The 115,343-nt window shown below is 38.3% G+C and carries 109 protein-coding genes and 3 tRNA genes (2 of these 112 running past the window's edge); 58 read left to right on the top strand and 54 right to left on the bottom strand.

Annotated features, from left to right (window positions below; translation table 11 throughout):
• Positions 1–835 carry the 5' portion of an NAD(P)/FAD-dependent oxidoreductase gene (locus BMW39_RS06570; protein ID WP_034973227.1) on the bottom strand. It extends 413 nt beyond the left edge of the window, so only the first 835 of its 1,248 coding nucleotides appear in the window; the start codon lies at positions 833–835; the stop codon falls past the left edge of the window.
• Between the two features lie 85 nt (positions 836–920).
• Between BMW39_RS06570 and BMW39_RS06565 the strand changes: the two genes are divergently transcribed.
• The 7 genes from BMW39_RS06565 (at position 921) to BMW39_RS06535 (ending at position 9,177) form a co-directional block, all read left to right on the top strand.
• Entirely contained in the window at positions 921–2,447 is a 1,527-nt protein-coding gene (locus tag BMW39_RS06565; RefSeq protein WP_034973225.1) for an HAL/PAL/TAL family ammonia-lyase, read from the top strand.
• Positions 2,448–2,503: 56 nt separating this feature from the next.
• The gene (gene fabG, locus BMW39_RS06560; protein WP_034973223.1) at positions 2,504–3,235 is read left to right on the top strand and encodes a 3-oxoacyl-ACP reductase FabG; all 732 of its coding nucleotides are present in this window, start codon (positions 2,504–2,506) and stop codon (positions 3,233–3,235) included.
• Between the two features lie 87 nt (positions 3,236–3,322).
• Positions 3,323–4,543, top strand: coding sequence for a beta-ketoacyl-[acyl-carrier-protein] synthase family protein (locus BMW39_RS06555; protein ID WP_034973221.1), 1,221 nt, complete (start codon positions 3,323–3,325; stop codon positions 4,541–4,543).
• 8 nt (positions 4,544–4,551) lie between these two features.
• Positions 4,552–4,803 carry an acyl carrier protein gene (locus tag BMW39_RS06550; protein ID WP_034973220.1) on the top strand — a complete coding sequence of 84 codons (252 nt, stop codon included), beginning with the start codon at positions 4,552–4,554 and terminating at the stop codon, positions 4,801–4,803.
• Positions 4,804–4,857: 54 nt separating this feature from the next.
• Positions 4,858–5,742 carry an LpxL/LpxP family acyltransferase gene (locus BMW39_RS06545; RefSeq protein ID WP_034973218.1) on the top strand — a complete coding sequence of 295 codons (885 nt, stop codon included), beginning with the start codon at positions 4,858–4,860 and terminating at the stop codon, positions 5,740–5,742.
• A gap of 266 nt (positions 5,743–6,008) precedes the next feature.
• A complete protein-coding gene (locus tag BMW39_RS06540; RefSeq protein WP_034973216.1) occupies positions 6,009–7,541 on the top strand; it encodes a phytoene desaturase family protein in 1,533 nt (510 codons plus the stop codon).
• Entirely contained in the window at positions 7,531–9,177 is a 1,647-nt protein-coding gene (locus tag BMW39_RS06535) for an acyl-CoA--6-aminopenicillanic acid acyl-transferase (protein WP_034973214.1), read from the top strand. Before BMW39_RS06540 ends, BMW39_RS06535 begins: the two co-directional genes overlap by 11 nt.
• Positions 9,178–9,301: 124 nt before the next feature.
• Here BMW39_RS06535 and BMW39_RS06530 read toward each other — a convergent pair whose 3' ends face one another.
• The 25 genes from BMW39_RS06530 to BMW39_RS06410 form a co-directional block, all read right to left on the bottom strand.
• The gene (locus tag BMW39_RS06530; protein WP_034973212.1) at positions 9,302–10,474 is read right to left on the bottom strand and encodes a DUF2062 domain-containing protein; all 1,173 of its coding nucleotides are present in this window, start codon (positions 10,472–10,474) and stop codon (positions 9,302–9,304) included.
• Positions 10,474–10,956 (bottom strand): hypothetical protein, encoded by a 483-nt coding sequence (locus BMW39_RS06525; protein WP_034973211.1) that lies wholly within the window; start codon positions 10,954–10,956, stop codon positions 10,474–10,476. Before BMW39_RS06525 ends, BMW39_RS06530 begins: the two co-directional genes overlap by 1 nt.
• 4 nt (positions 10,957–10,960) lie before the next feature.
• On the bottom strand, positions 10,961–11,335 hold the full coding sequence (locus BMW39_RS06520) for a 3-hydroxyacyl-ACP dehydratase (protein WP_086045756.1): 375 nt from the start codon (positions 11,333–11,335) through the stop codon (positions 10,961–10,963).
• 3 nt (positions 11,336–11,338) lie between these two features.
• Positions 11,339–11,974, bottom strand: coding sequence for a hypothetical protein (locus tag BMW39_RS06515; protein WP_034973209.1), 636 nt, complete (start codon positions 11,972–11,974; stop codon positions 11,339–11,341).
• Complete coding sequence (locus tag BMW39_RS06510; protein WP_034973207.1) at positions 11,940–12,566, bottom strand: LolA family protein; 627 nt, start codon at positions 12,564–12,566, stop codon at positions 11,940–11,942. Before BMW39_RS06510 ends, BMW39_RS06515 begins: the two co-directional genes overlap by 35 nt.
• On the bottom strand, positions 12,567–13,316 hold the full coding sequence (locus BMW39_RS06505; RefSeq protein ID WP_034973205.1) for a polysaccharide deacetylase family protein: 750 nt from the start codon (positions 13,314–13,316) through the stop codon (positions 12,567–12,569).
• 14 nt (positions 13,317–13,330) lie between these two features.
• Positions 13,331–15,097: a WG repeat-containing protein gene (locus BMW39_RS06500; protein WP_034974199.1), complete on the bottom strand. Its 1,767-nt coding sequence runs from the start codon at positions 15,095–15,097 to the stop codon at positions 13,331–13,333.
• A 49-nt stretch (positions 15,098–15,146) separates the two neighbouring features.
• Positions 15,147–16,208, bottom strand: a complete 1,062-nt coding sequence (locus tag BMW39_RS06495; protein ID WP_034973203.1) for a beta-ketoacyl synthase N-terminal-like domain-containing protein — start codon at positions 16,206–16,208, stop codon at positions 15,147–15,149.
• On the bottom strand, positions 16,208–17,404 hold the full coding sequence (locus BMW39_RS06490) for a beta-ketoacyl-[acyl-carrier-protein] synthase family protein (protein ID WP_034973201.1): 1,197 nt from the start codon (positions 17,402–17,404) through the stop codon (positions 16,208–16,210). Before BMW39_RS06490 ends, BMW39_RS06495 begins: the two co-directional genes overlap by 1 nt.
• Positions 17,405–17,485: 81 nt before the next feature.
• A complete protein-coding gene (locus tag BMW39_RS06485) occupies positions 17,486–17,743 on the bottom strand; it encodes a phosphopantetheine-binding protein (RefSeq protein ID WP_034963026.1) in 258 nt (85 codons plus the stop codon).
• Positions 17,744–17,833: 90 nt separating this feature from the next.
• Positions 17,834–18,373: a hypothetical protein gene (locus tag BMW39_RS06480; RefSeq protein ID WP_034973199.1), complete on the bottom strand. Its 540-nt coding sequence runs from the start codon at positions 18,371–18,373 to the stop codon at positions 17,834–17,836.
• Positions 18,374–18,390: 17 nt separating this feature from the next.
• A complete protein-coding gene (locus BMW39_RS06475; RefSeq protein WP_034973197.1) occupies positions 18,391–18,678 on the bottom strand; it encodes a type II toxin-antitoxin system RelE/ParE family toxin in 288 nt (95 codons plus the stop codon).
• Positions 18,675–18,929, bottom strand: coding sequence for a hypothetical protein (locus BMW39_RS06470; RefSeq protein ID WP_034973195.1), 255 nt, complete (start codon positions 18,927–18,929; stop codon positions 18,675–18,677). Before BMW39_RS06470 ends, BMW39_RS06475 begins: the two co-directional genes overlap by 4 nt.
• A gap of 40 nt (positions 18,930–18,969) precedes the next feature.
• Positions 18,970–20,103, bottom strand: a complete 1,134-nt coding sequence (locus BMW39_RS06465) for a beta-ketoacyl synthase N-terminal-like domain-containing protein (protein ID WP_034973192.1) — start codon at positions 20,101–20,103, stop codon at positions 18,970–18,972.
• Between the two features lie 65 nt (positions 20,104–20,168).
• Positions 20,169–20,588 (bottom strand): acyl-CoA thioesterase, encoded by a 420-nt coding sequence (locus tag BMW39_RS06460; protein ID WP_034973190.1) that lies wholly within the window; start codon positions 20,586–20,588, stop codon positions 20,169–20,171.
• A gap of 77 nt (positions 20,589–20,665) precedes the next feature.
• Complete coding sequence (locus BMW39_RS06455) at positions 20,666–21,049, bottom strand: GxxExxY protein (RefSeq protein ID WP_034973188.1); 384 nt, start codon at positions 21,047–21,049, stop codon at positions 20,666–20,668.
• 165 nt (positions 21,050–21,214) lie between these two features.
• The gene (locus BMW39_RS06450) at positions 21,215–22,477 is read right to left on the bottom strand and encodes an ABC transporter permease (RefSeq protein WP_034973186.1); all 1,263 of its coding nucleotides are present in this window, start codon (positions 22,475–22,477) and stop codon (positions 21,215–21,217) included.
• On the bottom strand, positions 22,467–23,219 hold the full coding sequence (locus BMW39_RS06445) for an ABC transporter ATP-binding protein (RefSeq protein ID WP_034973184.1): 753 nt from the start codon (positions 23,217–23,219) through the stop codon (positions 22,467–22,469). The genes BMW39_RS06450 and BMW39_RS06445 overlap by 11 nt, the downstream gene beginning before the upstream one ends.
• Before the next feature lies 1 nt (position 23,220).
• Positions 23,221–24,216 carry a BtrH N-terminal domain-containing protein gene (locus BMW39_RS06440; protein ID WP_034973182.1) on the bottom strand — a complete coding sequence of 332 codons (996 nt, stop codon included), beginning with the start codon at positions 24,214–24,216 and terminating at the stop codon, positions 23,221–23,223.
• Between the two features lie 58 nt (positions 24,217–24,274).
• Complete coding sequence (locus tag BMW39_RS06435) at positions 24,275–24,679, bottom strand: hypothetical protein (protein ID WP_034973180.1); 405 nt, start codon at positions 24,677–24,679, stop codon at positions 24,275–24,277.
• 6 nt (positions 24,680–24,685) lie between these two features.
• Positions 24,686–25,129, bottom strand: coding sequence for an ABC transporter permease (locus BMW39_RS06430; protein ID WP_034973178.1), 444 nt, complete (start codon positions 25,127–25,129; stop codon positions 24,686–24,688).
• A gap of 73 nt (positions 25,130–25,202) precedes the next feature.
• On the bottom strand, positions 25,203–25,634 hold the full coding sequence (locus BMW39_RS06425) for a hypothetical protein (RefSeq protein WP_034973177.1): 432 nt from the start codon (positions 25,632–25,634) through the stop codon (positions 25,203–25,205).
• Positions 25,634–26,773: a beta-ketoacyl-ACP synthase III gene (locus tag BMW39_RS06420; protein ID WP_034973175.1), complete on the bottom strand. Its 1,140-nt coding sequence runs from the start codon at positions 26,771–26,773 to the stop codon at positions 25,634–25,636. The genes BMW39_RS06425 and BMW39_RS06420 overlap by 1 nt, the downstream gene beginning before the upstream one ends.
• Before the next feature lie 3 nt (positions 26,774–26,776).
• Positions 26,777–27,688, bottom strand: a complete 912-nt coding sequence (locus BMW39_RS06415; protein WP_034973173.1) for a hypothetical protein — start codon at positions 27,686–27,688, stop codon at positions 26,777–26,779.
• A gap of 40 nt (positions 27,689–27,728) precedes the next feature.
• The gene (locus tag BMW39_RS06410; protein ID WP_034973172.1) at positions 27,729–31,382 is read right to left on the bottom strand and encodes an MMPL family transporter; all 3,654 of its coding nucleotides are present in this window, start codon (positions 31,380–31,382) and stop codon (positions 27,729–27,731) included.
• Positions 31,383–31,562: 180 nt separating this feature from the next.
• Here BMW39_RS06410 and BMW39_RS06405 point away from each other — a divergent pair, with 180 nt between their 5' ends.
• The 3 genes from BMW39_RS06405 (at position 31,563) to topA (ending at position 37,424) form a co-directional block, all read left to right on the top strand.
• Entirely contained in the window at positions 31,563–32,660 is a 1,098-nt protein-coding gene (locus tag BMW39_RS06405) for a hypothetical protein (protein WP_034973170.1), read from the top strand.
• A 20-nt stretch (positions 32,661–32,680) separates the two neighbouring features.
• Complete coding sequence (locus tag BMW39_RS06400) at positions 32,681–34,699, top strand: FG-GAP-like repeat-containing protein (protein ID WP_074719323.1); 2,019 nt, start codon at positions 32,681–32,683, stop codon at positions 34,697–34,699.
• Positions 34,700–34,853: 154 nt separating this feature from the next.
• Complete coding sequence (gene topA, locus BMW39_RS06395) at positions 34,854–37,424, top strand: type I DNA topoisomerase (protein ID WP_034973169.1); 2,571 nt, start codon at positions 34,854–34,856, stop codon at positions 37,422–37,424.
• A gap of 167 nt (positions 37,425–37,591) precedes the next feature.
• Here the strand turns inward: topA and BMW39_RS06390 are convergent, their stop codons facing one another.
• Together BMW39_RS06390 and BMW39_RS06385 are read right to left on the bottom strand one after the other, a co-directional pair.
• A complete protein-coding gene (locus BMW39_RS06390) occupies positions 37,592–38,386 on the bottom strand; it encodes a hypothetical protein (RefSeq protein ID WP_131474268.1) in 795 nt (264 codons plus the stop codon).
• A 338-nt stretch (positions 38,387–38,724) separates the two neighbouring features.
• Positions 38,725–39,204 carry a hypothetical protein gene (locus BMW39_RS06385; RefSeq protein ID WP_034973167.1) on the bottom strand — a complete coding sequence of 160 codons (480 nt, stop codon included), beginning with the start codon at positions 39,202–39,204 and terminating at the stop codon, positions 38,725–38,727.
• A gap of 209 nt (positions 39,205–39,413) precedes the next feature.
• Here BMW39_RS06385 and BMW39_RS06380 point away from each other — a divergent pair, with 209 nt between their 5' ends.
• The 18 genes from BMW39_RS06380 (at position 39,414) to BMW39_RS06295 (ending at position 60,696) form a co-directional block, all read left to right on the top strand.
• Positions 39,414–40,496 carry a glycoside hydrolase family protein gene (locus BMW39_RS06380; RefSeq protein WP_034973165.1) on the top strand — a complete coding sequence of 361 codons (1,083 nt, stop codon included), beginning with the start codon at positions 39,414–39,416 and terminating at the stop codon, positions 40,494–40,496.
• 331 nt (positions 40,497–40,827) lie between these two features.
• Positions 40,828–42,177: a hypothetical protein gene (locus tag BMW39_RS06375; protein ID WP_051879807.1), complete on the top strand. Its 1,350-nt coding sequence runs from the start codon at positions 40,828–40,830 to the stop codon at positions 42,175–42,177.
• Between the two features lie 92 nt (positions 42,178–42,269).
• Positions 42,270–43,397, top strand: a complete 1,128-nt coding sequence (locus tag BMW39_RS06370) for an EpsG family protein (RefSeq protein WP_034973164.1) — start codon at positions 42,270–42,272, stop codon at positions 43,395–43,397.
• Positions 43,398–43,405: 8 nt separating this feature from the next.
• Positions 43,406–44,962: a hypothetical protein gene (locus tag BMW39_RS06365; protein ID WP_034973163.1), complete on the top strand. Its 1,557-nt coding sequence runs from the start codon at positions 43,406–43,408 to the stop codon at positions 44,960–44,962.
• Between the two features lie 5 nt (positions 44,963–44,967).
• Positions 44,968–46,038 (top strand): formimidoylglutamase, encoded by a 1,071-nt coding sequence (locus BMW39_RS06360; protein ID WP_034973162.1) that lies wholly within the window; start codon positions 44,968–44,970, stop codon positions 46,036–46,038.
• A 3-nt stretch (positions 46,039–46,041) separates the two neighbouring features.
• A complete protein-coding gene (locus tag BMW39_RS06355) occupies positions 46,042–47,055 on the top strand; it encodes a glycosyltransferase (protein ID WP_034973161.1) in 1,014 nt (337 codons plus the stop codon).
• A gap of 21 nt (positions 47,056–47,076) precedes the next feature.
• Positions 47,077–48,183 carry a glycosyltransferase family 4 protein gene (locus tag BMW39_RS06350; protein ID WP_034973160.1) on the top strand — a complete coding sequence of 369 codons (1,107 nt, stop codon included), beginning with the start codon at positions 47,077–47,079 and terminating at the stop codon, positions 48,181–48,183.
• A gap of 29 nt (positions 48,184–48,212) precedes the next feature.
• A complete protein-coding gene (locus tag BMW39_RS06345; RefSeq protein ID WP_034973158.1) occupies positions 48,213–49,073 on the top strand; it encodes a polysaccharide biosynthesis/export family protein in 861 nt (286 codons plus the stop codon).
• Positions 49,073–51,577, top strand: coding sequence for an exopolysaccharide transport family protein (locus BMW39_RS06340; protein WP_034973156.1), 2,505 nt, complete (start codon positions 49,073–49,075; stop codon positions 51,575–51,577). The genes BMW39_RS06345 and BMW39_RS06340 overlap by 1 nt, the downstream gene beginning before the upstream one ends.
• A 178-nt stretch (positions 51,578–51,755) precedes the next feature.
• Positions 51,756–52,553: a type IX secretion system protein PorG gene (gene porG / locus BMW39_RS06335; protein ID WP_034973155.1), complete on the top strand. Its 798-nt coding sequence runs from the start codon at positions 51,756–51,758 to the stop codon at positions 52,551–52,553.
• Positions 52,554–52,558: 5 nt separating this feature from the next.
• Positions 52,559–53,305: an isoprenyl transferase gene (locus BMW39_RS06330; protein WP_034974193.1), complete on the top strand. Its 747-nt coding sequence runs from the start codon at positions 52,559–52,561 to the stop codon at positions 53,303–53,305.
• A 32-nt stretch (positions 53,306–53,337) separates the two neighbouring features.
• Positions 53,338–55,872 (top strand): BamA/OMP85 family outer membrane protein, encoded by a 2,535-nt coding sequence (locus tag BMW39_RS06325; protein ID WP_034973153.1) that lies wholly within the window; start codon positions 53,338–53,340, stop codon positions 55,870–55,872.
• A gap of 22 nt (positions 55,873–55,894) precedes the next feature.
• The gene (locus BMW39_RS06320; RefSeq protein WP_074719311.1) at positions 55,895–56,542 is read left to right on the top strand and encodes an OmpH family outer membrane protein; all 648 of its coding nucleotides are present in this window, start codon (positions 55,895–55,897) and stop codon (positions 56,540–56,542) included.
• Positions 56,543–56,576: 34 nt separating this feature from the next.
• A complete protein-coding gene (locus BMW39_RS06315) occupies positions 56,577–57,077 on the top strand; it encodes an OmpH family outer membrane protein (RefSeq protein WP_034973151.1) in 501 nt (166 codons plus the stop codon).
• 62 nt (positions 57,078–57,139) lie between these two features.
• Positions 57,140–57,619 (top strand): acyl-CoA thioesterase, encoded by a 480-nt coding sequence (locus tag BMW39_RS06310; RefSeq protein WP_034973149.1) that lies wholly within the window; start codon positions 57,140–57,142, stop codon positions 57,617–57,619.
• A gap of 2 nt (positions 57,620–57,621) precedes the next feature.
• Entirely contained in the window at positions 57,622–58,491 is an 870-nt protein-coding gene (gene rfbD / locus BMW39_RS06305; protein WP_034973147.1) for a dTDP-4-dehydrorhamnose reductase, read from the top strand.
• A 58-nt stretch (positions 58,492–58,549) separates the two neighbouring features.
• The gene (locus BMW39_RS06300) at positions 58,550–59,164 is read left to right on the top strand and encodes a hypothetical protein (RefSeq protein WP_394332487.1); all 615 of its coding nucleotides are present in this window, start codon (positions 58,550–58,552) and stop codon (positions 59,162–59,164) included.
• Positions 59,165–59,325: 161 nt separating this feature from the next.
• The gene (locus BMW39_RS06295; RefSeq protein WP_034973143.1) at positions 59,326–60,696 is read left to right on the top strand and encodes a tetratricopeptide repeat protein; all 1,371 of its coding nucleotides are present in this window, start codon (positions 59,326–59,328) and stop codon (positions 60,694–60,696) included.
• 313 nt (positions 60,697–61,009) lie between these two features.
• On the opposite strand, the gene BMW39_RS06290 is transcribed toward BMW39_RS06295, so the two are convergent.
• The 5 genes from BMW39_RS06290 to BMW39_RS06270 all read right to left on the bottom strand — a co-directional run bounded on the left by BMW39_RS06290 (position 61,010) and on the right by BMW39_RS06270 (position 65,468).
• A complete protein-coding gene (locus BMW39_RS06290; protein ID WP_034973141.1) occupies positions 61,010–61,891 on the bottom strand; it encodes a DMT family transporter in 882 nt (293 codons plus the stop codon).
• Positions 61,888–62,535 (bottom strand): leucyl/phenylalanyl-tRNA--protein transferase, encoded by a 648-nt coding sequence (gene aat, locus BMW39_RS06285; protein WP_034973139.1) that lies wholly within the window; start codon positions 62,533–62,535, stop codon positions 61,888–61,890. Before aat ends, BMW39_RS06290 begins: the two co-directional genes overlap by 4 nt.
• A 4-nt stretch (positions 62,536–62,539) precedes the next feature.
• Positions 62,540–63,904, bottom strand: a complete 1,365-nt coding sequence (gene hutF / locus BMW39_RS06280; protein WP_034974190.1) for a formimidoylglutamate deiminase — start codon at positions 63,902–63,904, stop codon at positions 62,540–62,542.
• A 292-nt stretch (positions 63,905–64,196) separates the two neighbouring features.
• Positions 64,197–65,000, bottom strand: coding sequence for an N-formylglutamate amidohydrolase (locus BMW39_RS06275; protein ID WP_051879805.1), 804 nt, complete (start codon positions 64,998–65,000; stop codon positions 64,197–64,199).
• Between the two features lie 87 nt (positions 65,001–65,087).
• Positions 65,088–65,468 carry a DUF3127 domain-containing protein gene (locus BMW39_RS06270; protein WP_034973137.1) on the bottom strand — a complete coding sequence of 127 codons (381 nt, stop codon included), beginning with the start codon at positions 65,466–65,468 and terminating at the stop codon, positions 65,088–65,090.
• A 169-nt stretch (positions 65,469–65,637) separates the two neighbouring features.
• Here BMW39_RS06270 and BMW39_RS06260 point away from each other — a divergent pair.
• From BMW39_RS06260 to BMW39_RS06250, 3 genes are all read left to right on the top strand, one after another.
• Positions 65,638–65,719: transfer RNA gene (locus BMW39_RS06260), tRNA-Leu, on the top strand.
• Between the two features lie 40 nt (positions 65,720–65,759).
• A tRNA-Gly gene (locus tag BMW39_RS06255) sits at positions 65,760–65,835 on the top strand.
• Between the two features lie 5 nt (positions 65,836–65,840).
• A tRNA-Leu gene (locus BMW39_RS06250) sits at positions 65,841–65,924 on the top strand.
• Positions 65,925–66,051: 127 nt separating this feature from the next.
• Here the strand turns inward: BMW39_RS06250 and ypfJ are convergent.
• From ypfJ to BMW39_RS06225, 5 genes are all read right to left on the bottom strand, one after another.
• On the bottom strand, positions 66,052–66,900 hold the full coding sequence (gene ypfJ / locus BMW39_RS06245) for a KPN_02809 family neutral zinc metallopeptidase (protein ID WP_034973135.1): 849 nt from the start codon (positions 66,898–66,900) through the stop codon (positions 66,052–66,054).
• Between the two features lie 185 nt (positions 66,901–67,085).
• Positions 67,086–67,571, bottom strand: coding sequence for a 6,7-dimethyl-8-ribityllumazine synthase (ribH, locus tag BMW39_RS06240; RefSeq protein WP_034973134.1), 486 nt, complete (start codon positions 67,569–67,571; stop codon positions 67,086–67,088).
• A 13-nt stretch (positions 67,572–67,584) separates the two neighbouring features.
• Complete coding sequence (locus BMW39_RS06235) at positions 67,585–68,289, bottom strand: tetratricopeptide repeat protein (protein ID WP_034973133.1); 705 nt, start codon at positions 68,287–68,289, stop codon at positions 67,585–67,587.
• Between the two features lie 78 nt (positions 68,290–68,367).
• Positions 68,368–68,904: an adenine phosphoribosyltransferase gene (locus BMW39_RS06230; protein WP_034973132.1), complete on the bottom strand. Its 537-nt coding sequence runs from the start codon at positions 68,902–68,904 to the stop codon at positions 68,368–68,370.
• A gap of 9 nt (positions 68,905–68,913) precedes the next feature.
• A complete protein-coding gene (locus BMW39_RS06225; RefSeq protein WP_034973131.1) occupies positions 68,914–70,077 on the bottom strand; it encodes an NTF2-like N-terminal transpeptidase domain-containing protein in 1,164 nt (387 codons plus the stop codon).
• 149 nt (positions 70,078–70,226) lie between these two features.
• On the opposite strand from BMW39_RS06225, the gene BMW39_RS06220 reads away from it, so the two are divergent.
• The 4 genes from BMW39_RS06220 to BMW39_RS06205 all read left to right on the top strand — a co-directional run bounded on the left by BMW39_RS06220 (position 70,227) and on the right by BMW39_RS06205 (position 72,675).
• On the top strand, positions 70,227–70,658 hold the full coding sequence (locus tag BMW39_RS06220) for a RapZ C-terminal domain-containing protein (protein WP_034973130.1): 432 nt from the start codon (positions 70,227–70,229) through the stop codon (positions 70,656–70,658).
• A gap of 64 nt (positions 70,659–70,722) precedes the next feature.
• A complete protein-coding gene (locus BMW39_RS06215; RefSeq protein ID WP_034973129.1) occupies positions 70,723–71,436 on the top strand; it encodes a nucleotidyltransferase family protein in 714 nt (237 codons plus the stop codon).
• A complete protein-coding gene (locus tag BMW39_RS06210; RefSeq protein ID WP_034973128.1) occupies positions 71,433–72,143 on the top strand; it encodes an LOG family protein in 711 nt (236 codons plus the stop codon). Before BMW39_RS06215 ends, BMW39_RS06210 begins: the two co-directional genes overlap by 4 nt.
• 58 nt (positions 72,144–72,201) lie before the next feature.
• On the top strand, positions 72,202–72,675 hold the full coding sequence (locus tag BMW39_RS06205; RefSeq protein WP_034973127.1) for a DUF6702 family protein: 474 nt from the start codon (positions 72,202–72,204) through the stop codon (positions 72,673–72,675).
• A 51-nt stretch (positions 72,676–72,726) separates the two neighbouring features.
• On the opposite strand, the gene BMW39_RS06200 is transcribed toward BMW39_RS06205, so the two are convergent.
• From BMW39_RS06200 to BMW39_RS06165, 8 genes are all read right to left on the bottom strand, one after another.
• Positions 72,727–73,464, bottom strand: a complete 738-nt coding sequence (locus tag BMW39_RS06200; RefSeq protein WP_034973125.1) for a sulfite exporter TauE/SafE family protein — start codon at positions 73,462–73,464, stop codon at positions 72,727–72,729.
• The gene (locus tag BMW39_RS06195) at positions 73,455–73,904 is read right to left on the bottom strand and encodes a FixH family protein (protein ID WP_034973123.1); all 450 of its coding nucleotides are present in this window, start codon (positions 73,902–73,904) and stop codon (positions 73,455–73,457) included. Before BMW39_RS06195 ends, BMW39_RS06200 begins: the two co-directional genes overlap by 10 nt.
• Before the next feature lie 10 nt (positions 73,905–73,914).
• The gene (ccoG, locus tag BMW39_RS06190; protein ID WP_034973121.1) at positions 73,915–75,366 is read right to left on the bottom strand and encodes a cytochrome c oxidase accessory protein CcoG; all 1,452 of its coding nucleotides are present in this window, start codon (positions 75,364–75,366) and stop codon (positions 73,915–73,917) included.
• 110 nt (positions 75,367–75,476) lie between these two features.
• Positions 75,477–76,361, bottom strand: coding sequence for a cbb3-type cytochrome c oxidase N-terminal domain-containing protein (locus tag BMW39_RS06185; RefSeq protein WP_034973119.1), 885 nt, complete (start codon positions 76,359–76,361; stop codon positions 75,477–75,479).
• Positions 76,362–76,380: 19 nt separating this feature from the next.
• Positions 76,381–76,578 carry a hypothetical protein gene (locus tag BMW39_RS06180; protein ID WP_034973118.1) on the bottom strand — a complete coding sequence of 66 codons (198 nt, stop codon included), beginning with the start codon at positions 76,576–76,578 and terminating at the stop codon, positions 76,381–76,383.
• Between the two features lie 12 nt (positions 76,579–76,590).
• Positions 76,591–78,876 (bottom strand): cytochrome-c oxidase, cbb3-type subunit I, encoded by a 2,286-nt coding sequence (ccoN, locus tag BMW39_RS06175; RefSeq protein ID WP_034973116.1) that lies wholly within the window; start codon positions 78,874–78,876, stop codon positions 76,591–76,593.
• Between the two features lie 15 nt (positions 78,877–78,891).
• The gene (ccoS, locus tag BMW39_RS06170) at positions 78,892–79,080 is read right to left on the bottom strand and encodes a cbb3-type cytochrome oxidase assembly protein CcoS (RefSeq protein ID WP_034973114.1); all 189 of its coding nucleotides are present in this window, start codon (positions 79,078–79,080) and stop codon (positions 78,892–78,894) included.
• A gap of 111 nt (positions 79,081–79,191) precedes the next feature.
• Positions 79,192–81,570 (bottom strand): heavy metal translocating P-type ATPase, encoded by a 2,379-nt coding sequence (locus tag BMW39_RS06165; RefSeq protein WP_034973112.1) that lies wholly within the window; start codon positions 81,568–81,570, stop codon positions 79,192–79,194.
• 95 nt (positions 81,571–81,665) lie between these two features.
• Between BMW39_RS06165 and BMW39_RS06160 the strand changes: the two genes are divergently transcribed.
• The 5 genes from BMW39_RS06160 (at position 81,666) to BMW39_RS06140 (ending at position 85,359) form a co-directional block, all read left to right on the top strand.
• Entirely contained in the window at positions 81,666–82,379 is a 714-nt protein-coding gene (locus BMW39_RS06160) for a Crp/Fnr family transcriptional regulator (RefSeq protein ID WP_034973110.1), read from the top strand.
• A gap of 106 nt (positions 82,380–82,485) precedes the next feature.
• The gene (gene panB, locus BMW39_RS06155) at positions 82,486–83,301 is read left to right on the top strand and encodes a 3-methyl-2-oxobutanoate hydroxymethyltransferase (RefSeq protein WP_034973108.1); all 816 of its coding nucleotides are present in this window, start codon (positions 82,486–82,488) and stop codon (positions 83,299–83,301) included.
• A gap of 74 nt (positions 83,302–83,375) precedes the next feature.
• Positions 83,376–84,227 carry a carboxylesterase family protein gene (locus tag BMW39_RS06150; protein ID WP_034973106.1) on the top strand — a complete coding sequence of 284 codons (852 nt, stop codon included), beginning with the start codon at positions 83,376–83,378 and terminating at the stop codon, positions 84,225–84,227.
• A gap of 95 nt (positions 84,228–84,322) precedes the next feature.
• Complete coding sequence (locus tag BMW39_RS06145) at positions 84,323–84,649, top strand: hypothetical protein (protein ID WP_034973104.1); 327 nt, start codon at positions 84,323–84,325, stop codon at positions 84,647–84,649.
• An 11-nt stretch (positions 84,650–84,660) separates the two neighbouring features.
• A complete protein-coding gene (locus tag BMW39_RS06140) occupies positions 84,661–85,359 on the top strand; it encodes an RluA family pseudouridine synthase (protein WP_034973102.1) in 699 nt (232 codons plus the stop codon).
• Here the strand turns inward: BMW39_RS06140 and BMW39_RS06135 are convergent.
• The 3 genes from BMW39_RS06135 to BMW39_RS06125 form a co-directional block, all read right to left on the bottom strand.
• Complete coding sequence (locus tag BMW39_RS06135) at positions 85,349–86,029, bottom strand: ATP-binding protein (protein WP_051879804.1); 681 nt, start codon at positions 86,027–86,029, stop codon at positions 85,349–85,351. The two genes, BMW39_RS06140 and BMW39_RS06135, sit on opposite strands and share 11 nt — an antisense overlap.
• Positions 86,030–86,166: 137 nt before the next feature.
• Positions 86,167–88,314: an outer membrane beta-barrel protein gene (locus BMW39_RS06130; RefSeq protein WP_446184387.1), complete on the bottom strand. Its 2,148-nt coding sequence runs from the start codon at positions 88,312–88,314 to the stop codon at positions 86,167–86,169.
• A 60-nt stretch (positions 88,315–88,374) separates the two neighbouring features.
• Positions 88,375–90,474 carry an outer membrane beta-barrel family protein gene (locus BMW39_RS06125; protein WP_034973100.1) on the bottom strand — a complete coding sequence of 700 codons (2,100 nt, stop codon included), beginning with the start codon at positions 90,472–90,474 and terminating at the stop codon, positions 88,375–88,377.
• A gap of 177 nt (positions 90,475–90,651) precedes the next feature.
• Here BMW39_RS06125 and BMW39_RS06120 point away from each other — a divergent pair, with 177 nt between their 5' ends.
• The 5 genes from BMW39_RS06120 to BMW39_RS06100 all read left to right on the top strand — a co-directional run bounded on the left by BMW39_RS06120 (position 90,652) and on the right by BMW39_RS06100 (position 93,715).
• Complete coding sequence (locus BMW39_RS06120) at positions 90,652–90,999, top strand: hypothetical protein (protein ID WP_034973098.1); 348 nt, start codon at positions 90,652–90,654, stop codon at positions 90,997–90,999.
• Positions 90,996–92,012, top strand: a complete 1,017-nt coding sequence (locus BMW39_RS06115) for a sensor histidine kinase (RefSeq protein ID WP_034973096.1) — start codon at positions 90,996–90,998, stop codon at positions 92,010–92,012. Before BMW39_RS06120 ends, BMW39_RS06115 begins: the two co-directional genes overlap by 4 nt.
• On the top strand, positions 92,013–92,696 hold the full coding sequence (locus BMW39_RS06110) for a LytR/AlgR family response regulator transcription factor (protein ID WP_034973093.1): 684 nt from the start codon (positions 92,013–92,015) through the stop codon (positions 92,694–92,696). It begins immediately after the preceding gene.
• A gap of 79 nt (positions 92,697–92,775) precedes the next feature.
• Positions 92,776–93,327 carry an RNA polymerase sigma factor gene (locus tag BMW39_RS06105; protein ID WP_245750456.1) on the top strand — a complete coding sequence of 184 codons (552 nt, stop codon included), beginning with the start codon at positions 92,776–92,778 and terminating at the stop codon, positions 93,325–93,327.
• A gap of 10 nt (positions 93,328–93,337) precedes the next feature.
• On the top strand, positions 93,338–93,715 hold the full coding sequence (locus BMW39_RS06100) for a hypothetical protein (protein WP_051879802.1): 378 nt from the start codon (positions 93,338–93,340) through the stop codon (positions 93,713–93,715).
• Positions 93,716–93,778: 63 nt separating this feature from the next.
• On the opposite strand, the gene BMW39_RS06095 is transcribed toward BMW39_RS06100, so the two are convergent.
• Positions 93,779–96,049 (bottom strand): aconitate hydratase, encoded by a 2,271-nt coding sequence (locus BMW39_RS06095; RefSeq protein ID WP_034973089.1) that lies wholly within the window; start codon positions 96,047–96,049, stop codon positions 93,779–93,781.
• A gap of 311 nt (positions 96,050–96,360) precedes the next feature.
• Positions 96,361–99,141 (bottom strand): bifunctional aconitate hydratase 2/2-methylisocitrate dehydratase, encoded by a 2,781-nt coding sequence (locus tag BMW39_RS06090; RefSeq protein ID WP_034973088.1) that lies wholly within the window; start codon positions 99,139–99,141, stop codon positions 96,361–96,363.
• A gap of 283 nt (positions 99,142–99,424) precedes the next feature.
• On the opposite strand from BMW39_RS06090, the gene BMW39_RS19725 reads away from it, so the two are divergent.
• From BMW39_RS19725 to BMW39_RS06025, 13 genes are all read left to right on the top strand, one after another.
• Positions 99,425–99,850: a DUF2752 domain-containing protein gene (locus tag BMW39_RS19725; RefSeq protein ID WP_051879801.1), complete on the top strand. Its 426-nt coding sequence runs from the start codon at positions 99,425–99,427 to the stop codon at positions 99,848–99,850.
• Between the two features lie 12 nt (positions 99,851–99,862).
• The gene (locus BMW39_RS06080) at positions 99,863–100,531 is read left to right on the top strand and encodes a WG repeat-containing protein (protein WP_034973087.1); all 669 of its coding nucleotides are present in this window, start codon (positions 99,863–99,865) and stop codon (positions 100,529–100,531) included.
• A 239-nt stretch (positions 100,532–100,770) separates the two neighbouring features.
• Positions 100,771–102,873 carry a TonB-dependent receptor gene (locus BMW39_RS06075; RefSeq protein WP_034973085.1) on the top strand — a complete coding sequence of 701 codons (2,103 nt, stop codon included), beginning with the start codon at positions 100,771–100,773 and terminating at the stop codon, positions 102,871–102,873.
• Between the two features lie 160 nt (positions 102,874–103,033).
• On the top strand, positions 103,034–103,708 hold the full coding sequence (locus tag BMW39_RS06070) for a T9SS type A sorting domain-containing protein (RefSeq protein WP_034973084.1): 675 nt from the start codon (positions 103,034–103,036) through the stop codon (positions 103,706–103,708).
• A gap of 93 nt (positions 103,709–103,801) precedes the next feature.
• Positions 103,802–104,482: an HU domain-containing protein gene (locus BMW39_RS06065; RefSeq protein ID WP_034973083.1), complete on the top strand. Its 681-nt coding sequence runs from the start codon at positions 103,802–103,804 to the stop codon at positions 104,480–104,482.
• Positions 104,454–104,972, top strand: coding sequence for an acyl-CoA thioesterase (locus tag BMW39_RS06060; protein WP_034973082.1), 519 nt, complete (start codon positions 104,454–104,456; stop codon positions 104,970–104,972). The genes BMW39_RS06065 and BMW39_RS06060 overlap by 29 nt, the downstream gene beginning before the upstream one ends.
• A 61-nt stretch (positions 104,973–105,033) precedes the next feature.
• Positions 105,034–105,966 carry a 2-hydroxyacid dehydrogenase gene (locus BMW39_RS06055; RefSeq protein ID WP_034973081.1) on the top strand — a complete coding sequence of 311 codons (933 nt, stop codon included), beginning with the start codon at positions 105,034–105,036 and terminating at the stop codon, positions 105,964–105,966.
• A 205-nt stretch (positions 105,967–106,171) separates the two neighbouring features.
• On the top strand, positions 106,172–107,854 hold the full coding sequence (locus BMW39_RS06050) for a T9SS type A sorting domain-containing protein (RefSeq protein WP_051879799.1): 1,683 nt from the start codon (positions 106,172–106,174) through the stop codon (positions 107,852–107,854).
• Positions 107,855–108,105: 251 nt separating this feature from the next.
• Positions 108,106–109,365: a serine hydrolase domain-containing protein gene (locus tag BMW39_RS06045; protein ID WP_034973080.1), complete on the top strand. Its 1,260-nt coding sequence runs from the start codon at positions 108,106–108,108 to the stop codon at positions 109,363–109,365.
• An 822-nt stretch (positions 109,366–110,187) separates the two neighbouring features.
• Positions 110,188–110,706: an RNA polymerase sigma factor gene (locus BMW39_RS06040; RefSeq protein WP_034973079.1), complete on the top strand. Its 519-nt coding sequence runs from the start codon at positions 110,188–110,190 to the stop codon at positions 110,704–110,706.
• Positions 110,672–111,406, top strand: coding sequence for a hypothetical protein (locus BMW39_RS06035; RefSeq protein WP_034973078.1), 735 nt, complete (start codon positions 110,672–110,674; stop codon positions 111,404–111,406). Before BMW39_RS06040 ends, BMW39_RS06035 begins: the two co-directional genes overlap by 35 nt.
• A gap of 93 nt (positions 111,407–111,499) precedes the next feature.
• On the top strand, positions 111,500–112,768 hold the full coding sequence (locus tag BMW39_RS06030) for a DUF4252 domain-containing protein (RefSeq protein ID WP_051879798.1): 1,269 nt from the start codon (positions 111,500–111,502) through the stop codon (positions 112,766–112,768).
• Positions 112,769–112,780: 12 nt separating this feature from the next.
• Positions 112,781–113,305 carry a DUF4252 domain-containing protein gene (locus BMW39_RS06025; RefSeq protein WP_034973077.1) on the top strand — a complete coding sequence of 175 codons (525 nt, stop codon included), beginning with the start codon at positions 112,781–112,783 and terminating at the stop codon, positions 113,303–113,305.
• A 14-nt stretch (positions 113,306–113,319) separates the two neighbouring features.
• Here the strand turns inward: BMW39_RS06025 and BMW39_RS06020 are convergent, their stop codons facing one another.
• From BMW39_RS06020 to BMW39_RS06010, 3 genes are all read right to left on the bottom strand, one after another.
• Positions 113,320–113,685, bottom strand: a complete 366-nt coding sequence (locus BMW39_RS06020) for an iron chaperone (protein WP_034973075.1) — start codon at positions 113,683–113,685, stop codon at positions 113,320–113,322.
• A 56-nt stretch (positions 113,686–113,741) separates the two neighbouring features.
• The gene (locus tag BMW39_RS06015; RefSeq protein ID WP_034973073.1) at positions 113,742–114,947 is read right to left on the bottom strand and encodes an NAD(P)/FAD-dependent oxidoreductase; all 1,206 of its coding nucleotides are present in this window, start codon (positions 114,945–114,947) and stop codon (positions 113,742–113,744) included.
• Between the two features lie 89 nt (positions 114,948–115,036).
• On the bottom strand, positions 115,037–115,343 hold the 3' end of the coding sequence (locus BMW39_RS06010) for a T9SS type A sorting domain-containing protein (protein WP_034973071.1). The gene runs 2,657 nt beyond the window's last position; 307 of the gene's 2,964 nt are visible here — the last part of the coding sequence; its start codon lies off the right edge, out of view; the stop codon is at positions 115,037–115,039.

The following is a 115,343-nucleotide window of genomic DNA, read 5'->3' as shown; positions in this document are numbered from 1 at the left end:
AATAATCTTTCAAATGTCTTGGCTCAAACAGAAAATCAATGTCGCCAAAACGTTTCACATAATAATCGGAAAGCGAAATGGCTTTTCTCAAAGCTTCCGTCGTGTCACCATTTTCCGAGAGTTTATCGATATAATCAGTTGGTCCAACGATTCCAATGCTGGTGTTTCCATCAGAAAATGGAATGACCCAAAGCCAGACTTCGGTTTCAATAATATCAAAGGAAATCAAAGTGCCTTCCACGCCTTCTTCTCTGTTGATATCTTTCACGTGAGCGAAAATGGCTGAATGTGGAGATAATTTCGAAGGTTTTTCTAAGTCTAAAAGTCGTGGCAAAACACGTCCGTAACCGCTGGAATCAATGACGAATTTTGCGTGGATCTCCTTCGTTTTTCCGTCTTTGTTTTTAACGGTGGCAATAGAATCCGTTCCATTGAACTCAATCCCAATCACTTCGGTTTCAAATTCCAGGTCAACGCCTTTATTGATTACTTCTTGCGCTAAAGTGTTGTCAAAGTCCGCTCTCGGAACCTGCCAGGTCCAATTCCAACCTTCCCCGAATTTATCGCTAAAATCGAAAATGCAAACTTCGTCTCCTCGCATAAAACGGGCGCCAAGTTTCTTTTCAAAGCCCATCTTGTCTAGCGCAGGAAACAATCCGGCTTCGTCAAAATGGTCCATCACCCTAGGAATTAGACTTTCGCCCACCACGAGTCTTGGGAATAATGTTTTTTCAACAACTTTCACATTGATGTTGTTCTTTTTCAGAAAAGCAGAGGAAACGCAACCCGAAGGTCCGGCGCCAATTACCAAAACATCAACAATTTCTTTGTCCATTTGTTTAATAAAACTTTTATCTTTGCGCAAAATTAATGACAAATATTTAATTATATTACAATTTTATCTTTTATTACGATAATTAATGAAAATTAGCAACCATTTAGATATAAGGGATTTCCAGAGGATAATCATTGAAAATGAAAACATAGAATTGGATGACACACTTCTACAAAGAGTGAACGCCAGTTTCCAATTTCTGAAAGAATTTTCTAAAAATAAAGTGATCTATGGTGTCAACACAGGTTTCGGACCTATGGCACAGTTCAAGATCAATGATCAGGACACGCATCAGCTTCAGTACAATCTCATCAGAAGTCATTCTTCTGGCATCGGAAATCCATTGCCTGCAGATGAAGTAAAGGCTTGTATGTTGGCTAGGCTTAATACCTTGTCGCTTGGTCGTTCTGGTGTTCACGATTCTGTTGTTAATTTGCTTAAAGATTTGATAAACAGAAATATTACACCATTGATCTTCGAGCACGGTGGCGTCGGTGCAAGTGGGGATTTGGTTCAATTAGCTCACTTAGCTTTAGTTCTAATCGGTGAAGGTGAAGTTTTCTTCAAAGGCGAAAGAAGATCAACAAAAGAAGTTTTCGAAACTGAAGGATTGCAACCAATCAATGTTGAGATCCGCGAAGGTCTTGCCTTGATGAACGGAACTTCCGTGATGTCGGGAATCGGAATCGTAAACTCGTACAAAGCCAATCAATTGACCGAGATTTCTATCAAATTATCTTGCGCTATCAACGAGTTGGTTCAGGCTTACGATGACCATTTTTCTGAATCGCTCAATGCAACCAAAAAACATCTTGGACAGCAGAAAGTAGCAGAGAAAATGCGCTCATATTTGTCTGACAGTAAATTAATTAGAAAAAGAGAAGACCACCTTTATACAAGTTTCGAAGAGCAGGACAAAGTTTTCAAAGAAAAGGTTCAGGAATATTATTCTTTGAGATGTGTTCCGCAGATTTTGGGACCAGTTTTAGACACTTTGGAATATACAGAAGAAGTGCTGGAGAATGAAATCAATTCAGCAAACGATAATCCAATCATCAATGTTGAGGATCAGCACGTTTATCACGGCGGAAATTTCCACGGCGATTATATTTCGCTCGAAATGGACAAGCTGAAAATCGTTGTGACGAAACTGACAATGCTAGCCGAAAGACAACTGAATTATTTGTTAAATGCTAAGATCAACGAGATTTTCCCACCATTTGTGAATTTGGGTAAATTAGGGTTCAATTTTGGAATGCAGGGCGTTCAGTTCACAGCGACTTCTACAACGGCAGAAAGTCAGATGTTGTCCAACCCAATGTACGTTCACAGTATTCCGAATAACAATGACAATCAGGATATTGTAAGTATGGGAACCAATGCGGCGGTGATCTGCAGAAAGGTGATTGAAAATGCTTTCGAAGTTTTGGCGATAGAAGCAATCACAATTGTCCAGGCGGTTGAGTATCTTGGTTTTCAGGATAAGATCTCATCATCTACCAAAGAACTTTATACAGAGATCAGAAAGATCATTCCAGCTTTCTCAGAAGATATGGTGATGTATCCGTACTTGGAAGGTGTGAAGCAATATCTGAAGAATTATAAATATTAATGACCAGCTCCCAAAGTTTGGAGTCTGTTCTTAATTAAATCTAAAAACTACAACCAATGAAGTGTGCAATCATAACAGGAGGATCCAGAGGAATTGGTAGAGCGATCTGTCTGAAACTGGCAGAGGAAAAAAACTATCACATTCTTATCAATTATACTTCAAACGAAGACGCAGCAAAGGAAACTTTAGCCAAAGTGGAAGAGTTGGGTTCTACAGGAGAAATTCTTAAATTTGATGTAGGAAATGCCGAAGAAACCTTGAAAGTTCTTAGCGATTGGCAGGAGAAGAATCCAGAATCTTTGGTAGAAGTGATCGTCAACAACGCTGGGATCACAAGAGACGGACTTTTTATGTGGATGAAATCCGAGGATTGGAATTCTGTGATCAACACAAGCTTGAATGGTTTTTTCAATGTGACCAATTTTTTCATTCAGAAATTATTAAGAAACAAATACGGCAGGATCATCAATATGGTTTCTGTCTCTGGCGTTAAAGGTACGGCCGGACAAACCAATTATTCTGCCGCGAAAGGTGCAGTAGTTGGAGCGACTAAAGCTTTGGCTCAGGAAGTTGCTAAAAGAAATATCACGGTCAACGCCGTAGCACCAGGATTTATCAGAACCGATATGACACAAGATTTTGATGAGAAAGAACTGAAAGCAATGATTCCCGCTAACCGTTTTGGTGAAGCGGAAGAAGTAGCTGACCTTGTTGCATTTTTAGCATCAAGAAAATCGTCTTACATCACTGGCGAAGTGATCAATATCAACGGAGGAATTTATTCATAATCAATGTAACAATCTACCAATATATCAGTTGACCAATTTGTGAAAATTGTTACATTGCTTGACTGATACATTGTTAAATTATATAAAATGGACAACAGAGTCGTCATTACCGGAATGGGAATTTATTCCTGCATTGGGATTTCTTTGGAAGAAGTTAAAGAATCGCTCTATCACGGAAAATCCGGAATTGTTTTGGATGAGGAAAGAAAGGAATTTGGCTACAGGTCAGGTTTGACTGGCCGTGTTCCAAAGCCAGATTTGAAGAGCCTTCTCAGCAGAAGACAGCGCATCAGTATGGGCGAAGAAAGCGAATATGCCTATCTCGCAACGATTGACGCTTTGAAGCAGGCTGGTATTGAACAGGAATTTCTTGATGACAACGAAGTCGGAATTTTATATGGTAATGACAGTGTTTCTCAGGCAGTTGTAGAAGCAATTGACACCGTGAGAGAAAAGCACGACACCACATTGATGGGTTCAGGCGCGATTTTCAAATCAATGAATTCCACTGTGACGATGAACCTTTCAACGATTTTCAAACTGAGAGGAATTAATTTGACAATTAGCGCAGCGTGCGCCAGTGGTTCTCATTCTTTAGGATTAGCTTATTTGTTGATTAAGAACGGAATGCAAGACATTGTTGTTTGCGGAGGCGCACAGGAAACCAACAAATTTTCAATGGCAAGTTTCGATGGCTTAGGCGTTTTTTCTGTTCGTGAAGATGAACCGTCCAAAGCTTCCAGACCATTTGATGCCGGACGAGACGGACTCATTCCAAGCGGCGGCGCAGCAACTTTGATTGTTGAAAGTCTGGAATCTGCACAAAAAAGAGGTGCCAATATTTTAGCCGAAATTGTCGGCTACGGATTTTCTTCCAACGGCGGACACATTTCTACACCGAATGTCGACGGGCCAGCTCTAGCAATGGAAAGGTCTTTGAAACAAGCCGACCTGACGCCGAAAGATATCGATTATATCAATGCCCACGCCACGTCCACACCTTTGGGCGATGCGAATGAAGCAAAAGCAATCCACGAGATTTTTGGCAACGAAATCCCGGTAAGTTCCACCAAATCTATGACGGGCCACGAGTGTTGGATGGCTGGCGCAAGCGAAGTTGTGTATTCTATTCTAATGATGCAGAATGATTTCATCGCACCAAACATCAATCTCGAAAATCCCGACGACGATGCAAAAAAGATAAATCTCATCACCGAAACCAAAAATCAAAAAATTGACGTATTTTTGTCGAATTCTTTCGGATTTGGAGGAACCAATTCTGCATTGATTGTTAAAAAATTTGTTTAAATAAAGTTATGGAAAAAGAAAAAATTATTACGATTGCTAATGATTTTCTTGTCAATGAGTTTGAGGTGGACCGCGATGATATCGCCAATGATGCCAACTTCAAAACCACACTGGGCTTGGACAGCCTGGATTATATCGATATGGTCGTGGTTATCGAATCTAATTTTGGTGTAAAATTGGGTGAGGCAGACTTCAAAAAAGTCATCACGTTTGAAGATTTCTATAACACGATAGAACAAAAAATTACTGAAAAGGCGTAATAATTTTTTAATCTAACAGTATTTTAAATCATTGTTAACTGTTAAATTGAAACTATGAACAAATGGAAAGGCAAATCCAAAGGAACGATATTAGGCTACCAGATTTTCGTCTGGTGCATCAAGAATATCGGAATCCGAAGCTCCTATTTTGTTCTTTATTTCGTTGCGACCTACTACTTCATTTTCGAGAAGAAAAGCAACCAATACATTTCTTATTATTTTAAAAACAGACTGAATTTCAGTGCTTTGAAAACCAAACTTTCCGTTTTCAAAAGCTATTTTGTCTTCGGCAAAGTTTTGATTGACAAAACCGCAATTTCTGTAGGATTAAGGAACCGGTTCACCTACGAATTCGATGGCATTGAAAATCTCAAAAACCTTCTCGCCGAGAAGAAAGGTGGCGTTCTTATCAGTGCTCACATAGGAAATTTCGAAATCGCCGAACATTTTTTTGCCGACATCGACTTTGATGCACAAATCAACCTTGTCACGACAGACCAAGAAGTGACCGCCATCAGAGAATATATGGAAAGCATTTCCGTCAAAAAAAGCAACATCAAATTCATCTATGTGAAGGACGATATGTCGCACATTTTCAGAATCAACGAAGCTTTGTCCAACAACGAACTCATTTGTTTCACAGGCGACCGATATTTCGAAGGCTCCAAATTTCTGGAAACTGACTTGCTCGGAAAAACCGCAAAATTTCCAGCTGGACCTTTCCTCATCGCCTCCCGATTGCGCGTCCCCGTGGTTTATGTCTACGTGATGAAGGAAAAAAATCTCCATTATCATCTCTACGCGCGAGTCGCTCAGAACATCAAAAACCGCGATTCACAAGGCTTGCTCAACTCATACGTCCAAAATCTGGAATCGATGCTCAAAAAATATCCACTTCAATGGTTCAATTACTTCGACTTTTGGGACGATATTGATTGATTTTCAATATATTTATGTCAACTTAATCCGTCTGTAGTTTATCCTGAGCGAAGTCGAAGGGCTTCCAATTGTCACTCTGAGGCTCTCGAAGAGTCCGCACAAGCCGGGTTGCAGATTCAACATAAATTAACATTACACATTAAAACCCAATTTTGTCATTCCGTAGGAATCTAAATTTAGCAGTCACCGATGACTAACAAAAAATAAATTCATTGAACATATTTTAAATCTAACTTCTAAAGTCTAACATCTCACTTCTAAAATAATTGAAAAAACAATACGACATACTAATCATCGGAAGCGGAATTGGAGGACTTGTTTCTGCCTTGGTTTTGGCGAAAGAAGGACTGAAAGTGTGCGTGTTAGAAAAGAATAACCAATACGGCGGAAACCTTCAAACTTTTTCCCGAGACAAACTGATTTTCGATACAGGTGTTCATTATCTGGGCGGACTTTCCGAAGGTCAGAATCTCCATCAATATTTCAAACACCTTGGCATCATCCAAGATTTGAATCTCGAAAAAATGGACGAAATCGGATTCGACAAAATCACTTTCGAAAACGACGAAATCGAATATCCGCATTCACAAGGTTACGACAATTTTGTAAAACAATTATCAAATATTTTTCCTGACGAACGAGAGAATTTAATTAGTTATGTTAATGAAATTCAGAATGTTTGTAATCAATTTCCGAGGTACAATCTTGTGGGCGATGGGAAGTATGATGAAGATGTTCTTTACATTAATGCAAAGGATTTTATAGCATCAATCACATCAAATAAGAAATTGCAAGCAGTTTTGTCTGGCTCCAATTTTCTTTATGCAGGCTCGGCAAAGACACCTTTGTATGTTCACGCCTTGACGGTCAATTCTTACATTCAAAGTGCGTATAAATGTACGAACGGTGGAAGTCAAATTTCAAAATTACTGATTAAACAATTGAGGAATTACGGCGCAGAAGTCTATAAACATTCCGAAGTTTCAGATATGATTTTTGATGATGAGCAAATTCTGAAATCCGTAAAAACCAAAAACGGAAAAGAATATTTTGCCAAGAAATTCATTTCGAATATTGAGATAAAAACAACTTTGGATTTAATTGGGAAAGAACATTTCAAGAAATCTTTCACCAAAAGAATCGATGAGTTAGAATCGATAAGTTCGTGTTTCAGCGTTTACATTGTTCTAAAACCGAAGACTTTCAAACATTTCAATTTCAATTATTACCATTGCAAGAACGAAGAAAATATCTGGAATCAGTCCGATTATTCGGAGGAAAATTGGCCAGAATCTTATATGCTTTCGGCAACGGCTTCCAAACAAAATCCTGAGTTTGCAGAAAGCTTGACCATTCTGAGTTATATGAATTACGATGAGGTGAAACAATGGGAAAACACTTTCAACACGGTTGCAGAAGGACACGAACGAGGAAAAAATTATGATAATTTCAAAACTGAAAAAGCTGAAAAGTTGATTTCTGAAATTGAGAAAAAATTCCCGGAATTGCGTTCTCAAATCAAAGCTGTTCACACTTCTTCGCCACTTTCTTATCGCGATTACATCGGCGGTTACAAGGGAAATATGTACGGCTACACGAAAGATTCGTCCAATCCAATGAAAACGATTTTCTCGCCAAAAACCAAGGTCAGCAACCTTTTTCTGACAGGTCAAAGCGTGAATATGCACGGAATTTTGGGCTGTACAATTGGCGCGTTCAACACTTGCTCGGAGATTCTTGGAAAGGAATTGATTGATGAAAGATTGACTCAAGTTTTAAATCAAGCTGATGAAAAATAGAGTTCTATTTTATCTGTTTTTTGTTTTGAATTTCATTTCGTGTGGCGTTTCAAAGTCCATCCATCACGTTCCGGAAATCAGCCAATATTCTCTTGAGATTCCGGAAGTTGATAAGGTGAACGATTCAACTTTTAGCTTCAAACAAAATTATCTGACCAAAAATAAACAGCAAGTTTGGGAACTTTATATCCACGGAAATCCTTTGCAGTTGGGCTATAACAATGGTGCTTTGACGCAAAATCTGATGCAAAATCAGGAAGCGATTTTCTTTTCCAAGGTTGAAGGTTTTGTGCCATCAAAATTCAAACAAAAATTGTTGAATGGTTTTTTGAAATGGTACAATCGGAAAATGTATTTGAATGTTCGGGAAGATTATCAAACCGAAATCTATGGTTTATCCCAATATTCATCGGACAAATATAACTTTATTGCGCCAAAATATCTCAGAAGTTTGTACTTGCACGGCGCGCACGATATTGGCCACGCAATGCAGGATTTGGCGATGGTTGGCTGTTCTTCACTCGCGGTTTGGAATGAGAATACAGAAGACGGCGATTTGCTGATTGGAAGAAATTTCGATTTTTATGTCGGCGACGATTTTGCCAAAAATAAGTTGGTTGAGTTTGTAGAACCTGAAAACGGAATTCCATATATGTCGGTCAGTTGGCCGGGAATGATTGGCGTGGTTTCCGGTATGAACAAGGAAGGAATCACAGTTACAATCAACGCTGGAAAATCCAAAATTCCGATGACCGCAAAAACGCCGATTTCGCTTGTGACTCGTGAAATTCTACAGTTTGCTAAAAATATTGACGAAGCGATTGCGATTGCCAAAAAACGGAAAGTCTTTGTCTCAGAATCGATTTTGGTGGGAAGTGCGACTGATAAAAGTGCTGTAATCATTGAAGTTTCGCCGGATAATTTCGGGGTTTTTAAAGTGGAAAATTCGAGTCAAGTGGTTTGTACAAATCATTTTCAGTCCGAGGCTTATAAAGATGACGAGCGAAATCAAAAGCAAATTGTGGAAAGCCATTCGGAATATCGTTATGAAAAACTTCAGGAATTGTTGAATGAAAGCCCAAAGTTGAATCCTGAAAAAATGGCTTCGATTTTACGAGATAAATCTGGCTTGAAAGGAGAAAAAATCGGATATGGAAATGAGAAAGCTTTGAACCAACTTTTGGCGCATCACGCGGTGATTTTTTCGCCGGAGAAACGCTTGGTTTGGGTGTCGTCAAATCCTTATCAATTGGGGGAATTTGTCTGTTATAATTTGAGTAAAATCTTCTCTGATGAACGATTGAAAACTGGAGAATTTGCGACTTCAAATTTGAATATTGCGAAAGATTCTTTTGTGGATTCTCAGGAATTTAAAAATTATGAGGAATTTAAAAAATTGAGTTCTCAGTTTGATGAGAATAAAATATTATCTGATGAATTTATCAATCATTATCAAACTTTAAATCCGGATTTCTGGTTGGTTTATTATCAGGCTGGGAAATATTATTTCAATCAAAAAGATTATCAGAAAGCGAAAATTGAATTTGAAAAAGCTTTGACGAAGGAGATTACAACGATTCCCGACAAAAAGAATGTTGAGAAATATTTGAAGAAGACTTTGAGAAAGTTGAAATAATGACTAATCGTCAAATGAATGGAAAGCGTTAAACTCTGCGAAGCGCAAGCCGACTTGAACGGACTCTTCGAGAGCCTCAGAGTGACAATTGGGAGTGGAAGGCGGATAAGTTGCCCAAATCATTCTAACCGTTTTCTGGATTGACTTTGTTGAGGAAAAGATAAAAACCAACGCCCAAAATTGTGGAGACCGAAGTTGCCAGAATCAGACTGCCGATAATGTATTGAAGCAGGTGATTTTTGACCAATTCGAAGTTGATTTCGTGATTCAGAAAATTGGTTTCTCCATCCACGAAAGGCGCACCAATAAAGAGAGAACCCGCAATAATGAGCGGAATGAACGGCGGAAAACTGATGTTGGAAGAGACAAATGCCAGCACCTTGTTGAGCTTGAAAATCACGGCCAGAGATATCGTCAAAGCCGTCTGAAAACCCCAAACCGGCGACAATCCGATGAAGGCGCCCAATGCAATGGAAAACGCCTTGGTGCGGTTGCTTCCGTCGCTTTCCAAAACATCTTCTTTGATGAATCTTTTGAAACTTTTCTTCCTGAAATTAACGATAAAATTTCGAGGTTTGATGTAGGCTAAAGTGATGATAACCAGGATGGTATTCAGAATGCTGATTCGCGTAAAATCTTTGAAAGGACGAAAGTGCGAAACCCTTTCCGCTGGGTCGTAAAGGACTTTCACCGGAACATTTTTGACCGGAATATTTTTCCACGCAGTTCGTACGATAATCTCGATTTCGAACTCGAATTTTGGCGTGAAATATTTTTTCGGAATTTGGTTCAACGGATAAAGTCTGTAGCCGGATTGCGTGTCCTGAAGCTTGATTCCGGTCTCGAACCAAAACCAGAAGTTGGAAAAATTGTTCCCAAAACTGCTTTTTTTCGGAATCCCATCTTGCGACATATTCCGGTTGCCGATGAGCAAAACATCTTCATTTTCCGCAAGCAAAGCCTCCACAAAAACGGGAATGTCGTCTGGATAATGTTGACCGTCGGAATCTATCGTGATGGCAAAATCAAATCCAAGTTCCAAAGCTTTTCTGAAACCGATTTTCAGCGCATTTCCTTTGCCTTTGTTTTCGGGTAAATGGATAATTGAAATTTGGCGATAATCGCTCAAAATGGACGAAGTAGAATCCGTGGAACCGTCGTTTACAACAATGATGTTTTGGGTGTAATCCAGAACGCCGTCGATGACGCGCTTCAGCGTTTTTTCGTTGTTGTAAGTAGGGATTAAAACGCAGATTTTCCTTTCTAAGATGGCGTTTCGTACTTCGTGGATGGTCATTATTTGAATGAAGCTTTTTCGGAAGCCGTCATCGTTTTGGATTGCCCAGCAAACTGTTTGATATAGCTTTTCAGGTCAGCATTTTGCTTGCTGTAGTTGTTGATGAGGAAGGTTTTGTCTTCTTTCAGATTCTTGTGGTAACCCACGATTTTTGGGATGTTTTCCTGAACGCTCATTCGGATGACACGTAATTCTGCATTGTTTGGATTGCTCGCAATGAGGCTTTCCAAGGTAGTTGCGCCCGATTTTACAAATGTTTTTCTTTTGTTTTTTTCGGTCGTCACTTTGGCTTCCAAGATTTTAGAAGCTGATTTGTAGGCAGAAATTACGGGGTCATTTGATGATTTTTTCTCAGCCAAAGCAATGAAATTCTTCGCATTCTCGTTGGATGAGTTTGCTTTGGAATAGCTGTTTCTCAAAGATTCCAAATCGGATTGGAAGAGGGAGAAGAATGTGAACATCAAAGTGAAAATCAATTTCATAACCTTAGATTTTGGTGTAATTAACTGATAGTTTCAATGCAATTGTTTCGCCAAAACTGGTCGTGTTCTTTACTTTTAGTTCGCCATCTTTTTCCGTAATGTCCAATTGCAAAACCAAATCTGGCGTTTCAAAAGGATTGATGATGGCCATAAACTTCACATTGGAAGCGGATTTCAAAAACAATTTTGAAGCGGTGAAATTTTCAGTCAAGTCTTTCACAATCTGCATCATACAAACACCTGGTGTTACAGGGTTTCCAGGAAAATGTCCTTTGAAAATCTCGTGGTCAGGATTGAGTTTTATCTTCGCAATGAAACTTCCATTCTCTGATTTTTCGGATGATTCTAAAGTGTAAAAGTTGGTAAGAATGGTTTGCATATTTTATTCAGTTTCAGTGATTTGGAAAAGTTTGATGTTGATTTTAAAATCTTTGTGTTGAAGATTGATTGTCTCTGCAAAAGTATGTTTTTTTGCTTCAAAAGTAAAATCGATTTTTTCTCGCTTGTTTTTTGTGTAGATGATTTGGTTTAATAGGCTAGAATTTTTATCAAAGAACAAATAATATTGTTTCTTATCAACGTTTGAAAGATAAATCTTCGAATCATTATTTTCAAAACTTTCACTCACCGAAAACTTTCGTTTTAATAATTCCTGAAAATCATTTTTCAGAAAATTGATTACCATTTTTTTGTCTAAATCTGCCAAGACGTAATTGAGTTTGAAGTTATTTTCTGAGATTTCAAAGTCAATCATTTTGTTTCCAAAATCCGAGGTCATCACAACTCTGTGCGTGATTTCGGAGATTTTTTTGATGATTAGAATTCCGCTGATGTCGTTGCCGTAAACTTCCATTTGGCATTTGTAAACATAATCTTCGTTTGAAGAAAAGTACAGATTTTCAACTTCTTTTTCGGAATTTGAAATTGGTTTTGCATCTGCAAGCTGATATGTTTTACAAGAAATCATCAGCAAAAAAAGCGAACTATAAAGAAAACTCAGAAGCAGGAATCGGCGCATTGATTTTGGTGTTTTTAAAAACAATATTTGTTGTGTCGCCCGAAGCCTCAGTCATATTGACCTGAGAAACAGTTGTCTGATTCTTAGGGAAATGAAGTTCAATTTGCTTAATGTACTTCATCAACTGCGCAGATTTCGGAGTAAATTTCGCAATGTTCGACCCTGAATTTTTCATATAAACCACAGAAAATTCAGGGTCACTGAACATTTTTCCGTTGGAACTCCCGACAATCAGTTTATTTATTTTTTCAAAAGTTTTGCTCTTTGCATCCACCGATGATTTTTTCCCTTGGTCGTTGATGAAAATTTTGTTTTCCTTAAATATAATACTGTATTGATAAGGTTTAGTATATTTCCAGCTCAGTGTATTTGGTGATTTTAAAGACATTTTTCCCTGCGTAACAATGTTTTTATCTAAAAAATCCATTTTTTTTGTCTGAACGAAATCGCTTTGTAAAGTTTTAATTTCCTTTGTTTCAGCAGAAATTTTTGTCACAAATGCTTTGGATTCAGCGCTAGTCATTGCTGTATTTTGGGCAAAAACAAAACCTGAGATTAATAAAGAGGCGAAGAAAGCTATATTTTTAAACATTTATTTTTCTGATTTAATGATTGAATCAATCGTGAAAGTTGAATACTTTTCACGCTCCAAAAATAACAATAATTCAACCAAAACATTGTACGTTTTCTCAGAAGTGTCGTGAAGCAGGATAATGCTTCCTTTTTGTAAATTTCTTTTTACTTTCTTTAAAATTTTCTTCTCATCCGAAATCACCGTGTCCAGTGAACGGACATTCCAGCCGATACTTTTTTTATTCGTTTTTTTGATTGCTTTTGCAATATTCGGATTGGTCACTCCAAAAGGAGGACGGTACAAATTGGTTTTAATACTCCCAAATTTTAAAATACGTTCATCACATTTTTCAATTTCCTTAACCATTTTTGAAGTCGATAAAAATCCGGTATTATTGGAATGTGAAAAAGTGTGATTGCCCACTGTATGACCTTCCGCAATGATTCTTTGGAAAGTTTCAGGGTATTTATCAATCTGTTTTCCGATGCAGAAAAAGTTAGCTTTGATATTATTTTCTTTTAAAACATCTAAAAATTTAGGAGTAAATTCTGTCGGTCCGTCATCGAAAGTCAAAGCGACTTCTTTGATTTTTGTCCGTTTATGAGTAAAACTTTTAATAAAATATCCCAACTGAATGTCAAAAGAACCCCAGATTACAACTGCTGAAAATAGAATGAAGCAAAAGATGTAAACCCAGACTGTTCCCTGAAATGCGTAAACAAAGGCATTCAGGAAAAGATAGAAGATGATAAATGGATAATGCTTCATTTTTAAATTATCAGTTAATCTGGCTGTTCGCCAATTTCTCTTTTCACGTATTCAGACAATTTCCTTTTTGCAAATGCATCAAAATAATATATTGAATAATCGTCTTTAACATCCTCCAAAACCTCGTAAGCATTTGCAAACTCCAAACCATCTTCTTTTACAACATAAACATCATTGCCATAAAATGCATATGCAACGCTATCATATAAAGGCTTTCTGCAAATTAAATCATATTCAAAAGTTAATGGCTCATCTTCATTCAAATATTTTAGAGCCCATAAATCGCCTCTTCTTAAAGCATAAATATTTTTAGATAAAAACAGAGCGTCATTGTAATTTCCCATTTCAACAATCCATCCATCTGGAACACCAGAATCTATCACACCAAGCAAACCATCTCTTTCTACCTTAACGATTTTATCTGAGTCCAAACTATTGCTCAGGATTACCATCTCCGAAATCTGGTCATATTCAAAATCTAAACGTAAGTCACCTGTTGCGAGATGTAAAAGAGCTTTCTTTTTGTTCTTAATGATGACCAAGGCTTCAGGAAGATAGTCTGTTCTAACGATTTTATCAAAGTCATCCACCAAAAGATTTCCTTTAGCATCAAATATTTTGTGTTTCTGCTGGTTTTTGTGAGGCTTTACCAAAATGTAATTATAGCTCAATCCTTCAAGTGCATTTTCTGGATAATCCCCAACGTAGACAAAATTTCTGGTGAAGATTTTGTGCGCCTTTTGCCCGTTTACTTTTGTGTTAAAATAACTCGTTTTAGATTCAAACGGATTGTCGGAAATAAAATCAATTTTCACTTTGCCGTTAGATGTAATCAGGCCGTAATTGTCGTTGAGTTTTGCAGTGAAAATTTCGTTGTTGCCGTCATTTTCCAAAAAAATCATTTCTTCATACAAAGGCTCAAGAACAACTTCACCTTTCAAATTTATCAGTCCAAATTTTTCGCCCGTCTTTACAATGGCTGTTTTAGAAATTTCGAAATCGTACGCATCATCGAAAATTAAGGGAATAATCTCTTCACCTCGCTTATTGACGTAGCCATACTTTTCATTTTTCACAACAACGGCAAGGTCTGAATAGTAATCATACGCATAAAATTCGTCGTAAATCGGCTGAATTAATACATCTCCCTTTTCATCTTTAAGTCCCCAAAGTTCATTTTCTTCGAAAATTTCCACTTGATTAGGTTCAACATGTTCTTGCCAGATATGTTCCCAACCATAATCGTAGTCTACGTAATTCAAAAGTTCCCTGAAACTGCTAAATCCTAAAGTTGATTCACTGGTAAATTGCTTTACATCCAGCAAAGTCGAATCATTAGCTTCGATAGCCTGACGAAAAACGTTATTATTCTGTTGAATATCTTTTAAAAGTTGCTGTGCCTGTTCCTCATGCGAGATATCGTTCATATTGAAAACATCCCATGCGTCGATATGAAAATAGGGTTGCTTCAGCTTGTCAAGATAATTGAATAAATTCTCTTTGGCCTCCGAAAATTTTTCGAAATCGTCAATTAGATTTGAATTTTCTAGAAACTGATAGAGCTTTTTAAAATTTTCAATACCAGCTTGGGCATCAAAATAAAGCCCGAAATTATCAGGCTCTGTGTGGTCATTGTAAATATTTCCTGCAACAAAACCTTCACCCGTGAAGAGACTTTGAAGAAGCAGAGGGACGTCATAGCCCCATTCTACCATCATTACATCACTTTTACTGGCATCCGATGGATTTGATGCATTGTAAATGTAAATTCTGTGTGACATTTCACCTTTGTTTTTGTGTTTTTATTTGAACAGTTTTATCTGTCGTTTTTTATGCTTTCTCCAGCAAAACCAAACTATGGTCAATTCCTCCGAGATGATTGTAGAGAAGAATATTTTCAATGCTTTCTTTTTTCACATCATTAATTTTCATCACTTCCGGAATCATTTGATTTTTCAAAATCTGACAAGCCATAAATGTTGAAAAACCGCTTGCAGTGTTAAATTCGCCACTCAAATGCTTGTAATAAAGTTGGGAAGAATTTGGAAATAATTCCGATGCATTTTTATAGTAAACATCCGATTCTGAATCTCCGCTGAAACCTAAAATAACAGCATCAATCTCTTCATTTTTCAAATTATTCTTAATTAAAAAATCTTCAATGAATTGTTGAATTTCATTAAGTTCTAATGAGTTAACAATGTGAATATCTTTGAGTTGTGCGTACGAAGTTTCGGTTTTCTCTTTTCCTAAAACAAAAAAACTTGAGCCTTCGCCCCAAATCACACCTTCCGTCGTTGAATTTAAATAATCAACCGGCAGATTTTCTTCTTTTTTAATGGAATTGCTCAATTTGTAGAGCTCCATCGTTCTTTCCGTTTGTTCATCTGTTGAACCGACCAAAACATTTTCTGCGTCACCATCCAAAATCTGAAGTTTCGCATCCAGCATTGAAAATTCGAGTGAAGATGAGCTGTTGACGTACGTGAAATTATAGCCGTGACATTGCAATCCCAGAGCAATCTGTCCTGAAACCGTGTTGTGCGTTGATTGAATGAAAAACGTTGGTGTCAGAAATTCTTCATTGTTTTCCAAAACATTTTTCAGGAACTTTTCAGAATCCTGAGAACAGCCCATTCCAGTTCCGACGATGATAGAATCGGGTTTTTCAATTCCTGCTTCTTTCAAAGCTTTCGTAGAAGCTACGGAGCTCATTTTGACCGTTTTAGACATTCTCCGGCTCATCGCGGGCGGAATGAATTCTTTATAGTTGGGCTCGATGGCTTTTAAAATCTGAATTGAATTTTCAGGTTTTAAAGTATCGAAGAAATTTTCGTTTAAAGTGTCCTGAACCGAGATGCAGGCGGCACTGTTGATGTAAACTGCACTCATTATTTAGAAAAAATTAAAGTTGAACAGTTTCCGCCAAATCCAAATGAATTGGAAAGTACGTGGTTGATATTTTTCTCTTTCAGTTCGGTAACCGGCGTCAAATCAAATTCTTCCATTTTGGTTTTGAAATTTAAATTTGGAAAAATGACATTGTTCTGCATCGCCAAAATTGAAAAAACCGCTTCAATTCCCGCCGCTGCCGCCAATGTATGACCCGTAAACGCTTTTGTAGAACTGAATTCCGGAACCTGGTTTTCACCAAAAATCCGAATCATTGCAATGCCTTCAGACAAATCATTATTTGGAGTCGCGGTACCGTGAACGTTGATGTAATCGATGTTTTCTTTATCTAAACCTGAAACTTTCAAAGCTTTTTCCATTGCTAAAAAAGCGCCTTGTCCGTTTTCCGAAGAAGCGGTTTGGTGATGCGCATCGTTGGCATTTCCATAACCGGAAAGATAAGCGAGGACTTTTTTATTTTCTTTTTTGACAATTTCATCAGATTCCAAAACCAGGAAAGCGGCTGCTTCGCCCAGATTCAGACCTTTTCTGTCGTTGTCGAAAGGCGTGTTATAAGAATCTGTGAGAATCATCAGCGTATTAAATCCATTCAAAGTAAACTTCGAAAGTGAATCTGTTCCGCCGACAATCACTCGGTCGAGAACGCCGTTTTTGATAAGTTTTGCGCCCATCATAATCGCATTAGCTGCAGACGAACAAGCTGTGCTGATGGTAGAAACCATTCCTTTCAGACCCAACATTTCTGCAATCGCTAGGGATGAATTTCCGGCATCGTGAGCGTCGATGTATTTTTGCTTTTCAGGGAAATCTTCGTAGGTGTAGAAATATTTTTCGGTGATGTCCATTCCGCCCACGCTGGTGGAGGAAATGAGTCCGGTTTTGTACTCGTTGATATCCGAAATTCCGGCGCTTTCTACCGCTTCTTTTGCGGCCACCATCCCCAACAAAGCGGTTCTTGTGACATTGTTGTCTTCATCCAGCTGAAGTTTCTGCACAAGTTCTTCATTAGACAATTTTATCTCGCCCGTTTTGATGCTTCCGGCGTGGCGTGTTTCAAACAATTCGATGTCTGAAATGCCGTTTTTACCGGTCGTCAGCGAAATAAAATTTTCCCCGACATTGTTACCAATGGAGGAAATGATGCCCATCCCTGTAATGGCAATTTTTTGACTCATCCTTTTATAATGTACCAATGTATCAATTTAGCAGTGCATCAATATTGGTACATTGCTAGATTGATACATTGTTAGATTGAATTATTTTGTTCTGTTTTCTTCGATGTATTTTGCCATCACTTCGATAGACTGGAAGATTTCTTTTCCTTTTTTCGGGTCAGACAATTTGATTCCGTAGTCTTTGTCGAGAAGTACGATTAATTCCAGCGCGTCGATAGAATCCAAACCAAGACCGCCACCGAAAAGTGGGTCTGTATCTTTAATTTCTTCTACTGCAACGTCCTCAAGATTAAGAACTTCTATGATTTTGTTTTTTAATTCTAATTTTAAATCTTCCATTTTTCAAAAATTTACCAATGTATCAATGTGCCAGTTTACCAATTGGGACTGAATAGTATTGTTACATTGTTGTACTATTATATTGTTAAATTACGTAGTTAGCAAATATACAAAAGCTTTATAACTTTCCTGATATAGTTCTACCCAGCCGCACAAGACTTTTTCAGCTTTTCCTGATTGCAGAATCCGTGCCGCGTATGAATTCAAAAATTCTTCATCGAATTCATCTAAAACGAAAAAAGCATTTTCGGTTTGCATTTTATGCTTGATGCTGAGTTCGCCGACGCAAATATTCGGTAAAGTGTACACAAAAACGGCAGGACTCGGGAAATAATTATCCTGAGAATTGATGCTTTCCTGATATTTAAAATCGGTGTCGAGGCTTGAGGATTTGTTGGCAAAAACCAAAGCAGTATTGCTGTGGTCGTCGTTTTTCAGAATCATTTCGGATGCCAGAAAAGCGAGTTTGCTGAGATTATCCATTTTATGAAATTTTGGATAATTCAGTTCTAAAGTTTTGTAAGCTTCTTTTGCAAAGTCTGTGAAATTTTCGGTTTCGGATTCAAAAATAATTTGGTCGTCAAGGATTATTTTTGAGCTTTCTATGTTGCAGATATGTGTTTTCTTCATTGAGGATTTTCAAAATTTCAAGGCTTTTTTGTTGGATTTTGATGAGTGTTGAAAATAGCGAAAACCACAATTTCATTTTCTACAATTTCATAGATAATAACAAAAGGGAATTTTTGAATATATGCCTCACGCAAATTTCCCCTCTTCAGAGGAAAGTGCAATGGGTTATTTTGAATTCTAAAGAGATAACCTTCAACCTTTTTTGTGAATTTTTCTCCCAGTCCAATTTGTCGGCTTTCGTACCATAATGCTGATTCGAGCAAATCAGCTTCAGCATTTGGTGATAGGGAAAGGTGATAAGTCATAATTTTTTCATCAATCTTTCTTTAGCTTCTTCCCAAGAAGAAGTCTTTAGCTCACCATTTAAATACTTTTTGCGTTCTTCCTCAATTCTGTCATACACATAATCAGGAACTACGGGATAATCGGTAGCTTCTAATTCTGAATCTTCCTCCTCTTCTGCATCAATTATTGCGTTGAAAATACGGAGAATACGCTCATCTGCATCATCAATATATTCGTGAATTCTTTTTCTGATTTCTAAAGTAGATTCCATTTTCTAAGACTTTAATATTATCAAAATTACAAAATTATTTTTATGCCTTTTCCAAAACTATCGCCACATTACATCCACCAAAACCAGAAGCTGTTTTCAGAATATATTTTATTTCTGCAGATTGATTTTCTTTAATAATATTCAAATCCTGCGAAACGCCCATTTCTTCAAAGTTTTTGGATGGAATTAAAGTATTTTTCAAAGCCGATTCCATAGAAATAATACTTTCCAATAAACCTGATGCGCCTAGACAGTGTCCGTAATAACCTTTCATACTGTTGAGGGGAACATTTTGCAAATCCATTCTGTTGAAGGCGATGGCTTCCATCTCGTCGTTGTAAAGTGTTGCTGTTCCGTGGGCGGAAATAAAATCGATTCGGTCTGAAGAAACTTTCGCTTCTTTCATTGCATTTTGTACGCTCGCAAAAAGTCCGTCGCCGGTTCGTGATGGTCCGGAAATGTGATTCGCATCATTAATCGCCGAGTCGCCTAAAACTTTAAACTTAAATTTTTCGTTCTGATTTAATACTGAAGTGATGTAAACACTTGCAGTTGCTTCGCCCAGATTAATCCCATTTCGGTTTTTGTCGTAAGGTTTGCAAGGCTCGCTTCCGATTGCCTGAAAAGAATTGAAGCCTGAAATCACAAACTCAGAAATCTCATCTCCAGCAACTACGAAAGCGTCTTTGTATTTTTCTGCCTGAATCATATTTTTCGCCACAGAAATGGCCATCACTCCGGAAACACACGCGTTGGAAACGACAATCGGTTTGGTTTTAAATCCAAAAAAATCTGCGAGTTTTTGAGCTAATTTTGAAAGATAAATACCTTCCGGTAAGGTAGTTTCGTTTTTTAATAAACTGATATTTCCTTTCGTTGTGGAAAGAATAAAAGCAGTGTCATCTGAAATCGAATGTCTTTCTACCAAAGGTTTTAGGCTCAACAAAAACATTTTTTCAAGTCTTGTGAAATTCTGATTGTCGAAGTGTTTATTAAATTGCTCTTTCAATTTCTCAGAATCAATTTTAGAAACAAAGAAAGCTTCGTGATTTTCTATGACCTTATGTAAAGCTACGCCGGATTTTCCTTCCAAAAGTGCGTTCCAGTTTGATTCCACATCAAAACCTAAAGGCGTGACGCAGTTATAATCTGTAATGTAAATTTCTTTGTTCATTAATTACTAAAATTTTTGAATCTTTTTTGAAAGCCAAGAGCTAACAGCTAATTGCCAAAAGCCAATTATAATCCCATTTTATCTTTCCAGGCCTGGAAAAACTCGGGATTGTACAGGCATAAATTATTTTCAGCATCCAGAAAAACCTGAATGGTCTCTCCACTGCAAACCAATTGGTTTTGCTGATTAAAAATCTCGTATTTATAAATTAGTTTTGCCGAAACAGAATTGATGAAAGTCGTTACAATGTTGAAAGTTTCTCCATATTTCAAGGGAAGAAAATGTTCGCACGTACTTTTTACAATTGGCGTTACAAATCCAGCTTTCTGAATATCGAGGTAGGTCAAACCGTGCTGTCTTCCGAAAGCCTCTCTTCCGTCTTCAAAATACACGATGTAATGCCCGTGCCAGACGATTCCCAGCGGGTCTGTCTCGTTAAACCGGACGCGCACTTCTTCGGTACAGGTTAAATTTTTAGACTGCATATTGTTTTGTTTTTAACCACAATGGGCACAAAGGTTTTCACAAGGGACACTATTTAAATTCAATTAATTTATTAAAATTAGTCAATTGTACCGTTGATTAATCTCTTGACACCATTTTTAAATAAAACCGAGTTAAAATTAATGAGTAAACCCAATTTACAGTTGCTTAGTTTTAAATAGGTTAAAACTTGAGCAATATGAATGTCATTTAATGATTCTACAGATTTTATTTCTACAACAACTTTTTTTTCAATTAAAAAATCGAGTCTGTAGCCAACGTCGAGTTTTACATCTTCATAAATTAATGGCATTGGTTTCTGTTTTTCTATCAATAATCCTGATTTCCTCATTTCAAAGTGCAGACATTCTTCATAAGCGCTTTCCAAAAGCCCTGCTCCAAGTTGACGATGAACTTTCAATCCTGCATCAAATACAATTTTTGAAATCTCATTTTCATTCATATTATTTGTGTTTTGATTAAGTAACCATTATTATTATGTTTAACAGTTTAATTTAAATGTTTTTTACCACAAAGGGCACAATGGCTTTCACAAAGGACACAAATTAAATTAATTCATCCTTGTGCTCTTCGTGAAAAATCTTAGTGCTCCTTGTGGTTCGGCAAATCAAACACTATTTTGTTTTCTCTCATACAATAAAGAAATGCTGACCATCGCAATATAAAATAAAAATAAGAAAATCAGTTCCTTGGCAATTTCGCCAATGCCACTGTTTCTTAAAATGATATCGTAATAGGCATTCAGGCCCCAGTTCATCGGGGAAAACTGTGCGATTTTCTGCATAAATTCGGGCATCAGGAAAACCGGAACCCAAATTCCGCCAATTGCTGCCAAAACCACAACCGAAGTCGCTCCAAACGGCGCCGACTGTTCCTGTGTGTCTGAAACGGTTCCAATTAAAACTCCAAATCCAATCGCGGCCAAACCTGCAAAAAGCGTGACAATGAGAAGGTGAAGCATTTTTCCGGAAACATCAAACTGAGGTAAGTCCATCAGCGGGAAAAGCCAGATTCCCACTGCAACCATCAGCAAAAACTGTATGACACAAATGATGAGATAGGTGAATGTTTTTCCTAAAATATGAATGTAATACGGCGTCGGACTCACGCGAACTCTCACGCTCGTTCCCTGACTTTTTTCTTTGACTAAATTAATTGACAACGGTACTACAATAAAGAAAATCGCAAACAACGCCCACGCAGGAACGTTGTGCTGAACGGAATTCGGCATCACTTCTTCGTTGCCTTTGTTTGGGGTGATTTCTTTGAAGGTAATCAGACTTTTATTTTCAAGGTCTTCCGTCGTTCCAAGCTGGTCTTGGAAGGCTTTGTAGATTTTTTTATTCTCGATTTCGAAAACCATTTTGTTGATGGCATTCATCACAGAATTTTTGAAACCTGTGTTCGTTGCCGGGTCGAAATAGAGATGAATATCTTTTGCCTTTGAAGCTACAGCATTTGTAGAAGTCGAATCGGTTTCCAAACCAAACGAACTTACGACTGTCTGAACTTTAGAATCGATATTTGAGTTTAAATCTTTCGTTAAATTTTCAGGAATGACGATGGCCATTTGGTAATCTCCCGTGAACACAGCTTTCTCAGCTGATTTTTCGCTGTAATCGGTGACGAGTTCAAATGTTTTGCTGGTTTCCAGTTCTTTTTTGATGACTTTGGAAACTTCAGATTTATCGTTATCAATAAAAATAATCGGTATTTTCGAACCTTCCAGATTTTTGAATGTCGAATCCTGAATTAAAGTAATCGTAATAATTAACAGCAACGGCATCAGGAAAATGATGACAATTCCACCCGAATCTCGCTTCAATAACTGAATTTCCTTGATGAAACTTCTCCACAATTTATACAACATCTCTCAATTCTTTTCCGGTTAATGAAATGAAAACATCCTCCAGGTTTTCCGCATTGGCAACTCTTTCCACCAATTCTTCAGGAGTTCCAGTCGCGTGGATTTTGCCGTGGTCGATGATGGCGATTTTTGTACAGAATTCCTCTGCTTCCGAAAGGTGATGCGAGGTGTAAATAATGCACGTTCCTTTTTTATTCAAATCCAAAAGATAATCGATAATCGCTTTTTTGGATTGAACGTCAACGCCAACAGTAGGCTCGTCCAGAAACAGAACTTTTGGGTTGTGAAGTGTTCCGGCAATCAGATTGCAACGGCGTTTCATTCCGCCTGAAAACTGGTCTACTTTTTTGTTGGCAAATTTCGTTAAGCCCATTAATTCCAAAGCTTCGTCAATGGCTTTGTGAAGATAACCGTTCTTCAAACCATACAGACTTCCGAAGAACAAAAGATTTTCTTTCGCCGTTAAAGTCGGGTAGAGCGCATATTCCTGAGGGACAACTCCGATAATTTGTTTGATTTTTGAATTGTCTTTTTTTGGAGACAAACCGTTGATGGTAAAACTTCCTGAGGTTGGTTTAATCAACCCTGAAAGCATAGAAATCAATGTGGTTTTCCCCGCTCCGTTGGGTCCGAGAATTCCGTAGATTTCGTTTTTATCGATATCCAAAGAAATATCATTAACCGAAAAATCTTCCGAGTTTTTGTATTTCTTGTAGAGGTTTTTTATTTCGATGATATTCTCCAAACTATATCGCTTTTCTCAATTTCTTATAAAAAGCCTCCTCCAAATCTGCGATATGCAACATCGATTTTGAAAGCTGATTGTAAATATCGCTTTTCGAATTTCTATTCTTGTAAACTCTTGCAATATCCACGGCAAAATCTCTCCAAAGGTCGCCGATTGCGGTAATTTCTTTAGATAATTCTTTTAATTCTTCATTTTTTAGAATCACTGCCGCTTCCTGTAAAAAAGCGCCGTAAATAAACCTGAATCCGCCACCGCCGGTTCCGATTTCTTCCTGCATTCTGATGAGTTGTCCGAGGTAATGGTTGGTCATTTTCGTGCCTTTTTTCTCAGCCCATTTCGGGATGCTTTTCGCCACCCAACGCATTGCTTTTACTCCAATTAATGGAACGGGAGCCAACATATTTTTGCAGGTGTCTTTAATTCCTTTTTTGATAGCTTCTTCAAGATGAACATTCTCAGGAATGTGTGTAGGGAAATACATATGACCTTTCGGGGCGAGTGCACCTTTTGCGTAACGAACTTTCTCAAGCTCTGCTTCGGTCAGCGTGGTTGCGAAATCCATCACAGGGTCGCTGATGAGGAATTTTCCGTCTTCCTTTCCGTAAACCACAAGATTGTGGGCATTGAAATGGAATTTATATTCTTCAGGGAAATATGTTAGGTTGAAAACACCAACTTGTAAACCTGTCGGAATGTTTTGTTCTAAATTTTTCTCCAAAGCAGCCTGCGCTTCTTTTGGATTTGAAAATTTAATTCTTTTGATTTTAATTCCCAATCGTTTTGCCGCTTTGGTAAAAATCGAACCTGGCATTGGACGATAACTGAAACCTGGCGCAAAATTCACTTTAAGGAAAGGCAAATACACGAAAAATAATCCGGAACCGATTCCGAAAATCATTGGTTCGCTTAGTTTCAAACCTTTGTTGAGAAGTAGATTGGAAGCAACACCGTTTTCGCAATGCGCTGTCTGATGGTGTTCAAAATTTATTTTCATTCGTTGTTTCTTTAAAACCCCTTCAGAGTTCAAAACGCTGAAGGGGTTATTTATTTCATTATTTCCCGTCAAAATTTTTCAATTCATCTACCGAAATTCCGAAGGCGTCGGCATATTTTTTCAGAGTAGAATCGCTTAGTTTTTTGAAAACGTGTGGTTTTGCGTGTCGTTTCACCGTCCATTGCCATTTGTCAACATAAGCCGCCAAAACTTGAAAATCCATTTTGTTGAATTCCATAAAATAGATGATTGGGCTCACGATGTTGTTGGCGACGTTTTGCTTAGCTTCTTCGATTCTTCCATTGATGAGTTCCATCGATTCATCGAGTGCTGCTTTTTTGGCGTCCCAGCCGATGCTGTTGGCAGTGGTGTAGTTATCATTTTCATCAGTGACGTATAACAATTCAGTCATATTCGCTGCTTGAAGGCTACTTTCGTCTTGAGGGAGATTTTGTTTTTTCATTGAGTTTTAGTTTTTCAATTCCTGAATAAACAAATTGATTTCTGCTCTTATCAATAATTTATCATTAATGAAAGTCTCGCAGAAAATGTTGCAAATGTTTTCGTACTGGGAAATCAGAGAAGCTTTGGAAATGATATTGTCGCCCACTTTTGGCAACGCAAAAATCTCTATTTTTTTGATATTGGTAATGAAGCCGATGACTTTGGTTTCAACATCCGGACCTTTGAAAAAACTTTGTCCAAGAATCGAGGAACACGTTTGCGCCACATTTTCTATCAATCCAGCTTCAACCAATTCATTATTCAAAACAAAAATATTATCAGGCCTTATTTCAAAAGAAGTGATGACGGTTTCCGGGGTCAATTCCAAAATGTAATCCGCCATCAGCATTGGTTTGCGATGGGGAAGAAAATTGTGGATGTTGATTAAATTGTCGGCCTTCAGTTCCATATTTTATTTTAACCACAAAAGTCACAAAAGCGTTTTTTGATTTTCTTTTGTGACTTTCGAAGTTTAGTTTTTTTTATTTCACAACGGTTTTCATCTGCGATTTTGCAATCACGGTTTCATTGATTTTCGTCACGATTTCAACCAAAGTGACGCCCATCATTTCGTTTAGGATTGTTGCTTCAGAAATCAATTGGTCGCCTAGTTTTGGTAAGCTTTCTACTTCAACAGATTTGATGGCGCCGATGTAACCAGTCGGCGATTCCTTACCCAAAAGAAAATATTTGTAACCTGTATGCAAAGCCACAGTCTGAGCCTGATGTTCTATCAAACCAGAAGCCTGGAAAATGCCTTCGCTCACGAAAATATTATCTTCTTTAATCGTAAATCCAGAAACCACGTGATTCTCAGAATAGTCGGAAACTTCGCCAACCATTACGAAAGGAAACCGTTGTGGAATCAGACTTTCTACAAAATCTTTGTCGGAATTTGGTAAGTTGGTTTTCATTAGCAAACCGTCAATAAGGCACAAGAGTAAGCGAATCTTCCACTTTCTGGAACGCAAAGAAGGATTTTTTCACCTTTCTTCAATTTTCCAGAATTCATCAATTGTTCAACTGCGATGAAGATAGAACCAGCACCGATATTCCCAACTTCGGAAAGGTTGTAGAACCATTTTTCCCAAGGGAAATCCAAGCCGACATTCGCAAATTCCTCTTTCAATCCATCTTTGAAGTAACCAGAAGAGATGTGCGCCAAAACGTGGTCCACAGTTTGTGGGTCCAACTGATGTTTGTCGAAAGACGTTCTCAAACTTTCTGCACCTTTTACCAAAATATATTTGTCAAGGATTTTGGTGTCTTGCTTCAAAGCGAAAATCGATTGATTCAACCATTCTTCCGCGGGATATTCCGCCCAGGATTTCAGGCTTCCGTCTTCCTGTTTTTCGCAACCGGAATACATACAAGCTTCGATTTCGTGCGCATAGGAATAGAAATCAATCCATTCGATTCTTAGAGACGTTTCGTTTTCTCTTGGTTTGTTTTCCAATAAGAATGCGCCAGCGCCGTCAGACAACATCCATCTTAGGAATTCTCTTTTGAAGGCGACGATTGGTCTTTCTTCCAAAAGTTTCAGGTTTTCTGCCTCGTGGTTGAATTTGTCCGCCGTCATCCAAGAAGAAAATCTTTCGGAACCTACGCAAACTGCGTTGTTTTTCACATCTGCTTTTACGGAAAGGAAACCGTAGTTCAAAGCGTTCATTCCGGAGTTGCAAAGTCCCATAGACGTGTTGATTTCTACAGATTTTCCAATGTTCAACTCACCGTGAACCATCGAGGCGTGCGAAGGCTGGATTTGGTCTGCAGAAGTCGTTCCGCAAGACAAAAGTTCCATATCTTCTTTTGTGAATTTGTCATCAAACAAACCTTCAATCGCTTTTGCCGTGATTTCTGCGTTGGAATGCGTCGGTTTGGAGTTGGTGTCCAAAGCGTAATATCTGGTTTTGATTTGATTGTTTCTCAAAATCAATGCTCTGGCTTTGGATGGTTTGTCGTTTACCAGTCCTAGGTAGTTTTCCATTTCGTCGTTAGAAATCGGGTCATTTGGTAAGTACGTGGAGGACTTGGTGATATATACGTTACTCATTATTTATTTTAAATTTATTCCTTGTAAATATTCTCTTTGTTTCTTTCTTTTGAACCACAAAATAGGCGTCAATAGGATGTGTGGCACCAATACGATTGGCGAAATCACCCAGATTGCTGTCATCAAATATACCTTAAAGAATTTAATCAGCAAAGGGCGTTTTTCTTTTTTCTTGATAATCAGATTACTCCAAACAGTGAAAATTTTATTGCCAACTTTCTCTACCCGAACAAGAAAAGGACGGATTTCCACCGCGCCATTTTTCACTAAATCGGGCTGAAGATTGGCAAAATCGCCTTTGTCCAAATATGTTTTGATGATTTCGCCATATTTCCCTGCACCGTTGATTTCCTCATCAGAAACGCCGGCGGAAGGCAACATTCCAGATTTTTCTTTTTGTCCAGTGGTCATCCATCGCAAAATGGTAAGAACGCTGGTGTAATTGTCGTGTCTATCGACCAATGCGATGTTTCCAACCAATTTGGCGTTCAGGTTTTTCAAATAGACCTTCAATTTTTCTTGGGAAAGCATCCACATATTTCGTGTTCCGGAGATGGTCACGATTGGCGTGTCTTTCATAATCTGCTCGACAAATCCACTTTTCAAAAATGAAATAATTGGAATCGACGGCGTGAGGTACCAAACCTGATAAGCGAACAAAATCAAATCGAATTTGGTGTTCAAAACCTCATCGGAAGGCGGATAGATTTCGCTTGGGATTTGAAGGTAAGATTCTGGGAAAGTGTTGAAAAAAACATCACTTGGCCAAGGGAAAGGAAAATCCTTTTTGAGTCGGATGTTGTAGTAGATGACGTTGTAATCTGCATTGTTCTCAAACGGATGGGCGATATTTTTTGCAATATCTTCCAATTGTCCGGTTTGAGAATAGTATATGACAAGTATGTTTTTCTGCATTAATAACTAATATGTAACAAAAATAAGATTAATAATTTTATTATTTTCGTCTTAGTACCATAATTGATGCCGAACTGTGTATTAAATTATAATTAGTGGACTCGGGAAACGCATTTTTCCCATTAATGAAAATCACCGTTTCCGGTAAGTTCTGAATCTCAGAAAGATTGAAGGAATCGTCGGAAATCAGCAACACGTCGATTTCTTTTTCGAGGTTTGAAATTCCATTGATGTAATTCAGTTTTCTACGTTTTACCAGATAATTGTTCTCCGCGATTTGTCTTTTTTCTTCGTTTTTGATGAACGTGAAAATTTTTCTGCTCGCTTGTTGCAAAGTCAGGAGAATGTCTTTTTGCCCATAGTCATCAGCAATGTGAAGGATTGTAGCATCTTTTGCGATGTGTTGATTTAATTCAAAATAAACCGATTTGTTTTTATTAAAATCGTCCTTAACTTCTTTTACGACTTCCGTTTCTTTATAAAGGAAACTCAGGAATAATTTCTTTTTGAAATAGTTTTCATCCTCAATTTCGTTTCTCAGTTTCGCAAATTCTTTTCGGAAATTAGCATTGATATTTTTCGCTCGCTCTTTGTAAGTTGCTCCAAAAGACAAATCGTCTTTGCTGATTCTGTCGCCAACTTTCACCGTAATACTTCCATCATAAATAATGAAATCGCCTTTCGGTAAAACCTCAGAATTCCCGTGAATGTAAATCGGCAAAATGTCTAAACTAAATTCTTCGGCCAAATAAAATGCGCCTTTGTGAAAACGTTTGATATCATTGGTATAGGACCTTTCAGCTTCCGGAAAAACAACAAGCGAATAACCTTGGTCAATCTTTTCTTTCAATTTTTCCTTCCCATTTTCGATGCCTTGCGAAACTGGGAAAAAGCCCAACGCTTTCACCAGTTTTCCGAAAATAGGCGAATCATAAACCCAATCGTTCACGAGATAAACGATTTTGTGCGTCGTCATTCCAATCGCCAAAGTATCGAGAAAAGACGTGTGATTGGCAATGATAATCGCTGGTTTGCTGAAATCTTCGTTAGGATTTGAAATGACTTTTTTCTTCACAAATGGATTTCCGTAAAGCACCGATTTCATAAACTTGGCCAAAATCAATTTGATGATATCCAAAGTTTTTCCTTTCGCATTTTTCACGAAAACACTTCCAAGCGCAGAGAACATCAATCCGCCCAAACCATAATAAATAAAGAGAATCAAGGAATGAAAAAACAATCTGAGCGTAATCGGCGACAAACCTTTTTTCTGCCTGTTAATAATCAAAAATCTAAACCAAAACGGATATAAAGTTGAGGTAATGATAATCACGGAAAGCATTCCAATCAAAGCGACTAAAGCCAAAGAATGCAATGCGGGATGTTTTGCGAAAATCAAAGAACCGATAGATAAAATCGTGGTGAAGACTGCCAAAATAATCGAAATTCTGTACGTAGGAAGTTCATTTTTTCCTGTCGTATGTTCTTTCTGCATTGCTTTGGTGAGGAAAATACTGAAATCGTCACCAACTCCGAAAACCAATGTGCAGACAACGGTACTGAAAATATTGAGTTCTAATCCTAAGAAATATAAAATTCCCGCTGTCACAACTCCAGTTAAAACAATCGGAAACATTGTCAACAAAGTCAGTTCAAAATTCCTGAAGAAAACAATAATGGTTAGGAGAATTGCCAACAGAGAGTAATTAATCAAGGTATTAAAATCTCTTTTCAGCAATCCCAAAAAGTTCTCATTCATCTGCTGACGGTCGATGGCGATAGCGTCGTGTTTCTTTTCAATGTCTTGTATGAAGGCATCTCTTTTCTTTTCGTCTACTTTTACCACATTCGAAACGGTGTAAAAACCATTTTCCTGACTCAGAAATTCTGAGATTTGAAGCGCTTTTATTTTTTCATAATCTTTGAGACTTAAAGTAGAATAGGTTTTATTTAAATTTTCATTAAACTGGTGAAAAGCCGAACTGTTGAAACCGAATTTGTTCCCATTCGAAACCAATTCGGAAATTGTGGAGTTCTTCTTATTCTCGTTCCAGAAATTTTGCCAGATTGCTACTTTTTTCTGCTGGTCTTCTTTAGATAAAACAACGTTTCCAAGTGAATTGTAGCTTAAGATTTTGGCATCTTTCTTTTCTTTTTCCAAAAATGTACTTAAGTCTGAATTTCTGGCGAGAGCTTCTTCCTCAGAGTTTCCGTAAGAAATCGTGTAGATGGATTTTGAGGTGATGTCTGACAGTTTTTCAAGTTTCGCCTCACTGATTTTTAATTCTTTCGGAATGTAATTTAAGTCGCCAATATCTTCATTGAAACCCACGTGACGGAAACCAAACAAACACGCAATAATCACAAGCGAACAGCCGATAATCAACGGCTTGTTTTTTTCGTAAGGATAATGCCCGATTTTATCGATGAAGTTGCTGTTTAATGTATCTGATTTTTCCTTCGGATGATACAGTTGTGGGACAATTATCAAAGCTGAAACCGAAGAAAATAAAACCGTAATCGAAGCGAAAAGTCCCAAATCTTTCAAAGCTTCCGAACGCACAAAAACCAAACATAAAAATGAAACTGCCGTAGTTGCGCTACTCAGAATAATCGGTTGGGTGATTTCTTTGTAAAGCTCTTCAATATTGTTGTTGTGCTTGTAATGCGTGAGAATGTGAAGCGCATAATCAATTGTGATTCCAATTAGAATAGCACCAACGCTTAAGGAAATGGCTGAAATTTTATCTTTAATAAAATACAAAACCATCAACGCCAACAAAACAGAGAATAAAGTCGGCAGGAAAACAATAATCGGGGTGAAAAAATTTCGGAAATAGTAAATCAACAAAATCAGCAAAACCGTCATCGAAATAATGACCGTATTTTGAATGTCTTTCTTGATTTGCTGCGCATTGGCAACCGCAATCACCGGCGAACCAAAATAACTCAGTTCAGTTTTTCCTTTAAATTCTTTGTTGAGGTTGTCTTTGATTTCGTTTAACTGATTGACAAATGTTTCGTTGTTTTTAGTATCGTTGCTCTTGTTTTTCGGTTCAATAAAAAGGAGGAGGTTTTTTCCGTCTTTGGTAACAACGTAATTGTCTTCAAGCTTAAAATCTTTGCTGATGTTTAAAGCATTCAGTTTTTTAATTCCGAGAAAAGTAATTCCCAAAGGGTCTTTTTTAATGAAATCTTTCGTGACCAAACTTGTTGGCGAAACCAAAGAAACATAATTGTTCTCGACCTGTTTCGCAATGCTGTCTTTGTTGAGTTTTCTTTCAATTTCCAGATAATCGTTTTCATCTAAAAACAACGGGAGATTCTGATTGACAAAATCAAACGTTTCGGAAATCTCATTATCATTTACCTTTCCCTGAATGGAACCGATGTATTGCTCTAAAGGTTTTGTTTTTTCTAAAAATGAATCAGCCGTTTCGGATAACTGGAAATTGTCGTCTTTCGATTTCTTTTCGATAATGACGATGATTTTGTCTGAAAAATTAAGTTGTTTAAGAACTTTCGCCGTCAGGTCAGATTTTTCACTTTTCGGGATAATCTGATTGATATCTTCTTCAAAATTGATTTTAAACGCAAAAAATAAACACAGAAAAGCAATTCCCAACGCCGTTGCGATAGAAAGAATTCTGTTTCTGGCAATCAGATAATATAGATAGATGAAAAAGCGATGCATTTTTGTTTTATGAAGTTTTTGCTGTTTTGGTTGAGGTTGGTGTTTTAATATAATTTAATATGAATTTTATATTATATTCCAGTATTTGTTATCAAATAAGTTGGCAAATTTAATATATTTTAATTTTTATTAACTTGTGTGACGGGATTATTATTTATATTCGTTGTTAAAAAACTGAATATGAAAAACATCTATTTCCTGTCTCTTTTATCATTTTTTTTCTTTTATTCTTGTAAAGATGACTCGACTGTTGTAGAATCTGCGATTTCTGGGCCGACGGTCAATTTTGATATCAATGCGGTGCCGTACTCCAAACTTTCAACCTATTCATTTTTTTCTGGGGACCTAAAAAACCTGACACCAATTTCGAAAGTGATCCCATATGAGCCTGCAAGTTCTTTGTTTACAGATTATGCTCAGAAGAAAAGATTCATCTGGATGCCAGAAGGTACAAAAGCGACTTATGAAGAAGATGGAAAGACTCTCAATTTTCCAATCGGAACCATTTTGATCAAAAATTTCTATTATACCACTTTACAACCCAATAATCAGGCAAAGATAATAGAAACAAGATTGATGATAAGAAAATCTACCGGATGGATTTTCGCGGAATATATTTGGAACGATGCGCAAACAGAAGCTTCTCTGGTGACCGGTGAGGATTTTACCAGTGGCAGCTCCCAAACGATAAGTTTCAAGAAACCAAACGATGAGGTGATAACTACAGATTACAGGATCCCATCGGAAAATGAATGTTTTGCCTGTCACAGAGTGGATGGGAAACCTGTTCCAATCGGTACAAAACCACAAAATCTAAATACAGTCTACAACTATTCCACCAATAATATAAAGAACCAGTTACAAAAACTGGTGGATGAAGGTTATCTGGCCAGCTATCCTTCCTCCATAGTATCCACGGTGGATTATCATGACACTACGAAACCTGTTGATATTCGTTTGCGCTCCTATCTGGATGCCAATTGTTCGCATTGTCATCAGCAAAACGCCCGCTGCGATTACCGTGCATTGCGCCTAAACTTCAATCAAACCAGTGATTTAACTAATTTGGGTGTTTGCCTCACAGCAGCCGAACCTGTCAACTCCACCATATCAAAAATCGTTGCGCCTGGCAATTACAATAAGTCGGTCATGCATTACAGACTTCAATCCGTCGATGAAAGCAACAGAATGCCTTTGCTGGGAAGAACGGTAGTTCACGATGAAGGTCTGTTACTAGTACAGCAATGGATCAGTTCATTAAACCAAACTTGCAATTAATTACAAAACTTAAAACCAATATGAAAAAACTATTACTCTTTACATCTCTTTGTTCTGCTGCCTTTGCTCTGGCGCAAACATCTTGTGCCAATCCGGTCATTATCAGTGCAACAGGCACGTACAGCGTTCCCGGAATCACGGGAAATCCCGCACCGTCCGCATGTGGCCTCGAATATGGTATTGGTACTGCAGGAGCGTGGTACAAATATACACCTACCGAGGATAAGAATATTACCATATCTACCGTAATTGCGGGGCAGTCTAATGATACAAGAATAATGGTGTACACTGGCGATTGTACAACATTGGCGTGCGTGATAAGCAATGATGATTATTCTGGGTTTTCTGCGCAGGTGACTTTTCGTGGCGCTCCCAATACACCTTATTACATCGTTTTTGATAATAAATGGAGCAATTCTGCTTTTCAGTTCAAATTTTCAGAATCTGTCGTAGTTCCAGATAGGCTTTCTTTCACTTCTCAGGTCGTAAGTGGTGTTGCTGGTACCTACAACAATTGTATCGTGGATATGAATGGAGATTATCTGGATGATATTGTTTCTGTAGTCAACAAAACAAAGATCGTTGTTTCCCAGCAAAAACCAGAAGGTGGATTTAATGATGTCAGCTACACCACTCCAAATACAATTGTAGAACCGCAATGGAGTATTGCAGCAGGTGACTATGATAATAATGGATTTAATGATCTGATCTACGGTTCATCCAGTGGTGTTACGTTTGTAAAAGCCAACGCTACAGGAACAGCCTACACTACAGACCGAAAAACCCAATCCTACCTCACGCAGCGCACCAACTTTGTGGATATTAACAATGATGGCAAATTAGATGCTTTTGTCTGTGATGACAACGGACCAAACAGATATTATCTCAACGACGGAACCAATATGAACCACAACCGAGGCGGATTGGGAGATTTTCCATCTGGAGGTAACTATGCTTCTACCTGGACAGATTTTGATAATGATGGCGACCTGGATCTCTTCATTGCAAAATGTGGCGAAGGTGGCTCTGGAGTTGGAGGAAATATCGATGAGCTTTACAGAAATAACGGCAACGGAACTTTTACCAACGTGGCCAATGCAGCGAATCTTGCAGAGCCTTCTCAAAGCTGGTCTGCGGCTTGGGGCGATTTCAATAATGATGGATTGATGGACACCATGATCGGTATTAATTCTGACACCGATGGCTTGAACAAGATCATGAAGAATAATGGAGACGGCACTTTCTCCGACGTGACCGCTGGCTCTGGATATGAATCTGTAACAGGTATGAGTCGGGAATATGTGACCTATGATTTTGACAATGATGGCTTTCTGGATATTTTAGGAGCAGGGAATACCATTATGTTTGGAGATGGAAACTTCAAATTTACTCCCAACGGCAATCCTTATAATATTGATATCTATCGCAGACCGATCGGTGATCTTAACAACGACGGATTTCTGGATATCCAAAATGGTCAGATCATTCTCTTCAACAATGGAAATACCAACAAATGGCTGAAGGTAACCCTCAAAGGAATTGGAAGCAACAGAAACGGGATTGGAGCAAGGGTCGAGATCTATGGCGCTTGGGGAAAACAGATCCGCGACGTGCAAAGTGGTTCTGGCTTCGGAAATATGAGCACGCTGAATACCCATTTCGGAATCGGACAAGCTACAGAGATCCGTAAAGTGATTGTAAGATGGCCTTCCGGCAAAGTAGATACCATCGATAATGTAACGCCCAATACCACTTTGAATGTGGTCGAAGGTTCTACATTGGCCGTTTCGGATAGTATTAATGATAAAAATTCATTTACCGTTTATCCCAATCCTGCTAATGACATCATTAATTTCAAAACCAAAAAAGACTTTGTTCCTGTCCTTGCAAAAGTATTTGATCTGAACGGGAAAATAGTTCTTCAGACCGAAATTGTTAAAAATGCAATGTCTGTCAAACAGCTAAGTCCAGGCGTTTACGTAATTGTTACGAACGACAAGTCAGGGAATTCATATTCTCAAAAGATCATTAAAAAATAAGCCAACCCAAAATGTGGGATGCAGCCTTCACAAAATTTTTTTGAAGGCTTTTTTTTACCAAAAATCAAAGCATTTGGGATCGATAGTTTCTGTGAATAATTACAAATATGCTATATAAAATAAAAAACGCCTACTTTTGCAAAAATTTTTCAGGATGCCAAAAAACTTAGTGATTGTCGAATCTCCGGCAAAAGCAAAAACAATTCAGAAATATTTAGGTTCAGATTTCGAGGTCAAATCCAGCTTCGGACACATCCGCGATCTGCCTAAAAAAGGAATGGGAATCGACTTGTCGAATTTCACGCCCGACTATGAAGTGTCTGCTGATAAGAAGAAATTGGTCGCAGAACTGAAAGCCTCTGTGAAAAAAGCTGATATGGTTTGGCTTGCTTCCGATGAGGACCGCGAAGGTGAAGCGATTGCCTGGCATTTGGCAGACGAACTAAAACTTAAACCTGAAAATAGAAAAAGAATCGTCTTCCACGAGATCACCAAAAATGCGATCTTGAAGGCAATCGACAATCCAAGAGATATTGACCAAAATTTAGTTAATGCTCAACAAGCAAGACGAGTTCTGGACAGAATCGTTGGTTTCGAAATGTCACCGGTTCTCTGGAAAAAAGTAAAAACCGGACTTTCTGCAGGACGTGTGCAATCCGTTGCTGTAAGATTGGTAGTTGAAAGAGAAAAAGAGATCCGTGAGTTTACCCCAAAACCAAGTTTCAAACTGGAAGGGATTTTCCTTAATAATGCGCAGCAAGAGATCTTGGCGAAATTGAAAAAAGATTTCGAGAAAGAATCAGATGCAGAGAACTTCCTTAATTTGGCGAAAACCACAGACTTCAAAGTTCTGAATGTGGAGACCAAACCAGGAACCAGAACAGCTTCTGCACCGTTCACGACTTCCACTTTGCAACAAGAAGCTTCTTCTAGATTGGGTTACAACGTGACGTCCACAATGCGTTTGGCGCAGAGACTTTACGAGGAAGGATTCATCACGTATATGAGAACCGATTCCGTGAATCTTTCTCAGGAAGCAATCAACGGTGCTAAGGCGCAGATCATCTCAGAATACGGTGAGAATTATTCTAAACCAAGAAATTACACCACAAAATCATCTTCTGCTCAGGAAGCCCACGAGGCGATCCGCCCAACAGATTTCGCTTTGAAATCCATTGATGATGCGCAGTTGAACAAATTATACCAATTGATCTACAGACGAACTTTGGCTTCTCAAATGGAGAATGCGAAGATCGAGAAAACCGTGATTGAAATTGGAAACGCCAAGTTGCCACAACATTTCGAAGCACAAGGTGAGGTCATCATTTTCGATGGTTTCCTTAAGGCTTACGGCATTGTGAAAACTGAGGACGAAGATGACGAAAGCAACGAGAAATTGTTACCGAAAGTTTCCGTTGGCGAAGCTTTAGACTATAAAAAAATCACCGCGACAGAGAAATTCACGAGACCATCCGCAAGATTTACGGAAGCTGGTTTGGTGAAAAAACTGGAAGAGTTGGGAATCGGTCGTCCATCGACCTATGCGCCGACCATTCAGACCATTCAGAATCGTGAGTATGTAGATAAGAGAGAACTTGAGCCACAAACGAGAGAGATCGTGAAAATGACATTGGGGAAATCTGGTGTCAAAAAAGAGGTGCTTCAGGAGAAATTCGGTGGTGATAAGAATAAATTCATCCCAACCGATATCGGTGAGGTCGTGAATGATTTCTTGACCAATAATTTTGCTGAGATCCTGGATTATGGTTTCACAGCGAAAGTGGAGGAGAGCTTTGACCACATTGCAAGCGGCGACCAGAAGTGGAAGGAGATGATGACGGATTTCTACTCCAAATTCCACCCAAGAATCGAAGATGTTGAGGAAAATGCAGACCGTGCGAATGGCGAAAGGATCCTAGGTGTTGACCCGAAATCCGGTAAAAATGTTCACGCAAGGATCGGAAGATTCGGACCGATGATCCAGATCGGAGAACAGGATGACGAGGAGAAACCGATCTTTGCTTCATTGATGGCACATCAGAATATTGCAACCATCACTTTGGAAGACGCTCTGGAAGTGTTCAGACTGCCTTTTGATTTGAAAGAAGTGGACGGACAACCGGTTGCTGTAGGTGTTGGAAGATTCGGACCTTATGTGAAATGGGGCGAGACCTACATCAGCATTCCGAAAGGTGAAGACCCGCTTTCCGTAGATCAAAACCGTGCGGAGGAGATCATCAACGAAAAGAAAGTGGCAGACGCGCCAATCGCAAGCTACAAAGGTGAACCAGTAACAAAGGGAACGGGAAGATTCGGTCCATTTATCAAATACCAAAGTATCTTCATCAACGTTCCGAAACGTTATAATTTTGATAATCTGTCCCAAAGCGACATCAATGAACTCATCGATGCGAAACTGGAGAAAGAGGCGAACCGATACATCCAGCATTGGGAAGCGGAAAAGATCTCCATCGAAAATGCGAGATGGGGACCAATCGTGAAACACGGCAAGAACATCCACAAGATCCCGAAAAAGAAAGACGACACCAAGTACGAAGCGGACGAACTGAAGGACGTTTCCCTGGATGAGGTGAAAAAATGGATCACGGCGCAAGACCCAAAAGCCTTCGCCGAGAAAAAGAAACCTGCAGCCAAAAAGCCAGCCGCCAAAAAAGCAGCCACTGCGAAGAAAGCACCGGCGAAGAAACCTGCTGCTAAGAAATAAAAGTTTTTTAACTTAAAATATTAAACCCCTTTTGATGATCTTCAAAAGGGGTTTTTTCTTGTATCATTTTATGAAGATACGAGCGTGACGCTCGCACCAGCGGGGTATTTATTCCGCTGCGCAAAGTCTCCCGACTTTGAACAGCGGATGTCTGAGGTACAAATAGATTATTCTAAGTCACTAATCTCTAACTCAGGATTTAAAAGATATTTTGGATCCGGATTATTTCCTGTTTTAATAAAAGATATATCTGTTATATTTTCTTTGATAAGATTCTCCTTTAGTTTCTGAGAGATATAAGTTCTGCTAGAAAATATTGGAAGCGAAAACAAATCTAAGCTTCTGTCAAAATTTTTATTCAGCACAATTTTTTCTGCTCGCCAACTCACTCCAAATAAATCTTCGTGTAGAATTATTTCTTGAATTTTAGATTGATTATTTGGATATAGCTTGTAAAGCATATTAATCCTGTTCGATATTTTTTGATTGGAATTACGGAGAGAATATAATTCTAAAATTGAATTAATGTTAAGTTGAATTATTTTTTTGTCTTTAGTAAATTTGATTTCGCTCTTTGAAAAATCTACATAGTCATTATAATCTGAGATAGTATTAAACCAATAATAATGTTTGTATTTAGAGAGTTTATTGAATAATATTTTTCTTTCATTACGATGAATCTCAGCTGGGACAAAATCGTGATTAGGCAATTTGTGATTTTCAAGTATTGATTTCACTTTATCATTAATTATAAAATCTTGTAATGAATACACAAAATCGTTCAGGGAATTAAATTCTTTGTCATCATAAATTTTAATCCAAATTGGAGGTTTTTCCAAAGGAAAAGAATTATGCTCTTTTATGTATTCTCTATAATTATTGATATTGTATGGTTGCTCATAACATTTTTCAGTCATTTCTCCAGCCGAAGAATCATTTACAAGTAAAACTTCATATTTCATTGTTTTCATTTTGCAGTTGCTGAAATTTTTATTTCTTCAAAGAAATAAAAATTAATTGTATATAAATCTTCAATTTCAAATTATTGGTCATTTAAATATACCCACAATTTCCACTCCACCCAAAACCACTCACAAACCACACTTTTACATTCTAAAAGTCTATTGTGCTGATGTGATGATCCGTTTTGTGTCTTCGGTGTCTGATTTCAGAGAAATAAGGTGTGTTATTGGTCTCGGACGAGTGTTTTCACATGTTGAATGTCTAAATTCAAATGAAAACGACTCTTTTCAGACGTTGAAAGTCTTCAAAGAGTCGCTGATGAAGTTATTCAGAGTTCTTACTCTGTTGCAGGAGGAAATCTTCTGGATCTTTGTACAAATCTCTGTTTCAAATCATCGTAGATAGGACCCGCAGTGGCAATTCCTCTATCTGCGGCTTCTTTTGTAGTGCCATAGTAGAACAGGGCAGCAGCAAGAGCCTCGCTTCCGGCAAGGATAATGGTGTCCGAAATGTCGGATGCCAGCTGATCAGCCAGATTGCCAAGAGGACTGAGTGTGGTGACCAGAGCTTCGTCTTTCAAAAATTCTTCTTTGTTCATATATGCAGGGGCAAACTCTGGATTGGTCTCCACATAGTCCTTTACTTTTTGCACTGTAGCTACAGTTTTATCACCCATTTTGAAAAGAGATTTTCTCTCTGCGACAGTTAGTCCCTGTAGATAAGGCGCAAGGAGCGTTCTGCATTCTTGTAATTTGTCTGTCACATCTGCAATCACAGTTTTGGGAATGTCGATGCTGATCTGATTTTTTGTACTCATCGTTTGTGAATTTAATTGGTTAAGGCTTTGAAATTAAAAAATTAAAATAAACGATGGATTTACAAAAGTTAATTTATGGCCGATCTAATGGGTTTTTGTAATAAATATCTTAAAATCAAAAGATTAAATTGCGGGTGATTTGATATTAGGCCGAAACCGCAGGACACTCCCCGCAAGCATTTCCATTAATTTAGCTGAAAATCAAATCAATGAAGGCACCAAAACATATCACCCGCAAAGACTTTTTACAGACCTCAGCCTTAGGCGTTGCAGCCGTGGTCTTTGGGACATCCTTCACCAAGGCATTTGATTTTTCTGAGAAGCCTTACTTCAAACTGAAACCCATTGGAAGGCAGTTTTCCCTCGATGGCTACTACATCTGGTGCAGTTCCCCGATCTGGGGCGACGATGGCAAGGTCCATCTGTTTTACTCCCGATGGAAGAAGGAAAAAGGAATGGGCGGCTGGCTCAATGGCTCCGAGATCTGTCGTGCAGAGGCCAATTCACCTTTCGAAAAATTTGAGCACAAGCAAGTCATTCTTGCCCCAAGAGGTGGCGAGTTTTGGGATGCGACCACTTGCCACAATCCATTGATCACAAAAGTAGACGGCCAATATCTGCTCTTCTTTATGGGCAATTCCAACGGGAAAACCGATACCAAAAGAATCGGATTGGCAACCTCAAAAACCCTCGATGGCGACTGGACAAGACCAGAACAACCCTTGCTTCTCCCCGGGAAAGAAGGCGCGTGGGACGACCACTGCACCACCAATCCAGCTTTCGTGAAAGGCAACGACGGCCAATATTGGCTGTTCTACAAATCCTGGAACACCGCCGAATATGTCAACCAAAAAGGAAGCGTCCGAGGCAACCGAAAGTACGGCTTGGCCAAATCAGATTCGCCACTGGGACCATACACCAAAGTCTCCGAAAATCCCGTCATCGACTTCTCAAATATGCCCAACAATGCCCAACTGGAAGACGCGTTCATCTGGAAACAGAACGGCCGATTCCATATGGTGGCGCGCGACATGGGCTTCTACAACCACGAGTACGGCCTGCATCTCACCACCAAAGACGGCATCCAATGGACAAAACCAAAGGTCGCCTACCTCGAGATGAAGCATTACATCCAGGAACCCGAACCCGCAAAACACCTGAAACGATTCGGAAGGCTGGAGCGCCCGATGCTGCTGATGAGCAAAGACGGCAAAAAACCACAGTTCCTCTTCGGTGCCACGCAGGGCGGCGCGTTCGAGACTTCGACCACGTTTGTCTTCGAGATTTTGTAAGAGCAGTTAAAACCCTCAAACTCTCAAACTCTCAAACTCAATCAGGAGCCGGGAACCTGCTGTCCACTATATCTTTTTCTCGGTGCCATAGCGTAGGCCGAGGCAACCAAGAAAAAGGATGCCGTTCCCATCAGGGCTATGGGTTTGGTCGGAGCATCGACGTTTGCTCGTGACTTGAAAATTGATCTGAAGATCACGGCACTTCGACGCAGTTTATATTGAGCGAAGTCGAAGCCACATACAAAAACCAGGACAATCACAAAAAACTAAAGACATTCTAAAGTATTATTAATATTTTTGACCATTCTAAAAAAACAAAACACATTCTAGAATGAGCGAAAAATTACAATGGGCAACGCTGAAGAACTTTCCTTGGATTGTCTTTTTCGTCGCGATTTTCATTTGGGTTGCCATTGCCGGAGCCAATTTCTATTATCAACTGCAGGGCGGTTTTACAGGGACTGGTCTGCTTTTTCCGATCTCTGTCATCTATCCCAATCAATTTTTGTGGAGCGGCTTTGTGTTCGCCTTTCTGTTTTTTTTCGCCGGGATTTTCGCCTTCCGATATTCAGAAAAACTGAATGTCTATCTTCTCTTTTTGGTCGCGATTGCTCTTGTAGTTTTAGGAAATCTGAGTCAGGGAAATTTTGATATCGCCTTTCTGCAACCGTTTTACCTGAAAGGAAGACAGTATTATGCTGATGCGATCCAAATCACAGATGGCGCAATTTGGCTTCGTGATTTCACCAAAAATCTGGAACATTTTCAACTTCACACCAGAACGCATCCACCATTTGTGACGCTCTTGCATTTCTGGATCCTGAATATTTCTAACATCGAAACCCTGGCAATTGTATTCTTTGCCATTGGCTGTTTGTCATTTCCTATATTTTATAAGATCCTGGTTTATCTCGGCTTCGAAGCGCAGAGAAGAAAATGGCTCTTGATTTTGTTTGCCGTGATCCCATCGGTCAATATTTATCTTTTGGTCTCCATCGATTCTTTGGTATTGACTTCCACATTTATCTTCCTTTTAGGATTTGCGAGGATCTTCAATCAAAATAAAATCGACGTTTGGTCATTCGTATTCATCTTTTCAGGATTGCTTTTGACGAATTTGATCACTTTTTCAGGTTTGTTTCTGTTTGCATTTTTAGGCTGTTTCAGTTTCTATTTTTTACTCAAAGGAAAATGGAATTTCATCTGGCTGAGTTTGATGATGACAATCCTATTTGTTTTAGCATTTCTGATGATTCGTGTAACAACAGGTTATAGTCATTTGGAAACCTTCCTACAGGCATCACATTCAGAAAATCCGGATGGTTTCAGACTTTTTCATCAGCCATTTGTTTATTTGATGACCAGGCTGGAAGATATTGGGGAGATATTTTTGTTTCTGTCTTTTGGCTTCCTGGCAATTCTCTTTTCAAAGAGAGCTGGAACCGAAGTTTTTGGAAATCCAAAGATCAATATTCTGTTTTTCTCCGCTATTGCTGCTCTGTCGGCAATGCTTCTCACAGGCGCTTACGGAACTGGTGAAACGGCGAGAGCCTGTCTGTTTTTGGTACCTTATTTTTTGATCTTGTTGAAGGATGTTGATCCCAACCAATTCAAGGTTTTGTTTTATCTCTGTCTGATTCAGACGTTTGGGATGCAGATGATCGGGAATTTTTATTGGTGATAGCATCTGTATCCTGCCGATTCCTTTAATGATCATCAACGAACAAGATTAATAATCATTTTAATACTTTTGTAAAAATTTCCTGAAAACCAATGACAATATTACATCCAGCTTATACGATCCTTTTTGTGATGCTGATCTTGTTCAGTTTTCAGGAAGTGTACGGAAATTCAGAGAAAAAATCTTCACTTTCGGTCTGGTTGGTTGGTATCGTTATGATTGTGCTCGCAGGATTGCGTGGCAATGTAGGCGCAGATTATCCAGTCTATCGCACGTTCTACAACTTATATTTTCCAACGATAGATTATTCCGAATTGATAGATAAAATGCTGTTGCGGAAGAATGACCTGGAAATCGAATGGATGTACGTGATGCTTAACAAGTTTGTCTTTGCGTTTGGCGGTCCATTTCAAACTTTTACAATTGTCAGTGCTTGTATCTCCATAGGAATAAAGCTTTGGACCTTCAGGAAAGATTCGGCTTATCCGGTTTTTTCTGCATTGATACTACTTATTCCCGGATATTTCATCGCCGACAGCGGACACATGAGGCAGGCACTTGGAATGTCGATCTGTATTCTTTCTTATCAATTCATCAAAGAGAGAAAACTAGGCTGGTTTCTCCTCTGTCTGTATGTTGCTTATGGTTTCCACAAGTCTGCCATCATCTTTATGCCCGCATATTGGCTGGTAACGATCCCGATGAATAGCAAAAGGATTTTTTATGCCGTGATTGCCTGCATCATACTTTCACCTTTCCAGATCTATAACTTGTTTGCTGGATTTCTTGGTAGCCTCAATCTTCAGGATGTTTCCAATGGCTACAACGGTTATATTGGTTATGAGGACAAGGCGTCTAGTTTCATGGATGGAATCATGATCCTCAATGCTTTTCTACTGGTAATGTATGACAAGGAAGCCTGTCAGAGGGTTTGGTATTATGAATATATCAGGAATATCATGGTGATGGGTGTTTGTCTTTATTTTATATTCCGGGACAATCCTGTTTTTTCTACGCGATTGGTGGGTGTGTATGTTGGATTTGGAGCGCTGCTGATTCCCAATATCATTTATGGAATGGAAAAGGTCAATATGCGAAGATTCTGGCACTTTTTCTTTGTATCCTTTATGATCTTCTATTATTTTGTTTTTGCGCAATATCAAGGGAAGGCAGGAAGGTTCACGCCTGAGACTTACACCAATTTTCTTTGGAACTACTAATCAATTTTATGAAAAAACACACGATACTTTTCTTGATACTTCTAATTTTGGGTCTATTGATCTTTTTCAATATCCAGGCCGTCACTAGTTTTGCTGGGCGATACATTTACCCGCTGGATGATGCCTACATCCATTTGTCGATGGCGAAGAATTTTGCAGAATTCCAAACCTGGGGAATCACGCAGTACGAATTTTCATCCACAACTTCTTCTCCGCTTTTCACATTTCTGCTGGCGATCTTGATCAAGGTTTTTGGTAATTGGGAATATATTCCGTTGGTTGCCAATACGGTGGCAGGCTTATTTTTAATTTGGATCTCTCACAATTATCTGAAGCAATTTTCAAAATTGACCTACACTATTTTTCTAGCTTCAATAGTTTTATTAATGCCATTGCACCTGATGATCATGACGGGAATGGAGCACGTTTTCCACACGTTGTCAATGGTTTTGGTTTTGCTCGCCTTCAAAAAATATTTGGAGCACGAGACGCCAAGAGGTTTTTCCAATTTGGCTTTGATAGCGATTTTGGCGACAGGTTTCCGGTACGAAAGCTTGTTCTTCATATTTTTCATGTGCGTCTATCTGTTCTTCATCAAGAAAGAATATTTTCAAAGCATTGCATTGGGATTGTTTGCGTTGACACCGGTTTTGATCTATGGTTGGATCTCTTTGGATCACGGTTCATTCTTCCTTCCGAACTCTCTGATCTTAAAAGGAAATACAAACAATGGATTGGTGGGATTTGTGACCAGAATGGCTGGAAATGGCTTTCGCGGAATTTCCGTTCTGATATTGGTCCTGATTCTGATTGCGCAGATCTTCATCAAAGCGAAAGGTGAAAGATTATGGATGAATAAGATTTCCAAAAATGCAATTCCTCTCATCGTTTTCTGTGGATTTTCATTGCATCTTATGTTTGCTAATTTTGGTTGGCTTATTCGCTATGAGGCTTATTTGGTTGTAGTTGTTCTATTTGCAATTGCACCTTTTGCGGATAGCGTTTTTCAGAAAAGAACAGGAGATGTCATTCTAAAAACCGAAATCATTGTATTTCTTCTGGTCGTATTTTGTCTGCGTTTTATTCCGATGGTGAAAAATCAAACACTTGCTTCTAAAAATATCTATGACCAACAGATACAACTGGCAGATTTTCTTCATAAATATTACAAGGATTCCAAAGTTGTTGCCAATGATATTGGGGCGATCACTTATTACAACAATATTCATCTGCTTGATACTTATGGACTCGGAAGCATCGAAGTTGCGAAACTTAGAAAAGATGAACATGGTAAATTTGCCGACACCAAAGATCTTAAGGATTACATCTACAATACCTCCAGATCTCAGGATTTCGATGTTGCTATGGTGTATCATACTTGGGCGAAGATGCCAGATTATTTCACGAAAGTGGGAACGATTGAGATTCTGGATAATTACATTTGTGGCGGGTCAATTGTTACATTTTATGCCGTGAAAAAAGAAAATACAGACAAACTAAGAAGTCAATTGGTTGAGTTTTCCAAACAAATGCCGAAAGATGTCATCATTAATATTATAAAATAGGATCAATGAACTTCGAAGATTTTATTATTCCACCAAGAAAAGTCCGAACCGAGAATTGGCAGATCGGAGACAAGATCACCAACGAGATAAAGGAAGACAGCATTGTGTTGTTGTTTTTGTCCGATTACCGCGGTGCAAACGGCGATGCCGATAGTCAGGAATTTACGCAGATCCGAAGAGAGTTTTACAAATTATCTCAACTCGATTTTGAGATTCCGATTGTAGATCTGGGCGATTTGGTTTCCGGGAAAACACCTCAGGATTCGCATTATATTTTGCAGGAGGTTTTGTCAGCTTGTCACTTCAAACACGCGATTCCAATCGTGATTGGCGGAAGCAACGACTTTGCTTTTTCGCTTTTTTCGGCGCTCAGTTTTCATCAGAAAGACATCAATTATACGCAGATCAGCAATGTGGTTTCTCTGAAACAAGACGAAGAGATTCACGAGTCAAATTTCCTAAGTAAGATCTTGGGTTCCAAAAATTTCTCTATCAAGAATTATCATCACCTTGGTTATCAGAAACATCTGAACGAATCTGATTCTGTGAAACTCATCAAGGAAGTTCAATTTGACATTATCCGATTGGCAGAGATGATGAATTCCACAGAGAAAACCGAGCCTTACTTCCGAAAGGCAGATTTGGTGACCATCAACTGTGATGCGGTGGAAAGTTTCAACGAGGCTTTTTCCATCAATCCACAGGTGAATGGCCTTAATAAAAGGGAAGTTTGCGCGTATATGAAGGAAATCGGACTTGGTGAAAAACTAAAGTCTGTCGGGATTTTCAATTATAATATTTATTCTGATTCTCAGCTCAATCACCAGCTTTTGGCGCAGATGCTTTGGTATTTGATCGAGGGGATCAATATTCAAAGGTCGCATCCGAAAGAGAAGTCTTTTGAAACATTTTTTGTTTTGATCAAGGATGAGCAATATGCTTTCAAACGCGATGTTTTCAGCAATCTTTGGTATTTTGGCGAGGATGAGAATATTGACAATTGTATTCCGTGTTCGCGTTCGGATTTTGACGAGGCCAAAAGAGGATTTCTAAGTCCGAGATTTACAAGAAATTAAAATATGAATTTTCAATTTCATATCAAAGTTTCAATCATCGTACCCGTTTATAATGTCGAATTATATCTGGAAAAATGTCTGTTGTCCTTGGTCGGTCAAACTTTGAAGGAAATTGAGATCTTGGTCATCAATGATGGAAGCAAGGATAATTCGCAACAAATCATTGAAGACTTTCAACAAAAATATCCGAATCAAGTTTTCGGTTTCATCAAAGAAAATGGCGGTCTTAGCGATGCGCGAAATTACGGGATTGATAGAGCGAAAGGAAAATATCTAGGTTTTGTAGATAGCGACGATTACGTTTCGGGAACGATGTTTGAAGAAATGTACAATCTTGCTGAAAAACACCAAGCTGAAATGACGATTTGTAATCTTCAAAAAGTCGATGAGGTCGGAAACGTCACTCAAAAGTTGACCCAACTTCCAGGTTTTCCCGAGAAAATTGTTCTAGCAGAAAATATCTCTGTTTTCTCTGATATTTCATATTTTGCTTGTAACAAGATTTTCAATAGAGATTTGTTCAATGGAAAGCGATTCAAAAAAGGAATTCATTTTGAAGATATTGAGTTGATCCCACAACTTTTATTGGAATGCAATGTTTTAGCTTTTACATCGAATTTTCATTATCAATATTTGGAAAGGCAAGATTCCATCAGCAAAAGTCATACAATGAAAGGGCTCGATATTTTGAATGCTGTGGAAACTGTGGAAAAATCATTTCAGAAAAGTAGATTTTCAAATCATACGGAAGCTTTGAAGAATTTTCAAATTTTGGAAGGTGTCTACACATTTTTGGCCTATTTGGCTTTTGTGAAAAAAGATGATGATTTTTACAAAATGTCGCAAATTTTGGATACTTTTATACAAACTAAAGGCCTAAAAACTAAAGATATATTGCAATTTAATCGGTTTGGTAAGAATTATCTGTTATCTTTGCCACTGAAAAAAAAATTATATTATCTCTTGTACTTCTTCGGATTTAAGGGACTTATCCGGAGATTAATGAATCAAAATTGAAATCCAGAAACCGCAACATAAATGAATAATTTCCAAGTTTTTTTAGAAAGTTACGGGATATCTTTTTTCTATTTTAAGATGTTTTTAGGATTCGCTTTTTCATTTCTTATCACTTATCTCGCTATTCCCACCATCATCAAAATTTCCAGACGTAAAAATCTAATGGATGAGCCTGGTACAAGAAGTTCTCATTTAAGAAAGATTCCCAATCTGGGCGGTATTGCTATATTTTTTTCTTTAGGTGTTTGCGCACCAATTTTTGCTTACGAACTTTTTGACCGATACAAATTCCTTTTCGCATCATTCATCATCTTATTTTTTGTTGGGATCATGGACGATATCATGGTTCTGCGAGCGTACAAGAAACTATTGGCGCAGATCCTTGTTTCTGCACTGATGGTGATTGGGTCCGATGTGAGGATTACCAGTCTATTTGGATTGTTTGGTGTCTATGAGATCAATTATTACATCAGCGTGATTTTCAGCATAATGACATTTATTATTCTGATCAATGCCTTTAATTTGATTGATGGGATCGATGGTTTGGCGGGTAGCTATACCATTGTTACAAGTGCGCTGTTTGGAATCAGTTTTTTCAGATTGGGCAATCACAATGATCCTTTGGTCATTCTCTGTGCCATTCTAATTGCCGCATCTTTAGGTTTTCTGATCTATAATTTGTCGGAAAAAAGGAGCAGTAAGATCTTTATGGGTGATACAGGTTCTATGATCTTAGGCTTTTTGTTATCATTCACGTGCATTTCGTTTATAGATATTTTCATTGCGAAAAAAGACGATGTATTTTATCATTTGCAGGCGGCGCCAGTTATTGCAGTTGCTATTTTGATTTTGCCAATTATAGATACGATCACGGTCATAGTCACCAGGATGTACCACCGTAAGTCGATCATGTCTCCGGACAAGAATCATATCCATCACAAATTACTGAATCTGGGATTGACCCACAAACGATCCACAGGTTTGATTATATCATATTTCCTTTTTATTATTGCAGTAGCTTATTTCTTAAGACATATGGACGTTAATCGCTTGTTAGCGGTCATTATGACTTTGGGTTTTATTGGAGCATATCTGCCAATATTTCTATTGAGATTCAAAAAAGATTAAAATTGTTATATTTTTGCAAAAAAACATTGATGAAACAACGTCATTTATTTAACATACTCCTACTCCTGGTCCTCTTTGGGGCTACTTCTTGTATTTCGCAAAAAGATGTAAGATATTTACAGCCAAGTGAAAGCTTAAGTATCAACGAAGAAGGCTTGGTTCCTTACAGTGTTCCAGAATACAGAGTGACAAAAGGTGATATTTTGACACTGAATGTCGTAACGACCCCGAAAGGTGACGCCGCGCAATTCTATTCCGCACTCAATGCTTCAGGCGCTGGTGGAGGCGCTCAGGCGGGTGCTGCTGGGGGACAAACCGGTGGAGGTGGTGGGTCAGGTGGGAACGCCACTTTCTATTTCAATGGTTTGAAAGTCGATACGAATGGAGATGTCAATATCTTCGGAATCGGATATGTCAAAGCTGAGGGAAGAACGGTGGAAGATATGACAAAGGAGATACAATCTCGTGTCAATGAGAACTTTCTACAAGGAAAATCTGAGGTAAGACTAAATCTTGACGGCATCCGATACTATATTTTGGGTGATATGGAAACTGTAGGCGTTACTGGCGAAAAGACCGCCTACGTAACGCAGCTCAACATCATGCAAGCTATCGCAATGAACGGCGGTCTGAACCGTACCGTTGACCGAAAAAGCATAACCATCCATAGAAAATATCCAGAAGGCATAAAAACTGCAAAACTAGATTTAACGCGCGAGGATGCTATGAATTCCCCGTATTATTGGTTGCAAAATGGTGATATCATTTATCTGAATACCAACAAGAAAAGCATCAACGGATTTGGAAAAGAACCACTTCAGACTATAACCACTGGTGTTTCATTGATTACGACTGTCATGTCTATCTATCTAATTGTTAAGAGCTTATAATGATTCCAGATAAAAACGGCAACAATGCCCAAAATACAGCGCAGAATGCTGAAAAAATGGGGTCATTCAGTTTGTTTGATCCGGTTCACTTTGTGCAAAGGGTCATACGCAATTGGTACTGGTTTGTCCTCTTAGGTTTTTTAGGGTACTGTATCTCATATGTTTATAGTAAATATTATGCACAAAGGGTTTTTTCTGCCAACCTTTCCTTGAGTATATCCAATAATACATCCAGCTATTTTACGCCTAATCAATCGATTAACTTTATTTGGGGACAAGGCGGAAACCAAGACGGTGTCTATCTGAAAAAAATATTATTGTCGAGAAGTCATAACGAGTACTTGGTAAAAAAGCTGAATCTGAATACCAATTATACCACGAAAGGCTTGATCAAGACCACTTATCTGGATCAGGAGGACAGTCCGGTCTTCTTGGAGATTGATAACGAACATTTGCAACAGGTTAATTATCCCATCACAATTATCCCAAAAGGAAAAGATAAATATGAGATCATCCTGCCAGAAGAAGGTGAGTCTACCAATTTATACAGTTTTGTTTCGGAATCGTCGGAATCAGTACCCGCATATGCGAGACCGGAAAATAAAACACTGAGTGTTAATGAATGGTATGAAACGCCGAATCTGAAATTTAAGTTGGTTCCAAATCCTGTTGTGCCCAAAAAAGGGCTGGAAAACATCATGGTGACGCTTATTCCTGTCAATCAAGCTGTTAATAATATTATCAGTAGCATTGCAGTGGATTTTGACAAGGAACTTCCGTCTATCATGATCATCAGCAAATCGGGGTATAACCTTAATAATATTGTAGGTTTTCTGAATAATTCTGTAAAGGAATTGATCAAGAAAAGATTGATGGATCAAAATACAGTGGACCAAAATACTGTGGAGTACCTCAATGAAAATCTTACCAAGATCAGGAAAAAACTGGATTCCAGCGGTGCCGTTCTCAACAATCTGAAGATTAACAACCGCCTCTTCGATATGGAGAACATCGACTCCAAAACCTTAGCTAAGTTGACGGAGCTTGAAACTCAAAAAGCTGAATTGGTGACGAAGATCAATTCCCTCAATAATATCAAATCTTCTGTCAGTACCAATAGTATTGAGAAAATGATCAGTTTGAATCTGGCTGGGATTGAAGATGGTAATTTCAATGCCTCGGTATCGGAACTAAAATCTCTCTATGCCAAAAGAAGAGAGATGGCACAGATCTACACCCCGAATTCTGAGCCAATGAGAGAAATCAATCGGCTTATCAATGAAGCCAAATTCAATTCTCAAGATGGACTGAAAAAATATTTTGAAGGCTATTACAACAAACTGACAGATCTCAATGCGGAAATAGCAAAGATGGACCAAGATCTTGTCACGCTGCCAGAAAAACAACGTATCTTTCTAGATGCCCAAAGAGGTTATGATATCATCGAAAGTACGTACAACACACTGCTTACGGAGCAAGCTAAATCCCAAATGAGGGTGGCAACAAACCAAAGCAATCTAAGTGTCATCGACTGGGCAAAGAATCTCGGACAAGGACCTATTGCACCCAATGTGAATGCTACAAAGATGCAGATCATAGGTGGTCTTTTACTTATTCCACTAATTTTCTTAGCCTTAGGAGAATTGTTGGATAACAAAATTAGAAATCTTAAAGAGCTGCTATCCGCTACTAGGATTCCATTGCTCGGCGTCATTGGTCACAATAATTATGATAATAACCTCACTGTTCTGGAAGAGCCAAAATCATCAATTTCAGAAGCTTTCCGGGCGATAAGGGCAAATCTCAGATTCTTGTTTGATGAAGAGCAAAAAAGCAAAGTGGTCCTTGTGACATCGTCCATCAGTGGCGAAGGAAAGACCTATGTGTCGATCAATATTGCATCGGTTTTAGGCCTGAGCGGGAAAAAAGCCGTATTGTTGGGAATGGACCTTAGAAAACCTAAAATTTTCGGGGATTTCAAGATCAATAACAAAAACGGAATTTCCAATTATCTTACTGGCCAAGTAGAATTGGAGGACATTATCAATCATACCAGCATACCTGGATTGGATGTGATCACTTCTGGACCTATTCCACCAAATCCATCAGAACTCTTGATGAGCGATAATAATATGAAGTTCATCGAAAGATTGAAAGAAATCTATGAATATGTCATTATAGATTCACCACCAGTTGGGCTGGTTGCCGATTCTTTCGAACTCATCAAAAAAGCGGATACCACGATCTATGTTGCCCGCCACGAGTATACCGAGAAGCACATGTTAAGAATGATCAGCGAAAAATATTTTAACAAGGAAGTTGTCAACCTGGGTCTGGTCTATAATGACTTCAGTATCAAGCAAGGCTACGGTTATGGATACGGCTACGGATACGGTTATGGCTACGGCTATGGTTATGGTTATTTTGATGAAGATAAAAATTATAAAGAGCCAACGATCATCAAGATCAGAAATAAACTGAAAATGTTTTTCAACAGAAAATAGGAGCCTTTTTAAAGGCTTTTATTTTTTTTGCAGACTATTTTAAAGATATGTTCGTTTTTATAACAATAATTTATATTTTTCGAGTCTTATTTAACTTAACTTTAAGAAGTTCCTTAAACTAAAAATGTTTTATATTTGCACCAAATTTTTGAGTAAAAGACGTTTCAGCATATTGAAAATGAAGAAAGAACTAACTTATACCTTTATCGCCTTGTTTTGTTTTCTCGGTTTTGCCAATGCGCAGAGGCACGAGATAGGAGTACAACTGGGTATGAGTAATCTTGTGGGTGACATCGGCAGAACAAATTATGTTTTGCAAAAACCTGTTGGAAGCGTCTCAGACAATGGTTTGCCATTTTATGGTGGATTGTTGTACAGGATGAATTTTAACCCATATCAAACGGTAAGGCTTAATCTAGGTTTCAGCAATATCCAGTTTGATGACAGGTATGCGAAAGAAAATTACCGAAGAATGAGACAACTGCGAGGAACCAATTCGGTGTTCTCTGCAGACTTGCTTTTCGAATATAATTTCTTGCCAGTCAATGACGAGCAGATAAGTATGATCAGTCCTTATATTTTTGGAGGGATCTCTGCATTGTACATGAACGGTTCAAAACCAGAGCTTACCATCAACTCGGCTTCAGACGTACTTGTGAACTACAGGAAAGAAAATACATTCACAATGGGCTTGCCTTTTGGAATAGGACTCAAATATAAATTCAATTACAATTGGGCATTGTCGGGAGAGTTCACTTTCAGACCTACATTCTCAGACAAAGTGGATTACAGCGCCATGGAAGAAGGTGATGTGAGAGTTTTGCAAACATCACTCGATGAAGCACAAACAGCCGCGGTTGTCCAAGGTTTCGTACAGCAAAGGAATGTAGGAAATCCAAATTCAAAAGATTGGGTCAACTCTGCAACACTTATTTTGTCTTATTCTTTTGGAAGACCACCTTGTTATTGCAAATAATGGTTATGAAGGATTTAAAAACACTTATTAATAAAGACAATTTGCCTCAACATGTTGCTGTGATAATGGATGGCAATGGCAGATGGGCAAAATCCAGAGGCGAAGAAAGAACCTATGGACACAAGAATGCGATAACGGCAGTTCGTAATGTGATCAATGCATGTAACGAGGTTCATATTCCTTACCTTACCCTTTATACGTTCTCCTCGGAAAACTGGAACAGACCAAAAGAAGAAGTAGATACACTGATGAATCTTTTGTCAGAAACATTGTTGTTGGAGGCAGAAGAGATCTTTTCAAAAGGATTAAGAATGCATGTGATCGGCGATGTTTCCACTTTGCCAGACCTTGTGAAAGATCAGCTTTTGAATGTGGTGGAGCTTACCAAAGACAACAAAGGCGGAAATCTGATTCTGGCATTGAGCTACGGTTCTCAGAAAGAGATTTTGAAAGCTGTGAAAGAGATCAGCCAAGAAGTGAAGGAAGGAAAGATCTCTGCAGAAGACATTGATGAGAAATGTTTTGAAGATCATTTATACACCAAAGATTTTCCACAGGTCGATCTTATGATCAGAACCAGTGGAGAAGTGAGGATCAGTAATTTTTTGCTTTGGCAGATCGCCTATGCAGAATTGCAGTTCTTAGATGTTCTATGGCCAGATTTTACAAAAGATACATTTTTCCAATGCATTTTGGATTATCAGAATAAGGAAAGAAGATACGGAAAGACAAGCGATCAGCTTACTTCATAAATATATTAGAAAAGAGAACAACTTCAATAAGAATGAGATTAAGAATTATACCCATTATTATGTTAACAGCTTCAGCGTATTTCCACGCACAAGTTGTTCCACAGGGTAACAATGCAGAAAACACAGAACTTGCACCAAACCAAAATCAAGAATATGTTCTGAAAGATATCGTTGTAGACGGTGTCAAAAGATACACTCCAGCTCAGATTTTGCGTTTCACAGGTCTAGTGAAAGGAGAGAAGTTAGAGATTCCCGGGCAACGAGTTAGCAACGCTATCAAGAAACTTTGGGAAACACAGTCTTTTTCTAAAGTAGAGGTTTACATTCAAGATGTTGAAGGGCAAAATGTTGTCCTGCAATTCTCTTTGCAAGACCTCAAAGAACTTGGAGAAGTCAAATTTACAGGTAAAGGAATTGGAAAATCCAAAAATGAGAAACTCATCAAGGAAAACAATCTGAAGCCTGGTACAAAGATTAATAACAACCTTGTTTCCAATTTGCAAAACAAGATCCCACAGGAATATATTGCGAAAGGATTTGCAGATGCAAAGATCAACATCCAGGAGAAAGCCAATGGTGGAGATGCCAATCTGGTAGATTGGACGATTGAAGTATCGAAAGGTAAAAAAGTAAAGATTGACAAGATCGAATTTGAAGGGAACACCAGTGTATCCGACAGAAAGCTGAGAAAAAGCGGTTTCAAAGATACAAAGCAGAAAAGATTTCTTCTTGGGATTTTGAAGCCATCCAAATTTGTTCAGGATAAATATGATGAGGACAAGAAAAACCTGATCAGTTACTACAACTCACTAGGTTTCCGCGATGCAACCATCGTTTCTGATTCTGTGACCAGAAATAACAAAGGTTATAACATCAATGTGAAGCTGAACGAAGGTAAAAAATATTACATCGGTGACATCAACTTCATCGGTAATACAACCTTTACAACAGAATTTTTACAAAGGGTTTTAGGATATAAAACCGGAGATATCTACGATGCTGTAGGATTTAACAAAAAAGTTGGAGATGATGGCGGTAAAGAAGATGACTCTGATATCAAATCCATCTACATGAACAATGGATTCTTGTTTTCCAACGTAACACCGATCGAGAAATCCGTAAAAGGAGACTCTATCAACTTGGAAATCAGGATCAATGAAGGAGAAAAGGCAACTTGGAACCGTGTGACATGGTCTGGTAACGTTACCACTCATGACCACGTGATCCTAAGAGCGCTTAGAACGAAACCAGGCGCATTGTTTGCAAAAACAGATATCAAAAGAACCTATTTCGAATTGGCAGGAATGCAGTTTTTCGATCCTCAACAGATCGGAACAGATGTGAAACCAAATCCACAAGATAATACGGTGAACATGCACTGGACACTTGTAGAGAAAGGTTCTTCCCAAGTACAGCTACAAGCTGGTTACGGTGGAGGATCGTTCATCGGAACTTTGGGGTTGACCTTTAATAACTTCTCATTGAGAAACTTCCTGAAATTCAAAGATTTCAAACCGGTTCCTCAAGGTGATGGTCAGACGTTGTCACTTCAGGCTCAGGCAGGACAGTTTTTCACCAACTACGGGATCTCTTTTACAGAGCCGTGGGTTTTTGGGACAAGACCAACTGCACTTAGCGTCGGATTGAATTATTCCAATGTGAACTATTCTCTTTCTACAGGCGATCAGAGGATGAACATCTTCTCTGCGAATGTTGGTTTGACGAGATTGTTAAAATGGCCAGATGATTATTTCTCTCTTTACACAGGGATCCAGTACCAGAGTTATGATTTTAGCAATTATCCATTCTATTTTGGAGAAAAGCTAGAGAATAATGGTAGTACAAAATCATTCAGTTTTAATATAGGATTGAGCAGAAGTTCGGCCGGTTTGGACCCAGTGTTCCCAACTTATGGATCCAATGTAGAAGCAACATTGAAGTTTACGCCACCATATTCTTGGTTCAGCGACAAAGATTACTCTACAATGAGTACTTTGGACAAGTACAAATGGATGGAATTCTACAAGGTGAAGTTGAAAGCAGATTTCTACAACGAGGTGATTGGAAAGTTGGTTCTTAGAACAACTGGAGAAATGGGATTCTTGAGCGGTTATAGCAAAGAATTAGGACCACCACCATTCGAAAGATACTATGTTGGAGGTGTTGGATTGTTCAACGGTAGATATGATGGTAGAGAATTGGTACCTTTGAGAGGTTATGAAAATGCTTCTTCCACAGGTTTTAGTGAATCATCCACTTATGATATCACACCTTATGGAGGTGCAACGATCTACAACAGATTTGCAGCAGAACTTAGATATCCAATCTCTATGAACCAAACAGCGAAGATCTTCGTTTTGACCTTTGTAGAAGCTGGTAATGCCTGGAATAGCTATGGATCTTACAATCCTTTCAAATTGAAAAGATCAGCTGGACTTGGGATCAGAGTATCGATGTCAGCATTTGGATTGATCGGATTTGACTTCGCTTATGGATTCGATAGAACATTAGGAAGTTCAGAACCATCCGGATGGCAACAACATTTCTTGATGAATCAACCATTATAAAATAATTTTTTATTTTTATACGATGAAAAAAATAGTTTTTATTCTAACAATACTTTTTACCGCAACGCAGATCTCTGCCCAAAAGATCGGTGTCGTAGATACAAATTATGTTTTGAGCAAATTGCCACAGTACAAAGAGGCTGAGAGCAGACTTAATTCTCAGGTAACGCAATGGCAGGCTGATATTCAGAGATTGCAGGCAGAATATGAAAGAAAGAGAGAAGCTTTTGAAAATGAAAAAGTACTTCTCGTAGGCGATCAGCTGAAGCTAAGGGAAAAGGAAGTAGTGGATATGGAAACTAATATTCGCAATACGATCGGCGCAAGATTCGGGACCAATGGTGAGGTAAACCAATTGAGGTCCAATCTTACAAAACCTTATCAGGATCAGATCTGGAATGCGATAAAAACCGTTTCTACGAAGAATAATCTGGGCATAGTTCTTGATAAAAGCAACAACATTAGTGTCATTTTTCTAGATAAAAAATACGACTACACAGAGGCTGTACTCAACCTTCTTGGAAAAAGTACGCCAAAAGGAGAGGATACTAAAAGTAACAACTTGAGACCTGGTTCCAATTCCAGAGGAGATAGCAAAACAAATATCAAAGGAAAAGGTGGCGCTTTGCAACAAAGAAAAGCAAAAGCTGCGGAAGCCAGAGAAAATTAAAATTAAATATAAATTATAAACATAACTTTTTAAAATGAACAAATTAAATGTATTATTAGTAGCCGTTGTAATGGTTTTTGCAACTGGATTTGCACAAGCTCAAAAAATAGCTTCTGTTGATATCAATTCGATCTTTACATCAATGCCGGAAATGAAGGCGCTTGATGCTCAATTACAAACTTTGCAGACTTCAAAACAAGGTGAGTTGGAGAAGCAAGGTAAATCTCTTCAGGACTTGATGAAAAAATATCAGGATGAAGCGCCTAAACAAACTCAAGCTATCAACGAGCAAAGAAGCCAGGAAGTTCAAAAACTTCAGGACAACCTTCAGCAACTTTATGCTGCTGCTCAAAAAGATATCGCTGAGAAGAGAGATGCAGGATTGGCTCCAATCGAGAAAAAGATCAACGATGCTATCGCAAAAGTTTCAAAAGCTGCTTCTTACGAATTCGTATTTGATGCTTCTAGCCCAGCTTTAGTTTACAAAGCAGGTACAGACGCAACAGCTGCTGTTAAAAAAGAATTAGGTCTTTAATTTAAGACAAGAAAATAATCGAAACCGCTCTTTTTACGGAGCGGTTTTTTTATTTTTGTAGTATGGAAAAAGAATTTTCATCCACGGTAAAGATCCGTTTTGCAGACTGCGACCCGATCGGGCATCTCAACAATGTCAAATATCTTGAGTATATGCTCAATGCGAGAGAAGACCACGTGGAACAAAACTACGGCTTCACCTACGAGCAATATACAAGGGAAACTGGCTGCACGTGGGTCACGATACAAAACGAAATTGCTTACCTGAAAGAAGTCAGATACAATTCGACGGTTGACATCACCAGCAAGACCGTTTTTGTGGACGATATCACTGCGGTTGTAGAATTGCTGATGAAAGACGAAAATGGCCGTGTAAACGCTGTTTTTTGGCTGACTGTCATCTACTTCAATATGAAAACCAGAAGAGCAGAAAAAATGCCCGATGCAACTTTGGAAAAATTTGCCCATTTTCTAGTCGAGATTGACCATAAAACATTCAAAGAACGCGTTGCTTTTTTCAGAAGCCAGAACAAAACCAAATAATCATGAAAAGAATCTTAGTTGTTGGCGGAAACGGCCAATTAGGACATTGCCTACAAAAATTAGCACCAAAATACCACGATATATTCGATTTCAATTTTACGGGGTCAGATGCACTTAATATTACAGATAAAGCGCAGATTGAAAAGGAGTTTGAAGAATATCAACCTGACTTTGTCATCAACGCTTCTGCTTACACGGCTGTAGATTTAGCTGAGAAAGAGGAAGAAAAAGCTTTCGCTGTCAACGCGATTGGTGTTGGTAATTTGGCCGAAGTTTCAAAAGAACACAATGCCATTTTGATTCACGTTTCTACAGATTACGTTTTCGATGGCGAGACCAATTTGAGCTATTCCGAAGATGATTTCACAGACCCGATTGGTGTTTATGGCGCTTCAAAACGAAAAGGCGAAGAATTGGCTTTGGAAAATAATCCGGAGACTGTAATTCTCAGAACATCTTGGTTGTATTCAGAATTCAATAAGAACTTTGTGAAGACGATGTTGCATTTGTTCAATGTGAAAGACGAATTGGGAATCGTAGGTGACCAACACGGACAACCAACCAATGCGAATGACTTGGCAGAAGCTATTATGGATATCATCCAAGCTGAAAACAAAAAGTTTGGAATCTACCATTTCTCCAATTATCCGGAAACCACTTGGTTTGATTTTGCGAATAAAATAAAAGAATTTTCAGATTCCAACGTTGTATTAAAATCAATCACGACCGAGGAATTTCCAACACCGGCAAAACGCCCAAAAAGAAGTACAATGTCTTTGGACAAAATCGAGAAAGATTACAACATCGAACCAAAGCATTGGGAAAACAGCCTTCAGGATTGTGTAGAAATCCTAAAAATAACTAATGCGTAAACTATTATTTTTAATAAGTGTTTTTTGCTGTCAGTTCTTTTGTCTTCAGATGGTTACTTTGAATAAAGTAGAGAAGACGAATGACAACAAAGACAAGTTTTTTTATAAAATCAATGAGCCTTCCAAATCAGAATTCCTGGGCGAAATCCTCGTGAATTCTTATTCAGATAATGATGTGGAGATTTTCGGTGATATCTATAAAAAAGCAAAACAAATTGGTGCCAATTCATTCAGTCTGAAACCAATTGAGAATATCGACGGAACGATTCAAAAATTCAATTCGGCTTATTATATTCTGAATTTGTATTACACAAACATCGATGATATTCCTGCAGAGGAGAATGTGGCCTACTTGGTTTCATCTTCAGAAAAGAAGCAGAAAATCAATATCAACAACAAAACCACAGAGCTGGAACCAAGGAGTTTCATCAGACTGGATTTGAACGGGAATGAAGTTATGTCAGTCTCCACCAGGAAATTACTCGGTTCAACGGTAAAATTGTCAGCAAAATCCGGACAGCCATCTTTGTATCTTTCTTTGACCAATTTCAAGATTCGTAGCAACGACAGCCTTTACGGCGGTGTGAATCTCAAGTCGGGCGATATTACCGGATTGGAAAAGTCGTTTGGTATGTTTTTGACTACAATCTACTCAGAACAGAAAAAGGATTAATGTTAATAAGTTGTCAGAGTTACATAGCTTATTTTCAGAATAAAATTGAGTAACTTTATTAAATGAAGATTTTAGACCGGGCAATTGTAATTGATTTACAAATCTCACATCGGATAAAACCAATCTGAGCGGAGCTGAATCTCGAATCTAAATCAAATATATTGGAAGAATTTTTTGAAAACGAACTTGCGAAAAAGTTCGAAGAAATGATAGAGAATAATGATGAATTCTATTTCGATACCGAAGAGTATATAGAAATAATCATCTATTATCTGGAGCTGGGAGATTATAGCTATGCAGAAATGGCTGTAAACCACGCTCTGAAAATACATCCCAATTCTCTCGAAATCAAAACCAAGCAATTGGAGGTTTTCCTGGAATTGGAGCGTTACACGAAAGCTAAAGAACTGATTGACGAATTGCATCAGTCATCTTTGGAGGACACAGACTTTTTGGTTTGTTGCGCAAAATATTACTCAAATCTCGGAAACCCGAAAAAATCAATCGAATATTGCCAGAAAGCTTTGCAATTGGAAGAGGAGGAGAATTTCCTTCACAATTTCATCGCAGACGAATATGTCAATCTGGACGACCCATTCAATGCGCTGAAACATTACACTTCAGCCTTGGAGCACGACCCGTATGACGATTATTCTTTGGAAAACGTGATGGTTTGTTACAGCAAATTGAACCGTTCACAAGAAGCGTTAGATTTCCTGAATCAGTACCTTGACAAGTTTTCTTTTTCGGAAACCGCTTGGTACGAGTATGGACAATTCCATTTCAACAAGAAGAATTACGAAGAAGCCATCAACGGTTTCGATTATCTATTGGCCATCAATTCTCAGGCTGTCGGTGTTTACGCCAACAAAGCAGCTTGTTATGAAGCGATGGGAGAGTGGGACAAGGCGATTGCCGTTTACGAAGAAATGCTCGATTTGGAATATACCAAAGCGTTCACGTTCTACAAAATTGGATTGTGCCACAAAGAAGCTAAGAAATTGGTTCCCGCATTGACCTCTTTCCAAAAATCTTTGAGAGAAGACCCACAGTTTTACTTGGCGATGATGGAGCAATCCTTCATCTACGAAGAATTGGGGAACATCAAAGAGTCATTGTATTTCGCTCAGGAAGCAGCTAATCTTAGCGAAGGAAACGTCGAATACCAAAAGCGTTTGGCCTTCCTTTACATCACCAGCGGCGATTATGAAGAAAGCTTGATTTGCCTTAAAAAACTGATAGAATCCGAGCCGACCAGATTTTACAACTGGTACGCGTACTCAGAAGTCTTGATGTTGCTTGGCGAATATGAGGAAGCAATCACCATCCTCGAAAAAGCTCTGAAAGCGCATCCACGCGCCGAATTGTACTATCAGCTCAGCAATTGCTACTTGCATTTGAAAAGCGAATCAGAAGGTATTGCAATGCTCGAGAAAGCGCTGGAACTCGATTCCACACTCAGCAAAGATATGCAGCTGAAATATCCGTTCATCAAAGAACAGGTCAAAAAAATAAAGGCCAAAAAGAAATAAACCAAAGCTCAGATTCGTCTGGGCTTTTTTATTTTTAGAAGCCGGGAACCTGCTTTCCACTATATCTTTTGCTCTTCGTTCCTCATCACAAAAGGATGCCGTTGCAATCAGGGCTATGCTTCTTGTCATCAAATCAAACATTCAAGATTAAAAACACGATAATGTCATTCCGTAGGAATCTCAATGCTGAAGTTCCTACGGAATAAGAAAATTACTTTTTCTTTGATGAGTTTACGTCTTTGCGAAACTTAAAATTTTCAATATAGTAGAAAAAATCTTTGCGGGCTTTGCGTTCAAAACCCATCAAAACCCATCAAACCACCTTCGGCTTACTCCTCAAAAATATCAATCCGGCCAAAATGACCAAAGCACCAACAGATTGCTGCGTCGTCAATTTCTCACCATCCAAAATTCCCCAGATGATAGCGACAATCGGCATCAACAAAGTCACGGTAGAAGCGAATAAAGGTGTCGAAATACTCAATAATTTGTAATTCATCATCATCGCCAATCCCGTCCCGAAAATCGACAATATCGCCACAAAACCCAATCCTTCTATTGTACTTTGATTCAATGTCAAATCTTTGAAAAAGCCTGCAAAAATCAAAGCAATCAATGATGGTAAAAACAAAACAAACGAAAAGACATAAGCCGACATCAGAATCGCAGGAACTTCGTGCAGTTTTGACTTGATAGTCGTAGTACAAATCGCGTAGAGTAGGACTGCAAGAATCAATAACAGAATTGGATAGATTTTGATTTCACCACGTTCGCCACTTCCCAAAGCCAAGATACAAGCGCCGACAAAACTTATCAGAACACCCAATAATTGCCGTTTTGTCGTTGAGAATTTCCAAACCAAAGAACCCACAATAATCACAAATATCGGCATCATCGAATTGATGATTCCGGCAATGCTGCTGCTGATTTCGGTTTCCGCCATTGGGAAAAGAAACATTGGAATGAAACTTCCTGTGAATGCTGCGATAATCAACCATTTCAAATGTCTTTTAGGGAATAATTTTATTTGGGCGATAGCATAAGGCATCAGAACAATCCCCGAAATCAAAACCCGCAAAGCACCGACTTCGTAAGGGTTGAAATGGTCCAGTGATTTTTTTATCAATATAAAAGATGAGCCCCAAATTAAGGATAATGCAATCAGGAGAATCCATTTTTGTTTTTCTGCTGTCAAGAGATTTGTTGTTTTAAGATTTTTAAATAATCGATTTTAGGAATCATTTTCGCGCCCAGACTTTCGAGATGTTCAGAATGGATTTGGCAATCAATAAGTTCCCATTCATTTTGATATTTGGTTGTGAAATGGATAAATCCAGCTTTAGAAGCGTTGGAAACTTTGGCAAACATACTTTCACCGCAAAACACATTCCCGACTTGGATGCCATAGAAACCTCCAACCAATTCGCCATTCTGCCAAACTTCAAAACTTTTCGCTTTCCCGAATTGGTGAAGTTTTAAAAATGATTCTATCAGCTCTTCATTGATCCACGTTCCATCCTGGTCTTTCCGTTCCGCCATTTTGCAATTCCTCATCACATCTTCAAAACATTGATTTTCCGTAAATTGAAAAACGTCGTCTCGCAATATTTTCTTCATCGATTTTGAGATTTTGATTTCATTCGGGAGCAATACAAATCTTGGGTCAGGACACCACCAAAGGATTTCTTCGCCTTCGTTGTACCAAGGAAAAAGTCCCAATTGATAGGCAAACAAAAGTCTTTCTGGCTTCAAATCACCACCAATGGCCATTAGTCCGCCATCTGGGTCGTAAAGTTCCGGGTCTGGAAAAGAAATATCTTCTGGGTCTAAGCGAAACATTTAGTTAGCGTATTTTAATTGCATTAATGGATTTAACAAAACCTTGTCGCACCTCTTCATAATGCTCGTGTTTCCCATTTCTAACCACCCATTTTCCGGCAACGACAGTTCCAAGCAAATGCGATGAATCAGAAGAATAAACAATCGTATTGCAAAGATTTTTAAGAGAAGAAGTCGCAATCAAAGGCGCTTTCGCATTAACCACAACAGCGTCAAAACTTTGTCCGACTTTGAAGAAATTCTCATTCTCAAAAGCCATCGATTTCCTTCCGGATTTCCAGGCCGTCTTCAAAGCATTGAAACCGCTGTCACCAAGATTTGGCTGGAAAAAAGTATCGCGTCTGTGCGTGTAGATTCGTTGTCCGTAATCCAGAAGTCGCAAATCTTCCAAAGGATTCACACAAATCTGACTGTCCGTTCCAATCGACCAATTCCCACCAAACTTCTGATAATCTTTGAAACGGAATCTTCCATCGCCCAAATTCCCTTCCGTTGACGGGCAAAGTACGATGTTTGCGCCAGATTTCGCAATGCCTTCAACCTCATTGTCTTCCAAATGTGTGCAATGAATTAGGTTAAAGTTTTCATTCACGTCACAGTTTTCCAAAAGCCATTCCGCCGGTCTTTTTCCGTAAAAATCCACAGAATCTTTGATTTCCTTCAACTGTTCCGCGATGTGAATATGAAACGGATAATCTTTCGCCAGCAAAGAAGACTCAATCAAATCCTCTTTCTGAACCGCTCTCAAAGAATGCGACCCAACCGCCAAATTTGCTTTGTCATAAAACTTTATCGACTGCTTAGAAGCTTCCAGCAATTGATAATAGTCTTCAATATTTTTAGAAATAAAACGTTTCTGTAAATCGTAAGGTTCCGTCCCAAAATTCCCTTTCTGATAAAACATCGGAATCAAAGTGATTCTAATCCCAACTCTTTTCGCAGCAGCAACCAATCTTTCGCCCATTTCGGAGAGATTCTGATAAGCTTTTCCTTCTTTATCGTGATGCACATAATGGAACTCCGCCACCGATGTATAACCGTTTCGCAGCATTTCTGCGTACAACATTGCCGCAACATCTTCCATTTGTTCAGGAGAAAGTGACAGCGCAATTCGGTACATCGCATCGCGCCAGCTCCAGAAATCATCAGGAACTTCCGAGCCTTCAAAATATTCTGCTAGACCGCACATCGCATACTGGAACGCGTGCGAATGCGCATTCTGAAATCCAGGCAAAACATAGCCATCAACATATTCGCCTTCGGGTGTTTCCACGGTTTTCAATTCAGAGATATTTCCGGCGTCGTCCAGCTTTACAAAAGCATTTTCCATCCATCCGTTTTCGGTCAGTAATCCTTTGAATGTGTACATTTTATAAGTAATAGTATTTGTATTTAATTTGTCAGGCTGAGGCTCTCGAAGCCATTTTAATATTTTGGGCAGCTTTTCCGCCTTCCGCTCCCAATCTTTTTGCCTAAGCTTTACCAGCCGCAAAAAAGGATTTCCGTTCAAGTCGGGCTGCAGATTCAACATAAATTCAAATTTTGCGATAAAAACATTATTTTGTCATTCCGTAGGACTCTAAACAATCTAGATTTACTTCGTCGAACCACTTCGCTAGGTTTCCTACTGAATGACAAACTGTGTGGTAATATTATTAAAGTCAAATAAATTTCATTTGCTCGATAAGATTTACCAAAGTCTCTTTCAAAACCAACTGAATTCTCTCCGCATTAGTTTCATCATAACTCATTTCCGAAGTATCCATATAATTCGTCTTGCACATTTCCAGTTGCAAAGCGTGAATGTTTTCTTCAGGTTTTCCAAAACTTCTCGTGATGTAACCACCTTTGAAAGGATGATTGTGAGAAAACTCGTAACCTTTATTTTGCAAAGAATCAATCGTTGCTTCGATTAATTCTGGACTTGCAGAGGTTTCATCATTATCACCCAAAATCAAATCCGGAAAATCCTCAGAACGAATTCCCGGAACAGATTTCCTAATCGAATGCGCATCAAACAACAACACTTTCCCGAATTCAGCTTTTGTTTGTTGTAAAAGTTCATCCAATTTCTCGTGATAAGGTTTGTGAAAAAGCTCAACGCGTCTGGCAACTTCCTGAGAATCCGGAATGTAATTATCTTTATAAATCTGATTCCCGTTAAAATCCGTAACCGTCACCACATCCGTAATCACTCTTCCGTCATTGTAAAGCGGTTGGTTTTCCGGATTTCTATTGAGGTCGACAACCCATCTGCTGTAATTGGCTGTGATGATTGTAATTCCTAAATCTGTTGCAAACCCATAAAGCTTATCGATGAACCAATCTGTGTCGTCCAATTTATCAGACAATTCAGAGTTCATTTTAGACTTAATATCTTCCGGAATGAAAGTGCCTGCGTGAGGAACACTAATGATGATGGGAACTTTTGACGTTTTAGGTTCAATGATTTTAAAGATTTCCATAGACGGTTTCAAAGTTGAAATATAAAAAGAATCCCTGCATCTTTTATCAAAAATGCAGGGATTTATTATAGATTGATTCTAAAAATATTAGAATGGCAAATCGTCATCTTCGTCCTCTGCGAAAACGTTCTTGTTTTCAGCAGCTGGCTGACCTTGACTAGGAGTTGCTTGAGTAGGCTCGTTGAAATCGGAAGCACCACCTTTTTCCATTCTCCATCCTACGATAGAGTTGAAATACTTTACTTCACCTTGAGGACTTGTCCACTCTCTTCCTCTGATATTGATATGAACTTTTACGCTATCTCCAACTTTGTATGCGTTCAGCAAATCAACTTTATCTTGGGTAAATTCGATATTGATTGGTTGTGGATACTGTTCTTCAGTCAAAAGAACGAGTTCTTTTTTTTGAAATCCGCTTGCAAATGTTTGTAAATCAGAAATCTTCTTGATTGTTCCTGTTAATTCCATGTCTTCAAAATGTTTTAAGAGTGTAAAGGTAATAAAAAACTATCGATGTAGTCCAAAACCGACCATCGAAAAAACTTTAAAAAAATATAGAAATAATTTTGGAGGTAATATGAAAAGTCTCTATATTTGCACTCACCAAAACGAAAGAAAAGAAGTTCTTCAAAATAATGCGGATGTGATGTAATTGGTAGCCATGCCAGACTTAGGATCTGGTGCTTCACCGCGTGGGGGTTCGAGTCCCTTCATCCGCACAATGCTAAAAATTTCTAAGCAATTAGGAATTTTTTTTATGCGAAAATAGCTCAGCTGGTAGAGCACGACCTTGCCAAGGTCGGGGTCGCGGGTTCGAGTCCCGTTTTTCGCTCCACCGTTGCCCTGGTGGTGGAACTGGTAGACACGCAGGACTTAAAATCCTGTGTCCGTAAGGACGTACGGGTTCAAGTCCCGTCTGGGGTACAAAATATGACTGTTAATCATTGATTAGCAGTCTTTTTTGTTTTATATCCAAAATTTTTCAGGAATAGATAAAAAAAATAACAGACAATCATTTGCCTGTTATTTTTATTTATAATTTCAATAGATCTTATCTCAAAAGCGCATTGAAGGTATCGCCTTGTCTGATGTCGCCAGAATTGTAGCCTTTCATAAACCATTCTTCCCTTTGCGCAGAAGAGCCGTGTGTAAAGCTTTCTTGGTTCACATAGCCTTGCGCTCTCTTCTGGATGTTATCGTCGCCAACAGCCGCTGCAGCGCTCATTGCTTCCTGGATGTCGCCAGGTTCTAAGAACTTTTCGCGATTATCCGTTTGTTTCGCCCACAATCCGGCGTAGAAATCCGCTTGAAGTTCTGTAGCGACGGAAACCTTGTTCATTTCAGATTCAGAATATCTTCCTCTTAGTTGATTTACTTTTTGAGTGGTCCCTAATAAGGTTTGAATGTGATGTCCATATTCGTGACCTAAAACGTAAGCCACCGTGAATTGTCCCACCTTGGCTCCAAACTTCTGCTGAAGCTCGTTGAAGAAACTCATATCCATATAGATGGTCTGGTCTGCAGGGCAATAGAAAGGTCCCATTTCGGACTGTGCTGGTCCACAGCCGGATTGTGTTGCTCTTTCGAATGCGACCACTTTTGCGGGCGTAAACTGGATTCCGTTTTCTTGAAATATCTTGTTCCAGGTTTCTTCGTTTTCGGCTGTCAACATACTGATGAATTCTCCTACGCTAAGTTCTTCTTTAGAGAGTTGTCTTTGCTCGGTTTGTTGCGATGAAGATGCGCCGTTGTTTAAAATAGCTGACGGATCTCCTCCTAAAAAGAAGACAATTGCCGCAATGATGATCGTGCCCAATCCTCCGCCGACCAGCATTCCGCCTCCGCCACCTGAGCCACGTCTGTCATCGAAGTTGCCACTTCTGTCGTTTGTCCATTTCATCTTGTAATATTTTGTGTTTTAAAATTAATACTTTCTTTTTGATATCTATACAAATTTTTTTGAATCTCTCTTATTAATAGCCCTGATGGAAACGGCATCCTTTTTTTGCGGCTGGAATTTAGCTTTGGAAAAAAAGATACAGTGGACAGCAGGAAATAGCTCCTAAAAATTTTAAGACATCAATTCTAATTCGAATTCTTGTTGAAGTCTATCATTTTCAAAGCGGTCACGGCTGCTTCTACACCTTTGTTTCCGAGACTTCCGCCGCTTCTCGCGATGGATTGTTCTTTGTTATCATCTGTCAAAACGCAGAAAATAGCTGGTGTATCGGTCAGAATGTTACAGTCCTTAATGCCTTGCGTCACACCAGAACAAACGAACTCGAAGTGAGGTGTTTCGCCGCGGATGACGTTTCCAATCGCGATCACGGCAGCAAATCTGCCAGAGCGGCAAAGTTTCATAGTCGCAAAACTCAATTCGAATGCGCCGGGAACGTAGTGGATATGAATGTTCTCTTCCTTGATGCCTTCGGCTTTCAGGGTTTCCAAAGCGCCATTTCGAAGGTTGTAGGTGATGAAGTCGTTCCACTCAGAAACAACAATGCCGATTGAATATTCATCGGCATTGGAAATGTTGAGCGGTTTGTAATCTGAAAGATTTACAGTAGCCATATTTTTTTATATTTTAATAATATTTTGTCATTTCGATAAATGCATCGGATTGACCATTGTCATAATCCTGATATTTCTCGTCGATCGCCGCGAAATATTTTTTAGCATCTGCATTTTTCTTAAGCGCCAAAGCCAACATTCCTGCTTTCTTTGTAAAATAGTAAGAAGTGTAAGCATCGTCTGAAGCAGAAGAAGCTTTGTCTGCCATTGCTAGCGCATCATCGCTTTTGTTCAGGTTAGAAAGACAGTCTGCCATTGCACCATATTTAAGCGCAACCAAAACTTTGTTTCCAGAGCTGAATTTGTCCAACAGATCGTAAGCTTTTTGATAGTTTCCTTTTTTAAACTCGATCAATCCAGCATTGTAAGCTGCCAATTTACCAGCTTTTGTACTTCCGTATTGGTCAAACGTTCCCAAGAATCCTGGGTTTGCAACAGATTTTCCACCAAGAGCCAGGTCTTCTTTTCCTTCTGCCAAATTCTTCTGAGCAGAAAGGTAGCTTTTTGTAGCTTCTTCGTTTTTAGGACCAAGAATGAACTGCTGATAACCGAACCAGCCTAAAACTGCAACGATCAAAATACCGAAACCAATGCTCAATACTTTGGCATTTTTTTCCAAAAAGCCTTCGATATTAAGTGCTTCTTTATCAAGGTCTCTAAAGAATTCTACAGTTTCTTTTCCTTCTTGTTCGTTTTTTTTGTTATGTAGATCTGCCATAATTTTTTAGTAAATGAAGTGCAAATTTAATGTTTTAGTTTTGATTTGCAAAAATTCTTTTTTTAGTACGAAAATTCTTTAATAATTGAGGATAGAATAGACTTCTGCTCCAAATTTTGACAATCTTTCTTCACCTTTCAAATCTTTTAAATCAATCAAAAAACTGAATTGTGTCGGGATTGCACCTTGCTTTGCAACTAATTTCGCAGCAGCTTCCGTCGTTCCTCCGGTTGCCAAAAGGTCGTCGTGAATTAGAACGCGTTGACCTTCTTTAAGATGTCCGGTTTTCATCTCGATTTCTGCTGAGCCATATTCGAGGTCGTATTTTTCACTGATGAATGGCGGTGGCAATTTTCCTGCTTTTCTGATGAGTACAAAAGGAACATCCAAAGCTACAGCGATTGCAATTCCGAAAAGATAACCGCGGCTTTCTATTCCGCAAACGACGTCAATTTTTCCACGGCTGAACTCTGCAAGGTCCGCAATCACTTCTTCATATAGTTTTGGCTGAAGGAAAATGGGACAGATATCTTTGAATTGGATTCCCGGAATTGGGAAATCTGGGATGTTTTCTATGGTTTGTTCTAGTTTGTGGATAAGTTCTGCTGACGCCATTATTTATTTTTAATTGTTGATTTTGTAGGTGGTGATTTTCCAGGTGTTGTTGACCGCTTTCAGACCGTAAGTGACATTAAGAGAAGATACTTTTCCGTTTTTGTCCGTCACGTCGTAGGTTACGTTCACATTGGCTGAATTGTCTTTGTTATAAGGAACTGCGATATTTTTCACATTGATATTCTTCACAGAACCGAAACCTGAATTTGGATTCGAGAATTTGTCGTAAGAACCCCAATTTGGATTATCCGCAGCATCAAAGGCCGCTTTGAAGTTCTGAGTGGAAAGATTATTCAAAAATTTGGTCACCGTGGCTTTTGGGTCGGCTATATTTTTCACAGGCGCTGGCGGTGGAACAACTGTTTCTCCAGTTTGTGGGTCAACCTGTGGTGGCGGCGCCTGAATCGAATCAGAAACAACAGGAGCTGGTGGCGTGTAAAGTGCCTGGCCATTGACTGGAACACCCATTTTTATCATTTGTAAAAGCTTTTTGGTCGTTTTTACAGATAGTTTGATATCGATTTTATCTTCGAAGATTTTTTCTCTCGGAAGTGATGAATACTTAATCGTGAAACCTCGGAACGCTGGGTCTTGCATTAGGTTTTTAGACGTTGAGATTTTAGTTCCGCCGCTGGAAATTTCCATAATGGTTTCCAAAGCTGCACCTTCGAATTCTACTTTTCTGCCGTTATTGTCAAGAAGTTGAGGAATGATAATCAAGCCTTTTGAACCGGTTAAACTGTCGCCGGCGATATTTCTTACCACGACGTTCAAAGACGCTGCGTCGATGTCGTTAGGGTCTTTCTCGGATGCGGTGACATTCCCAAAGATATTCATTTCTCCAAGACTTGGTGGCGCTGTACTGCTCCAGGTGATATTATTTTTTTGAGCCACTTCATCGGCCATTTTGAAAATTTCCGGTGTTTTCTTACCATTTAGAAGTTTCCCCAATGCCTCGATTTCTGCAATGTCGCCATCAGCTTCTACGCCGAAGGTTTTCAGGATATAAAGCGCTTCATTGAATTTCACCTGTTTCAAAGTCGGTAAGCTGGAAGCCATATCGTTGATACTTTCCTGAAAGCTCATCCGGTTGGTTCCATCTACACTTGTTTTCTTGCAGCTGATTGTGAAAATCATTAAACTTATTAAAAGACAGTATTTTATGAATTTCATTTTATTGTGATTTATTTTTAAAAGTAAGAAATTAGTTTGATTTTTCCGTCCTTACATCAATTAATATGCAAAATTAAATTTTAAATTCAGAATACTCAGATTTTTGAAAGAAAATTAAAAAAAGTAACTTTACGGAAAAATTAGATTTAATGCAGAACAAACTCCATATAGAGATTCATAGTTTTTCTTATAAAAAAGGTGGCATCCCAAAAGATAACACCGAAAACGGCGGTGGTTTCGTCTTCGATTGCCGAGGAATTTTGAATCCGGGAAGAATTGAGGAATACAAAATACAAACAGGAAATGACATCGGTGTTCAGGAATTTTTGGAAACGAAAACTGAAATGCCGAATTTCTTAAAGTCCATTCAATCACTAATATCAATCAGCATTGAGAATTATTTAAGCCGAAATTTTGAGCATCTGCAAATCAATTTTGGTTGCACAGGCGGACAGCACCGTTCGGTTTATTCGGCAATCAGAACGGCTCAATTTATTAAAGAAAAATATCCTGAGGCGGAAGTTTCAGTGCATCACGACGAACAATTACACCTTAATTTATCATCGATAAGCGATAATTGATAATTGATTTTTTATCTCCAATTATTCAATCATTTATCAAATTATTATTTATCATTTATAAAATATGAAAGCATTAATATTTGCTGCAGGAAAGGGAACTCGACTGAAACCTTTCACTGACGAACATCCGAAAGCTTTGGCAAAAGTCAACGGCGTTCCACTTCTCGAAAGAAATATCAAGTATCTGCAAGGTTTCGGAATCAATGATTTTGTCATTAATATTCATCATTTTGGCGGACAGATTCTGGCTTTTTTGGCTGAGAATGACAACTTCGGAGCAAACATAGAAATCTCAAACGAGCACGAAGAACTTTTGGAAACTGGAGGCGGATTACTTTTCGCAAAGAGATTCCTTGAGAATGAGAAATCATTTTTGATAATGAATGTTGATATTCTGACAGACCTCAATATCAGCAATTTCATCCGACTTCACGAGACCAAAGGTGCAATGATTACTTTGGCAGTTTCTGACAGAGACAGTTCCAGAAAACTAATGTTCAATGATAAAATGTTCTTGAAAGGCTGGAGAAATCTTCAAACCAACAAAAAAACTGTCGTTGGCGGAATTTTCAAATTGAGGGAGTTGGCTTTCAGCGGTGTTCATTGCGTGAATTCTGAGATTTTTGATAAATTCACAAGAACCGGAAAATTCTCCATTATGGATGAATATATGGAATTGATGAAAGAAGATATCATTGTGGGTTATCAGCACACTTCAAATTTAGTAGATGTTGGAAGACCAGAATCTATTGTAGAAGCAGAAAGAATTTTCAGATGATAGAACAGGACGACGATAAAAGATTGCAGGAAAGTCTGCGCCAGAAGACCTGGGACGAGACCATTACTAAGGACAGCTGGATGGTTTTCCGCGTGATGTCGGAATTTGTGGATGGCTACGAGAAAATGGCGAGAATTGGACCTTGTGTTTCAATTTTTGGCTCGGCTAGATTGAAGGAAGATAATTACTACTACAAAATGGCTGTTGATATTGCTCAGAAAATCACTGAAATTGGTTTCGGCGTTATCACTGGCGGCGGGCCAGGAATAATGGAAGCCGGAAATAGAGGTGCGAACGGACACGGAAAATCCATAGGTCTGAACATCGAATTGCCTTTTGAACAACACTTTAATCCGTACGTTGACAAAGGTTACAATATCAATTTTGATTATTTTTTCGTTAGGAAAGTAATGTTTGTCAAATATTCTCAAGGTTTCGTGGTGATGCCTGGAGGTTTCGGAACATTGGATGAATTGTCGGAAGCTTTGACCTTGATTCAAACCAATAAAATAGGGAAGTTCCCAATCGTTTTGGTCGGAAGTGAGTTCTGGAGCGGATTGCTGGATTGGTTCAAAGGAACATTGTTGAAAGAAGGTTTGATTGCCGAGAAAGACCTCGAGCTTTTCCGAGTTGTAGATACTGCGGAAGATGCGGTGGCGCATATCAAAGCGTTCTATGACAAATATTCGGTAAGTGTGAATTTCTAAGGCGTGGCATATAATTTGACCATAATCAATAGTAAAAATTATTAAATATTATATTAAAATGAAAAAATCAATACTCATATTATCTCTAGGAATCTTGCTGGTTGGGCTTTTTAGCTTTACAGCATTGGATTTCTTTTCATCAATGACCAAAGTGGATTACATCGACGGAACCAAAACTTTGAAGTTCACAACGAAGCTTAATACAGGTCATATCTCTCAAGCTGTTAAAATCGACCCGGCAACAGCAGGATTCGAAGCGGAAGTGAAAAAGTATGTGAACAATAATGTAGATGTTGCCATCAACGGTGCTGCGAAACAATTGACTTTCACAGGAAGTCAGGTCAATGGAGAGTCTGTTTGGGTTTATTATGAAGCGAGTGGCGTTTCTGATATTTCAAGTTTGAAAATCAAGAACAGTATTTTGATTGGACAGTTTCCGAAACAGGTCAACATTGTAAATATCACTTATAAAGGTGCTTTGAAAACACTCAACTTCCAGAAGGGAAAAGAGACGGCGGAAGTCACTTTCTAAAAAAATTAAAATCGGTCAAATGGCCGATTTTTTTTTATCTTTTATTTTTGATTAATGACAATTAGTATGGTCCGTATGAAAACCGTCTGTAGAGTGATTCACGTGCAATGATTCTGAGTGTGGGGAAACGTAAGGAATTCCTAGTTCCAGGCCTCTTAAAACGAACAATCCGCCCAAGATAATCATCATTACTGGAATGACTTTCAATATTCTTACTCGGAAAGCTGTTGTGATGAAATTCCCCAAGTAAACGACGGCAAACATAAACGGGAAAGTCCCCAATCCAAAAAGTAACATAAAGAATGAACTTTGCCAGATTCCGCCGGCTGCGAGAGAAGCCGTCAAAGCCATATAGACCATTCCGCAAGGTAGAAGTCCATTCAGGATTCCGGTGGCGAAACGGGATTTGTAATCGGGACGTTGTAGGATTTTCCCAAGTTTCATTTTGACATTCAGCAAACCTCTTGAAACAATTGGGATTTTAGCGGCGAAGTCTTTTCCTCCGAAAGAGAAAATCGCCATTACAATCAATAAAATTCCAACCAGAACAGTTAGATATTTTTGAAATCCAGCCAACTCAAAACTTTGACCGATGATGCCCAGGATTCCGCCAAGAATAGAGTAGGTGAGAATCCTTCCGAATTGATAGGTGAGATTTTGAAGATAGAAGTTGGCCTTCTGGTTCTTCGTCAATCCCATCGAAAGAGCAATTGGTCCACACATACCGATGCAATGGAATCCGGACGCGAATCCCAAACCAATGGCCGATATGATGAGTGCTACTTCCATAAGATGTCATAATCCACCTGATAAGGCTTCTTATTCTCTGTCCATTTTAGCTTTAAAGTGTAAGAACCTGCCGAGATGACTTTGGCAGGAATTAAGAAAAGATTGTGTTGCAAGGTCACTTCTTTTTTTACATCCAAATTGGAATCTTCAGTTCTGAACAAAACGAAGTTGACAGTGTTCTCATCCACTTTTATCGTTTGAGGAAATGTGATCAATATGCCTTCAGCGGTAGATTTGTATGTCGGTGTCTGCTCTAGTTTTGCTGCATTATTTTTCGCATCGATGATATCCTGATACTGAAGTTCTTCTTCGTAGTAATTATTGGAAATCATTTCCGCATTCTGTTTTCCCATCGGAAATATAAATATCAGAAAGAGGATGAAAAGGATGAAACAACCAAGTGCAATGGCCAATCCGTGTCCCCAATTTAGATTTTTCATTTGGTATTAATTAAAATTGAAATTTGAATGGCCCTTCAAAATAAGTGCTGTAAGAATCCAGCAGTTCTCCATTCATATCATAAACGCCCAGTTCCAGATTTTGTTTAGACAGTTTGATCTGACTTTCCGGGAAACTCACATTGATGGTTCCTTTAATCATCGCATCTCTTTTCATAATAATTCTATTCGAAGTTCCAGATGAGATCTCCCCATTTTTCGGTTCAATGATTTTGATGATAACCGTTCTGTTCTCGTTCGATTTATTAAGGAACGTATAATTATAAGTGTTCGTGATTTTTCCGTCTCTCACGAAGAAAGTGGATCCAGGAGGTTTTAGGAATTTAGCTTCCATCTCGCCTCTGTTGTAGAGCAATCCACCTAAGAAACCAATCAGAACCAGCAATACAATGCTGTAAGCCTTCATTTTTCCAGAGAATTTGAAGTTTTGCTGTTCCTCGATCTCTTTTTCGGAGGCGTAACGGATCAATCCTGGTGGAAGGCCAACTTTCACCATCACTTCATCACAAGCGTCGATACAAGCGGTACAGTTCACACACTCCATTTGTAGACCATCACGGATATCGATTCCGGTTGGACAAACGACAACGCACTGTTTACAGTCGATACAGTCGCCTTTTCCTTCGGCTCTTCTGTCTTCGCCTTTTTTCCATTTAGCGCGGTTTTCTCCTCTTTTATAATCGTAAAAAACGTTGATGGTCTCTTTGTCGATTAAAACACCTTGAAGTCTTCCATAAGGACAAACCATTGTACAAACCTGCTCTCTAAACCAAGCAAATACAAAATAGAATGCCGCAGTGAAAAGGATCATTACCAAGAAATTGGTTGGTTTTTCAAAAGGACCTTGTTGCATTATTTTAAGAACTTCCTCATACCCGACAATGTACATAAACATAATGTGGGTAATGATAACGGAAATCAATAGAAAGATAAACCATTTCAAGGAACGCTTCCAGATCTTCTCTGTATTCCATTCCTGGTTGTCGAGTCTCATCTGCTTGTTTCGGTCACCTTCTATCGCATATTCTATTTTACGGAATATCATTTCTAAAAAGATAGTTTGAGGACAGATCCATCCACAAAATATCCTTCCGAAAACAACGGTAAAGATGATGATGAATATTAGTGAAACAATCGCGCCCAATGCCAGGATAAAGAAATCCTGAGGATAAAATGGTTGCCCAAGAATAAAGAATTGACGTTCTATGATGTTGAATAATAGAACCGGATTTCCATTGATCTTCAAAAATGGAACAGCAAAGTAAATTGCTAATAGTAAGATACTTACCAGAACTCTGTAATTGGTAAATTTTCCTTTAGGTTTTCGTGGAAATACCCATTTTCTTTTACCGGTATTATCCATTGTCCCTACAGAGTCTCTGAATGTTTCAGCTTCTACGACCCAGCTTTCCGCCTCGTTGTATTTTTTTTCTGTAGTACTCATAATATTTAGATAAAAAAAAGAGATTGTCCTGAGAATGAATAGTGTACTATTCATTTTCAAATACCATTCCGAAGCGGATGATATTCTTTGACAATCTCTTTTGTATGATATTATTTAGCTTTTTCCCAGTTGGCCTCAGTCCCTTGTGGAGCTGCGCCACCTTGTGCAGGTGTGATAGGAGCCTGCTCTTGGTTGATGTGGTAAACATAAGCCGAAACTTGCTGAATCTCAAATCCAGATACGACACCATTCTTACCCCAAGCCTGCATTGTAGGGTTATTTGTACTTCCATTTTCAACCATGTAGAACACATTTTTAAATAATGTTTTCTCTGGTTGGTTGATCCAGAAGTTATCTGTCAAGTTAGGTCCAATACCACCTTTTCCACCTTCTCCGTGACAAGACACACAGTTGGTTTCGAAAACAGCTTTTCCAGCTTCTACATTATCCTCAGAGAATACTGCAGTTTCGATAGTTGGTTGAGTTACAGTTGCCATATATTCGTTGATCGCAGCAGTCTGCTCTCTGTATTCCTGCTCATATTCTTTGTAAGGATGAGCAAAATCTGTCAAGAAATAAGATGAAACATAAAGGATACAGTAAGCTACTCCAAAATAGAAAAGACCTAACCACCATTTAGGAAGCTGATTGTCAAGTTCCATAATGCCATCGAATCCGTGGTCGATAAGGATATCTTTCTCTTCTTTTTCTGATTGGCTTTTGAAAGCACCATTCCAAAGATATTGGAAGTAAGGAACTTTTTTCTCCGCAAGATATGTTGCTTTCTCAGTATCTGTTAGCTTTTTGAACTTTTCATTTTCTATCAGATCACCAATTGCACCTTGGATGAATACCACTACAATACTGATCAAAGCTGTTCCAAGGAAAAACTTGGTGGACAGGAAATCTGATGTTTGGGTAAACATATAAAAAACTATAATTAGTAATCCTAAAACGATCGGAATATTAATATAAGCAGGTGTTCTTCTTTTCATGATTAATTATCTTTTTTAATTACAAAGTAAATCTGTCGTCCTCATCATCTTTTTCCAAAGGTGCATTTTCTTCTTCTTTATAATATTTTTTTGGCCTGTTGATTACAACATAAACCATTACCACGAAGAACAAAATAAAGATGAGCATTGCAATGGTCTGAAACAAACCTGCATTTTCCACATTGGAGACGATGTCTTTAAAACTTTGCGGAATCATTTTATTTTAAATTTAATTACTAGCTGTTTTTACTTCTGTCGTTTTGATATCAGTTCCTAATCTCTGCAAGTATGCGATCAAGGCAACGATCTCTCTCTTTTCAAGTGGAACAAATTGCTCGCCATCTTTCGCTTTGTTCGCTTTCGCTTCTGCAAATGATGTTTTCACGTCGGCCGCTTCAGAGAATACATTTTTCACGATGACACTCGCTTGATTGTTCATCCAAGTATCCATAGAGTCTATTTGAGCTTTTGTGTATGGAACATCGTAAGTATTCTTCATCAATTCCAATTTAGCTTTCGTCTTGCTTCTGTCGAGTGTATTTTCAATCAACCAAGGGAATCTCGGCATAATTGAACCTGCAGAAGTCGATCTTGGATTGTACATGTGTTTGAAGTGCCAAGAATCTGGTCTTGCGCCACCTTCTCTCTGTAGATCCGGACCAGTTCTTTTAGAACCCCAAAGGAATGGTCTGTCATAGATATATTCACCAGCTTTGGAATACTGTCCGTTTTTACCATTGAATCTTACAACTTCATCTCGGAAAGGACGGATCATCTGAGAGTGGCAAGAGTTACAACCTTCTCTGATATATAGATCTCTACCTTCTAATTCCAATGGTGAATAAGGCTTCACGGCTGAAATTGTAGGGACGTTGTCTTTTACGAATATGGTTGGTAAGATTTCTAATGATCCACCAATTGCTACTGCAACGAATGATAATATTGATAAATATAATGGTGTTCTCTCCAACCAAAGGTGGAATGTTTCGCCTTCCTTTCTTCCTTTGTTGATTTTTGCCAATGCAGGAACTTCTACCGGAACTTCTTTTTGGAATGATCCTTTTCTAGCGGTTGCAATTAAGTTCACAACCATTAGTACAGCTCCAGAGAAATATAGGAATCCACCTAGGAATCTCAATTTGAAGAATGGTAAGATCGCAGTTACGGTATCCAACCAGTTTTTGTACATCAAAGTACCGTCTGGGTTGAACTGTTTCCACATCAAACCTTGTGTAAATCCAGCGATATACAAAGGAACTGCGTAGAAAATGATCCCGAATGTTCCTAACCAGAAATGCCAGTTAGCTAGTTTTACAGACCAAAGTTTGGTTCTCCACATAATTGGAACTAAATAATAGATAACCCCAAAGGCCATAAATCCGTTCCATCCAAGTGCACCTAAGTGAACGTGACCAATTACCCAGTCTGTAAAGTGACCTACTTTGTTTACGGTTTTGGTTGCCAAAAGTGGTCCTTCAAAAGTTGCCATACCGTAACAAGTTACTGCTACGACAAAGAATTTAAGAACCGGATTTTCTCTAACTTTATCCCAAGCTCCTCTCAAAGTCAATAGACCGTTTAGCATTCCTCCCCAAGATGGTGCGATAAGCATAATAGAGAAACCTGTTCCTACTGCCTGAGCCCAAGCTGGTAGAGAAGTATATTGTAAGTGGTGAGGACCTGCCCAGATATAGACGAAGATCAACGACCAGAAGTGAATAATCGATAGTTTGTAGGAGAAAACTGGTCTGTCTGCCGCCTTAGGAACGAAGTAGTACATCATCCCAAGAACTGGCGTCGTTAAGAAAAATGCTACCGCATTGTGACCATACCACCATTGTACCAAGGCATCTTTCACACCTGCGTAAGCAGAATAGGATTTCCATCCTGTGAAGGATAAAGGAACTTCTAAGTTATTGAAGATGTGAAGCATAGCTACTGCAACCCAAGTTCCGATGTAGAACCAGATCGCCACATACAAATGCCTTACTCTTCTTGTTGCCACTGTGGCAAACATATTGAAACCAAAGATCAACCATACAACCGTGATCAAAATATCGATTGGCCACTCGTGCTCTGCGTATTCTTTGGAAGTGTTGATTCCCATTAGGAAAGTGATAAGTGTCGTCACCAACATCAACTGCCATCCCCAGAAATGAACCCAAGATAGAGTGTCGCTCCACATTCTGGTTTTCAACAATCTCTGCATAGAATAGTAAAATCCTGCAAAGAAGCTGTTCCCTACGAATGCGAAAATTACGGTGCTCGTGTGCATCATTCTAATACGTCCAAATCCGAAAGCACCTTGAGAATCAATCAATCCCTGCATTCCGCCGCTTCTTAGCGATTGAATCGTAGGGTCATCAGTTCCCAGGAAAAATTCTGGTAATTCAGGGTAAAATAGCAACAACGCAGCCGTCAGTCCTAATAAAAAACCTAATAAACCGAAAACGACCGTCGCGATAAGAAAAGCGCGAACAATACCGTTGTCATAACTAAATTTTTGTGTTTCCATATCTACAAATAGCAATTATTCTTTATCATTTTTGTCAGGAGTTTCTGTCTCCTCTTCTGTCTTCACCTCGTCATCAAATAAGATTCTGACGGCAGGCGATTCATCGTCTTCAAACTGTCCTTTTTTAGCACCAATAATAAAAATTACCAGGAAAATAACAGCTAAAGAAACGCTGCAGATAATCATCAAATAGAGAATCTCCATAACTGCGACAAATTTAAGGTAAAAACAGTCGTCAAATTTAGTGAAAATTACTGACTTTGGTCAGAATGGTGCAAATATGGATAATTTATAATCGCTCTAAATAAGGGCGTTCTAAATGTTTATCCTGAAGTATTTGGAACTTCGAAGCCAGGTTGAAAGTGTCGTGAATGTAACGACTGTGACAGAACTCAAAGGCATAAAGATCGCGGCAAAAAGTGGATGCATATGTCCGGAAACCGCAAAGCTGACACCCACAACATTATAACACAAACTAATTATGAATGTGATTTTTACAATCGTAATTGCGTCCTTCGCCAGTGCTAGGAATTTATCCAGATCTGGGATTTTTTCACCGTTCATAATCACGTCAGAAGATGGTGTGAAAGAATTGCTGTCATCCGAGATAGCAATTCCGACATTGCTCTGTTTTAAAGCGCCAGCATCATTCAATCCGTCGCCGAGCATCGCCACTTTCTGTCCTTTGTCTTGGAGTTCCTTGATGAAGTCCAGTTTGTTTTCCGGATTTTGATTGAATTTCATCTCCGAAACGTTTGGAATCAGTTTTTCCAGAATCGATTTTTCTGAAGGATTGTCGCCACTCAGAATATTGATTTTATAATTTTTTAAATGGCTGAAAAGGGTAGAAAGATTGCTTCGGTATTCATTTTTGAAAGTGAATTTGCCAATGAAATGGTCATCCTTTTTAATGTAAACCGCCGTTTCTAAATCTTGGGATTTTTCACCTGTAAAACTCGCTGAACCAATTTTGTAGGTCGCACCACGAACTTTCCCCTGATAGCCTTTTCCTGAAATCTCAACGAAATCTTCGACTTCAAAATAATCATCATTCACCTCAATGAAATTGTAAAGTGATTTTGAAAGCGGATGGTTCGAATTTTTAAGTAAAGACTTGATATTCTTCAAATCAAAATCTTCAATCTGAGTTCCGAAATAATTGATGTTCGATTTTTTACTTTCGGTAATGGTTCCCGTCTTGTCAAAAACCAAAGTGTCGATTTTCGCCAGTCTTTCAATCGTCAAAGTATCTTTTACGTAGAAATTATTTCGGCCTAAAATCCTCATAATGTGACCAAAAGTAAATGGTGCCGATAACGCCAAAGCACACGGACAAGCTACAATCAAAATTGCAGAAACCACCTGGAACATTTTCTCCATATCAATTCTCGCCCAGTAGATTCCAGCAAGAAGCGTAATTCCTAAAATAATGAATGTGAAGTATTTACTAATCGTATTTGTTAATGTGTCAAGTCCGGTTTCGAATTTTTTGAAAGCTTCCTTGTTCCAAAGTTGAGTCAGGTAACTTTGGTCCACGCTTTTGATAACTTCAAGTTCCAGAATTGAACCCGACTGTTTTCCACCGGCGAAAATCTTATCGCCCGGTTTTTTGGAAATATGCGCAGATTCTCCTGTGATAAAACTATTGTCGATATTACCTTCGCCTTTTATCAAAATCGAATCAACAGGGATGATTTCCTGATTTCTGACCATAATTCTATCGCCAACAGCCAATTCGGAAAGCAAGATATTTTCCTGTTTTCCATCAAAATCGACTTTGGTAACCGCGATTGGATAGAAAGATTTGTAATCTCTGTCGTAGGAAAGTGTGTTGTAAGTTCTTTTCTGAAAAGTTTTCCCGAGCAGCATAAAGAACAATAATCCACAAAGTGTATCAAAATAGCCTGGGCCATAATCTGTTACGACTTCGTAAATACTTCTGCCGTAAAGCACGAATATTCCTAAAACAATTGGAACATCAATATTGATGATCTTATTTTTCAAACCGTACCAAGCGGATTTGTAATAATCTGAAGCTGAATAAAATACAACTGCAGTTGCAAACAAAAACAAAAGAACCCGGAATAGATGTTTGTAAGAATGGAACCAAACGTCCTCTCCCGAAACATATTCTGGGAAGCTGAAAAACATTCCGTTTCCAAAAGCAAATCCAGCAACCGCCAATTTGATAAGAAGACTTTTATCTAGTTTGTCGTGTTTTTTCTCAGCCGTTTCGAGGTTGATGATGGGTTTGTATCCAAGATTTGTCAGGAATTTTGCGAGTTCACTTAATTTCAATTCCTCTTCTTTGAAAGAGACCTGAAGTGTTTTTCTGGTGAAATTGACCTGAGAATATTTGATTTTCTTGTTGATGGTGTGCAGACTTTCCAGAAGCCAAATGCAAGAAGAACAGTGGATTACCGGAATCTTGAAGGTCACAAGCGTTGTGCCGCCTTCTGAGAAATCTATCACTTTGTTGAAGATTTCGGGCGTGTCGAGATAGTCGAATTGTGAATTGTTTTCGTTGCTAGGTCTTATCCCAGAACGTTTGTTGATATTGTAAAAATTGTCAAGATTATGAACGTTCAGAATTTCATAAACCGATTGGCAACCGTTGCAGCAAAATAATTTTTCATCAAAAAGAATTTGTTCCTTATCGATATTTTGCCCGCAGTGAAAACATTGTTCTGCCATTAAAAATTACTCAGATATTTGGATTGCAAAATTACGGCAAAAATATTGGTATGTAGCGTTAAAAAGTCTTATTTTTGCTGACAAATGTCATAGGTATGTCTCTTGAACAACAATTGGTTATAGAAGAAAATTTCTCGAAAGCTTTCCATAAAGATTCTTTGCGCGAAAGTCTTAATTCTACAGATTTTGAAGTATATGAAAAAGCGCTAAAAGTTTTGGAATTCTCAAAAGGTGATGTGGTTTTCGACGATGGCGAGTCGCCAAAAGGTGTCTATTTTATCGAAAAAGGAACTGCAAAATTATCCAAGTCAGGTGTTTATGGGAAAGATCAAATTTTGAGATTCTGCAAAGAAAATGATCTCATCGGTTACCGCTCTTTGCTTTGTGGGGAAAATTTCCAGGCAAAAGCAGAAGCAATGACACCTATGAAAGTTCAGTTTTTACCTTCCGATGTATTTTTGCATTTGTTGGAGGTCGATTCCAAATTGTCTTACGCAATGCTTCAAAAGATTGCTTACGAATTAGGCGAATCTGCGAACACAGTAACCTTCCTTGCACAGAAAACAGTGAGAGAAAGATTAGCAGAGATCCTTATTTTGCTAGAACAAAAACTGGGAACTGATCCAGAAGGATTCATCAAAATTTCTTTGACGAGAGAGGAAATTGCCAATCTTATCGGAACGGCTACAGAAAGCGCGATCCGACTGATCTCAGAATTCAAACAAGATGATCTGATCTCTGTGGAAGGACGAAACATCAAGATCCTAAACCGCGACAAACTGATCAAACTCGGTCACGTTGTTATATAAATGATAATCGATGAGCAATCAATGATTTGCAATTCATTCTTCTAACATTTTTATCAATTATTTTCTTTCGTAATCATTTATCACTTATAATTTATCATTCATAATCATGTCTGTACACTCAGAAATAAAAAAGATCACTACCGAGACCTTACGAAAAATGAAATTCGATAAGGAAAAGATCACAATGCTAACAGCTTACGATTTTACAACAGCGAAAATGGTGGATGCTGGCGGCGTAGATTCTATCTTGATAGGTGATTCTGCTGCGAACGTAATGGCTGGCTTTGAAACGACTTTGCCTATTACGCTCGACCAAATGATCTACCACACGCAATGCGTGGTTCGTGGTGTGGAAAGAGCTTTGGTCGTGGCAGATCTTCCGTTCGGAACTTATCAAAGCAATCCGGAGAAAGCTTTGGAATCCGCGGTAAGAATGATGAAAGAAGGTGGCGCTCACGCTGTGAAGATCGAAGGTGGAAAAGAGATCGAAGAATCGATCAGAAGAATCATCAATGCTGGAATTCCGGTTTGTGGGCATCTTGGCTTGACGCCTCAAAGTATCTATCAATTTGGAACCTATAAAGTACGAGCGAAAGAAGATGCAGAAGCAGAAAAACTAATCGCTGATTGTAAACTTTTGGAAGAACTTGGATGTTTCGCAATCGTTCTGGAAAAGATTCCAGCAGCGCTTGCAAAGAGAGCTTCAGAAAGTATTTCGATTCCTACGATTGGGATTGGAGCTGGACCGGATTGTGATGGTCAAGTTTTGGTCTACCAAGATATGGTCGGGATGAATCAAGGGTTTTCACCTAAGTTCCTTAGAAGATATTTGGATCTTTATAGCGAGATCACTGGCGCAGTTTCGCAATATGTGAAAGATGTGAAAAGTGCTGACTTCCCGAACGAGAAGGAAAGTTATTAATTAAACATAAAAATAGATAATGCCCTTTCAGACCTCAAAAATTTGAAAGGGTTTTTAATTATAATTAAATAAGGATGATCCAGAAAATCTCTAAATTATTATCTTTCGTCTTGATCTTATCTTCAATCGTTTCGTGCGTTTGTCATCAAACCAAATTTGGAACGAGAACAGAGATCTACGATAAAAAAGATTCGTTGAGATCTTTGGCAAGGATCAAGGCAATCAAAAATCTTGATTATTCTGATTTCAAAGCAGGGAAATTTGATGATGGGAAAGTAGCTGTGAATTATCGTTTTCTGAAACCTTCGAAAATCAAACAAGATAAAAAATATCCTTTGATATTGGTCTTCCACGGTTCGGGTGCAGTCGGGACGAACAATACGTCTCAAATGGGCGTTTTGTCAAAAATTTGGTTGCTTCCTGAAAATCGGGAAAAATATCAGGCTTATGTTTTATTGCCTCAATTTCCAGTTCGGTCGTCCAATTATCATCTTGATGAAAGTAGAAATGTGAAAGTTTCTGAGTCTAATGAACACTTAGATCTGGTTTTAGAGTCCATTGATTCATTAATTATAAAAGAAAATATCGACCCGAAAAGAATCTATGTCATGGGATTCTCGATGGGCGGCGCAACGACTTCGAACGCGATCTCCAAAAGACCAGATCTGTTTGCCGCGGCGATCAATGTTTCAGGGATTTCTCAATTCGATAAAATAGATAAACTGACAAAAATGCCAATCTGGATCGTGCACGGAAGTCTGGATACAGACAATTTTCCTCAAAGCAATTTCAAGTTTTATGACGAGATGAAAACCAAAGGAAACGTTTTCCTGTGGGAATATAAAGACAAATATCACAACAATATTCTTTCCGCCGAGTTGGTAGATGAGATTCCGAAATGGCTTTTTAAGCAAACTAAAAATTAAATTTAAGAATGAAATCGCCATAATTTGTAAACGCAAACAACAAAAAATGTTGAGCGATTGCAATTGGCATTTGAAATACAACTAAATATATTCACATGAAAAATTCTCAAACGATACAAGGTGTTCTTTCTATTTTAGCGTTGATCTGCCTTGCGGTAGGCTGGTTCAAATTATTTTCTCCTGAGATCACAGACTTGCTGTATCAAAGGTTCTTCTATATTTTGATAGGCTTAAGTTTCATCTTCCAGGCGCAAACTTTTCTTAATCAAAAATTTGTATATCTAATGTACATCGCTGCTGGATTGTGTATTGTTGGCGCATTTTTGCCTTTCGATTCTCAATTTGCAAGGATCAAGACGATTGGACTTTTTACAGGCGTTATCGTTTCGGTATTCAATAGACAAAGGATTTCTAGAGGTTAAGATATATAGTTATGAATCAGTATTTTTCTGAAGACCAGATCATATTCGAAGACAATCATATGATGGTCATCAACAAAAAGTCCGGACAATTAGTTCAAGGTGACAAAACGGGTGACTCATCTTTGTTGGAATTGATCAAAGATTTCATCAAAAAAAGAGACGAGAAACCTGGCAATGTTTTCCTAGGTTTAGTTCACAGGATCGATAGACCAACCTCAGGCTTGGTGATTTACGCCAAAACTTCGAAAGCTTTGACGCGATTGACAGTGATGGTAAAAAACCGAGAGGTCAAAAAAACATATTGGGCGCTCACGGCAAAAGAAATAATCCCGAAATCCCAAAGGCTGGTTCATTACCTACAGAAAAATGAGAAGACCAACAAAGCCACCGTTTTTGTAAAGCCGACCGACGGTGCGAAAGAATCTATTCTGACTTACACTGTCATCAAAACTTTGGACAATTACCAGCTGTTGGAAATTGATCTGGAAACAGGTCGTCATCATCAGATCAGAGCACAATTATCAAAAATTGGAGTTCCAATCAAAGGCGATCTGAAGTACGGCGCACCACGTTCCAATCCAGATGGCGGAATTTCTCTTCACGCAAGAAAACTTCAGTTCATTCATCCAGTGACCAAAGAAGAAATTGAGATCATAGCGCCAGTTCCGCAGACTGATGCGGTTTGGAAGGCTTGTGAATCTAACGATTGATCACAAACTCGTGGAAATTATCTTTCGTGACGATCTTCTCGATTTCGGGATTGTAGGTTTCTGAGAAATTCTTTGGGATTTTTGCTTTTTTTCTTTCATTCCATTTGAATTCGTAGGCAGAGATTTTTCCGTCGGCTTCTTCCAAAAAGTCGATTTCCTGTTGCGCGTGCGTTCTCCAAAAATAGGTTTTGAAATTTTTCAAATGATAGGAATTGGTTTTCATTCTTTCGGAAATCAAGAAGTTTTCCCACAGTTTTGCCACATCATCACGGAGATTCAACGGATTGAAATTATTCAAGATCGCATTCCGAATTCCGTTGTCGTAAAAATAGATTTTCTTTCCTTTCTTGATCTCGTTTCTCAAATTTCGGTTAAAACTATCCAATCGGAAAATGATAAATGATTGCTCCAAAAGCCTGATGTACTTTTCAACCGTGAAATTATCAATCCCGACCCACTGCGAAAGTTCATTGTACGAAACCTCATTTCCCATTTGCAATGCAAGCGCAGTGAGTAATTTTTCCAACTTTTCCGGCTTCTGAATATTTTCCCATTGCAAGACATCTTTGTACAGATAGCTTTCGGTCAGGTTTTTCAGACGTTCGATTTCGTCGCCAGGATTGTTCACGATTTCGGGATAATAACCGAAAACAAGACGATGTTCCAGCAATTTTTCAAATTGATTCCAAATTTTAATATGAATTCTTCGAATTGAATCGAAAATTTACTATGAATTTTTCGATTTTAAAACAAAAATAATCTCCCAATTGATATTGAGAGATTATTATATGAGAACAATAATGTTAATTATAATTGTTGCACAGAGCCAGAATCCTCTTTCTTCTCCTGATTTAGCAAGTTAGGCGTTTCCTTTGCCAACCTGTTTTTTGTCGGGATCTTATAAGTGAAAGAAAGTCCGTAAGTTCTTGTGTCATTCTTGTTTCGGATGTTCACATTTGGAAGCGCGTTGGTTGTTCTGAGATTGGTTTCATTGGTATTGAAAACATCATTGGCAAACAACGTCAGCGTCATTCTTTCATGATTGAATTTTCTTGACAAAGATAAATTCAAAGTATTGTAGAATGATTTGTTAGGATAGAAAAAGAACTCGTTTCCTTTGGTCAAATAAGTATAATTTGCGGTGAATTTTGTTTTATAAGGTAAAATAAATTGTCCTGTCACGTTATAGGTCCAGTAGCCTTTCGGATTGATGATCTGATCAATTTGTTGCAATTGATATGAGCCATAAAGGAAGATAAAACTCACCTGATCGGGATTCATATCCATTTTCATAATGTCTTTGAACGGCGTGTTGAAGATTGCTAATGGAATAGGGAATCCAATATTCAAATTATGCGTTTTCATTCGATCAAGATTGTCGCTTGTTTGCAAAATGACATCGCCTTTTCTTTCCACGATTTGAACCACCTGATTTTTTGCATTTGTAAAGTTATAGCCAATGAAAGCGTAATTCAAAGCGCTTAACTTCACTTCGAAATTATCAAAAATCGTTGGCTGGAGATTTGGGTTCCCGGAAAAATCGATGTTATCGTTTCCGTATCTCGTGTTATTTGGATTTAGGTTGGCAACATTAGGCAACGTGATTTTCTTGTTATAATTCACGTTAAAGAAAGCGATTTTCGGAATAATGTTGTACTGAATGCTCGCATTTGGAAACACTTTGAATTTCTCAAATGGTCTCAGGTTATCATAACCACCAGTTTCAAAATCCAAACTTGTTCCGTTGATGTTGTAATATTCTCCACGAAGTCCCAAAACAAAATCCATTTTTCCCTTCGTAGCACTGGCTTCGGAATAGAAAGCAGTCGTTTTGCTTTTGTAATCCAGATTTTCTATTCCAAAGTTATCTGCAGAAAACTCCAGTTGGTCGTAGAAAGCACCCAAGCTTAATTTACCTTCATCTAATACTTTGATCGGCTGAGCATAATCGATTCTGAAATTGTAGACATTTTGGTTGGAGCCGTTGTTCAAAACTTTATCATTGATGGAAGGCGTTGGCAAAATCGTTCTTCCAGTTTGCCCAAAATCATTACTGAAATTGGTGTAAGATCCTTTAAATTCTAACTTTTTATTCTTATCGTCAAATTTCTTCTGATACGTTGCAGTCACCTCATTTCGTGTATTGCTTTGGTCGATGATATCTTTACCGGTCGATTCGGTTCCATTGAACAAAGAATAGCGATCCACATAACGATCCGAAGATCCTAAGTTGAGATTGTAGTTCAAAAGCAATCGATCTTGTCCAATATCAAAGGTGAAAGCACTTCTCAAATATTGATTTCTATTGACATTGTCATTGTACAATCTCGAAATCTCATCAATCGTGGATCTGGTTTCGCTTTCGTTGTAAGATTGGCCGACGTTCAATTGCCATCCAAACCATTTGTTTTTGGAATTCAGCGTCAAACTATTGTTGAATTTACTTCTGAAATGGTCATAATTGCTGAAACGATAACCACCGGCGTAAGTTGCGGACAAGTACGATTTTGCATTTCTGCTCGTGATGATATTGATGATGGCACCACCCGAAGTTGCGGGGAATTCTGCGCCAGGTTGCGTGATGATCTCGATTCTTTCGATGCTGTTTGCAGGAAGTCCTTCCAGATAGGCCGTCAACTGTGTACTGTAGATGTTCAGCGGTCGTCCGTCCATATAGACATCCAGAGCTTTTCCTTGATAGATCATTCCTGCCATTTCGGAAACCACCAATCCCGGGATTTTTTGCAATCCTTCCAGCGTGTTGCCAGAATTAAGATGTGGCTGTTCCGAGAAATCGTATATTGTTCTGTCCGCTTTTTGTTCGACGGCCTTTTTAGTTTTGGTAATGGTTACCGCTTCGATTTGTTTTTCTTTGTCACTTTCCTTCTTCGGAGTTTCCTGCGCGAAGTAAATTTGACTTAGAAATAATCCAGCGATTGGAATGATAGATTTGATTCTCATAGTTTTGTTTGAACTCAATTAGACTATCAGACTTTCATTTTGTTACATTTTAAGCTATTGAACTCTGTCTTTCTCATCAAAACTGATATTCTTTTTATTTACCTGCTTCTTGTTTCCAAAAGTGTAATTCACGCTCAGACGCAAACTTCTTCCATCCCAATAATTGTTCATTAGTTGTTTGCTGTCATCAAAATACATTTGCCCTTTGTAACGCTGTCCAAAAATATTGGTAACCGTCGCATTGATTTGAAGCTGTTTTTCCATCAATGAAATCTTAAGTCCAGAATTCAAATTGGAGAAGTTCTCAAATCGGGTATTCACATTTTTGTAAGGCAAACTTTGGTCGTAGTTTAGGAAAAGTGCCATCGTTTTTGTTTTGTTTAATGTGAAAGTATTATTAATGGAATAACTCAATGAATAACCTTTCAAAGTTGGTGCATTGATATTGAAAACTTCCGAAGTCTGATACGAAGCGTTTGCCGTGATATTTGCTTCCCAGAATTTGAAGAAAGTGTCTGTGTACGAAGCATTCATTCCATAAAAATCATTGTTGTAGTGATTCAGATAAGTTCCAGTTTGAGAAATCCCGTCTAGATAAGCCACTTGCCCAAACGCATTCTTCAATCTTAAATAATAAATGCTGGTCGAAAACTTGTTGTTGTAAGTGTAACCCAGTTCGTAATTGTTAATGTAAGATGGCGTCAGCAAAGGGTTTCCTGTAGAATAGGACTGTGGATTTTCGTACCATCTGAAAGGATTCAGATTGCTCATACTGGGTCGGTTGATCCTTCTGGAATAGGACAGACTGAACACATTTTTATCTTCCTTGTAAGAAACAAAGGCCGACGGAAACCATTGTCCATAACTGAAATTATTAACTGTACTTTTCACAAACGTATTTTCATATCGCAATCCAGCTTTCGTTTCCCAATGATCGCCGAAACTTTTACCAAAACTTGCATAAGCCGCGTAATTTTCTTCACGGTAATTGAACGTGCTGCTTTTCTCATCATCAATGACAAATTGATTGTTTTTCCAATCCAGATATTGCAAGTCCGCAGAATTTCTGAATTGATTGAATTTCACGCCGGTTTCAATCGTCCCAAATGAAAAAGGCAATTCCAAATCACCTTGAACCGAAAAAATCTGAGGCTTGATCATCGATAAGGTTTTCACATCCTGAATCGTATTTTCCGGTAAGGTCAAAGTCGAAAAATTAACTTCCGTCTCATTGCTGTTTTGATAGAAATTCCCCGCAAAACTCAATTTCTTCCCAAGCGAATCCAGCTTTAAATCATAATAGATACTGAAAGTGTGTGTCGGCGATTTTTCTCTGTGAAATGTGTTGGTCAGAAAGTTTTTTTCGTCCAGTTTTGGACTGATGTTTCTCGTCGTGTTCACGATGTCCATTCCGTTTTTTCCGTTATCGAAAATATATTCCATCCCAACTTCGGAGTTTTTGTTGATTTTATACGAACCGCTCAGGTTCGGCGTCAAAATCTGCCACATATCTTTTCGTACAGAACGGTTGTAATTCTGCGACGCGCCAAGAATCGTGAATCTCTCATCCGCACGTTTTGCACCTTCTATGTAATTCGTCTTTAAACTTAAACTTAATTTTTCGGTTTGATAATTCAAAGTTCCGTTCGTACTTCCGTTAAAATAAGTTCGCTGTGTCAAACCTGTGTTGATGTTGCCACTGAAACCAAGATTTGGATTTTTCTTTAGAATAATATTAATGAGTCCGCTGTTTCCCTGCGCTTCGTATTTTGCTGGCGGCGTTGTGATGACCTCGATTTTCGAGATGTTTTCGGAGCGGATGGATTTTAAATAATTTAAAAGTGCAGCGCCGGAAAGATTCAACATTCTGCCATTGATCATCACATTTACCGAACTTTTCCCGATGATAGAAATCGTTTCCAGATTCTCATCCACTTTCAGCATCGGAACATTGGCCAAAGTTTCGCCAGCATCCAGTCCTTGTGAGGCGATTGACGACTCTACATCGAAGATTAATCGGTCTGCTTTTCTTTCCAACAATTTTTTCTTGACCAATATATTGACTAGTTCAATTTCCTTCAAGCTGTCCTTTTGAGTTTGAGCAAAAGTTAAAGTTGAGAAGATTGTCGCGATGAATAAGTATTTCAGTTTCATAAATAGTTTATTAGATAGTTGTAAATCTTGATGCAAATGTATTTTCAAAGTCATTCCTTGGAAATAGCGTTTAGATTTGATGAGGTTTTAATCCGACCAAACTATTTTCATCGGTAAAAAATAGGCGTTCATAGAATTTGATGTTCTGGATGTCTTTGCTGTGCCTATTTTTGGAATATGAAAAAAGTAACTCTAATCCTGATTTTAGCATCTATCGCGTCCTGCATCGGAACACATCGGATAGATGTTTGGAAAACGATGACAATTGCGCCTGGAGACAGCATTGTCTTACAAAAGCTAAAAGCACCTGCCACTTTAGAAATTAAAAATCTTTCGCCTGCAACGGTAAATCTGGTTTCGGAACTGAATATGCCCAAAACCATTATCGCAAATTCTCAGCTCAATTACAGATTGCCTAAAAAAAGCAGATTGATAATGGAGAATCCAAATTCAGATTCCGTTTCTATACATTTGCACTATTCTTCGTCAAGACCAATATTAATTAATAACAAAGAACTCCGATGAAAAAGAAACAAATCATCTGGCTTCAAATCATCTATTGGAGTCTCAACTTTTTTGGAACTGTGATTACGCCTTTGTATTTCTTCGACAGAGAGAACGATCTGCAGAGTACGGTTTTGAGAATTACCTTTTTCCTCGCAGGGATTATCACGTTTTACATTTGTTATCTGGTCATCATTCCAAAAGTTTTCAGACAGGAGAAAGTTTATACCGTTATTCTTTCGTTTTTCCTTTCGATTCTTTGTTTTGCAACAGTGAGATATTTGATGGAGGAAGTTTTATTGCCTGTCACTTTTGGATTTAGAAATTACAATCAGGAAACAGGATTGCTTTATTACTTTTTTGACAACATTTATTACGGTTGTATCAATGTTTTCATTGCCGGAATAATGTGGTTGCTGGAAAAATTCGGCGTGATTGAAACCGAAAGACAAAAACTGGAACAGGAAAGAAACGAGGCGAAAATTCAGGCTTTGAAGACACAGATTAATCCGCATTTTATTTTTAATACTTTAAATAATATCTATTCCTTGGTTTATCAGAATTCAGAAAAAGCTTTGCCTGCGATTGAGGAATTGAGCCAGTTATTAAGATACAGCACGAAGGATTTGGAGAAAAATTTCATTCCATTGGAAAAGGAAATCGGTTATCTGGAAAGCTTGATAGAACTGGAAAAGCTAAGACTCAAAAACCCAGAATTATTAATGATTGAAAAAAAAATCAATCATCCCAAGCTTAATATTTCGCCTATGCTTTTGGTTCCGTTTGTGGAAAATGCTTTCAAACACGGTGATTTCAGTGGGAAAGGTTTCACAATGAAGATTTCGGATGACAATCAAACTCTGAATTTCCATCTTCAAAACTTCAAAAAACAAAGGTCAAAAGATTCTCTTTCCGGAATTGGAATCGGGAATGTGAAAAAACGACTGGAAATCCTTTATCCCAAAAAGCACGAGCTGAACATTGTCGAAACCGAAACCGAATTTTCTGTAGATTTGAAAATCGATTTGAAATAAATGAAAAAGATAAAATGCATCATTGTAGATGACGAACCTTTGGCAATCCAGCTTCTGGAAAATTACGTGATGAAAATTCCTTTTCTGGAACTGGTTTTCTCTTCCGAAAATCCGATTGAAGCTTTGGAATATATTCAAAATAATGAAGCTGATTTGATTTTCCTTGATATTCAAATGCCTGAATTGTCAGGAATTAATTTTATGAAAATCGTTGGTGATAAACTGAAATATATTTTAACGACAGCTTATTCAGAATACGCTTTGGAAGGCTACGAACACAATGTCATCGATTATCTTCTGAAACCAATTCCATTCGGTCGTTTCGAAAAAAGTGCTTTGAAAGCGCAAGAAAGATTCCCGACCAATGAAACGTCAGCCAATTCTTACTTCTTCGTCAAGTCTTCCGGACAGCAACACAAAATCAATTTTGATGAAATCCTTTACGTTGAAAGCATCAAAGATTACGTCAACATCAAAACCGAAAATCAGGAATACATTGTTTTGGATACTTTAAAATCTCTGGAAAGTCATTTGCCGGAAAATTTTGCCAGAGTTCATAAATCTTTCATTCTCAATCTGGACAAAATCGAAAAAATCGACGTTCGAAATGTCTTCCTTAATTCTGGAAAAGAAATCCCGATCGGCGAAACCTACAAGTCTGAATTCCTTTTGAAGTTGAAATGATCATTTTATTTTCAAAAACTTTAAAGTAAAAAAAAAGTCTTGTCGTCATATTCATATGGACTCGCTATCTTTACAGCAAATGACCGAAACTAGATCTGCATCGATTACTGAGGTCGTAAAAAATTACGGCTCTCAACTCTTGCGCTTTATCAATTCTAAAGTAGCAAAGACGGAGGATGCAGAAGATATTCTACAAGAAGTTTGGTTTCAAACCAGCCGACTCACCAATCTCAATGAGTTGGAAAACGTCGGTGCCTGGTTATATTCGGTGACCCGGAATAAGATCATCGACAGTTATCGCAAGAAGAAAACAGAATCACTCGAAGATTTTGTCTATCAGGACGAAGACGGCGAACTGAATGTGAAAGATATTCTTTTGGCTGATGACAGCAACAATCCAGAAATCGGCATGTTCAAAGATCTGTTCTGGGACGAGCTGATGAAAGCTTTGGACGAACTTCCGGAAAAACAAAAACGAGTTTACGTTCAAAACGAACTGGAAGATAAAACCTTGCAGGAAATTGCAGATGCAGAGGGCGAAAACATCAAAACAATCATCAGTAGAAAGTCATATGCGGTGAAACATTTGCGAAAAAAGATGCAGCGACTTTATAATGATCTGAAAAATTAATTTTAAGAAAATGAACAAGCATAAAAAGAAATTTTGGTTAGCATTCCCTTGTGTGATCGTCGCAATCGGACTGTTTATTTGGTTTTTCCAATGGCTTTGGAATATGGTTTTGCCTGATGTTTTGGGCGTGAAAGCTATTACTTATTGGCAATCACTTGGGATTTTGCTAATTTCAAAGATCCTATTTGGGGGATTGGCCAACGCAAAAGAGAAATTCAAAAATCGAAACGGTTTTGGGAACGACGACCGGGAAATGTGGAAACAGAAATTGGAATCCAGATTTTGCGGCACTGAAGAAGAACGCGAAAAAATGAAACAGATGTGGAAACAGAGATTCGAATCTAAGTTCTGCAGACAGGAAACGGAAACGGACGAGAATAAAATTTAATAGAAAAATAAAAATGCCTCACTAATCTGTGAGGCATTTTTTGTATTTAAAAACTAAGACTTCTTAGTTCTGTTTTTCCATTAATTTAATAAGGTTCAGCGCAGACCCGGCTTTGAACCAACCAATTTGTCCTGCATTGTAAGTGTGATTTGTAACGATGACATCTTTAGTTCCGTCAGCGTGAACAAATTCCAAAGACAATTGTTTTCCTGGTGCAAACTGATCTAGGTCTAAGAAGTTGATCGTGTCGTCTTCCTGGATCTTTTCGTAGTCTTCTTTGTTGTCAAATGTCAGCGCCAACATCCCTTGTTTCTTAAGGTTGGTCTCGTGGATTCTCGCAAAAGATTTTACCAAAACCGCTCTCACCCCAAGATGTCTTGGTTCCATTGCTGCGTGCTCTCTGGAAGAACCTTCACCATAATTCTCGTCACCAACTACGATGGTTGGAACGCCATCCGCTTTGTATTGTCTCGCAGAATCTGGAACAGGTTTGTACTGTCCGTCTTCTTCATTCTTTACATTGTTCGTTTCCATATTAAAAGCGTTCACAGCACCAATCAACATATTGTTGGAAATATTATCGAGGTGTCCTCTGTACTTCAACCAAGGTCCAGCCATAGAGATGTGATCGGTAGTACATTTTCCGTAAGCTTTGATCAGAAGTTTCGCACCTGTGATATTCTTCCCGTCCCAAGGTGTGAAAGGTTCCAGCAACTGCAATCTATCCGATGTAGGAGAAACGACCACTTCAACTTTAGAACCATCTTCGGCTGGTGCAATATAACCTGGATCATCAACATCAAAACCAAGTCTTGGAAGTTCATCGCCGTTTGGTTCATCAAGAAGGACCATTTCGCCATCTTTGTTTTTAAGTTTATCAGTCAATGGATTGAAGGTCAGATCACCTGCGATTGCCAATGCCGTTACCAATTCTGGCGAACCTACGAAAGCATAAGTGTTCGGGTTACCATCGGCTCTTTTGGAGAAGTTTCTGTTGAACGAGTGAACGATGGTGTTTTTCTCCTGTTTCTCAGCGCCTTCACGCGCCCATTGTCCGATACACGGTCCGCAGGCATTAGCAAAAACTTTACCGCCGATCTCGTCAAAAGTTTTCAGGAATCCATCTCTTTCTACCGTGAATCTTACTTGTTCTGATCCTGGTGTAATAGTGTATTCTGCTTTAACCTCTAGGTTTTTTTCTTTCGCTTGTTTAGCGACTGAAGCTGCTCTGGCAATATCTTCGTAGGAAGAGTTGGTACAAGATCCAATCAACCCAACTTCAATCTTTGTTGGCCAACCATTTTTCTCAGCGATTTCTTTCATTTGAGAAATAGGCGTTGCCAGATCTGGCGTGAAAGGGCCGTTAAGATATGGTTCCAAAGTATCAAGATTGATCTCGATCACTTCGTCAAAATATTTTTGAGGTTCTGCTAGAACTTCTGGATCGGCCTTTAAAACGTGAGCCACTGCATCCGCCGCGTCAGCAAGATCTTCACGGTCTGTTGAGCGGAGATATTTGCTCATATTGTTGTCATAAGCGAAGATTGAAGTGGTTGCTCCAACCTCTGCACCCATATTACAAATGGTTCCTTTTCCAGTACAGGAAAGCGATTCTGCACCGTCTCCGAAATATTCTACAATTGCTCCGGTTCCACCTTTTACGGTCAGAATTCCGGCTACTTTAAGAATTACATCTTTTGCGGCAGCCCAGCCATTTAATTTTCCGGTCAATTTTACACCGATCATTTTAGGGAATTTTAGTTCCCAAGCCATTCCGGCCATTACATCAACTGCATCAGCTCCACCAACTCCAATCGCCACCATTCCAAGGCCTCCCGCATTCACGGTATGAGAATCAGTTCCGATCATCAGTCCGCCTGGGAAAGCGTAATTTTCTAAAACCACTTGGTGAATAATTCCTGCGCCGGCTTTCCAAAATCCGATGCCGTATTTATTAGAAACGGATTGAAGGAATTGGTAAACTTCGTTGTTCTTGTTTTCAGCTTCTATTAGATCTTTCTCTGCACCAACTCGCGCCTGGATCAGGTGATCGGCGTGAACGGTAGAGGGAACTGCAACTTGTTTTTTTCCTGCCTGCATAAACTGCAAAAGAGCCATTTGTGCCGTCGCATCCTGCATTGCTACTCTGTCCGGTGCAAAATCCACATAGGATTCTCCACGCTTGAAAGCTTCTTTCACCTGTTTTGGGTCCAAGTGGGCGCAAAGGATTTTTTCGGAATAGGTAAGAGGTCTTCCCATAAAAGCTCTTGCATCGTTCACTCTGGTTTCGAAATCAGAATAAACCTTTTTTATCATGTCCAAGTCAAAAGTCATATCTCGATTTTATTTTATTATTAATTGATCAAATTTTCCTCGATTTAATCGGAGAAATTTATCTTATTCTTTAAATCAAATTTTGTTCCTACATTCCTTAAAATATGCTAAATAAGATGAATGCGCACAATATTTTACAATTATCAAGTTAATAAAAAATGAGGTCCTGAACTTTAAATTTAATTTAAAATAAACTTTCATCCACTAATATGGAAATGTTCTAAACAAAAAAGAAAGATCCTGAATCCAAATGGACCAAGATCTTTCTTTTTATTATTTTAAAAAGTCTTGAGACTTAGCTTCAAAATTTATTAATGACCAACTGTAACCAATTCTTTGATAGATGGTACAAAAGTCGTCAGGTCAATACCTTCAACAGCCGCTTTGTACTCCTCGATATTTGGAATTCTTCCGATGATGGCTGATAAAACAACAACCGGAGTAGAAGCTAATAAAGATTCACCTTTTTTGCGTTCAGAATCTTCTACAACTCTACCTTGGAAAAGTCGGGTAGAAGTGGCCAAAACCGTATCTCCTTTTTCTGCTTTTTCCTGGTTACCCATACAAAGGTTACAACCTGGACGCTCTAGGTACATCATGTTTTCGTATTCAGTACGAGCAGCGCCTTTCGGAGCGTTGTCATTAAACTCGAAACCAGAATATTTTTCTAACAATTCCCAATCGCCTTCTGCTTTCAATTCATCGATGATGTTGTAAGTTGGAGCGGCAACAACCAAAGGTGCGCTGAATTCTACTTTACCATTTTGTCTTTCGATGTTTCTAAGCATTTGAGAAACGATCTTCAAATCGCCTTTGTGGACCATACAAGATCCTACGAAACCAAGATCCACTTTTTTATCACCTCCGTAGTAGGTCAAATCTCTGATAGTGTCGTGCGTATATCTTTTTGAAACATCTTCGTTATTGACGTCTGGATCAGCAATCATCGGCTCTACAATTGCATCAAGATCAACTACAACTTCTGCGTAATATTTTGCATTGGAATCTGGCGTCAAAGCTGGTTTTTCGCCAGACTTGATCTCGGTAATTCTCTTGTTTGCTTTATTGATTAAACCTTGAAGAACCTGAAGGTGATTGTCCATTCCTTTGTCGATCATGATCTGGATTCTGCCTTTTGCAATTTCCAAAGATTCAATCAAAGTATCATCTTCAGAAATACAGATTGAAGCTTTTGCCTTCATCTCTGCAGTCCAGTCGGTGAATGTAAATGCCTGGTCAGCTGGAAGTGTTCCGATGTGAACCTCGATAATTCTACCTTGGAAAACATTTTCTCCTCCAAATTGCTGAAGCATTTGCAATTGAGTCGCATGAACTACATCACGGAAATCCATGTGTGCTTTCATATCACCTTTGAAAGTTACTTTCACAGATTCTGGGATCGGCATAGAAGCTTCTCCAGTCGCTAATGCCAAAGCAACAGTTCCAGAGTCAGCTCCGAAAGCTACACCTTTGGACATTCTTGTGTGAGAATCTCCTCCGATGATGATTGCCCATTCGTCAATCGTGATATCATTCAAAACTTTATGAATAACGTCCGTCATCGCGTGGTATTCACCTTTCGGGTCACGTGCTGTGATCAATCCGAAATCATTCATAAATTTCATCAATCTAGGAATATTAGCCTGCGCTTTTTTATCCCAAACAGAAGCAGTATGACATCCGGATTGGTAAGCACCGTCAACGATTGGAGAAATAACAGTCGCTGCCATTGATTCCAATTCCTGAGCGGTCATCAAACCAGTGGTGTCCTGAGAACCAACGATATTAACTTCAACTCTTACATCTGAACCAGCGTGTAAAACTTTACCTGGCGCTAAACCAACCGCGTTTTTGTTGAAGATCTTTTCTACTGCAGTAAGACCAACACCTTCTTTGGTAATTTCTTTTGATGGTGCATAAACGGTAGGAATTTCTATTCCTAAAATGTTAGATGCCCAAGTTTGTAATTTTTTTCCAAATACAATCGCGTAAGAACCACCAGCTTTGATGAATTCCATTTTTTGTGGCGTGAAGGACTTGGAAATATCTTTCAATTCCTGATCGCCGTTATATAATTTTTTGGTCTTCGTATTAATAGTAAGAACAGTTCCAGTCGCTACAGAATAAACTTCTTCAAGGATTGGTTCGTTGTTCTCGTTGCGAATCACATTTCCTTCTGCATCTACTTTTTTCACCCAGTTTTGAAGGTCAATTCCGATTCCTCCAGTTACGTCAACCGTTGTCAGGAAAATTGGAGAGATTCCGTTTGTTCCGGCAACAATTGGAGCAATATTCACAAATGGAATGTATGGACTTGCTTGTTTTCCTGTCCAAAGTGCCACGTTGTTCACACCAGACATTCTGGATGATCCAACACCCATTGTTCCTTTTTCAGCAATCAACATCACGCTTTTATCGGGATGTTGCGCCTGCAAAGCCTTGATCTCTGCCTGAGCCTCAGGTGTCATCATACACAGACCGTGAAGTTCACGATCGGATCTTGAGTGCGCTTGATTTCCTGGCGACAATAAGTCTGTAGAGATATCACCTTCACCAGCGATATAAGTTACAACTTTTACTTCTTCCGGAGCTTCTGGAAGTTTGGTGAAGAATTCAGCTTGTGCGTAGCTTTCGATAAGTTCTTTTGCAATTTCGTTACCTTCATTGAAAGCAGCTTTCAAACGATCAGTGTCTGCTTCGTATAGGAAAACCTGAGTTTTCAAAACCTCTGCAGCTTGTTTCGCAATATTTTTGTCATCACCCAAAGCAAGGTCTAGCAATGCTTCAATTGATGGTCCGCCTTTCATGTGTGACAATAGTTCGAAAGCGTAAGAAGGCGTGATCTCAGCAATATTAGATTCTCCAAGGATGATCTCTTTCAAAAACTTCGCCTTTACTCCAGCAGCACTTGTGGTTCCTGGTAAAACGTTGTAAATAAAAAATTTAAGAGAGTCTTCTCTGTGTGCGTTTTCTGAATCTTTGATCTGTGCGATGATCTCGCTTAGTAATTCTGCACCGTCAATAGGCTTCGGGTGAAGGCCTTGGCTTTTTCTCTCTTCGATCTCTTGGATGTAATCCTGATAAATATTCATAAATAGAAATTCTTTTTTAAAAATTAAAGGTAGATTTGTAGAGGAAGTTGTTGCCAATCTTTATCATTACAATCTACTGTTTTGATATGTTGCAGTTTGACTTTTGGTGAAAGTCTCGGCCAGGAAGGATTTTATTCCTTTTCAAACCGCACAAATTTACGAAATTATACGCTTTTAAACGATTAGATTAATTTAGATTCAAAATAAATTAGATTTAATTTATCTATATTATCTATTTTTATCAAATTAATTTCTACTTTACAAATCGACCTCGTTGCTATATATGGAATTGAAAATCAAATCATTAATCAAAAACAATCAAAAGCAGATCGCTGTTTGGGTGTTTTTCATCTTAATGATTTTACTGTATTTTTTTGTTGATCCCTCAAAAAGTGCCTACTTCCTCAAATGTCCTTTGAAGTTGACCACTGGTTTTGAATGTGCAGGTTGTGGCGTCCAGAGAGCGTTGCATGAGTTGTTGCATTTCAGGTTTTTAGAAGCTTTCAAATTCAATCCGTTATTTGTTATTTCGATTCCTATTTTGCTGATCGTTGTGGTCATCAATCTCTCAAAAAATGAAACTTTAAAGCAGATTTTAAAACGTTTTTTCGGGAGCAAGATCTTCATTTTTCTTGTATTAATAATAGTTTTACTATTTTCGTTGCTGAAAAACACAGACTTTTACAAAGATTTTATTTTATATCTCTAAACACACGTTTCGATGAAAAAACTTTTTAGCTTACTTTTAATGAGCTGTTTCCTTACAGCTTTTTCCCAAATGAAGGAAGAACATTTACCTGAATTGATCCCTCAAAAAATCGATGGAAAATCTGGATATGTGAGCCAACAAGGTAAGATGATAATCACGCCAGAATATCACATTGCGATGTTCTTTTCTGAAGATTGCAACCTGCTGAATTCCCCAAATAAAAACGCCAGAGTTTTCGGCTCCGCTGATTATGCGACTGTTGAGAAAAATAGTATTTCTTACCGCATCAATAAAAAAGGAAAACGAGTTTATCAATATAAAAAAGCAGATCTCGGAAAATGTTCCCAACCTTACGAAATGCCTAGATTTAAAGCCTTCACACTGAACGGAATGTACGGATTGGTGAGCAAAGACAACATCGACCTTGGAGGCTACAAAGATTTTGACATCTACCCACAATATCAGATGTTGTATGTTCTGGAAAGTGACAGGGAAAATCCAATGATGATCGCAATTCGGAACAATAAGTTTGGGATTGTTGACAAGCAAAATAAAGTCATTATTCCTTTTGTTTACGCCGACATCAAAATGAATCTTTCCTGGAAAACGGCTCGTCTTTTTGAAGTTTCAAAAGACGGAAAGAATTATTTTTACGTGGATAAAAACAATAAAGCCTATTAATTCAAAAATATTTGTAATTTCGCAGTCAGAAATTTAAGGGGTGCTGTAACAAGCTGAGATTATACCCAATGAACCTGGAACAGATAATGCTGTTTAGGGATACATCATTATAAATGATAAATCATCAACGATACTTGATCATCTGCAGAAGAATCATTTATCAACTATCATTCATCATTTATATCTATAGTCGCCCCTTTTATTCTAAAATAATTTTAACAAACAAAATTTTTTTAAGAATGAAAGGTTTACTTTTTTTAGGAGTGTTCATTGCTCCATTTTATTTTTCACAAACTACAGATTCTGTACAAGTTACAAGCATTAAAGCTGTAGAATTCACCAAACGAACGCCGGTCGCTAAATCCATTATCAATGTTGATAAGGAACTTGCGGATAAGAATCTTGGCCAAGATCTGCCAATACTTTTGAAAAACCAAATGTCCGTCATCTCTACTTCCGACGCAGGAAATGGTGTAGGTTACACAGGTTTAAGGATCAGAGGAACGGCTGGAACAAGTATCAATGTAATGTTGAATGGCGTTCCTTATAATGATTCCGAATCGCAGGGTACTTTTTTTGTGAATGTTCCGGATTTGACCAGCTCGGCCTCCCAAATTGTGATTCAGCGTGGTGTGGGAAGTTCGTCCAACGGTGTTTCGGCCTTTGGAGCGAGCGTCAATGTCATTTCCAGAGATCCTTCGGATACATTTTCTGTGAGAACGGATGATTCTTATGGCTCGTTCAATACCTACAAATATTCGGCTGAGGTCAATTCCGGGAAGTTCTGGAAAAACCGATTGTCTGTGATGGGAAGGTACACGCACATCCATTCTGATGGTTTTATTGACAGGGCTTTTTCTGATCTGCATTCCTATAACTTCTCCGCTTTGTTCCAAGAGAAAAATACAGAGTTGAGGTTTTTGGCATTCGGAGGTAAAGAAAAAACGTACCAAGCGTGGAATGGAATCGATAAGGCCACTTGGGAGACGAATCCGAGATTCAATTATTCCGGAGCGATCTACGATGCAAATTGGGAAAACATCACAGGGTATTATGATAATGAGACCGACAATTACAGACAAAATCATTATCAATTCCTATGGAACCAACGTTTTTCTGACGCGTGGAAACTCGAGACCACGGCGCATTACACCAAAGGAAAAGGATTCTATGAGAATTATAAACAAGGTGATCCGTTCGCGAGATACAGTTTGCCCAACCAAGCGGTCAATGGTACGGAGGAAGAATATTCGGATTTTATCAGAAAAAAATGGCTGGACAATGATTTCTACGGTGTAATCTCCACTTTGTATGGTAAACTAGGAAACCTCGATCTGAATGTCGGTGCCGTTGCCAATCAGTATTACGGAAAGCACTTTGGAAATGTGACGGGCGTTTTCTTTCCACAAATTCAGGAGTCGGAATATTACAGAAACCGTTCGATTAAAAATGAAGTTTCGGGTTTTGCAAAAGCGATCTATAAGTTGGGGCAATTTGAGATCTTCGGAGATCTTCAGTTGAGGAATATCGATTATGATACAAAGATCCAATTGGCTGGCGATTCTGAAGGTGCAGACCTGGACAGAAAATGGACGTTCTTCAATCCGAAAGCTGGTGTTAACTATAATATCGGAAACGGAAAAATATTTCTTTCCTATGCCAATGCGCACCGCGAACCAAATCGTGATGATCTTTTCGCAAATCCTGATACGAAGGCAGAAACGCTTCATGACTTCGAAGCTGGATTGGAGAAGCAAGTGGGGAAAGTGGCATTTACGGCAAATGCCTATTATATGTATTACGAAGACCAATTGGTTTTGAATGGTCAGATCAACAATGTCGGCGAGTTCATCAGAACCAATAGCGGGAAAAGTTACAGAGCAGGAATTGAGTTGGGTGTTTTAGCAAAACTTTCGGACAAATTGCAGCTGTCTGCAAACACGACTTTGAGTTCTAATAAAAATAAAGAATTCATCTCCGAGACCGATGAAGGTCTGGTGAATTATGGAAAAACAGATATTTCCTTTTCTCCCAATGTGATTGCGAATGGAAATGTCACATATTCTCCATTTAAAGATTTCAACGTGGGAGTGACTGCGCAATATGTTGGTAAGCAATTCTTGGATAATTCCGGCGACAAAGTAAACCAATTAGAGGATTATTTGGTTCCAGATTTTAATGTTTCCTATAAATTACCTCTGGCAAAAAATGAAGTCGTTTTGAGATTCTTATTAAATAATTTCACAGATACTAAGTATGTCAACAATGGTTTTAGTGGACCGTATTACTTCGCTCAGGCCGGAATTAACTTCATGTTTGGGGTTTCTATTAAGATAAATTAAATTTTTTATAATTGATAATCAGTTTATTAAAGTGTTTTATAGTTGAAAAGTTAGATTTTTATTTGTTAATAAAAAATTAATGTTAGTTTTACAGACAGTTCAAATTGCTTTTGTGAGAAGTATTTGGATGGCTTTATATAGACCTTAAAAATTAACAATAATGAGAAAAATTTATTCTTTAGCACTTGCTTTAGTTGCGAGTGTTGCTGTATCGGCACAACTTACTACCCAAATCACTAGCCCGGGTGTTTTCAAATTGACCTATGGCGCTGCCAATGACTATTCGTTCTACGATCCAGGATTTGAAGTTCCAACTTTTTATGTTCATACTTGGATCACAACTGCAGACAACTCCGCAGGTACCTCTTTCGATGATGCCTGGAGCAATTCAACTGTTACAATGAATTGGGATTCTGTAGCTGGTGCTTACGTAGGAACGATTGATTTAAATACAAAAACCTTTACTAATAGCAACAATACAGTGGCTGCAGGTACAACTGTTCAAAAGGTAGGAATTGTTTTTAAAGATATGCAAAACGGTGCATCAAAACAATCGGTAGATTCTTCTATCCAAGGACCAACAACGTTGACAACTTTGGCAGTTTCGGATGCTAGCAATGGCAAAGCAAAATCGCAGGTTGCAGCTGGAAAACTATTCACATCAGCAAAAGGAAACATAGACCTTACAGTTTATGACTTTGGTGGAAAAGTGATCAAAACAATGAAAGCAAACGCCAACGGAAATCCGATTGACCTTAATCTTAATCAAAAAGGATTATTCTTGGTTCAGATTTCTGGTAACAATGTTTCAGAAGTTGTAAAGTTTGCAAACTAGACCTTAATTATTCATATCAATTTCGAAAGGCTGCCGTAAAAAGCAGCCTTTTATATTTTCTACAACCTCAAAAATTATGTAGTTTTGTGCCAAATGAATTTTGAACATCATATATATCAATATCTTCTGAAGCATCACAAGGCAGAAGTCCCAGATCTTGGCGTTTTCGAACTTACCAAAGAATCTGCGAAGATCGATGCGGCAAATTCTATCATCACACCGCCAAAAGAGGTCGTGAAGTTCCAGTACCAACCATCGGTGTTAAATAATCAACTGGCCAAGTATATTTCTGAAGTTACCAATTCCAATCTATTTATAGTTCAGATGGATCTGAAGAATGAGATTGCGAAATGGTTCCAAAAATTGCAGGCTGACAATCATCTTTATCTGGAAAATCTAGGACAATTCAAACTGGATAATGATAATAGGCTCATTAAAATGACGGACCATGCAGATGATGTGTTCGGATTGGAAGCCATCAACCTGCAAACCTTGAAGAAGACGTTTCCAAAGAAAAATATTGTTTCTGATCATTATGCCTTTAATAAAAATGTCATTTGGACATTCTTGGGAATTGTGATATTAGGAATTGTTTCTCTGTTTTTTTTCGGGGATCAACAATTGATATTCGGAAGATCATCAAAGATCCCGACTCAAAAGATGGTCAAGAAAGCTGAACCAAAGAAAGTTCTGACAATTCCCAAACAAGACTCAACTAAAATAGATAGTATAAAACCAACAACGAATGCAAAAATCCAAAAAACCAATAGATAGCCTTACGGTAATGACGAACATCGTCCTGCCCAACGAAACCAATTCATTAAGAAATCTTTTCGGAGGCGAGCTGTTGTCAAGAATGGATCGCGCAGCTTCGATCTCAGCGACCAGACATTGCGAAAGACGTGTTGTAACAGCTTCTGTAAATCACGTTTCTTTCAATCATCCTATTCCAGAAGGTGGAATTGTGGTTTTGGAATCCAAAGTTTCCAGAGCATTTTCTACGTCGATGGAGATCTATGTAGATGTTTGGTTGGACGATCCGATCAATCAGACAAAAACACACACCAACACTGGGATCTACACTTTCGTAGCGGTGGACGAGTTCAATCGACCGATTCCGATTCCTCATATAGAACCAGAAACAGACTTGGAAATAGAACGCTATGAAGCAGCGTTGAGAAGAAAAGAATTGTCATTGATCCTTTCCGGAAGAATGAAACCGACTGATTCTGTGGAACTCAAAAAATTGTTCTTAGGAGAATAATCATCAAATATAAACGGGCTTTCATTAGCCCTTTTTTTACATCTAATTTTATCAACATACAATGAAAATCCTTCAGCTCGATAAAAATCATCCTCTCATTTCTGAACAACTTACTGCTAAAGGCTTTGTGGTAGAAGAAGACCACATTTCAACTTATGATGAGGTGTTGGAAAAGATACAGGATTACGAAGGCATCATTATCCGAAGCAGAATTCCATTGGACAAGAATTTCCTAATCAAGGCTTCTCATCTCAAATTCATTGCTAGAGTAGGCGCAGGAATGGAAAATATTGATATCGAAACTACCGAAAAATTAAACATCAAGCTGATCAATTCCCCAGAAGGCAACCGCGACTCTGTGGCGGAACACGTTGTCGGGATGTTGTTGATCTTGATGAACAGACTATTCATTGCTTCCAACGAGGTGAAGAATGGGATTTGGAAACGTGAGGAAAACCGAGGCGATGAACTGCTAGGCAAAACTTTCGGCATCATTGGTTACGGAAATATGGGAAAGGCAACTGCTAAGAGACTTTCTGGTTTTGGTGTTGAGGTCATTTTCCACGATATTTTGCCAGGTCTTTCTGATGAATTTGCCACGCAGGTTTCCTTGGATGAGCTTCAAAAAAGAGCCGATATTTTAAGCCTTCACATTCCTTTGACCAATGAAACAAATTATCTGATCGATGAAAACTTCATTTCAAAAATGGAAAAGAATTTCTACTTCGTCAATACGGCCCGTGGGAAAAATCTGAAAACTAAAGCTTTAGTAGAAGCGATTCAAAGCGGTAAAGTTCTCGGTGCTTGTCTGGATGTTTTAGAATATGAAAAATCTTCTTTTGAAAATCTCGAAGTAGAAAATCAAGATTTGCGATTCCTATTAGATTCTGAAAAAGTGATTGTTACGCCACACATCGGAGGATGGACACATCAAAGCAAAATCAAATTGGCTCAGGTGATTGTAGATAAAATTTTAGCTGATTTCAAATCGTAGTCAATTATCTTTTAATGATTTGTTACTTTCTTGAGACAACTTAGAGGATATATTTCATATTTATTGCATAAAAAGGTTAGAAAAAACATAGTATGTGGCAATGTGTTGTGTACTCATCTCGAATGAACTACATTTACCAAATATTTTTCATCGTAATATTTTTCAAATAAAGTAGTTGTAAATCAGTTTATTAAATTAGTTCATTATGATACGAAACTTTTATTTTCTATTGTTATTGGTGCTAGCCAATTGTGTCTTTGCACAAGTCGTTGAAATTCCAGATGCCAACTTCAAGGATGCATTGCTTCGCAATAGTGCACTTAATACCAATGGCGACTCTGAGATCCAACTGTCAGAAGCAGAAGTGTTTACGGGTTCAATAAATGCTAGTGGTACAAGAGCTATTACCTCCCTTGCTGGTATTGAAGTTTTTAAAAAAATTACAGGACTAACCTGTAATTATATTTCCCTGACCAGTTTGGATCTAAGCCAAAATACTGCATTAGTTTCTCTAAGTTGTCTTGATAGCAAGATCACCAATTTGGATTTAAGTCATAATACTGCTCTCACCCATATCAGGGTTAGTGGGAATCCATTAAAGAATTTGGATTTAAGTAAGAATACTGCACTACAACATTTGGAATGTAATAATACCCAACTCACAAGCTTGGATCTCACTAAGAATACATTAATATCTACACTCTCTTGTTCGTCCAATCAAATTGCCACCCTCGATTTGAGCAAGAATAAGGCATTAGTGTATGTAGATTGTTCATCAAACAAAATTAATAATCTAGATTTTAGTATACAACCTTCTTTGAATTATTTGGAATGTTCTACTAATAATTTAACTAGCCTGGATGTGAGCAAAAATCCCGCATTATCAGAATTGTATTGTTCTTTTAATCAATTAAGTAGTTTCGATGTAAACAAGAGTACAAATCTGAGAAGATTAAAGTGTAATAATAACCAATTAACACATTTGGATCTCAGTCGTAATGTTTTATTAAATGTAGTAGAATGTTTTAATAACAGATTAACAACTTTGGATTTAAGCAAAAGTACAGCATTAGTAAGTCTAAAGTGTAATTCGAATCAATTGACAAATTTGAATGTGACTGGAAATAAAGCGTTGACCGATCTGGATTGTAAGGATAATAAACTAGTGAGCTTGGATGTAAAGAATTGTACCGTTCTAAAAAATCTATTGTGCAAATCTAATGAATTAGCGAGTTTGGATATTAGCAAGAATAGTGTTTTACAAAGTCTCTATTGTGATTTTAATAAACTAACTGATTTGGATGTAAGCAAAAATAACAGTTTAGTGTCTCTTATTTGTAATGACAATTTGTTGTCAAGTTTGAATTTTGGTAATGTTTATGGATTAACTTTTGTAGTGTGTCATAATAATCAGCTTACAAGTATCAATGTGAATGGTCTTTCGAATTTAAAAAGTTTAAATTGTAGAAATAATGCATTAACTAAACTTAGTCTCAAAACGGGGGATATATTAAATTTTTCAACAATGTATGCTGATGCCAATCCCAAACTCAAGTGCATCGAGGTGAATAGTATCCCTCATGCTCAGTCAAACCTTAGCTGGATCAAAGATGCCACCGCAACGTACAATGTCAACTGTATCTATTTGGCTGTAAGTGAAAATCAAAAAGCATTATTTAGTATATTTCCAAATCCAGTAAAAGATATTCTGCATTTTTCAGAAGAGGTTAGCAATATTAAGATCACAGATTTATCGGGAAGGGAAGTGAAACGAATTTCAGAAGTGGCAAAATCTGTCAACCTTGCAAATTTCCCAAAAGGTAGTTACATCATATCAGCAATGACTAAAGAGGGCAGAATCATTTCTCAGAAATTTATTAAAAACTAAACATACGCAAAATCAGTATAGGCTCATTTTGCATTTCTAATTGATTCGAAAAATTTGAGCTCAGAAAAAAAATCCGTGCCAATTTCTATTTTTTTTGAATTTGATTTGAAATTATAATCAACTATAAAATCTATATCTTAATATGGAACATTTAGAAGAACTACTTCATATTTAACAAATGTTAAGATAATTCCACTCGGTCAAAATTTCATTTTATGTTAACTTGCGAAACTTAAAGAAGTTTGGATATAATGAATTTTAGAAAAGTAATTGCCCCGGTTTTAGTTGTATTGTCAATAGTATCTTGCAGCAAAAAAACGGAGAAGGAAAACAATGTAGAGAAATCAAAATTTCCAAATTATGGGAACGTCGATCTAGAAAAAGTCTTCACACCAGAAGAATCGGTCTTGTTGGAAAAGCCAAATATTCTACCGAAAATCAATAATTATTATCAAAAGATCTGGGAACAAGGCGATCTGAGTGGCGGTGTTCTCGTTGCAAAAGGAAACAAGATCATCTTCGAGCAGTACCGAGGATTTGGTAGAGAAGGCAAACAAATGCCAATCGATGAGAACACAGCACTTCACGTGGCTTCCGTCAGCAAAACGATGACCGCAATGGCCGTTCTGAAGCTGATCGACGCTGGCAAACTGAAACTAGAAGACAACCTGACCAAATTTTTCCCCAAATTCCCATACACTGACATTACCGTTTTCAGTCTTTTGTCACAAAGAAGTGGACTTCCAAAATACGAACATTTCGATCAAGGCATAAAACCTGCGCCGGAAGAACTTAAAAAAGAATTTCTTACCAATCAGGATGTGCTGGATATGCTCATCAAGTACAAGCCGGATCTTGCAAAGATGTCCAACACGGGATTTATGTATTGCAATACCAATTTTGCACTTCTCGCACTCATTGTTGAAAAAGTTACTGCAACACCTTTCCCAGAAGCCATGCAGGAGATCGTCTTCAAACCTTTGAAGATGAATCACACTTACATCTTCCAAAAGAAAGATATTCCGACAGCGTCTCAATCATTTTTCAGTGGTTACAGACTTTACCCATTAGATAAGCTGGATCTGATTTACGGAGACAAAAACGTTTACACGACGCCACGAGACTTGCTTAATTTTTCTGTCGCACTATATTCCAAAGATTTCCTGAAACCCGAACTGGCAGCCAAGATCTTTGAACCTTACAGCAACGAGAAAAAAGGCGTCAACAATTACGGCTTAGGCTTCCGAATGAAGAATTTTGATAACGGCGAAAAACTCACCTATCACAACGGTTGGTGGCACGGGACCAATTCAGTTTTTGCCCATCTTCTGAAATCGAAAGTGACCATCATTGCAATAGGAAACAAATATTCCGGTAAGGTTTATTCCGCTCTATCACTGTCAGGATTGTTTGAGGATTTTCCTTTAGAATTGGAAAAATTCAACAAAACGATGAATCCTGCAGGAGGCAATGAGAAAGATACAGCAGCAGCAGCCACCGGAGAATTGTAGAATTATTTGGGCGCCTTTTTCCGCCTTCCATTCCCGCTTTTTTCTGTCATTGCGATTGAGGCTAAGTCTTCCAATCGAAATTCTGTCGTCGCAATGCCAGAAAAAGAGCTCCATTCAAGTCGGGGCGCGCTTCGCAAGTCGTCAACATTTCTCTTAGATCAGACCTACCTTGTAAAATGAATCTTTAACGCTTGGATTCTCAGAGAGAAAAAAGTCGTAAACTTTAAAAAGACGATTGACAATTTTATCAGAAAAGCAGTCCTCTGAAAACCGCAGAGCGGTAACCTATTGGTAGAAAAAAAGTCAATATTAGCAAAGCTCCAGAGGAGCGACCTGCAAAAAGCATCTAAAATCGCAACAACCTTTTTAGCGTTTCAATGCAAAACCGCAGAGCGGTAATCTATTGGTAGAAAAAAAACGTCAACATTAGCAAAGCTCCAGAGGAGCGACCTGCAAAAAGCATCTAAAATCGCAACAACCTTTTTAGCGTTTCAATGCAAAACCGCAGAGCGGTAACCTGTTGGTAGAAAAAAAGTCAATATTAGCAAAGCTCCAGAGGAGCGACCTGCAAAAACTATTAAGACAATCGATACAACCCCTTCAGAGTTTCAAACTCTGAAGGGGTTTCATTATATATATCTAAAATTAAATAAAAATTTAAAATTAATAAATTGATTATCAATACATTATTAATAATCAACGTTCTTTTTTTATATTTGATGTAATAATTGTTACATTACAAATGTCTTACTTTTAAACAACCAAGAACTCAGAAGGATTCAAAACTTAAAACTTTGAATTTCAAACATCAAAAGAATCAATATGACTCAAGAAATATTTCAATCAACGGTTTACAGTCTCAAGAATGAGATGTTCCGTTTTGCGAAAAAATTTCTGATGAGTGCAGATGAAGCCGAAGATGTGGTAATGGACCTGATGATGAAGTTCTGGCAAAAGAAAGAAGAACTCCTGGTTGTAGAGAATCTGAAAAGTTTCGCGATGAGAAGTGTAAAAAATGAATGTCTGAACCGCCTGAAACACCACGAAGTGAAATTGGGATTTGCAAGCCAGACCAAACACACGTCGGAACTTTACCAGATCGAAACCAATAATATGAAAGAGCAGATCTTGGGATTCATTTCCCAACTGCCGGATAAACAAAAGATGGTCATTCACCTGAAAGATGTAGAAGAATATGAGATCTCAGAGATTGCGGGCATTATGGAAATGGAAGAAAATGCAGTCCGCGTAAACCTGATGAGAGCAAGACAAAAAGTGAAAGAATCAATTAACAAACTCTATGCGTATGAAAACCGACAAATACAAGGATTGGGAATCTAAATTCTTTGAAGGCGAAGAGCTGACGCCAGAAGAGGAATTGTTCCTTAAAAATGAAAGCGAAAACCCTTATTTCTCATTCCTAAAAGAGGAGAAACAGGAAAAACTGGATATCAGCTTCGAGGATTTCTTGAAGAAAACAGATGAACCGAAAATAGTGGCACTTCCAATCAAGAAAACCTCTTACAAAATGTATTGGATGGCAGCGAGTTTGGTTTTATTAATGGGAATCAGCGCGTTTTGGATGTTCAATCAGCCTCAGAAAATTGAACCTGCGATCGCTAAAAATCCAGATGTTCCTAAGAAAGAAATTGTAGATCCAGTTTTACCAGTTGAAGAAACAATCGAAGAAAATTCAACGCCGAAACCAGTTTTAGCAAATCAGGAAAGTCAGAAAGTTGACAAAACTGCAAATGAAAAAGTAGTAAAAGAACTTGTCCGAAAAGAGTTTGAGAAACTGATGGCGCAACAGGAAAATCAATCAAATAAAGAACAAAAGCAGATTCAAGTTCCGACAGAATCTATCTCGGATTACAATCCGAACTACGTAATAATCAATGGAAAACCAATTTATGATGAAGGAGAAGCCATCGCGGTTACAGAGAATGCTTTTAATTATTTTGCAAGTAACGTTACCCAAACCATAAACCACGCAGAATCTGCCAAAGATCAAGTTGATTTTTACAGGATTCTTAATTATTAATTTTAAAATCAAATGTAATCGCCAACGAAAATGTTTTCAAACTAGATCTAGTCAAAATGGCGTTGCATTGTCCTTAAGCAAACAAATATCAAAATGAAAAAAATATCAATATTATTCGTACTATTTCTACTGTCAACCAATATTTTTGGACAGTCGGACAAACTAAATGAACTCTTCGACCATTATCAGGATACGGAAGGTGTGACCTCGATCAAGATCGCGAAACCGATGTTCAAACTTCTGAACAATCTGAAAATCGATGATGCAGAATTGGGCAAGATCCAACCACTTCTCGGAAAAGTGAACGGACTGAAAATGCTGATCCTGGAAAAACCAAACAAATCGGCAAGTGGAGATTCTAATGATCAGAAAATGCTTCTCCAATCTGGCAAGATCGAAAAAGAAATTGCAGCCTCTCTCAAGAATATGAAATATGAGGAACTGGTCACTGTGAATAGCCGGGACAACAAGATCAAATTCATGGCGCAGGATATCTCGGCCAATGTGATGGACAATCTGATCCTCAATATTATGTCAGAAGATAGTTCGGTTCTGATGATGCTGGACGGAAAGATCTCGATGGATGATGTCAGCAATCTAATGGCGGAAACGCAGAATGTAACTTCGGTAAATCCAGTTTCAACCATCACTTCAAACAATACGAATGTTGGAAGTGTGAGAACGGTTTCCGAATTTAATGGAATCGAAGTTTCGTCGGGTGTAGAAGTGGAATTTAGTCAAAATCCAACGCGAAATGTAACGGTAAAAACTGAAGCTGACAAGCAACAATATGTAGTGACTGAAGTGGAAAACGGTGTTTTGAAGATCTTTGTGAGAAACAAAGGCGTGAAGAATCTGAACTTCAATAATTTGAAAGTGGTGGTTTCCAATCCGAAATTGTCAAGACTCGTAACCAAATCTGGAGCATCGTTCAAGGCCATAACGCCAGTCAACGAATCAACACTTGCGATCAGCTGTAATTCGGGTTCATTGATCTCAGGAACTTTCAAGATCTCTACCAACAGTGCTTTGGAAGTAGAATCTGGATCCAATGCGAAGATCAATCTGGATACAAAATCGATCGCCATCGATGCAAGCAGCGGAAGTTCTTTGAAGTTATCAGGGACAGCAAACTCCAGCGTCATCAGCGCAAGCAGTGGAAGTTCGGTTTCTGCAGGTGATTTTGTGACAAAGTCTGCGGTGGTAGATGCATCGTCAGGATCGAGTGTGAAAGTCAATACCACGGAAAGCATTACAGCGAGCGCAAGTTCTGCAGCATCCATCCAATACAAAGGAAATCCGTCGAAAGTGACCAAATCTGCTCAGGAAGTGACCGGTGCAAGCATCAATTCCATTAATTAAAAACTTAAAATTATGTTACGATTCTTATACATTATCATTTTAGCGGTTGTCGGTTTTTTTCTACAGTCGTGTATGGTCTCTCACAGAAAAGTTCACACCGATTTCTTTGACAATCCAGGATTCAAAAATAATTCGACCTATCTCAGTGTCAATGTTCCGACGTTTCTCGCAAGGTCTTACGTGAAAAATGCGATGAAGGAAGATGGCGAAAGTCAGGAAGTAATCGATCTGGTAAAGAAAATCAAAGATGTGAAGGTCCTAATTGTTGAAAGCTCTACAACGCCTGTCAAAGCTGAGTTTCAGAAATATCTGACCAACAATAATTATGAAGAATGGATGTCTTTGAAACAAGAAGGAAATCTCATCAGCCTGAATGCACAGCAAACCAATGACGTCATCAAACGAATGATCATCACGGTGAGAGATGACAAAGACGAAACGATCTTCGTGGATGTGACAGGGAAATTCACAGCAGATGATATTTCAAAGATCATCAACGCCACAGAGAAAAATCAAATCAAGATCAATAGAAATTAATTTTTCAACAGCCACTATTTATTAGTGGTTTTTGTGGTTTTGAGAATCCGCTCCTTGCTGTGTTGCACGATTTTTTTTATTAATTCTAATGGAACATCTTGATCCAACGGAATCTGAATTGCGCCTTTCGACGTTTTGTAATTCGACAATTCTTTTTCGTAGAATGAAATCGCTTCTGGACCAGGATAAAGTCCGATATGATTGGTAAACGCTGCGAAATGGATCATATTTTTACCTTGAAAGACAAAGGTGGGCATCAGGTATTTGATGCACTCTTCACCTTCCGGAATTTCGTTTCTGATCGCAGTTCTGATGGTTTCCAGCTTGTCTATGATTTTGGGATCAAACTGGGAGAAGTAATCTTCGAAGTTTTTCATCATTCTATGGTTTTAATCAAAGTTAAAAATTAAAATGATATACGAGATTTTCTCAAAGATTATCTTCGGAACTTGAAATATTTTGATAATTCGTGTTTTTTACCTTTCAAAAACTGCGACGCCATTTCCATTCCGATGACCGAAAAAGTAATTCCGTTTCCGCCAAATCCTAAAACAAAATAAGCACTCGGAAAGTCTGGATGTTCGCCGATATAAGGCAATCCGTCTTTTGTTTCGCCGAAAGTTCCTGCCCAGACAAAATCCGTTCGGAAATCATTATCAGGCAAATATTTATTTAATTTTTTAACGAGTTTTTGTTCTTTATCAATAAGTAAAGAATCTCGTTTTTTAGCATTCACAAACTCCTCATCTTCACCACCAATCAAAACCCGATTGTCGTCTGTAGTTCGCATATAAATGTAAGGTTCCGCCGTGTTCCAAACTAAAAGGTCATTTAGTTCCTGGTGGTTTTTCTCGTTTTGTTCGCCAACGATGGCGTAAGTTGATAGGAGATTTACAAAATCATCTTTGATGATCTCTGTACTTTCGAAACCGTTGCAGAAGATGACTTTCTTGGCTTTGATTTTATTTCCAAATTCTGTGGTTGCGGTGACGCTATTTTTTTTATGATCAAATTTAATAATGTCGGTCTTATCAAAAACTTGGAGTCCTTTTTTATAATTATAATGAAGAATGTCGTGCGCCAGGCAAAAGGCATCGATGCTTCCGCCTTGTTCGGAAAGGATTCCGCCAAACGTATTTTCAATTTTAAATGTCTTACTGATTTCCTCGGAAGAAAGCCATTTCACAGGAAACTTCGCTACTTTTCTGGCTTCGAATTCTTTTTTCAAATTCGGAACATCTTTTTTAAACGCTGCAAAGTAAAGCGATTCCTTTTTCTTAAAACCACATTCAGATTTGATCTGCTTGGCCACTTTTCCCAAAGTATCGATGGAATCATAACACGCCCAATACGCTTTTTCTGCGCCTTCTTTCCCGATCATCTCTGAGAGTTCGAAAAGTGGAACATCGATCTCATATTGTAACATCGATGTCGTTGCACTCGTACTTCCATTTCCAATCTCTCGTCGGTCCACCAAAACAGTTTCGAATCCGTCTTTTATCATTTGATGTGCGAGAAAAGAACCTGTGATCCCACCGCCGATGATCAGGATTTCGGTTTCGATATTTTCTCTCAGCGAAGGATAGGAATGTTTGATGCCGTCTTTGACGAGCCAGAATGGTTCGGGAGATTTGAGTTTCATAATTTGATTTTATTGTTTTGGATATTATCAAAAATGAAACCGATAATTAGTCAAATAAAAAACCGCAGGAAGTTCTGCGGTTTTGATTTTTAATTCTTAATAAATTTTGAAGTCAGACTTTTTGCATCGGTATTTATTCTGATATAATACAGGCCTTTTAAAAGCTTTGTGACATCAACCTGATTTTCGTGATTAATCTTAGAATCTACTTTTCTTCCGGTTGCATCATATACCTCAATACTGTTGATTTTTTCTTTAGTATCGATGTGGATGAAGTCTGATGTTGGATTTGGGTAGAGATTAAAGATGTTTTTTTGAAATTCTTGAGTGGCTAACTCCTCCTTTTCTAAGAATAAAATATAATTATTAAAACCACCTTGGTCATTTACCAGATTA

This window comes from Epilithonimonas lactis, assembly GCF_900110605.1.
GTDB lineage: Bacteria > Bacteroidota > Bacteroidia > Flavobacteriales > Weeksellaceae > Epilithonimonas > Epilithonimonas lactis.
This window is presented reverse-complemented; position numbering and strand designations above follow the sequence as displayed.

Coding starts and splice junctions, on each gene's coding strand:
- BMW39_RS06565 (WP_034973225.1), top strand. CDS start 921: ATGAAAATTAGCAACCATTTAGATATAAGGGATTTCCAGAGGATAATC.
- fabG (WP_034973223.1), top strand. CDS start 2,504: ATGAAGTGTGCAATCATAACAGGAGGATCCAGAGGAATTGGTAGAGCG.
- BMW39_RS06555 (WP_034973221.1), top strand. CDS start 3,323: ATGGACAACAGAGTCGTCATTACCGGAATGGGAATTTATTCCTGCATT.
- BMW39_RS06550 (WP_034973220.1), top strand. CDS start 4,552: ATGGAAAAAGAAAAAATTATTACGATTGCTAATGATTTTCTTGTCAAT.
- BMW39_RS06545 (WP_034973218.1), top strand. CDS start 4,858: ATGAACAAATGGAAAGGCAAATCCAAAGGAACGATATTAGGCTACCAG.
- BMW39_RS06535 (WP_034973214.1), top strand. CDS start 7,531: ATGAAAAATAGAGTTCTATTTTATCTGTTTTTTGTTTTGAATTTCATT.
- BMW39_RS06530 (WP_034973212.1), bottom strand. CDS start 10,474: ATGACCATCCACGAAGTACGAAACGCCATCTTAGAAAGGAAAATCTGC.
- BMW39_RS06525 (WP_034973211.1), bottom strand. CDS start 10,956: ATGAAATTGATTTTCACTTTGATGTTCACATTCTTCTCCCTCTTCCAA.
- BMW39_RS06520 (WP_086045756.1), bottom strand. CDS start 11,335: ATGCAAACCATTCTTACCAACTTTTACACTTTAGAATCATCCGAAAAA.
- BMW39_RS06515 (WP_034973209.1), bottom strand. CDS start 11,974: ATGCGCCGATTCCTGCTTCTGAGTTTTCTTTATAGTTCGCTTTTTTTG.
- BMW39_RS06510 (WP_034973207.1), bottom strand. CDS start 12,566: ATGTTTAAAAATATAGCTTTCTTCGCCTCTTTATTAATCTCAGGTTTT.
- BMW39_RS06505 (WP_034973205.1), bottom strand. CDS start 13,316: ATGAAGCATTATCCATTTATCATCTTCTATCTTTTCCTGAATGCCTTT.
- BMW39_RS06500 (WP_034974199.1), bottom strand. CDS start 15,097: ATGTCACACAGAATTTACATTTACAATGCATCAAATCCATCGGATGCC.
- BMW39_RS06495 (WP_034973203.1), bottom strand. CDS start 16,208: ATGAGTGCAGTTTACATCAACAGTGCCGCCTGCATCTCGGTTCAGGAC.
- BMW39_RS06490 (WP_034973201.1), bottom strand. CDS start 17,404: ATGAGTCAAAAAATTGCCATTACAGGGATGGGCATCATTTCCTCCATT.
- BMW39_RS06485 (WP_034963026.1), bottom strand. CDS start 17,743: ATGGAAGATTTAAAATTAGAATTAAAAAACAAAATCATAGAAGTTCTT.
- BMW39_RS06480 (WP_034973199.1), bottom strand. CDS start 18,373: ATGAAGAAAACACATATCTGCAACATAGAAAGCTCAAAAATAATCCTT.
- BMW39_RS06475 (WP_034973197.1), bottom strand. CDS start 18,678: ATGACTTATCACCTTTCCCTATCACCAAATGCTGAAGCTGATTTGCTC.
- BMW39_RS06470 (WP_034973195.1), bottom strand. CDS start 18,929: ATGGAATCTACTTTAGAAATCAGAAAAAGAATTCACGAATATATTGAT.
- BMW39_RS06465 (WP_034973192.1), bottom strand. CDS start 20,103: ATGAACAAAGAAATTTACATTACAGATTATAACTGCGTCACGCCTTTA.
- BMW39_RS06460 (WP_034973190.1), bottom strand. CDS start 20,588: ATGCAGTCTAAAAATTTAACCTGTACCGAAGAAGTGCGCGTCCGGTTT.
- BMW39_RS06455 (WP_034973188.1), bottom strand. CDS start 21,049: ATGAATGAAAATGAGATTTCAAAAATTGTATTTGATGCAGGATTGAAA.
- BMW39_RS06450 (WP_034973186.1), bottom strand. CDS start 22,477: ATGTTGTATAAATTGTGGAGAAGTTTCATCAAGGAAATTCAGTTATTG.
- BMW39_RS06440 (WP_034973182.1), bottom strand. CDS start 24,216: ATGAAAATAAATTTTGAACACCATCAGACAGCGCATTGCGAAAACGGT.
- BMW39_RS06435 (WP_034973180.1), bottom strand. CDS start 24,679: ATGAAAAAACAAAATCTCCCTCAAGACGAAAGTAGCCTTCAAGCAGCG.
- BMW39_RS06430 (WP_034973178.1), bottom strand. CDS start 25,129: ATGGAACTGAAGGCCGACAATTTAATCAACATCCACAATTTTCTTCCC.
- BMW39_RS06425 (WP_034973177.1), bottom strand. CDS start 25,634: ATGAAAACCAACTTACCAAATTCCGACAAAGATTTTGTAGAAAGTCTG.
- BMW39_RS06420 (WP_034973175.1), bottom strand. CDS start 26,773: ATGAGTAACGTATATATCACCAAGTCCTCCACGTACTTACCAAATGAC.
- BMW39_RS06415 (WP_034973173.1), bottom strand. CDS start 27,688: ATGCAGAAAAACATACTTGTCATATACTATTCTCAAACCGGACAATTG.
- BMW39_RS06410 (WP_034973172.1), bottom strand. CDS start 31,382: ATGCATCGCTTTTTCATCTATCTATATTATCTGATTGCCAGAAACAGA.
- BMW39_RS06405 (WP_034973170.1), top strand. CDS start 31,563: ATGAAAAACATCTATTTCCTGTCTCTTTTATCATTTTTTTTCTTTTAT.
- BMW39_RS06400 (WP_074719323.1), top strand. CDS start 32,681: ATGAAAAAACTATTACTCTTTACATCTCTTTGTTCTGCTGCCTTTGCT.
- topA (WP_034973169.1), top strand. CDS start 34,854: ATGCCAAAAAACTTAGTGATTGTCGAATCTCCGGCAAAAGCAAAAACA.
- BMW39_RS06390 (WP_131474268.1), bottom strand. CDS start 38,386: ATGAAATATGAAGTTTTACTTGTAAATGATTCTTCGGCTGGAGAAATG.
- BMW39_RS06385 (WP_034973167.1), bottom strand. CDS start 39,204: ATGAGTACAAAAAATCAGATCAGCATCGACATTCCCAAAACTGTGATT.
- BMW39_RS06380 (WP_034973165.1), top strand. CDS start 39,414: ATGAAGGCACCAAAACATATCACCCGCAAAGACTTTTTACAGACCTCA.
- BMW39_RS06375 (WP_051879807.1), top strand. CDS start 40,828: ATGAGCGAAAAATTACAATGGGCAACGCTGAAGAACTTTCCTTGGATT.
- BMW39_RS06370 (WP_034973164.1), top strand. CDS start 42,270: ATGACAATATTACATCCAGCTTATACGATCCTTTTTGTGATGCTGATC.
- BMW39_RS06365 (WP_034973163.1), top strand. CDS start 43,406: ATGAAAAAACACACGATACTTTTCTTGATACTTCTAATTTTGGGTCTA.
- BMW39_RS06360 (WP_034973162.1), top strand. CDS start 44,968: ATGAACTTCGAAGATTTTATTATTCCACCAAGAAAAGTCCGAACCGAG.
- BMW39_RS06355 (WP_034973161.1), top strand. CDS start 46,042: ATGAATTTTCAATTTCATATCAAAGTTTCAATCATCGTACCCGTTTAT.
- BMW39_RS06350 (WP_034973160.1), top strand. CDS start 47,077: ATGAATAATTTCCAAGTTTTTTTAGAAAGTTACGGGATATCTTTTTTC.
- BMW39_RS06345 (WP_034973158.1), top strand. CDS start 48,213: ATGAAACAACGTCATTTATTTAACATACTCCTACTCCTGGTCCTCTTT.
- BMW39_RS06340 (WP_034973156.1), top strand. CDS start 49,073: ATGATTCCAGATAAAAACGGCAACAATGCCCAAAATACAGCGCAGAAT.
- porG (WP_034973155.1), top strand. CDS start 51,756: ATGAAGAAAGAACTAACTTATACCTTTATCGCCTTGTTTTGTTTTCTC.
- BMW39_RS06330 (WP_034974193.1), top strand. CDS start 52,559: ATGAAGGATTTAAAAACACTTATTAATAAAGACAATTTGCCTCAACAT.
- BMW39_RS06325 (WP_034973153.1), top strand. CDS start 53,338: ATGAGATTAAGAATTATACCCATTATTATGTTAACAGCTTCAGCGTAT.
- BMW39_RS06320 (WP_074719311.1), top strand. CDS start 55,895: ATGAAAAAAATAGTTTTTATTCTAACAATACTTTTTACCGCAACGCAG.
- BMW39_RS06315 (WP_034973151.1), top strand. CDS start 56,577: ATGAACAAATTAAATGTATTATTAGTAGCCGTTGTAATGGTTTTTGCA.
- BMW39_RS06310 (WP_034973149.1), top strand. CDS start 57,140: ATGGAAAAAGAATTTTCATCCACGGTAAAGATCCGTTTTGCAGACTGC.
- rfbD (WP_034973147.1), top strand. CDS start 57,622: ATGAAAAGAATCTTAGTTGTTGGCGGAAACGGCCAATTAGGACATTGC.
- aat (WP_034973139.1), bottom strand. CDS start 62,535: ATGTTTCGCTTAGACCCAGAAGATATTTCTTTTCCAGACCCGGAACTT.
- hutF (WP_034974190.1), bottom strand. CDS start 63,904: ATGTACACATTCAAAGGATTACTGACCGAAAACGGATGGATGGAAAAT.
- BMW39_RS06275 (WP_051879805.1), bottom strand. CDS start 65,000: ATGGAAATCTTTAAAATCATTGAACCTAAAACGTCAAAAGTTCCCATC.
- BMW39_RS06270 (WP_034973137.1), bottom strand. CDS start 65,468: ATGGAATTAACAGGAACAATCAAGAAGATTTCTGATTTACAAACATTT.
- ypfJ (WP_034973135.1), bottom strand. CDS start 66,900: ATGAAATGGACAAACGACAGAAGTGGCAACTTCGATGACAGACGTGGC.
- ribH (WP_034973134.1), bottom strand. CDS start 67,571: ATGGCTACTGTAAATCTTTCAGATTACAAACCGCTCAACATTTCCAAT.
- BMW39_RS06235 (WP_034973133.1), bottom strand. CDS start 68,289: ATGGCAGATCTACATAACAAAAAAAACGAACAAGAAGGAAAAGAAACT.
- BMW39_RS06230 (WP_034973132.1), bottom strand. CDS start 68,904: ATGGCGTCAGCAGAACTTATCCACAAACTAGAACAAACCATAGAAAAC.
- BMW39_RS06225 (WP_034973131.1), bottom strand. CDS start 70,077: ATGAAATTCATAAAATACTGTCTTTTAATAAGTTTAATGATTTTCACA.
- BMW39_RS06220 (WP_034973130.1), top strand. CDS start 70,227: ATGCAGAACAAACTCCATATAGAGATTCATAGTTTTTCTTATAAAAAA.
- BMW39_RS06215 (WP_034973129.1), top strand. CDS start 70,723: ATGAAAGCATTAATATTTGCTGCAGGAAAGGGAACTCGACTGAAACCT.
- BMW39_RS06210 (WP_034973128.1), top strand. CDS start 71,433: ATGATAGAACAGGACGACGATAAAAGATTGCAGGAAAGTCTGCGCCAG.
- BMW39_RS06205 (WP_034973127.1), top strand. CDS start 72,202: ATGAAAAAATCAATACTCATATTATCTCTAGGAATCTTGCTGGTTGGG.
- BMW39_RS06200 (WP_034973125.1), bottom strand. CDS start 73,464: ATGGAAGTAGCACTCATCATATCGGCCATTGGTTTGGGATTCGCGTCC.
- BMW39_RS06195 (WP_034973123.1), bottom strand. CDS start 73,904: ATGAAAAATCTAAATTGGGGACACGGATTGGCCATTGCACTTGGTTGT.
- ccoG (WP_034973121.1), bottom strand. CDS start 75,366: ATGAGTACTACAGAAAAAAAATACAACGAGGCGGAAAGCTGGGTCGTA.
- BMW39_RS06185 (WP_034973119.1), bottom strand. CDS start 76,361: ATGAAAAGAAGAACACCTGCTTATATTAATATTCCGATCGTTTTAGGA.
- BMW39_RS06180 (WP_034973118.1), bottom strand. CDS start 76,578: ATGATTCCGCAAAGTTTTAAAGACATCGTCTCCAATGTGGAAAATGCA.
- ccoN (WP_034973116.1), bottom strand. CDS start 78,876: ATGGAAACACAAAAATTTAGTTATGACAACGGTATTGTTCGCGCTTTT.
- ccoS (WP_034973114.1), bottom strand. CDS start 79,080: ATGGAGATTCTCTATTTGATGATTATCTGCAGCGTTTCTTTAGCTGTT.
- BMW39_RS06165 (WP_034973112.1), bottom strand. CDS start 81,570: ATGGCAGAACAATGTTTTCACTGCGGGCAAAATATCGATAAGGAACAA.
- BMW39_RS06160 (WP_034973110.1), top strand. CDS start 81,666: ATGTCTCTTGAACAACAATTGGTTATAGAAGAAAATTTCTCGAAAGCT.
- panB (WP_034973108.1), top strand. CDS start 82,486: ATGTCTGTACACTCAGAAATAAAAAAGATCACTACCGAGACCTTACGA.
- BMW39_RS06150 (WP_034973106.1), top strand. CDS start 83,376: ATGATCCAGAAAATCTCTAAATTATTATCTTTCGTCTTGATCTTATCT.
- BMW39_RS06145 (WP_034973104.1), top strand. CDS start 84,323: ATGAAAAATTCTCAAACGATACAAGGTGTTCTTTCTATTTTAGCGTTG.
- BMW39_RS06140 (WP_034973102.1), top strand. CDS start 84,661: ATGAATCAGTATTTTTCTGAAGACCAGATCATATTCGAAGACAATCAT.
- BMW39_RS06125 (WP_034973100.1), bottom strand. CDS start 90,474: ATGAAACTGAAATACTTATTCATCGCGACAATCTTCTCAACTTTAACT.
- BMW39_RS06120 (WP_034973098.1), top strand. CDS start 90,652: ATGAAAAAAGTAACTCTAATCCTGATTTTAGCATCTATCGCGTCCTGC.
- BMW39_RS06115 (WP_034973096.1), top strand. CDS start 90,996: ATGAAAAAGAAACAAATCATCTGGCTTCAAATCATCTATTGGAGTCTC.
- BMW39_RS06110 (WP_034973093.1), top strand. CDS start 92,013: ATGAAAAAGATAAAATGCATCATTGTAGATGACGAACCTTTGGCAATC.
- BMW39_RS06105 (WP_245750456.1), top strand. CDS start 92,776: ATGACCGAAACTAGATCTGCATCGATTACTGAGGTCGTAAAAAATTAC.
- BMW39_RS06100 (WP_051879802.1), top strand. CDS start 93,338: ATGAACAAGCATAAAAAGAAATTTTGGTTAGCATTCCCTTGTGTGATC.
- BMW39_RS06095 (WP_034973089.1), bottom strand. CDS start 96,049: ATGACTTTTGACTTGGACATGATAAAAAAGGTTTATTCTGATTTCGAA.
- BMW39_RS06090 (WP_034973088.1), bottom strand. CDS start 99,141: ATGAATATTTATCAGGATTACATCCAAGAGATCGAAGAGAGAAAAAGC.
- BMW39_RS19725 (WP_051879801.1), top strand. CDS start 99,425: ATGGAATTGAAAATCAAATCATTAATCAAAAACAATCAAAAGCAGATC.
- BMW39_RS06080 (WP_034973087.1), top strand. CDS start 99,863: ATGAAAAAACTTTTTAGCTTACTTTTAATGAGCTGTTTCCTTACAGCT.
- BMW39_RS06075 (WP_034973085.1), top strand. CDS start 100,771: ATGAAAGGTTTACTTTTTTTAGGAGTGTTCATTGCTCCATTTTATTTT.
- BMW39_RS06070 (WP_034973084.1), top strand. CDS start 103,034: ATGAGAAAAATTTATTCTTTAGCACTTGCTTTAGTTGCGAGTGTTGCT.
- BMW39_RS06065 (WP_034973083.1), top strand. CDS start 103,802: ATGAATTTTGAACATCATATATATCAATATCTTCTGAAGCATCACAAG.
- BMW39_RS06060 (WP_034973082.1), top strand. CDS start 104,454: ATGCAAAAATCCAAAAAACCAATAGATAGCCTTACGGTAATGACGAAC.
- BMW39_RS06055 (WP_034973081.1), top strand. CDS start 105,034: ATGAAAATCCTTCAGCTCGATAAAAATCATCCTCTCATTTCTGAACAA.
- BMW39_RS06050 (WP_051879799.1), top strand. CDS start 106,172: ATGATACGAAACTTTTATTTTCTATTGTTATTGGTGCTAGCCAATTGT.
- BMW39_RS06045 (WP_034973080.1), top strand. CDS start 108,106: ATGAATTTTAGAAAAGTAATTGCCCCGGTTTTAGTTGTATTGTCAATA.
- BMW39_RS06040 (WP_034973079.1), top strand. CDS start 110,188: ATGACTCAAGAAATATTTCAATCAACGGTTTACAGTCTCAAGAATGAG.
- BMW39_RS06035 (WP_034973078.1), top strand. CDS start 110,672: ATGAAAACCGACAAATACAAGGATTGGGAATCTAAATTCTTTGAAGGC.
- BMW39_RS06030 (WP_051879798.1), top strand. CDS start 111,500: ATGAAAAAAATATCAATATTATTCGTACTATTTCTACTGTCAACCAAT.
- BMW39_RS06025 (WP_034973077.1), top strand. CDS start 112,781: ATGTTACGATTCTTATACATTATCATTTTAGCGGTTGTCGGTTTTTTT.
- BMW39_RS06020 (WP_034973075.1), bottom strand. CDS start 113,685: ATGATGAAAAACTTCGAAGATTACTTCTCCCAGTTTGATCCCAAAATC.
- BMW39_RS06015 (WP_034973073.1), bottom strand. CDS start 114,947: ATGAAACTCAAATCTCCCGAACCATTCTGGCTCGTCAAAGACGGCATC.